This window comes from [Muricauda] lutisoli (nom. illeg.), from assembly GCF_017313105.1.
GTDB classification, from domain to species: Bacteria; Bacteroidota; Bacteroidia; order Flavobacteriales; family Flavobacteriaceae; genus Flagellimonas; species Flagellimonas lutisoli.
The window spans coordinates 1-115,343 of sequence record NZ_JAFLND010000001.1; the positions used below are offsets into that span (position 1 = coordinate 1).

Below are 115,343 nucleotides of genomic sequence, written 5' to 3' on the forward strand. Positions count from 1 at the left end.
ACAGGGAAGTTAAGCCCGTTTGCGCCGATGGTACTGCCACACCAGGTGGGAGAGTAGGTCGCCGCCTTCCTCAAAGCCCGATACATTGCGTATCGGGCTTTTTTGTTTTTATATGGTATCTTTATTCTGGTTAGTCGATTGAAAACTTGTAAAGAAGTTTCTTTTCATCAGCAGCAGGAACTTCCGAAATAAGGACATATTTTCCTGGAGTTAAGTCTGCTTCAAAAAAACCCTTGCTCTCTGCTGGTAAGTTGTTCATGCCACCCAAAAATGTAAAACCCTCGGGCGCAGGTGTACGTAGCCCTCTTGGATCCATCCAATTCATCCATTGAACCAAAGAGTCTAAGGAAGCTGTATTGTCATACCGTACCAGATTTACATCATGTCCTACAAAATTTTCGTAAACTTTTTGGTCTATGAAATTGGTCTGGAATATTTGGTTACCGGATGAAAGGCTATCCTTTAGTATAAGGCCGCCGGTACTTGAAATATCTATGTTCGCTGTTGGTGTGGGAGGGGTCAGTTCGGTAGTTTTATTGGATACTATTATTTCTTTCAACATGCCATGCGAGGTGTGCCATTCCCCATTGAACATTTTTACATAACATTCCATCATATAACGCCCAGGTTCCAAATAAACGGTGCTCTTTACCGTATGTTTAGGGGATACAAGTCCTGTTCCTCCCAAAAATTTTACTTGTTGAAACCATTCCGGTATTTTTCCAAAAGCGGCCATTGCGCTATCCATTTTATTTTCCATGATCAGTCTCATACCATCATCAAAAGGGGGAAGTAGCTCAGCTTTTGTATTTTCTATGGTAATCCCTTCTGGATAAAGGTCCATCATAATAAAATGAACTTCTTGCGATTGATTTTCGTAGATAAAGGTGTTCCAACCAGAATAAAGGGTGTCCGCAACAAAGAATTCCATACTTTTTGTGCTTACATTCACCTTGCCAAGCTCCAATGAAGTTTTTTGTGGAGTTGTAGTCTCTTCCTTTCTTTCTTTTTCTTTGCTTTTGCATGCGACAAGCGTCATTAGTACCAAAGAAATTGCAAATAAATTTTTCATAAGTAATGTATTAATAGGTTAGTTATTCTATTTTAATACATAGCAAAGTAGAAAGGTTTCGTAGGGTAAGAGGCTCCCTTTAATATACAAACTATAAATTAATCAAAGGTTTAAGAGTGTGTGGATGGCCCGTTTAGCTTTGTATTTGTATAGTCCTGCGTAGCTGTAAAAAAAATGCTCCTCGCAGTCTAACACTTTGAGGAGCTCGTGAGTTTAGTTAAGATTCACGTGATATTTATACTCTTGGTAAATCCCCTTCGCCTTTTAAGGGCAAATAGGATTCTCCCATTAAATATTTATCTACATAGTGGGCAGCTTGTCTTCCTTCTGAAATAGCCCAAACAATAAGCGATTGACCTCTTCTTTGGTCACCGGCTGCAAAAACTCCGGGCACATTTGTTTTATAATCTGCTACCGAAGCTTTAATGTTGGTTCTTGAATCCATTTCAAGGTTTAGTTGGTCGGCAACCGTAGTCTCCGACCCTGTAAAGCCGAGTGCCAATAGAACCAAATCACATTTCCATTCTTTCTCTGTGCCCTCTACTTCTTTCAGCATGGGTCTTTGGCCAGGTTGCTTGATCCATTCAACTTCTACCGTTACCAAGCCTGTTAAATTTCCGTCTTTATCTGTATTGAATCTTTTGGTGGAAATGCTGAATACACGTTCAGCTCCTTCCTTGTGTGAAGAACTGGTGCGTAAACGCATGGGCCAAAAAGGCCAAGGTTGTCCTTCAGGGCGTTCCGTAGTACCCTTTGGCATAATTTCAAAATTGGTCACGGATGTGGCTCCTTGTCGTATGGAAGTACCTATACAGTCGGAACCGGTATCCCCACCACCGATAACGATTACTTTTTTGCCTTTGGCGGAAATGTCTTCACCTTTAAAAGGAATGCCGTCCACTTTACGGTTGTTCTGTGGCAAGAAGTCCATCGCTTGAACTACGCCCTTGGCATCTGCTCCCTGAACAGGAAGGCTTCGTCTGACCGTAGCTCCACCACATAGTACAATGGAGTCAAACTCATTCTGAAGTTCTTTTGCCGTAACGTCCACTCCAACATGAATACCGGTTTTAAACTCAATACCCTCTTGTTCCATAATTTCCAACCGCCTATCGATAACATTTTTTTCCATTTTAAAATCTGGAATACCATATCTAAGAAGGCCACCAGGTTTTTCATCTCTTTCGAAGACCGTAACCGTATGACCTGCACGATTCAATTGTTGTGCTGCAGCTAGACCTGCCGGCCCAGAACCTACAACCGCCACCTTTTTATCGGTTCTGTTCATTGGAGGTTCCGGTTTTATCCACCCATTCTTAAAGGCAGTCTCCACAATGTTCTTTTCAATGTTTTCGATGGAAACCGGAGGTTCATTTATTCCCAACACACAGGCTTCTTCGCAAGGTGCGGGACATAATCTTCCCGTGAATTCCGGAAAATTATTGGTTGAATGTAGAATTTCGGCAGCTTTCTCCCATTTTCCTTTATACACGGCATCGTTAAAATCTGGAATCAAATTACCCAGTGGACACCCACTGTGGCAAAATGGGATCCCACAATCCATGCAACGTGCACCTTGGTTCTTTAATTCACTTTCCTTTAAAGGCTTTGTAAATTCCTTATAGTTTTTGATACGTTCTTTGACAGGGGCGTATGCTTCATCCTTCCTATCAAATTCCAAAAATCCTGTAATCTTTCCCATGTCTCAAATTATAAGGTTTGCATTTTTTCTTGTTCCAATCTGATAAGTGCTTGACGGTATTCTTCAGGGAATACTTTAATGAATTTTGGAAGACATTTTTCCCAATTTTCAAGAATACTTTGTGCCAATGGACTTAATGTTGCATTGTAATGGTTTTCAATCAAATCCTTCAATTGTTGGATATCGTTGTCCTCATCAACAGGAAGAAGGTTCAAATGGTCTCCATTACAGTTTTGTCTGAATGTGTTGTCCTTATCATATACGTAGGCGATTCCACCGCTCATACCAGCGCCGAAGTTTCTTCCAACGGAACCTAAGATAACGGCAACCCCACCGGTCATATATTCGCATCCGTGATCCCCTATGCCTTCAACCACGGCTTTGGCACCGGAGTTTCTTACGCAGAAACGCTCTCCTGCTTTACCGTTGATATAGGCTTCACCAGAGGTTGCTCCGTATAGTGTTACGTTTCCGGTAATAATGTTCTCTTCTGGTTTTATTGTAGACTTAAAAGGCACTTTAATGACCAATTTGGCCCCAGAGAGTCCTTTTCCAAGGTAATCGTTGGTGTTTCCGTTGACGACCATGGTCAGACCTTTGGTGGCAAAGGCTCCAAAACTTTGTCCGGCAGAACCTGTAAAGTTCAACTTGAGCGTATTTTCCGGTAATCCATCTGCGCCATAAATTTTGGAAATCTCGTTACTGATGATGGCACCCACAGCTCTATCCGTGTTGTGGATAGGGAAGTCCAAAATGGTCTTTTCTTTCCTGAACAAAGCGGGGTGTGCCTTACCGATGATTTCAAACTCTATGGATTTATCTATCTCATGATATTGTTTTTCCGTATTGTGGAACTTGGTGCCTTGGGGCACATCAATTTGATAGAGTATTGGAGTCAAGTCGATTCCGGCAGCTTTGTAATGTTCAATTGCTTTTTTTCTGTCCAGTTTTTGAACTTGTCCGACCATTTCATTTAAAGTTCTAAAACCAAGTTTGGCCATGATTTCACGAAGTTCTTGGGCTACAAAATACATGTAGTTGACCACGTGCTCAGGTTTTCCTTCAAACTTTTTCCGCAGTTCGGGATTCTGTGTGGCAATACCCACGGGACAAGTGTTCAAATGGCAAACGCGCATCATCACACAACCTGATGCTACAAGCGGTGCCGTGGCAAATCCAAATTCTTCTGCACCTAATAAACATGCAATGGCAACATCACGTCCGGTTTTCAACTGTCCGTCACATTCCAAGGTTATCCTGTTACGCAAATCGTTCAGGACCAAAGTTTGTTGGGCCTCCGCTATTCCAAGTTCCCAAGGTAGACCGGCATGCTTCAAAGAGGTCAGTGGAGATGCACCGGTACCTCCATCAAACCCGGAGATTAAAATAACGTCCGCTTTTGCTTTAGCAACACCAGCAGCAACTGTTCCTACGCCGACCTCAGAGACTAACTTTACATTGATTCGGGCTTCTCGGTTCGCTGATTTTAAATCATAAATCAACTGTGACAAATCTTCAATGGAATAAATGTCGTGGTGGGGTGGTGGTGAAATCAACCCTACATACGGTGTTGAGTTTCTGGTTTTGGCGATAGCAGGGTTCACTTTTGGACCGGGAAGCTGGCCACCCTCCCCTGGTTTTGCTCCTTGGGCCATTTTGATCTGTATTTCCTGTGCGCTGGTCAGGTAGTTGGATGTTACTCCAAACCTACCAGAAGCTACCTGCTTAATGGCACTGTTTCGCCAATCGCCAGTTTGACTTTTATAGAAACGAGCCGAATCCTCTCCTCCTTCTCCTGAATTACTCTTTCCTCCAATTCGGTTCATGGCAATCGCAAGATTTTCGTGGGCCTCCTTGCTGATACTTCCATAGGACATGGCCCCGGTTTTAAACCTTTTTACAATTTCTGTCCAAGGTTCAACTTCTTCAATGGGAATGGGGTCGTAGTTCGAAAACTCGAACAGTCCGCGGATGGTCATTAGGTGTTTGGATTGCTCATTGACCAATTTGGAATACTCTTTATAAGTTTCCGGCTCGTTATTGCGTACCGATTTTTGAAGCATGGCGACACTTAATGGATTGAACATGTGCTTCTCGCCATTTCTTCTCCATCGATACTCTCCACCAACCTCAATATCGAGATTGGCTGCTATTTCCTGTGCTAGGAACGCCTTTTTATGGCGTTTGGTCACTTCTTTTTCTATTTCGTAAAGCCCGATTCCCTGAATACGGGTCGGGGTATTGGGGAAATATTTGTCCACTACGGTGGTATTGATCCCAATACACTCGAACAATTGGGAGCCCCTGTACGAGTTGAGGGTGGATATCCCTATTTTGTTCATCACTTTCAGAATACCTTTTCCTATGGCTTTATTATAGTTTTTAACGGCCTCCTCAAAAGTGTAATCGGTAATATTGTTCTCTTCAATTTGCTCGCCGATGATTTCATTTACCAAATACGGGTTGATGGCACTTGCCCCAAAACCAAATAATAAGGCAAAATGGTGTACTTCTCTTGGTTCTGCAGATTCTATAATGATGCTCAATTTTGAACGCTTACCCAATTTTCTGAGTCCACTGTTTACATAGGAACAAGCTAGAAGAGCTGGAATTGGGGCCATTTCGGCACTTACCATCCTATCGGATAGAATAATGATGTTCGCGTCTTCATCAATGGCTTTGGAGGCTTGCTTAAGAATGGAGTCCAAGGCCTCTTCCAATCCGTTGTGCCCTTTATTGATTTCGTAGAGCATGGAAATGGATACTACCTTATAATCTGGACTGGCATCGTAATTTTTGATTTTGTCCAAATCCTCCTTGGAGATTACCGGGTTTTGGATTTTCAGTTTTCGGCAGTGAAGCTCAGAAAAGTCAAATATGTTATGATCGCTGCCCAGTGTAAGACTGATATCGGTAATCAATTCCTCGCGAATACCATCCAAAGGTGGATTGGTTACTTGGGCAAATAATTGCTTAAAGTAATTATAGATCAACTGTGGGCGTTCGGAAAGAACAGCGATGGGTGTATCCGACCCCATGGAACCAATGGGTTCCTTCCCATTTTCTGCCATGGGCATAATAATGGTATTGATGTCTTCCTGTGTATAGCCAAACGCAGTTCTTCGGGTTTGCAAAGGGAATTCCCCAAAGAAAACGGGACAATCGTTATAAGGAATATCCCTTAAGTGTACCAAATTGTCCTTCAACCACTTTTTATAGGGATGTTTTTTTGCAATGTGCTCTTTTATTTCCTCGTCGTTTACGATTCTTCCTTCTTCCATATTCACCAAGAACATTTTTCCCGGTTCCAATCTACCGTGGAATTCAATATCTTCTGGTTCAAGTTCAACTACACCGGTTTCCGAGGACATGATTACATATCCTTGCTTGGTCACGGAGTATCTTGATGGACGTAGGCCATTCCTATCCAGTACCGCTCCTATGTAGTTGCCGTCCGTAAATGGAATGGAAGCAGGTCCGTCCCATGGTTCCATTAAACAGGAGTTGTATTCGTAAAATGCCCGTTTAGCTTCGGACATATCGGGATTTTTCTCCCAGGCTTCCGGAACAAGCATCATCATCACCTCAGGTAGGGAGCGGCCTGTCATCAACAATAGCTCCACTACCATATCCATACTCGCGGAATCCGATTTTGCAGGTAGTACTATAGGAAGTATTTTTTTGATGTCCTCACCGAACCAATCGCTCTCCATAAGTTCTTCCCTAGAGCGCATACGGGAAACATTTCCTCTTAATGTATTGATCTCTCCGTTATGGCACATATACCTAAAAGGTTGTGCCAAATCCCACATAGGAAAGGTGTTTGTGGAAAACCTTTGGTGAACCAATGCCAAACGGGTAACCACTCTGGGGTCCAAGAGGTCTTCATAATACTTACTGATATCTTTGGGGACCAATAATCCCTTAAATATGATGATTTTGGTAGAGAGACTGGGAAGGTAGAAGAATTCACTTTCCGATAATTTACTTTCTATTACGGTATGTTCTGTGATTTTACGTGCAATGAAAAGATTAAGGTTGAATTGAAAATCATCCAAGGCTTCTCCTTTACCAACAAAAACCTGCATTACGTAAGGTTCGGTTTCGGCAGCTATACGTCCGGGAACGGAGCGGTTCACGGGCACGTCTCTCCAGCCCAATAATTCAAGCCCTTGTTTTTGGATGTTTTCTTCAAAAACTTTGATGCAAAAGTCCCGTTGGTTTTCTTTTTGAGGTAGAAATACGTTTCCTACTGCGTATTCACCAGCTTTGGGCAAATCAAAAGGACAGGCATCTACAAAAAAGTCATGGGGTATATCAATTAATATACCTGCACCATCCCCAGTTTTACCATCGGCACTCACAGCTCCTCGGTGTTCCAATTTATCAAGGATTTCGAGGGCCTTGTGGATTATATCGTTGGACTTTATTCCTTTTAGGCTGCAGATGAAACCTGCACCACAGTTATCATGCTCAAATTCTGGTAAGTATAAACCTTGTTTCTCCAATCTCATCATTAACGTATTTCTTCAAAAATATCAAAATCAATGAATAAAGTACAAGGTTTTTATTGATTATCAGATAAATAATCAACGTAACGTTTGCAAGGTTAAAAAAAATTCAATTTAGGAATATATGGAATGCTAAATTGTCATTATCTCAAATTGAGTAATAAAATTACGCGCTTCCCTAGCTTGAAAAGCCTTTTTTAGGTATAAATGGGTTGTTTGGCGAAGAAATCCTTCTTAAAAAGAAGGGAGTTTGGAGAATAAAAATATGTTTTAAAAAAAGACCCCCTCCAAAAAGAGGGGGTCTTGAATATTTAATCTTTAAGAATGCTTCTGGAAATAACAATTTTCTGAATTTCCGAAGTGCCTTCATAGATTTGCGTGATTTTGGCATCACGCATCAAACGTTCGACATGGTATTCCTTAACATATCCATTACCTCCATGGATCTGCACCGCTTCAATAGCCGTTTCCATCGCGACTTCAGAAGCGTAGAGTTTGGCCATGGCCCCTGAAAGGGTATAATCGTTTCCTGTATCTTTATCGCATGCTGCTTGATATACCAAATGGCGAGCTGCCTGTATTTTGGTATGCATGTCGGCCAATTTAAAGGCAATAGCTTGATGGTTGGCGATCTCGGTGCCAAATGCTTTTCGTTGTTTTGAGTATTCCAGTGCAAGTTCATAGGCTCCTGCTGCTATTCCCAGTGCCTGTGCTGCAATCCCAATTCTTCCGCCAGCCAATGTTTTCATGGCAAACTTAAATCCGAAACCGTCTTCACCTATGCGATTTTCTTTGGGAACTTTTACATCATTGAACATTAAGGAGTGGGTGTCACTTCCTCTAATCCCCAATTTGTTCTCTTTTGGTCCTATATCAAATCCTTCCGCATCTTTCTCAACAATTAGGGCATTTATACCACGATGACCTTTATCTCTGTCTGTTTGTGCAATTACCAGATATACTTCGGCTTGGTTTCCGTTGGTTATCCAGTTTTTTGTTCCATTTAATAGGTAATGGTCGCCTTTATCAATGGCGGTTGTTTTTTGTGAAGTTGCATCGCTTCCCGCTTCTGGTTCGGACAAGCAGAATGCCCCGATAATTTCACCGGAAGCCAAGCGTGTAAGGTATTTTTCTTTTTGTTCTTCAGTTCCGTAGGTTTCCAATCCCCAGCAAACCAAAGAGTTGTTTACCGATACCATAACCGAGGCCGAAGCATCAATTTTGGATAATTCCTCCATGGCCAAAACATAGGATAGGGTGTCAAGTCCGCTCCCACCATATTTTTCGTTGACCATCATGCCCATAAATCCAAGGTCTGACATTTTTTTTACAAGTTCCCCAGGAAACTTTTGAGTTTCGTCGCGCTCAATTACTCCAGGTAGAAGCTCATTTTGGGCAAAATCTTTTGCCGCTTGTTGTATCATTAACTGTTCTTCGGAAAGTGTGAAATCCATAAAACTGAATAATATTTAAAAACTACCTACAAATATAGCTTTACAATATTAATTTTCTATGGATAAGTGCAAATAAATGAGAATGATTGAATTTTTAACTGTTTTTTTGAAAAGCAGTTTTTCTTGTTTGCATATTTTTATGCCGATAAGATTATGCGGAAATATTCATTTTGAATATCTTTAGCAATTCAGATAACTACTCAAAAATATTATTCCTTAATTAAACCAAGCTTAACATGGAAACCCTTTTAGTTGTCATTTTTGTAATTGGATATTTGGCAATTACCCTAGAACATAATTTAAAAATAGATAAACTTATTCCGGCTTTGGCCATGATGGCCATCTTATGGGCGCTGATGGCTTTTGGAATCGATAGTTTTACCACTTGGTTCGATTCTGGAAATCATGAACTGCTCGAAAACTTTGGCGCCTTCGGGCACGAAGAAAAGATGGAGCTCATGGAAGAAACATTGCTGCACCATTTGGGTAAAACCGCCGAAATTTTGGTTTTCCTTCTTGGAGCAATGACCATTGTTGAAATTATCGACTATTTTGATGGTTTTGCTACCATAAAATCTTTTGTAAAGACAAGGAGCAAAAAGAAAATTCTTTGGATTTTCTCTTTCTTGGCATTTATACTTTCTGCGATAATCGATAACCTAACGGCGACGATCGTACTTATTTCCATCCTTCAAAAAATTGTGAAGGACAGGGATGTAAGACTTTGGTATGCGGGTCTTATTATTATTGCTGCGAACGCTGGTGGTGCATGGTCGCCAATTGGTGATGTTACCACCACAATGCTTTGGATCGGAGATAAGGTTTCTACAGCAATGCTTATCGAACATTTATTGATACCTTCTTTGGTCTGTATGTTTATTCCATCACTCATAGCATCGTTCCTACCCGCATTTAAAGGTGAAATAGATATGGAGGAAGAGGAAGGAACACAGTCAAAATTTGGTCCCACTATGTTATATCTTGGATTGGGAGCCATTGTTTTTGTGCCTGTTTTTAAAACGGTGACACATTTGCCACCATATGTAGGTATGATGTTGTCCTTGGCCGTTGTGGCAACTTTTGCCGAGATATACAGTAATAAAAAGATTTCAATTTCATCCGTGGACCAAGAGAGCGATGCGCATGCTCATCACAGTCCGGTGCATAGTGCCTTGACCAAAATTGAGCTCCCCAGTATTTTATTCTTCCTGGGTATTTTGATGGCGGTAGCCGCTCTGGAATCTTTGGGGCTGCTATTCAATTTTGCCGAAGGATTGAAACAGGGTATGCCACTTATGGGTACTGAAATGGCAGGAACACGAGTATCCGATTTAGTGGTGATATTATTAGGTGTTGGTTCTGCAATTATTGATAATGTACCATTGGTTGCAGCAAGTTTGGGGATGTTCTCCGAGCCTTTGGATGATCAATTGTGGCATTTTATAGCCTATTCTGCGGGAACAGGTGGTAGTATGCTTATTATTGGTTCTGCAGCTGGTGTTGTTGCTATGGGAATGGAGAAAATTGATTTCTTCTGGTATCTTAAGAAAATATCGTGGCTGGCCTTTGTAGGCTTCATTGCAGGAGCTATTTCCTTCATGGTAATACGATATTTGTTCTAAAAAATACTTTAGTTCAAAAATCTCCGTTATAATTGCAACTTAAATTGGGGATTTTATATGAATATTTTTCAAGAAGTAACGGAAGGTGCTGAGGCCACTGCCTCAATTTCCGAAGAAAAGACCTTGTCCGTCATTGATCTTATTGTCAACGGAGGAACAGGAAGTGTCATTATAATTATGGTACTTTTTGTTCTTCTGTTTGTAGCGATGTACATTTATTTTGAACGTATTTTTGCCATCAAGGCAGCGTCCAAAATAGATAAGAACTTCATGAACCAGATTCGTGATCATATCATGAACGGGAAATTGGAGGCTGCAAAACTACTCTGTGCACAAACGGATTCTCCCGTAGCACGACTCACAGAAAAAGGGGTGGCCAGAATTGGAAAACCCTTGGATGACATCAATACGGCCATTGAGAATGCAGGTACACTGGAAGTGTACAAACTCGAAAAAAACGTTAGTGTTTTGGCGACGGTTGCAGGTGCTGCACCCATGATTGGTTTCTTGGGGACCGTAATTGGTATGATTTTGGCATTCCATGAAATGGCAAGTAGTGGGGGCCAGGCAGAAATGGGCTCCTTGGCGTCAGGTATTTATACTGCTATGACCACAACGGTTGCTGGCCTTGTAGTCGGTATTATCGCTTACATCGGTTATAACCACTTGGTGGTGAGAACGGATAAGGTGGTGCACCAAATGGAAGCAAATGCGGTACAGTTTTTGGACTTGTTGAACGAACCTATTTAATCCTTTAGCCATGAAACTGAAGGGAAGAAACAAAATTAGCCCTGAATTTAGCATGTCATCCATGACGGACATCGTGTTTCTGTTATTGGTGTTTTTTATGCTAACGTCCAATGCGCCAAATGCATTGGATTTGCTGTTGCCGAAAGCAAAAGGGAAATCGACGAACACTCAAAATGTTTCGGTTACCATAGACAAGGACCTGAAATACTTTGTGAACAACGAGCAGATCAACAAAGAATACATTGAAATTGAATTAAAAAAGGCACTTGAAGGTCAAGAGAAGCCAACAATCATCCTCAGGGCAGAAGAAAACGTTGCCATTAAAGAAGCAGTCAACGTAATGGACATTGCCAATAGGAACAGTTACAAGGTTATCTTGGCGGTGCGGCCAAAATAATGTCCTTTTTAGATACGAGACACAAGAAAAAATCATTTACGCTTACAACACTTTTGTTAAGCGCACTCCTTCTATTGCTTTTTTATATTGGATTAACATACCTCGACCCTCCCATTGAAAATGGTATTGCCGTTAATTTTGGGACCATGGAATATGGAAGTGGGGAAGTGCAGCCTACGGAACCCATTCGCTCCGAACCTAGAGAAGTCGAAAGTCAGCCTGAACCCCAAGAAGTGGTCGAACCTGCCGAACCAGAAGAAACGGTTGTTGAGGAAGCTCCGGTCGAGGAGGTATTGACAAGCAACGATGAAGAGACCATCAAACTAAGACAACAGGAGGAAGCCAAACGAAAAGCCGAGGAAGAAGCGGAAAAAGCGAAGGCCGAAGCAGAACGTATTGCCAGGGAAAAGCGTGAGGCCGAAGAGCGTAAACGACAAGAGCAAGAAGCAAAAAAGAAAAGTGTGGATGCCCTAATTGGTGGCATCGGTAAATCGGATGGTACCACTACAGGTAGTGAAGGTGATGATGATAGGGCCGGTGACAAAGGCCAACCAGATGGCGATCCCTATGCTACATCTTACTATGGATCACCAGGAACCGGAACAGGTGGATATGGCCTGAGCGGTAGATCTTTGGCCAATAAGGGCAAAGTGCAGCAAGAATGTAATGAGGAGGGCAGGGTAGTCGTCCGGATTGTTGTGGACAGAAGCGGCAATGTGATCAAAGCGCAACCTGGGGTCAAGGGTACTACCAACAATGCACCCTGTCTTTTGGAGCCAGCTCGTAAAACCGCTATGCTCCATAGATGGAACCCTGATTCCAACGCACCTGCACAGCAAATTGGTTTTGTGGTGGTCAACTTTAAACTGGGACAGTAGTGACCTATAAGGAAACGTTGGACTGGATGTTCGGACAACTTCCGATGTACCAGCAAAAAGGTGCTGCGGCGTTCAATGCAAAGCTGGACAACATCGTCCAACTTTGCAATGTACTGGACAATCCCGAGAAAAAATTTAAAAGTATTCATGTAGCTGGCACCAATGGAAAAGGTTCCAGTAGCCATATGTTGGCTTCCATACTTCAAGAAGCAGGTTATAAGGTCGGGCTATATACTTCTCCTCACTTAAAGGATTTCAGGGAGCGTATTAAAATAAACGGAAAGGTTGTCAGTAAAAAATTCGTAACCGATTTTATAGCACAACACCGACTTTATTTTGAGTACCACAAGCTTTCCTTTTTTGAGATGACCGTGGGCATGGCATTCAGTTATTTTGCAGCGGAAGAAGTGGATATCGCTGTGATCGAGGTTGGTTTGGGCGGACGTTTGGATTCTACCAACATTATAACTCCCGAAGTGTCCTTGATCACCAATATAGGTATGGACCATACGCAGTTTTTGGGTGATACTTTGGAGAAGATTGCCTTGGAAAAGGCGGGCATCATCAAACGAAAAGTTCCTGTGGTCGTTAGTGAGACCCAGCCAGAGACCCAAATGATTTTTAACCTAATTGCCCATCAGCTAAAGTCCCATATTGTTTTTGCGGATGTCAATCCTGCAAAAGGATACAAAACTGATTTGCTTGGAGAATATCAACAAAAGAACATCAATGGGGTAGTGGCAACCATTCATCAATTGAAAGGTTTTGATGTTCCAGAGGAGGCAATTACCGCGGGACTTAAAAAAGTTGTCCAAAATACGGGCTTGCTCGGAAGGTGGCAAGTGCTGCAACAACACCCATTGGTGGTTTGCGATACGGCCCATAATAAGGAGGGGCTTCAACTTGTACTGGAACAGGTTAAAAAGCAATCTTATGAAAAACTTCATATTGTGCTTGGGTTTGTAAATGATAAAGATGTAAATGCATTGCTTTCGCTTTTTCCAAAAGATGCGGCATATTACTTTGTAAGACCGAGTATTCCCAGGGGTATGGATGCTCTGAAGCTTCAGGAACTTGCAGAGGGGCAAGGACTTAGGGGAAAGGTTTGCAAGTCGGTAAAAAAAGGATTTAAAAAAGCTTTGACAAAAGCGAATGACAACGATATGATTTATATTGGAGGCAGTACTTTTGTTGTGGCAGAAGTAGTGTAATTTTTTTTCATTTTTTGTTTTTTAAATCAAAAACAGTCTTATATTTGCACTCCCATTTAGGAAATTGAATGGGCGCTTAGCTCAGTTGGTTCAGAGCACCTCGTTTACACCGAGGGGGTCGGGGGTTCGAATCCCTCAGCGCCCACAACAAAAAAAGCCTCCGAGAAATCGGAGGCTTTTTGTTTTTAAACAGTAATGGACTCTCCAATATCGGGCAATCCATTACCGTGTTGCATTGAATAAAGTCACTTGCAATGATAGCGTTTTCATAGCCCATGGTGTTATTCCGAATAGGTGGCGCCGTAATATCCAATTTCGGACAGGGTTTGATTAAATTCTGCCTCGCTCAGCAGTATTAGTTTAGGGCAGTGGGGCTTGCAGCACTCCACTTCGTTGCGTTCGCCTTTGTGTGGAATATCATTTTGAACCAGGGGATTTTAAGGCACCGTTTAATTGAACTTTCATTGTAAAACGAGTTCACTGATTCTAAAGAGTTTACTTTTTCGGTACACTTAAATAGTTTACCTTATATACCCTTTTTTACCCCTAAGATGAAGTTCGGTTATGCAAGAGTGAGCACAAAATCACAGAAACACGATTTGCAGGTTGATGCCTTTTTGAAAGAAGGAATTAAACCCAAGAACATCTATGCCGATATTTCATCTGGAGCAAAAGCGGAAAGAAAAGGTCTTGATGAACTTTTATCCATTTTGCGTGAAGGTGACACCCTTGTGGTTTGGAAATTGGACCGAATTGCCAGAAGCCTTTCGCACCTTACAAAGCTGATTGAGGATTTTGAGCGCAAAGGAATCCACTTCAAAAGCATTCAGGAAAGTTTCATTGATACCACTTCCCCACACGGCAGGTTTATCTTCAACTTATTTGCATCGGTTGCCCAATTGGAAAGAGATATAATTATTGAACGTACACAGGCAGGAATGGAAAGCTCAAGAAGACGTGGATTGAAAATTGGTCGGAAACCTGGTCTTAGTAAACAAGCATTGAACAAGGCTATGTTGGCGGAAAGATACTATAGGGACAACAAACTGAGCATTGAGGAGATCATGAAACTCATTGATGTTGGTTCTAAAAAGACCCTCTATAAATATTTGGCGTACCAAGGCAGAAGAAAGTGTATTGAATGTGGAAATCTGTTTTGGGACAAGAAGCAAGCCTTGGTTAAAGCTTATTGCAAAAAGCACAAGAAGAAAATCAAACCCGATTGACTGTTTTACTCCCCTTTCACCGAAAACCCAATTTTTGATTAATGGAAATTTCCTGCATTTAAACAAATCATACAACTAACCTATGACCAAAACCGACCTATTCAGAGCCATCATTAAAACATTTGGGATTTATTGTTTTATTGAAGCTCTCTTTCGTTTGATTCCAAATATTTCATTTTCAGGTGGTTTTTATTCCTTCAGTTTGATGGTAAGTTTGGTTTACTTGTTAATTACTGGAGTTATTGCTTTCCTCTTATTGTTTGGAACGGACAGGATCATAAAATTGTTTCGCCTTGATAAAGGTTTTGATACCAACAATATTGATTCCTCCAATTTAAACGAAGAGGGACTTTTAAAACTTGGGTTGATATTAATTGGACTGTTAATGATTGCTGATAACATTGCCCAATTTTTAAACAACTGTTATTTGCTATTCAAAAAGCAGATTTCGGCAAACGGACTTGATGAAATTGATGGTCTGATGCTCGACCAACAATTGGATTATAATTGGTGGGTGATTTCTGGTTTAAACGTTTTAATAGGGTTTATAATATTAACCAACTATAAAAGGATTTCGAGCTTGTTTGTCACTAAAGAAAATAAGTTCGAGGATTCTCAGAATTAAATAAAGGTTCAAAAAAACGATGAAACTTAAAAAAGGGTTTTTAATAGTTGTAGTCTCAATAATAGCAATGGGCTATGTCTATTTGAGTTATTATTCCACACCTCAATTGAGTATGCAAAGTTTCATAGAGAACACAAGAGATGAGTTTGGTAAAATGGCGGAAGACTTCAATCAAAAGGCCCTACTAGAACAAAATCGTATAGAAGGGTTTTATGATCGAGTTGAAGTAAGAATTGATTGGGGAATGGAATATATTGACTCATTAATGATAAATGATAAATCTCTAACAGGTAGAGAAAAGTCACATCTAAATTTAATTGCTGGAGAGGCTTTGTATGACAGTGGACTTATAAATGAAGCATTAAAACGATTTGAAAATTCAGAATTCACTAATGTTTCACCTAGATTGTATGCCGATAAAGCTGGCTGCTATGCAGAACTTGGAAATTTCAAAAAAGCGGAAGAGTTACTTGATAAGGCATCAAACTTTAATTACGATTTTAAATGGCATAAGGGCAATGTCTTTGAAATGTCAAATGAATTAGAAAAGGCAAAGAGAGAATATTTAGGCTTATATCAAAGGGATACTGTAGTTTATAGATTTTGCAAAGAAAGAATAGACGAACTTGAAAGTGCAAATCCAAAATTATTGGAAAGCATTGATTTTAGAAATAGGGACAACAGAATTTACATTTATTTGGAGACAGCTAAAGAAAATGAATCTCCAACTTCAATTGGAAAAATAAAGTTCAAATAAACGATGAGCTGCTAATTAAAATGTAGCTTTTAAAATGAAAAGAATAATATTCTTTACCGTAATCCTAATAATGGGAGCGTGCAAAAAAAATACCCCAAAAGGTGTTGACAGAAAGGATGGAACTATTGATAAAGGGAATTTTGATCAATGGCTATCTAAATACAATCTTAACACTAGTAAATTTACAGATACTGTGGTAAATAGGTATTTCGAACTTTGGGCATACGGAGATCCAATCAAAAAATCAGATTCCCTACTATTTTGGTATCCATCTAAAGACAGTACATATTATTTAATAAGCAATTATAATTTTGATGATCAGACAAGGGTTGATGATGATTGGACAGATATAAGATTAAGATTCAAAGCAAGAGGTTCCGATGAAATCAAAATTGGAATGCTCATGTTAGATAGTTTGTCAGAAAGAAAACTTGATATTCATTGGCGTGATCAATCTTCAATTTATATTTTGGAAGAATTAGACAATGGTAAAAACTTTGAAATGATGTTGTTAAGCATGAAAAGCGATAGTATCTGGCAATATAAAGTGAATTGATAATAATATATAAGTTCAAATAAACGATTGGAATGCACAAAGCCAATTTCATCATACTATCAATATTATTGATTACTGTTTCTTGTAAACGTGAACAGATTGAGCCTTTTGAGTTATCTGTGGCAGATTACAATTACTCACTTGCTTATTCAGTTCTTTATAAATTGACAAATGAAAAAATGACAATTACTTTTAGGGGTGAATTGGAAAATGAAAAAGACAGTGTTCTTTATGAAACATCTGATTTGCCTTATAAGGAATTGATGAAATTGTCTCAGGTAAATCTTGATAGTTTAGGTGTTTATTATTCAAATCCATGTATCTCTGATGGTGATATAAAAGTCTATAAATTCAAAAAAAATGGAATCGCCAAACAAATACAAATGGAAAATTATTATCACAAGGATATAAGTCCAGTAATTGAGATGATAAATAAAATCGTTCCAGAAAAGTTTGAAATGTACCATGACAAAAAGGATTTGATTGAATCACTTGAACAATGTGGGGAGAGTTATATAAAAATGTCATGGGATGAAAATCAATAAAGTTCAAATAAACGATGGTTGATTTTGGAATATTCAAGTTTTTTGGAGGAATTGCTTATTGGATTTGGAACGGGTTCAAAGGCAAGTTTTCTGATATGATAGATAAACAGTATTCTGCAATTGTAGGCATTGTGTTTGTAACTGTACTTGTGCTGATTTTAGTTCAATTTTCCTAGCCATAGGTTCAAACAAAAGTATTCAAATTATTGGTGAAATACATTGCTCAAATATGGATTCTAACAATTATAACCTCTCCACTGGTGTTGGCACTTGTTTTGGGAATTATAATTAATAATTCGAGCCTTTCCGAGATATTTGAGTCTTATGAGATTATTATTTTAATGTTCTTGGTTGGTTCCTTGTTTTCAATTCCTGCAATGGTTGTTTTTGGATTAATACAGAGAAGTTTAAAATCCTCTATTCCAATTTGGAGAAGGAAAATGATACTTTCAATTTATTCCTTTTTATCCGTTTGGATTACTTTCTATATAGTTGATGAAGGATTTATAACAAGATGGACAGATCAAACGGTTTGGCCATTAATTTATTCGCTAATCATAGTAATTGGGGTTTGGATTTTTAGACTTCCAAACACGAATAGTCTGGTTTAATGAAAACAAAGTTCAAATAAACGATTTAATCAAGCTGTGATTAATTTTAAAAATGATTAAAAGATCAATTCTAACCATATTAATTTTTCTTTTTACAATTAATGTATTTGGACAATCTGATGAAGTTCAAAAACTTTTCGAACCCACTGAAACGGATTCTTTATACATACTGGCCATCAAAAACTTCACAAAGCAAATTGACAACTTAAGAAATAATAGGAACTCAACGGACACAAACCCCAAAGTAATTTATATTCAATACGAGAATTACCTGAAAAGAGTTCCAAATAAAATAAATGGATATCAAATATTAAAGTTAGGACTTGGTAACCGAAAAGAATATTTTAGGAAAAATAAAAACAGACTAACCCTAGTTGAAATATCCCCATTAACTTTAAAGGATGGACTCTTCAGTATCACACTAATTCCTTATGGAGCGAAACTTAAAGGAAAATTTAAAATGAACTTGACATATAGCAGCTGGAATACAACCTATTTTAAATATATTAATGGGAAGCTCGTGATGGACAAATATGAAAGTGGAGGAATTTAAAACCAAAAGAATAAGTTCAATAAAACGATGAGCGATAAGAGAATAGATAAGATTAGAAAGGATTTTGATCGATTAACTACAAGCCTTGCAGTTATAGCTATCTTTTTTCTGACTTATGGACTTTATCATTATTTGATTTTGGGCACTACTGCTGTAACCCATGCCAAAGCACCAATGCCCAGCTTGTCAAATGGTTCAACCACTATATTTTTTGGAACCATCTTTTTCGGTTTGGCCTTATATCGAATAATTAGAAGAAAACAATTAATAGAGCAGATTGAGCAATTAAAAAAGTCTGATAGAAAATAAAGTTCAAATAAACGATTGATAAATCATTGTGAACGAAAATTCTTATATTAGAACATCCCCCAAATGTTCAACCTTAAACCTAATCTGTCATCCCTAAAATGAAAGGTAAAAACCTCCTTGATTTTTTTTTAGTTACAATAATTATGTCCTTTTTAACCTCTTGTTCCCAAAAGGGAACGATTGATCATCCAAAGGACATTTTTGAAGAAATGAGTCCCGGTAACGATTTGATGTCTTTTTTGGTGGAAATGGATGAAAAGGATATAGCAAACGTTATTGACAGTCTTGAAATCAAACTTAAAAGCATTGGATTCCAACACAATGAAAATTATCCTTTTGTCATAGGCAATGATACTCTGGTTAGACCTGAAGGAGCATTTATGTGGGTCAATTCCAGAAATGGAGTCTCTCTTTTCTTGTATGAACCCAAGAGCAAGGACGAAGCAAATTCCCAATGGCCAGAATTCAGTCATCACATTGACCGATACACTGGAATGAATCATGGAAAATTGGGTACCTTCTATTTGAAATTGGAACCTGAACATCCCACTAGTTTAAATGCCACCTTTCTCTCCAATAAAAAAATAGTTCAGCTTCGAAAGCCCTTGACATTTGTCTCATCAGGCACTTTTGAATTTAGTGAAGAACAACTAAAGGAAGTCAACTCCGCTGATAACGATATGGTCAAAGTATTGGACGGCTTGGTAGATGTTTTTGTTTCTGAAAAGAACCAGATTTACAGACCATTGAATGGTAAGTCCTTGACCGAAGATGAACGATTGTTCGGTTTCATCAATTTTTGGACAGAGGTAAAATACAATTTCGCTTTTTTTGACCAAGTGCCCAATCTAGACTGGCAACAAGTATTGTTGGACTACCTTCCCAAGGTAAGGAATGCCAATTCGAATCTGGAATATTATAGGGTACTGCAAGAAGTATGTGCCCTACTAAACGATGGACATACCAACATATATCTCCCAAGTTCACTACAAAGGGAATTTGGATCGCCTGCTGTAAAGTTCACCTCCATTGACGGCACCCTATTTGTCACCAACAGTGATAAGCAACTGGAAAACATGGCTCCATTGGGGTCACAACTTATTAAAGTGAATGGACACCTTGTTGAGGAATATATCGAAAAACAGATAAGTCGCTATATAAGTTCCTCCACCGAACACATCAGACGTAACATGGAAGCCCATGAAGTTCTGCAAGGCATACGAACAGATTCCGTTCGGATAGAAATACGGACTCCAGCAAATCAAATGAAGCAACTTTCTTTAAGTCGAAATCCTTCCAATATCGAATGGATTATTCCTAATGAGCCTTGGGAGCTTTCAACATTCAGGAAAATAGGAGACATCTCCTATGTGTCACTCAATTCCTTTAACAACAGCCAAATTGTTGAAGAATTCGAAGGTTACTTGGGCAGTATTGTATCCTCAAAGGCATTGATTATCGACCTTCGAAAAAATGGAGGTGGCAATTCATGGAACGGTTACAACATTTTGAAACATCTTACAGATCAACCAATCATAACTTCCAAATGGAAAACAAGGGAACACAAACCCGCCTACAAGGCTTGGGGTTCTTTTGTTGATGAGGATTCGGATAATTTGGGTTCTTGGGATCGTGAAGCATTGGCCTCTTTCAATGATGATTATTGGTTTGAAAGTGGGCCCGATACCATTGTACCCAGTAATGACCGTGTGGTCGAATTGCCAACAGTAGTACTTATCGGAAACAACACTGCATCGGCAGCGGAGGACTTTTTAGTTGCTGCCGATCCAATTGAACATTTTACCACCATGGGGGATAATACATATGGAAGTACTGGACAGCCAATGTTCATAAGATTGCCAGGTGGAGGAAAGGCCCGCATCTGTACCAAAAGGGACACTTATCCTGATGGACGGGAATTTGTGGGTTACGGAATTCAACCAGACATCTTAGTTCAAAAAACAATTGAGGATATTTTGACTGGGGAAGATTCAGTGTTGAATATGGCAATTAAAAAGATTACAGAAAGTAATTGAATATCAATTCAAAGTTCAAATAAACGATGCCCCAAATATCCTAATTTTCCAACATTTCATAATTATCACAAATATCCTTTTTAAACAAACTCCTTAGGCCTTCTTCTTTTCCCTTTTATAAAAAACGGGGGAATGAAAAATATGCTTAGTTTTTGAAGTTTGATGGTGGTCTATTTGCCAAACGATGGGAATCGTGCGGCAACAGGGATGTTTGCCACTGCCCATATCATTTACCGTTTTTAACAGGCCCACTGGGTCATTGGTATTTCTCTGCTCTTTTCAACAATTTCTCCAGCCCGGGTTCATTCGGGTCGTGGGGCAAACCCGGATGGATGCACATGGCCGGGCATTTCTCTGCTGCAGCAACGATCTTTGCGTATGTGTCGCCTTTGGGATTGTGCACGTGGGCTTGTTTGTTACTATTGTATTTAAAAACATTGGGTACCGCATTGATACAATCGTTGCAAGAAGTACATTCATCGCTTTCCACCCAGGCAACTTCGCTCACCGATACTTCTTCTTTATGTGTTTCCTCCAGAGCTGGGACTGTTTCAACGGATTCCTCATCCGCTTCCAATGTTACGCTAACGGGCGCCGGAGCGATTGAATTGACCGCAAGGCTAGCCAAGTCGGTTTTTCCCTCCATGAGTGCAAAGAGTATATTGTAGATGGATTTTTCAATGTCAGCGGATCTTTTGGTTTCATACTCCTCGGACAACCGCGCTTCCAGTTCTTTTAGTTCTACTTCTTTGGCCTGTGTCCACTCAGCTTTGGACCTCGACAACTTGTTTTCAAAATGCTGGCTCTTGATACCCCCGAGTTCCTGTAAAAAACGCCAATAGTCCAGCCTATTTCTTATCCGTTGAAGCCAGGATGCAGGAATGGCTGCCCTATGCAGTTTGTAGTCTTCATCCACTACCTGAATGATGGGTATCTTTCCTATCTGGGACTCTGGATCGGCTGAAAGATAGTCTACTACAGATACCAGATTTTCCTTTTGATACCAGTCGGGAATAATCTCAAGGGTTTGCAGATTGCGGGTTTCCATAGCAAGATAATCCGCTGAGCTCAGACTAATCTGTTCCGTATGCTTACCACCGGGAATCTTGATTTCCAGAACTTGATTTGGATATAAGAGCTCGCATTGCGGATTGTTCTCCAAATTGAAATGGCTTCCAAAATCCATCCCGGCCTCGATATCGTATGTCAGGCGTGGAAATTGCCGGCTTTCGATCGCCCTATGGATCCGGATGGGACAACCGGGGCCATCTTCCGACCTGGCATCCGGCAGCAATACGTTCCAGAGTACCGGTGCGGTGGCGTTCAGACCATGACGTAAGGCATTTTCAAAAGCGTAGGGGTCTTCAATACTTCCCTGGTACACATAGGCATTTCTGCGAAAGATGGCCAGTGATGCAATCTCCAGTGAGCTTTCTTCCAACTCAGAAGCTGCGACAGGCAAATTGATGTCGTTCAATGTGTTGATGGCGAAAACCTTAACAAAGGCCCCGTCTGACAAAAGGGAAAGAAAATCCTTTGGCTGATCGGCAATATTGCGGCTCTCGTCAATAACAATGATAGGGGGGAAATATTTGATATCCCCGTAATTCAGATAGGACGCGGCGAATCCTGCAAAATAGGCATCGTGCAAAGATTCATCGTAGGTCTGTCCTATCTCAAGCTCCGCCAAACGCATCGCTCGGATCAGTGCTACAAAGTTCGACAATTCCTTTTCCAAATAGACTTTGGCATGCGATATGGCGTCAGATTCCACAACTTCAATAGTTGCCTGTCCAAACACCTCTTTAAGACCGTAGCTTTCCAGTAGTTTTTTTGTGATAAAGATCTTATTGGGATGCTCTGTGTAAGATTTCACAGCGTTGGAAAGTACTTTTATGCTATCCCGAATTTGCTTGAGTCTCGTCTTTGGCAGATCTGAACTAACCCTCCGAGGTGCGACATCCTGTACTTCGTCTAAAGACAAAAGGTCCCTGGCAAACTCAAAATGCGTACTGTCCTTTTCTTGGCCCTTATCCTGAAGGTCGACAATTTCACTCAATCCGGATAGTTTCCGTTGCATAAGGGCAATGAACTCTGAAAAGGTGGCAATTCGCGCTTTCAAATGAATATTGAGCAGTTGAAAAGGAGTCCGTGCACCAAAACCCATGATGGGCCCTTTGTAGGATAGGAGTTTTTGTTTTATTGGATCTAAATGTTCTTGCAAATCCTTGGGCGTATCGTCGCCCAAAGCATTGCCCATTAGTTCCATCAATTCATGTACCTGGGAGCCATAATTAAGATCCGGTTCAGCCACTTGCAGTTTCCCTTGAAGTGACAAGAGGATGGAAGGGAGTTTCTCGATCAAGGCTCTACCGATGTCCGAAGCACAATGATTTGAGATCAACACTTCGAGTCGCTCATGAAGGCTGCAGATATTGCTTTTTTCTGGCTCGAAAAGTACCGGATAGTGCATGGCAGGTAACATGTCCCGCAAGCACGGGGCGGACAAAATCGGTGCCACGTTAATATTTTGGCAAAAGTCCGTTTTTACACCCTGTACAAAGTATTTGTGCAATTGATCGCGATACCTTTTCAATTCCTCATGCTGAGGTGCGGGTTCTTGCTCTCTAGTAACCACGACGTTCCTATTGGTATAACAGTCGAGGATCTGATCCGTATTTGAATTATTTATTTCGTTCATTACACTGAATTACTAGTACTATATTGATCCAATAAGGATTCCAGATTCTGCTTTTTTTCCTCAACGCCCATTCCGAGATTGTGAGCTCCATATTCATCATAGCGGGCGTTGTCGGTATTTTGATATAGCAAACCGATCGGAATGCCATTATTGATCTCTGCGTGTTCCCTGGCCTTGTGGATATTGGAAGGATCGTGCTCGATCACTCGACCAAAGGCTTTCCGGGCCTTTGGTTTCAGATTGATCCCATTTTCGTGTGAGAGCAGGATAAGGTTTTTCGGGTTGACAGCAATATCACCATAGAGATCGCGCATAAACGCAGGACACCGTTGAACGATACGCACAAAGGCGAGGCCGGGATGTTCTGCCGCTTTTCGTACGGTCGCATAGAGATGAGCGGAATTCCAATCCACGGTCTGAGCCACGAAGGAAACATTGGCCAATCCCAAGGTAGTTTGTATCGGGTTGATCGGAGGAAGTACGGAACCCCTAGGGTGTGTATTGGAATGGGTGCCCAACGGGCTGGTGGGTGAAGTTTGTTTTTTGGTCAAACCATAAATGCCATTATCAAAGAGCAATGCCACCATTTTCATATTGTACCGAATGGCATGTACCCAGTGCGCTGCACCAATTGAGCAACAATCCCCATCTCCGGTTACAACAAAAACGTTGAGGTCCGGTCGTCTGAACTTCACGCCACTGGCTACCGGGAATGCTCTTCCATGAAGGCCGTGAAACCCATAGGTTCCCATATAATGTGGAAATCGACCACTGCATCCGATACCGGAGACCACCACCGTTTTTTCAGGTTCATATTGCATGTCCTTGCAGACGCGCTGTACCGTAGTGAGTATGGAGTGGCCCCCACAACCCGGACACCAGCGGGCTACGCCTTTACCATAATCCTCCATACCATAATCATGGTCTTGGGAGGGGACAGAACAATATTCATGAGTTTGTACAAGCATACTATTACAGTTTTTATCCTTTGACTTCGGAGTTTTCAATTATCAATTCGCGCTTGATCATTTTCAATACCTTTTCGGGGTTCAGGGGTTGCCCGTAGACATTGCTGAAACAATCTATATCCATGTGTGTTTTTGCCCTAAGGAGCCACGCCAACTGGGCATAGCGGCGATTCTCCTGAGTGATCATCGGGTGGCCCAGCGTATCACTGTAATTGATCTCAACGGTGATGACTTTTTTGAATCTATTGAAGATGTCAACCAGCCCCGGAACGATGGGAAAGAGAAATCGCAAGTGCAGGCTACTTACCTTTAGTCCTTCGGCACGGGCATCGGCTACGGCTTCCTCTATGGCACCAAGTGTAGATCCCCAACCAACCAGCAGGATATCACCTTCCGGGTCACCGTTGATCTTTGGTGGTTTAAGGCTTTTCTGGAAAGACGCGATCTTTCGGCTTCGGCTTTCGACGCTGGCCTGATTGATCTCCGGGTCGTATGCCACCTTTCCCGTCTGTCCATGGGCCAGTCCCGTTACGGTATACATACCGCCTTTCTGCCCCGGAATCGGCCTTTTGCTGGTTCCTGTATTTTCATCCCATTCAAATGGCAAGGCCCCATCCTTCCATGGGCTCTGATCGATGGGATTGGTCAGCCACAAGGGGTCGATTTTTGGACGCGGGAAGGGTTGTACCCCTGTTGCCAGGTTTGCATCACTCAATAATATGACCGGCGTGCGGAATGATTCGGCAAGCTTGCGTGCCAAAACAACAAAGTGAAAGCACTCTTCGATGGTAGCGGCTGCAAGCACGATTTTTGGGGCATCCCCTGCCTCCCCGTAGATCGCTGCCAACAAGTCGCTCTGTTCAACCTTCGTCGGCAATCCGGTAGAGGGGCCTCCTCGCTGAACATCGATGATCACCAGTGGGATTTCAGCCATGACGGCCAAGCCGATAAACTCGGTCTTGAGTGCCAATCCCGGTCCCGAGGTAACCGTTACTGCCGGTTTCCCTGCGAAAGAAGCACCGATCGCAAATCCGATCGCAGAAATCTCATCTTCTGCCTGATGCACGATACCCCCGACCCTTTCAAAATTTTCGGCCAGGTGATGGGATACGGATGTCGCAGGCGTTATCGGATACATCGAACACAGTTCAATACCCGATGCCATGATGCCCATACTGAGGGCTTCATTTCCGTTCATGACCACCATATCATTATCCACATCCATCGGCGTCACCTCATAACGAAAGGGAAGATTTTCTCTGGCCCAATCATATCCTGCGTGCAACAACTTGATATTCAAATCTATTACCGCATCGGTTTTCTTTTTAAAAATCCTTCGAATCTGATCTTCGGCCTTGGGGATATCACGATCGTACATATAGGAGAGCAGGCCCAGGATCCACATGTTTTTACCTTTGCGGGGATCGGGCATTAGTTTCAGACATTCCTCTTCCATGGGGATCTCCACCACCTTAATGCCCAATTCCTTAAATTTCAGTAGCGCTTCCGAGTACTGCTGTCTAATGGTTTCCTGTTCGCTTTTGGCCCATTTATTCTCGATGAACATCAGGGTATTATCATTATAGGCATCTTGGCGGATTCGACCATACACAACCTGTTCATTGAGGGCGATTACCAGATCAGCGTGATTTCCCATATTACTCACTTTATCGGAACCGATACGCACCCGGATTCCGGAGGCGCCTTCTCGGGAGCGTGCGGGTGGTTGTATTTCTGCCGGAATGATTTCAACGGTCCAAACGCCATTTCCCATTTTTGCGGAAATTGCTCCGAAGCTTTGTCCACATTTTTGGGCCCCTTCGCCTGAATCGCTTACGATTTCAACAATCGCTTGTTTGATTTTCCTGGGTTTAATCCGGTCGCCCTCTTTCAAGGTATCACCACCTACAAAGTAATCCATATGCTCTGGCCTTTTGATTAAAAACAGCTTTAAAGTAGCAAAAGCCTGATTTACAGTAAATGATAAATATCAACTTTTGAATTTATGGATCCCAAGAACTCTTCGACGCTCGGGGTAGGAGTAGTTCATTAGCTTAAGGAATGACCCTTAGTACGGCCATCCCTGCAAAATGAGGTAACATGCTTTCCTTTTTTTTTAATATGCTTGTGCTACCTGGACTTACTACATTTGACCGGACATTCAAAAAAACCTTGTTCATCTTTCAAGCATTCCATATGCAATCAAATAAATTGGTTTGCATACAATTTTTCTGTTTTCACAACAAAATTTCCAAATACATATGCAAAGCTGCTAATTTCAATGAACATTAAACTTTAAGATATGTACAAGGAAATTTACTTGGTTGATGATGAGGAGCTCATCAATACCTTAAATGCATTGCAATTCAGAAAATTGGGGCTTGAAGACAAAGTCAAAAGCTTTACAAATCCGGAATGGGCCTTGGATAATCTTCGATTTCGAGAAGATTCTTCCGAAAGGATCATCGTTTTTTTGGATATCAATATGCCTGAGATGAGCGGATTTGAATTCTTGGAGTTCATGTATCTTGAAAAGTTTCCACAAATTATAGATGTGGTGATAGTTACTTCATCTATTATGGAGGATGATTTAAAAATGTCCAAGAATTTTAAAAAATATGTGCGCGGCTTTGTCAACAAGCCATTGAATATGGAAGATATTCAAAAGTATCTTAAGATTGATGCTCCCCTTCCAGAAACGCCCGTTACAGATTTTTAGGAAACAACAATTTTTGGTGATCCAATATCAATCGGGATTCAAACATCTGTTTTAAGCCTTTGAATCAAGAGTACGTTCCTCAAGTTCAGGTTTAAAGCGTAAAATAAAGTTTGTGCCCTCATTTATTTGGCTTTCACAGATTATTTCACCTCCTAACATTTCCACAAAATCTTTGGTGATCAACAAACCAAAACCTGTGCCTTTTTCACCAAATGTACCTCTTGTTGATTGTGGCTTGTCGCCTTGTACTATCTGATTGAACCAGGATGAATCCATGCCTGTTCCAAAGTCTTTCACCCCAATTTCAATATGTCCGGAACTTTGTTTTGACCACAACTCTATTTTTTGACCCTTGTGGCTGAACTTGATGGCATTGGAAATCAAATTCCGTAAAATGACTGTTAAAATGTTTTCATCCGTAACGATTTCAGCATGTGACACCTCCAGCTTTATGGTAATATCCTTGTCCTCTGCAATTCTTTCAAATTCATTTTTAACGGTTGTAAACACCTCCTGTAGATCACATCTTTTCTTATTGAGTTTTATCCCTTCGAGTTGACTGTAGGACCATTGAAGCAGTCCGTTCACCATATCGATTTTATCGGAAATTTCACCTTTGAGTTTTTCAAAGATTTGCTTCATTTCATCATCCTGTATCTGTTCTTCTATCATTGCGATGATTACACTGATATTGTTAAGTGGGGCCCTTACATCATGGGTAATTAGAGAGAATAGTTTGTTCTTGAGCTTATTGGTCCTTTCCAGCTCATCATTTTGTATTTCAAGAGAGTTGTTCGCGATTTGTAGGTTTTTGGTCTGCCGGTCTACCTCGGATATAAGATTTTGGTTCGCCTCCAGTTGAATTTTCATGGTCTCGTCTTCAATCGATTTAAATTTAAAACCAAGTAAAAGCGAGAAAAGAATAAGTTGCAGGGTAACCAAAATTGAAGAGGTCAGGAGGATTGGATTTGCATTGAAACTGAATTGTCTTTTCAAAAACCATCCGCTTATATACAATAGGGCTGCCAATAATATTGGAGCGTAGGAATATAGGTAGTACTTATTGAATTTTTGAGCGTTGAAAAGCCAAAATCCGGCAAAAATGTTCAGAAATATGGAAGCCATTGAGGTAATTGCCGCAAGTATCACAATTGCATCATTGAACCAGACTATTCCTGTAAAAAGGGTATTGGCCAGGTGCAATACCGGAAGACTTACCACGATGAATATGAAAGACCTGTAGATTTTAGATAATTTGGGATATGGCTTCCTTGTGATGTTCAGATAGTTCTTTGTGAACATCAACAGCCCAAAAGTAGTGAGCATCGCAGTGGTCAAGGAGGCTTTGTCCGCAAACTTTGCAATGGTGTCGTCAAACGAATTATTGATGAAAAAAGAAAGGGCCCAATGCAAGGTAAGTCCTAAAATCAGGATAAAATAAAAAAGTAAAATTTTATGTCTCAATATTAGGTAAGACAGCAGGTGGTAAACTGCAAAAACCCCAAAAATAGCTGCAAATACAACTGTTGTAAAAAGTCTGAAATCCAGATGATCCATAATTTATTGCAGAAAAAACAATGCGTGAATATAATCTTATATAAATTATTTTGACACCTATTTTTATGCCCAAATCAAAATTTTGTAAAAATGTTGAATTGTATTGACCTTAAAATCTATATAAAACCAGAAACAAAAAAAGCCTCCGATTTTTCGAAGGCTTTTTGTTTTTAAACGGTAATGGACTCCCCAATATCGGGCAATAGTAATTTTTTGCCCTTCTTTTCGAAATACTCGACTGCTTTGGGTTTATCTATTTTAATCGGAGGAAAAGTGTCGTAATGGCAACCGATCACGGTGTTGCATTGAATAAAGTCACTTGCTATGGTGGCGTCTTCGTAGCCCATGGTAAAATTATCCCCGATGGGTAGCACCGCAATATCCAATTTCGGACAGGTTTTGGGAATAAGTTCCATATCCTTGGTCAGTGCGGTGTCCCCGGCAATGTAAATGCATTTGGAGTCATCGTAGAGCACAAAGCCACCGGGATTGCCCCCGTTGCTGCCATCGGGCAACATACTCGAGTGGATGGCATTCACATATTTGGCCGTTCCGAAATCAAAGGTGTATTTTCCGCCATGGTTCATCCCGTGACCCTCAACACCTTTGTTGCCGAACCAGGTCGCTACCTCAAAGTTGGAGACCAAAAGTGCCTCCGGGTTGTTCTTTGCAATGGCTTCTACATCGAGTACATGGTCCTGGTGGCCGTGGGTCACAAAAATGTAATCGACTTTAAGATCGTCGATGTTGATATCCGAAGCCATTTCGTTTCCTGTAATAAAAGGATCGAAAAGTATTTTTTTTCCATTCATCTCCACTAGTAATGTGGCATGACCTAAATAGGTGATTTTCATAGTATGTGTTTTTTATTTGATTTTTATAAATAATTGTACTTCTGACGGCATTGCTGCCTTTTGCATAAAGTTAGTAAGAACGCATGTGAATTTCAATGCCAAACGGAAACGAAAGCTGGCAAATGCACCTAATTTTTTGAATCCTGAAATATGGATTGCATAAAAAGGGTTTACCTTTGCAATATGATTGCTACAATTTGCAGAAAAGCCCATTTTAATGCCGCACACAGGCTCCATAATCCTAATTGGAGCAAGGAGAAGAACATTGAGGTGTTCGGTAAATGCAACAGTCCAAGTTTTCACGGTCATAATTTTGACCTAGAGGTGAGGATAAAGGGCGAGGTTGACCCCGATACTGGTTTTGTGATGGACCTTGCCGATTTGGGTGCTTTGATAAGGGATGAGGTCGAGGAACGTTTTGATCACAAAAATTTGAACGAGGATTGCCCGGAGTTCAAGGACTTGCTACCGACCACGGAATATTTTGTAAAAGTGATTTACGATATCCTGAAACCCAAGCTAAAAAAGGGTCATTTACTGCATATTACTTTGCACGAAACATCAAAGAACTCTGCAGAGTATGGAGATTGGGATTAATTTCCGATATTGCAGCCCGTTTACCATGGGATATTAGCTCAGTTGGTTTAGAGCGCTGTCTTGACAGGGCAGAGGTCACTGGTTCGAATCCAGTATATCCCACTTTTTCTACTCGTATTCAGCTATCCTTTTTCTTAGTTTTTGGTTACTGCGCTCCAAACGTTCATTCTGGTGCCGCAAATTGCCCAATGCCTTTTGTAGGGCCTGTAAGCTCTCCTGTTGTAGGGAGATAATTTGCTCCATGTCGGATTTGGTGAATTTTTTGCTCATTATTATGCTTTTATTCTCTAATAAAAACTTTAAAAGTTTATTTATCTCCCTTTAAAGCATTTCAAAATTATATAAAGATTTTTAAATCTCCTAATAAGGCATATTTTAATACGAATAACAATTATTTTTCTTAATTATTTTTATAGCTGAATCATAGCATTTACTATGGATAAACCAGTCTATAATAGAGTTAAGGCAGTTTTAGCTGAAAAGGGGAAAACCAATAATTGGTTGGCAGGCGAATTGGGTATGAATACAAATACTGTTTCAAAATGGTGTAGGAATGATATGCAGCCCAGGGTTGAAACTCTGTTTCAGATTGCTAAAGTTTTGGATGTAGACGTAAGAGAACTCCTTGTCTCGACGAAATAAGGTTTAGATAAACGATTCAAAACTATTGGACCACTTCTTTTTTCTTTTTCATCGAAAATCCAAATCTTGTTTATTGGAATTTTCCTACATTTAGAAAAGTTCAAATAAACGATTGGGAAAGCTTTTGAAATTATAAACACAATTAGCACTATGTTTTTATTTCCATTTTTGGGACATTGGATTAGGTTCGTTTTTAAATATAGATGTAGCTGGAAAAAAACAGGATGAATCACTTAGGAAAAACAAAGACCTGGAGACAAGCCTAAATATGAAATATGGTGCAGTTGGGTTTGTTATTATAGTAATAATTTTTTTTTAGTTTATACTGGCTGAAGTAAGTAAAAGAATAATCTATCTGATTTCGTTTTGGAGACATAAAAGTTATTTACATCTCTAAACCAGTAGCCAAAGTTCAAATAAACGATTCCTAAATTAAGTTTTAAGTGGATTACAAATTATTGATTCTTGGCATACTAAGTTTGATTGTAGCTATTTGGATTTTTCCTCTAGCACGAAAAAGAATAAATGAAGGAGAATTGAACCACAATACAATAAAGGGCATAATCCTGCCTATAATTTTATTTATTACGGGATTGTATTTTATTGGAATAGAGGTGGCTAAAATTTTATAAATAAAGAAAAGTTCAAATAAACGATTGCAAGATTAATGGATTTGCTATTGGAAAACCTCAATGTATCTGAAGGTTCATTTTATGAAAAACTACATCAAGAAGGTTATTTTGACAATTCCTTGTTTGCAGAATTGATAATCTACATTGATGGATTAAATTCTAGACAATTATCCGAGATCCAGCGATTACGGTATTGTTCTCAAATTTGGGAATTAGCATACCGTATTCAATCGAGTATTGGGTATAATCATAATCAAAATGACCTATTTCAAATTTCGAATATAGAAGATGAAAAGTTGATTGAAATCGGACAAGTTCTAGAGTATATAAGCAAATCATTCACCGAAAATAGAAAGTTGGATATGGATTTCATTAATGAAATGACCTAACTTAAAATCCATAATCCATTTAAAGTTCAATAAAACGATTTGGTAGTTGAATAGAAAACATTTGTGGATAATATCATTGGTTCTCTTCTGCCTTTCTTGTGATAATCGGACAGCAGCAGAGATGTATAATGAAGAATTCATTATGCCTGGGGCTAAAGGTGAAGTAGTAAGAACAGAGTTGTGGAAAGGTGGCTTGTTAGTTATTCATATTATAGATTCTGATGGGTCAGATTCTATATTGCAGGTTTTTAATCGGGATGAAATTTTGGATGATATTAAGCCAGAAGATAAGATTGAAAAACTACCTCAAAGCAATAAATGCATTTTAACAAGGAAAGACAGCATCAAACTCATTGATTGTATAGATTTAACAGGACTTCGTCAAGATACGCGTGAAGCCCTTGAATCTATATCACAATGGAATAGAAAGAATATCAATAGGTGGATTTATAAAAATGAGTTTAATAGGATTAAAGGAATCAATTGAATTCAGAAACAAAGTTCAAATAAACGATTCGGTATTTGTAAATGAATGACCAAGAATTCAAAAAAGTTAGAAAAGTTATCTTAGGAATTTTCATTCCAATATTTGGAGTGATTATATGGTTTTTAAATACTGACTACTATATTAAAAAAGAATACTTTGAATTTAAAGGCCTTGGATTCAAAGCAACTGTCTCGGCAAAGTTTGATGAAAACCCAGTCCGTAAAAATTTGATTTATCTAAAAAAAGGACCACAATTAAAAGTATATCGAGAACTATTTGATCAACTTCAAATTGGTGACTCGGTTGTTAAGAAAATTAAATCAGATTCAGTGTTTTTTTACACTTCAAATGGATTGGTCATTGATGATTACAACCAATTTTTAAGAAAGAAATATTTAAAATCACTTGAATAATAAAGTTCAAATAAACGATTGTCATCAAGGAATCAATAGAAAACGAAATTTTAAGAGTTGAGAAAAAGGGATTTCCTGTAATTAAAATTCTTAATGATGAATTCCAAGTAAAGGCATTGGATTATTGGCACTTCAGGACATTTAAATTTTCTGATGTTAAAAGAGTTTCACACTACAACCCAAGTGACAATTGGTTTGTGAGGTTTTATATTACGTCTTCAATAGCTGGACGAATTTTTGCTAAAAAAGACCCTTGGATTTTAAAGATTGTATTGAAAAATGGAGGTGACTGGACTTATCAAACTTCACCGACTCACAATATGGAATTTAAAAAGGCATTAAAGCTGATTGAAGATAAAATATCTTGACAAAAAAGTTCAACTAACCGATTGTTGCCTACACCAAATTATTTGCTTAAATTGAATCATTATTAATAATATTGGTTCAATATGGGGGTAATAAGAAAATCTATCACTTTTACGGAACAACAGGATGCCTTTGTCAAAAGTTTGATCGAGCAGGGTTTTTACACTAACGACAGTGAATATATCAGGGATATAATTCGAAAGGATCAAGAGCGTAGAAAACGTATCGTTGATTTGAACGAAGCATTGATCGAAGGAATTGAAAGCGGTCCGACGGATGCTACTATAGATAGTATTTGGGAAGAAGCAATAAACGAGCACAATGCCGAAAAATAAGTTTGTCATTAGTGCAAAGGCAAAGGCAGATTTGAAGGCCATTGCCAAATACACCATAAAAAAGTTCGGTGAGGAGCAATCTTTTAAATATGCCCAGGGACTCAAAACTATGTTGGCTGATTTGGGCGATAACCCTGAACTCGGAAAGAGATATGTGGCAGTAAAGGACAAAATGTTGCTACGCTATAGGTACAAGGCACATGTCATATTCTATTTTGTGGAAAATGAGAAAATATTCATTGTAAGAGTTTTGGGCGGTCGGATGGATTTTCCAAAACACCTTAAGTGAAGTTCAAATAAGCGGTGGGGTTACAACAAATCCAATACCCGTTCCAACGCCATTCCTCGCGAGCCTTTGATCAGCAATGCCCCTTTTTCCAAAGGGTTTTTGGAGAGATACGCCTTAAGATCATCAAAAGATTTGAACTTTTTTAGCTTGGTATGGGTGCCATGGAAATTTTCCCCGACCAAATAGGCATCATCAAAGCCCAATTCGTTTGCAACATCTGCAATGGCCTGATGTTCTTCGGCAGCCGTGCTCCCAAGTTCGAACATATCGCCTAGGATCACGATTTTTCTTTGGGCGTTCATCAAACTAAAGTTTTCCAGAGCAGCTTTCATGCTGGTAGGGTTGGCGTTATAGGCATCCAGCACAATATCAAACCCATTTTTGGACAGTAACTGGGACCTATTGTTCTGTGGCTGATAGGCTTCAATGGCCGATTTGATATCGTCCATGGGTACGTTGAAATATTTTCCCATTAAAATGGCCGCACAACAATTGGGAAAGTTGTATTTGCCCACCAGTTGCGTCTGTATTTGCGTGCCCTCTGCCTCTAAGGAAACAAAAGGGTCCACCCCAAGGAATTTGATGTTGTAATAGTTGGGGTTTTTTGTGCTAAAACCCATCTTTTTGGTGTAGTTCGTCAATTTTTCCTTTTGAATGTCATCATCGGCATTAAAGAAAACGTAGTTGTCGTTGGCCATTAAATGATCATACATTTCACTTTTACCTTTGATAACGCCTTCCACGCCTCCAAACCCCTCCAAGTGGGCTTTTCCAAAATTAGTGATGTAACCAAAATCGGGTTGGGCAATGCTGCACAGAAACTCGATTTCCTTTTGATGGTTGGCACCCATTTCCACAATGGCGATTTCGGTGTCCTCCTTTATGGAAAGCAAGGTCAGGGGAACACCAATATGATTGTTGAGGTTGCCTTGGGTGGCAATGGTTTTGTATTTTTTGGTGATGACCGCATTGATGAGCTCTTTGGTCGTTGTTTTTCCGTTACTGCCCGTTAACGACACTATTTTGGCCTTTGAATAATTCCTGTGGTAGGTCGCTAATTTTTGCAAAGTGCCCAAAACATCTTCGCAAACAACAAATCTGTCGGACGTTTTGAATTCTTTTTCATCTATTATGGCGTAAGCAGCACCTTTGTCCAAGGCTTCCTGGGCAAATGCATTGCCATTAAAATTGGGGCCCTTTAAGGCAAAGAACATACAGTTTTCGGTGATTTTCCGAGTGTCCGTACATATTTTTGGGTGCTCCAGAAATAGAGCGTGCAACTCTTTCATTGTCATAAATCGAAGATAAAAAAAAGCCCCGACCTTTTGGCCGGGGCTTTTTAAAATACTCAAGAAGTTATTTTATCTCGCTTTTTTGTGTCGTACCGTTTTCTTGGTCCTGGATTTAGATCCAACTCTGGACATGGCACATCTAAAGCCGATATCATCTGTTGCCATATATTGTGGCAAGTATCTACGTTGTGCGGGATCCAACCAGTAGGCGCGATCTCTCCAAGATCCTCCTTTGTAAACTCGAACTTCGTTGTTGATCAAAGAGGTTCTGTAGTTGGATTCATCATACTGACGAACCAATTCGCCTTCGTCGTTACGTTCTACCTTGTGTTTTGGAGAATCGTACATTCTTTGATTGTCTTCTTCATCGCTAAAACGACTGAAGAATCTTGAAGAACCTGGGTCACCATCTCGGAAACCTCTGTTGTCACTCTTGTCAAAGTTGGTCCTCAAGTAGGTTTCTTCCTCTGTAACAGGAACTTCTTTTATTTCCCCGGGAAGATTGACGGCCACAATTTTACCGTTCGGTAAGGTGTCATAAACAATATTATCTTCCAAAATTTCAACTTTTCCGTCTTCTCCAATGGCTTTTTTCATGAAAACGTTTCCACGGTAGTAGTTGAAGTCACTTATTTCGTCATCAACAATTGGACGGTATACATCTGCCACCCATTCATTCACGTTACCGGCCATGTCGTACAGTCCAAAATCGTTGGGCTTGTATGATTTGACCTCTCCGGTAATATCGGCACCATCATCGGACCATCCGGCAATACCGCCGTAATCACCTTTACCCTGCTTAAAGTTGGCCAATTGGTCTCCACGTCCCACACGTTGTCCATTTCGAGTGTAATCACCCTCCCATGGATATTTTTTTCTACCTCTATAATTGTTGTACTCTCTGGTTCCAACAAGGGCCTGTGCTGCATATTCCCACTCAGTTTCGGTAGGTAGTCTGTAGGCGGGCATTATTATACCGCTACTTCTTTTGGCAAAGGCGTTGATAGAGTCTTGTTTTTGTTTTCCTTGTAGCGAGTCAATTTCGCCTCCATAAACAGATTCTGGATTGTTCAAATAAGCTTCTGTGCTAAAAGTACCATCCAACTCTCCGTTCAATACTTTGTATTTAGTGTCTTCTGCAAGGTAGCCCTCTCTTTCCAGCATAACTTCATTTACCCTGTCCGTTCTCCATTCGGCATATTGAGTGGCTTGTACCCAGTTAACACCAACAACGGGATACTCTGCATAAGCTGGGTGCCTTAAATAATTGTTGGTCATGGTTTCGTTAAAGCCCAATCTGTTTCTCCAAACCAAGGTATCGGGTAATGCACCTTTATAAATATTGGCATAATTGGGGTTGTCGGGAGGGTATACTTCCTTCAGATAGTCCAAGTATTCCAAGTACATTACATTGGTCACCTCGGTTTCATCCATGTAGAAAGACTGAACATGCTGCTGGGTCGGAGTGTTGTTCCAATCATGCATGATATCGTCTTGGACCTTACCTTTGGTAAATGTTCCACCTTCTACAAATACAGTCCCTGGAGGAGTTTCTTGCTCTTTAAAGTCCGAATTATATTGGAATCCTCCTTCTTTGGCATTAATTTTCCAACCAGTGGCTCTGGAGACATTCTTTGACGAGGAAGAGTTTTTACAACTTGAAAAACCTCCCATTACTACGGCGCAAGAAAGTACAACTTTGATTAAGTGTTTTTTCATAATTTGGGCTTGAGTACTTTAAAACTCAGGGCTTTATACCCTCAGTAACTTCGATTTGTTTTGATTTTTAAAATCCTTCAATGGCATTAAAACGGTGTTTTTACCATTATATTTTGTGCTCATCAAATATTTCTGGTGGCGCTGCAATTGGCTAACGCTACACTTCAGTAACGGAGAAGGTGCCAAATTAGTATGGCAACCTTTGCTTTTAACGATTAAATTACTTCCAATGAAAATTTTCAGGTAAGTTTTTGGGAAAAGCCCTACCTGGTAATTTTAAAAAACATACCTATAATACAAGAATTTCTGGAAATCAACGTTTACTCATAATATATCCATTGGGTATATCTTGGATCTTGAACTTTACTAAACGCTAAATACTTATAATGAGAAAGTTACTTTTATGTGTAGTGCTGCTTGCCATTGCCCCTTGGATGAGCGCACAGCAAGAAAGAGCGATTACGACAGCGGTTCCTTTTTTGACCATTGCTGCAGATGCACGGGCTTCCGGTATGGGGGATATGGGTGTGGCAACTTCTTTTGACGCCTATTCCCAACAGTGGAATCCCGCTAAATATGCCTTTGCTACCCAAAAATCTGGAGTTGGAATCAGTTATACCCCGTATCTGGAAACCATTGTCAACGATGTTTCCCTTTTAAATGCCAATTATTATAACAAATTAAATGATCGGAGTGCCTTTGCTTTTGGACTTCGTTATTTTGGATTGGGGGAAATTGAACTAAGGCAGACTTTTGATCAACAACCCACGCTGGTCAAGCCCAATGAATTTGCTTTGGACGGTTCTTACTCTTTAAAACTGAGTCCGAGTTTTTCCATGGCAATCGGAGGTCGATTCATAAGTTCTAATCTTCGTTTTCAGGATAGTTCCCAAGATTCACAGGCGGCCAATGCTTTTGCTGTGGATATAGCAGGTTTCTATCGGTCCCGAGAAATTGCTTACAGTAATTATGATGGTCGATGGAGAGCGGGCTTCAATATTTCCAACTTAGGCGGTTCTTTACAATATGATGCTGGGGGGCAAGAGAACTTTTTGCCTACAAACCTTAAATTCGGTGGAGGTTTCGATTTTATTTTTGATCAAGACAATGTCTTGGCCATAAGTACCGAATTTAATAAGCTATTGGTTCCAACGCCCAGGGATTTTAATGGTGACGGGCAAATTACGGCAGAAGATAATGATGAATACCAAAACATCAGTTTTTTCAATGGAATATTCGAATCCTTTGGCGATGCGCCCGATGGGTTCGGTGAAGAGCTCAAGGAAGTAACATGGGCATTGGGTGCCGAGTATAGGTTTAGAGAGGCATTTATGTTGCGAAGTGGTTACTTTAACGAAAGTGAAGAAAAAGGATCTAGAAAATTCTTTACGCTCGGGGCCGGTTTCAAGTTTAAATCAGCACAAATAGACCTTTCCTATCTGTTCTCTACCTCACAAGTAAGAAATCCTTTGGAAAACACATTGCGATTTTCCCTTACCTTTAATTTCGGTGAAGAATTCTACAACGATTAAAAAGGATATAAAATATATGAATGAAAACCTGTCCCTTGGGCAGGTTTTTCTATTTTTGGAATACACTCGGGTTTAGATGAAAAAAAAGAAAATCGGTTTTGAACTGCTCATTTTTGATGATGCATCAGAGTTGTCACAAAACGAGCAAAAATTGTTACGGCATGCAGCGGCAGCAAGACAGGATGCCTATGCGCCATATTCCAAATTTAAGGTTGGTGCCGCCGTTCTTTTGGAGAATGGCGAAGTGGTCATCGGGAACAATCAGGAGAACGCTTCCTATCCTTCAGGCTTATGTGCCGAGCGTGTGGCCATTTTTCATGCCGGGGCAAAATACCCCGGGATGCCCGTAAAGGCTATTGCCATCAGTGCTTCTTCATCCAAGGAAGCGGATGGTGAACCTGCTGCTCCTTGTGGCAATTGTAGGCAGTCCATTATAGAGTATGAACAAAAGCAGAAAAGCCCGATTTCGTTGTTGTTAAGTTCAGAAACTGGCCCTATATACAAGTGCAATTCCACCGCGGATATTTTGCCATTGGCATTCAATAGCTCATTTTTGGGCGATTCTTAATTCAATTCTTTTTCCAAAACAGATATATATGTATTTTTGCTTTCCCTACCACAGGGCGAAATTCATTTAATACAACTGTAGATGAAAAAAATCACCAAAGAAGTTTACCTTAAATGGTACGAGGACATGTTTTTCTGGAGAAAGTTCGAGGATAAACTTGCCGCCGTATATATTCAGCAAAAAGTTAGAGGTTTTCTGCACCTTTACAATGGTCAGGAAGCGGTTCTGGCAGGAGCATTGCATGCAATGGACCTGGAAAAGGACCGTATGATCACTGCTTATCGAAACCACGTTCAACCTATTGGTATGGGAGTGGATCCTCGAAAAGTGATGGCAGAACTATATGGAAAAGTAACAGGTACCTCCAAAGGTAATGGTGGTTCCATGCACATCTTCTCCAAAGAACACCGCTTTTATGGTGGACATGGAATTGTAGGTGGGCAGATTCCCTTGGGAGCTGGATTGGCATTTGGCGACAAGTATTTTAAAAGGGATTCCGTAACACTTTGCTACATGGGCGACGGTGCTGTTAGGCAAGGTTCGCTGCACGAGGCCTTTAACTTGGCCATGTTATGGCAATTGCCAGTGGTGTTCATTTGTGAAAACAACGGCTACGCCATGGGAACTTCCGTGGCCCGTACATCACACTCTACCGACATCTGGAAGTTGGGTCTTGGTTACGAAATGCCATGTGGTCCGGTAGACGGAATGGATCCGGCCATTGTTGCCAAGGAAATGGACAAGGCCATAGAGCGTGCAAGAACAGGAGGAGGACCGACTTTCTTAGAGATGAAGACGTACAGATATCGCGGTCACTCCATGTCCGATGCCCAGCACTACAGAACAAAAGAAGAAGTAGAAGAGTATAAAAAGATAGATCCGATTACTCAGGTTAAAGATGTGATTCTTGAGAAGGGATACGCATCGGAAGACGACCTTAAGAAAATCGATAAAAAGGTGAAGGACTTAGTGAAAGAGTGCGAGAAATTTGCTGAAGAGTCAGATTTCCCACCAAAAGAACAGTTGTACGACACCGTTTACGAGCAAGAAGACTATCCATTTTTACAACATAAATTATAATTAGATGGCAGAAGTAATCAACATGCCTAGATTGAGCGATACCATGGAAGAAGGAACCGTGGCAAAATGGCTCAAAAAAGTAGGGGACAAAGTCGAAGAAGGGGATATATTGGCAGAAATCGAAACCGATAAAGCCACCATGGAATTTGAATCTTTTCATGAAGGGACTTTGCTCCACATCGGAATAGAGGAAGGTGATGGTGCCCCGGTTGATTCACTTTTAGCCATAATCGGTGAGGAAGGAGAAGATATTTCAGGTCTGTTGAATGGCGGATCGGAAAGTTCTTCCGATTCAGCGAAAGAAGAAGAAACTTCAGAGCCCGAAGCAGCGGAGGGTGCCACTTCTGCAAGCGAACCTGCCGATATTCCCGAAGGAGTGGAAATTATTACCATGCCACGATTGAGTGATACCATGGAGGAGGGAACTGTGGCCAGCTGGTTAAAGAACGTTGGAGATGAGGTAGAGGAAGGGGATATCTTGGCGGAGATTGAAACCGACAAGGCTACCATGGAGTTTGAATCGTTCTATTCCGGAACGCTCTTGCATATCGGCATTCAAGAAGGAGAAGGAGCTCCTGTGGATTCGTTGTTGGCCATTATCGGGCCGGAAGGAACCGATGTCGATGCTGTGTTAAAGGCACAAGCCGGTGGTGGCTCTTCCAAGAGCGCACCAAAAAAGGAAGCTTCCAAAGAGACTGCTCCAAAAGCAGCTGAAGAATCATCCAGTAAAGAAGAAACAGCACCTGCCACACAAGATGGACAGCGTATTTTTGCTTCACCATTGGCTAAAAAAATCGCTGAGGAAAAAGGCATCAATTTGGCCGATGTAAAAGGAACAGGTGATAACGGTAGAATAGTTAAAAAGGACATAGAGAACTTTACACCTGCTGCAAAAGCTGCGCCATCAGCAGAAAAAACCGAAGCTTCTCCAGCGGTAGCCCCAGTTGCCCTGCCTGTTGGTGAGGAGAGCGTGGAAGAAGTTAAAAACTCTACAATGCGCAAGGTGATTGCCAAGCGTTTGGGCGAGTCCAAATTCTCTGCACCTCATTACTACCTTACTATTGAAGTGGATATGGACAATGCAAAGGCATCGCGTTCGCAGATCAACAATTTGCCGGACACCAAGGTGTCTTTCAACGATATGGTTTTGAAAGCTTGCGCCATGGCGCTCAAAAAGCACCCACAGGTAAATACATCTTGGAACGGCGATACTACTGTTTACAAACATCACGTGCATATGGGCGTTGCTGTGGCTGTAGATGAAGGTCTTGTGGTTCCTGTAATAAAATTTGCAGATCAGTTAAGCCTGACGCAATTGGGAACTGCTGTAAAAGATTTGGCCGGAAGGGCAAGAAACAAGAAAATCAAGCCAGATGAAATGGAAGGAAGTACATTTACCGTTTCCAACTTGGGAATGTTCGGTATTTTGGAATTCACTTCCATTATCAATCAACCGAATTCTGCGATTTTGTCCGTTGGGGCCATTGTAGAAAAGCCAGTGGTTAAAAACGGAGAAATTGTACCGGGTAGTACCATGAAGATTACATTGGCCTGCGACCATAGAACAGTTGATGGTGCAACAGGGGCTCAATTCCTTCAAACATTGAGGGCATACTTGGAGAACCCAGTGACCATGTTGGCCTAATTTTCCAATGTTCCATCGAACGTAGCCAAAAGGTACATTCAACAACATATGATCAAAAGCATCCTTAATCGGGATGCTTTTTTTATCTTTAAAGAATTCAAAAATCAAAAAAAATGAAGATACTGATCTACGCCTTGGCAACTCTTTTTGCAATGAACTGCGGTTCTACACAGGTTGCTGAAACCACGGTAATTGCATCGCCAGCTTTACCGGATTCGGAGGATATGTTTACCAATTCGGAAAGAATAGGTGAAATGATGAACTACTTGGCGTCCAATGATCTTAAAGGACGGGATTCGGGTAGCGAAGGGATAGAAATGGCAGCAAAGTATATAGAGACTTATTTTAAATCCTACAGACTTGAGCCATATTTTGAAACCTATAGGGATACCCTCTCAAACTTCAAAAAGCCCTCATATAATATCGTTGGAGTGGTTGAAGGCAATGATCCTGAATTAAAAGATGAGTACATCCTGATTGGAGCACATTACGACCATATTGGTATTGTAAAACCCGAAAATGGGGATGCCATTGCCAATGGAGCCAACGATAATGCTTCAGGAACTTCTACGGTTTTGGAAATGGCCCGTTATTTTGGGACTCAGAGAACCAACAAACGTAGTTTGATTTTTGCCTTGTTCAGTGCAGAGGAAAAAGGTTTGTTGGGATCAAAACATTTGGCCAAAACCTTAAAAGAGCAAGATCTGAACCTCTATACCATGCTCAATTTTGAAATGACCGGTGTTCCCTTGAAGGGAAAAGATTATTTTATGTACATCACTGGTTATGACATGTCCAATTTGGCCGAAGTGAGTAATAAATATGCTGGTGAGAAACTGGTAGGTTTCCTGCCTACGGCGAAAGAATTCAATTTGTACCAGCGATCGGACAATTACCCGTTTCATGAGGAGTTCGGAGTGCCTTCACATACCTTCTGCACTTTTGATTTTACCAATTTTAATCACTACCACAAAGTAGGGGATGAACCTGATATTATGGATTTTGCCCATATGGCCCAACTGGTAAACAATACCATTCCAATAATTGAGGGGATTGCCAATGCAGCCACACAAGAAATTGAACTGACAAAATAGAAGGAAATCGCTATCTGATTATGGCAAACATTATTATAACGGGAACAAGTAGGGGTATTGGATTTGAGCTGGTTAAACTATTTGCCCAAGAAGGGCATCAAGTATTGGCACTATCTCGGAATGAAAAGCCTGTGAAAAATCTAAACCTTCCCAATGTGCATTGTTTTTCGTTTGATTTAGGCGACGCAACAGACTATGAAAAGTTGAACCGTTTTTTGAAGCAATGGCATGTAGTAGATGTGCTCATTAACAATGCGGGCCGATTGCTGAACAAGCCATTTTCGGAAACGACACCGGAAGAATTTGAAAGTGTTTACAAAGTAAACGTGTTCGGTGTGGCCGAAATGACAAAGACCGTGCTGCCTATGATGGGCCAAGAAGGGCATGTGCTTACTGTGAGTTCGATGGGAGGAGTGCAAGGGAGCATGAAATTCCCTGGATTATCCGCTTACAGTTCAAGTAAAGGAGCGGTGATTACATTGACGGAACTATTGGCGGAAGAGTACAAGGAAACAGGGCCGAGTTTTAACGTGCTGGCATTGGGCGCCGTGCAAACCGAAATGTTGGAAGAAGCATTCCCAGGCTATAAAGCTCCCGTTACAGCATTGGAGATGGCCACATATATCAAAGATTTTGCCTTGACCGGACAAAAACTCTACAATGGAAAGCTGCTTCAGGTAAGTAATAGTACGCCCTAGATTTTCTCATTATAGATACTCTGGATAAACTTGTAACTTTATCCCAGTGAACGATACCCTTCAAAAATACCTTCCAGAGCTTGCCGTAGCTCCCTGTTTTGAACTCATCAAAACGCATGGGGTACATCTAAAAATTGTAAACCATAGAGTAACAAGGCATGGTGATTATCGTAGGTTGCCCAATGGGTTGCATCAAATAACGGTAAATGCCTCATTGAACAAATACCGGTTTTTGATTACCCTTGTCCACGAAATCGCGCATTTGGTGGCCTTTGAATCCTATGGTCGTCGAATAAAACCGCACGGAATGGAATGGAAGCGTACCTTTCAGCACTTAATGGTTCCCTTTATTAGGCCAGAAGTATTTCCCTCCCAATTGTTGCCCATTATCGCTAACCATTTTAAAAATCCGAAGGCCAGTAGTAGCACCGATGCCAGATTGTCCATTGCACTGAAAGCTTTTGATGAGGAAGAACGGCAGCACAGTTATGTGTACGAGTTGCCCATGGGCAGTGTTTTTAGACTGTACAACGGCAGGTTGTTCAAAAAAGGGAGCAAAAAAGTAAAACGATACGAATGTGTGGAGTTATCCACTGGGAGATTATATTTGTTCCAGCCAAATGCAGAGGTAGAGTTGGTTAAAGATGTGGCAGGTTAGCCAAAAAAAAGTAGAAAACTTCAAAAATGAACAAGAATTATTACGCGGTTTTAATGGCAGGCGGAGTTGGTTCCCGCTTTTGGCCTGTAAGTACATCATCCAACCCCAAACAGTTTCATGATATGTTGGGAACGGGAAAAACCTTGATTCAAAAAACCTTTGATCGTTTAAATAGGTTTATTCCCACCGAAAACATTTTGATCTTGACCAATGAGCGTTACAACGATTTGGTCCTGGAACAATTGCCGATGGTAAAGCAGGAGCAAGTAGTGTTGGAACCGGCCATGAGAAATACGGCCCCCTGTATTTTGTATGCTTCCTTAAAGATTCAAAAAATGAATCCCAATGCGGTAATGATCGTAGCTCCAAGTGATCACTGGATAGAGGACGAAGCTGCATTTGAAAAAGATGTGACCGCCTGCTTTGATAAATGTGAAGAGGAAAATGCGCTATGCACTTTGGGTATTCAGCCTACCTTCCCAAATACGGGCTTTGGTTATATCGAATTTGAAAAGGGAAGTGACGAAAACCTAAAAAAGGTGTCCCAGTTCAGGGAAAAGCCAGATTATGAAACCGCAAAGGAGTTTTTGGCACAAGGCAACTTTTTGTGGAACGCAGGTATATTCATGTGGAGCGTGGAGACCATAGTGGAAGCTTTTAAACAATACCAGCCAGGTCAATACGAATTATTTGGTAAAGGGATTTCCAGTTATAACACTGCGGAAGAAAGAGCCTTTATTCGAGAAAATTATGCAAAAGCGGAAAACATATCCATCGATTATGCTATCTTGGAGCAATCCAAATCCATTTATACCCTGCCAGCTACTTTTGATTGGAACGACTTGGGAACCTGGGGAGCTCTTTACGACAAACTTGATAAAGACGAAGATGGGAATGCCGTTGTGAATGCCCAAGTACTGTTGGAAGATGCCAAAGGGAACATGATTCGTACCCCAAAAGGGAAAGTTGTTGTGGTAGATGGTCTGGAAGACTATATTATTGTGGATAAGGAAGAGGTGCTCTTGATTTATCCAAAGGACAAACAACAGGATATTAAAAAAGTATTGAACCAAGTAAAAGAAAAATTTGGGGATCAGTTTGCGTAATAGATGAGCGAAGAACAAAAAAAGGGTATGGAAACCACAGCTCCCAATCAAGATAGTGGAGATGAGGTAAAAAAGGATTTTAAAGGTCTTTTGGGCAGTGTGCGCAAGTTCCTATCGGACTTATTGGAAATACGTTCCAATACAGATGCCGCGGCCACAAAGGAATCCATAATTGCCGATATACCCTTTAAAAACCATACTACTTGGATTTTGGTATGTTCCATTTTCATTGCCTCCATTGGATTGAACGCAAACTCTACAGCAGTGGTTATCGGTGCCATGCTTATTTCTCCCTTGATGGGTCCCATTTTGGGAATGGGCATGTCCTTGGCCATAAATGATATCGATACATTGAGAAGATCGCTCAAAAACTTTGCTGTAATGGTGGTGTTGAGTGTAATAACCGCGTTTCTATTTTTCTACTTTTTTCCACTACGGGATGAATCATCGGAATTGCTGGCGCGGACCAAGCCCGATATCCGAGATGTGCTGATCGCATTTTTTGGTGGACTGGCTCTTGTGATCGCCAGAGCCAAAAAAGGAACCATTGCCAGTGTTATCTTTGGTGTTGCAATCGCAACCGCCCTGATGCCTCCCTTATGTACCGTAGGTTTTGGTTTGGCCATAGGAAAACCTTGGTATGCGGCAGGTGCCATGTACCTTTTTATCATCAATACCATTTTTATTGGTTTGGCCACCTTTCTGGTCATCAAGTTTTTAAGGTTTCCGATGGTACGATACGCAAATTCCCATAGGAGGAGACTCATTGCACGTTTGGCTTCGATTACTGGCATTTTGGTAATGATTCCCGCAGGTTTTACATTTTATAAAGTATTTCAAGAATCACTTTTTAAAAAACAGGCCCAAGAGTTTTTGCAGGAAACGGTTCAGGTGTATCAGTTTGATGGTTCCGGTAGATATGTGGACAACCTCACAAAATTGGAATATGTGGATGATGGAGCTTCCATGATAGAAGTTGTGTTTATGGGGGATGAATTGGTTCCGGAGAATGTGATAAATACTTGGCGCACACAAAAAAACCAATTCTCAAGGCTAAAGAATGCAGAGCTCCATATTATACAAGGAGGAAAAGACGATTCTGAGGAAAAGTTCAATTACGTGAGTGAACTTTATGAAAAAAACAAAGCGGAACTGCTGAACAAAGACGAACAAATTCGACTGCTCGAAGAAGAGCTGGCCACTTTGACCAAAAACGCGGGCAAACAGATTCCTTTCCAGAATATTAGTGCAGAGGCCAAGGCCAATTATGAGAATATCGATGCATTGGGTTTTTCATATCAAGTTCGAACCGATTTTAAGAAAACGGATACCATACCTGTTTTTGAAGTGAATTGGAAAAGCGGTGTGAGTTCAAGTCAAAAGGAATCGGATGCCAAAAAAATGTTGGCCTGGTTAAAACTGCGTCTTCAGGATTCGACTTTGGTGATCAAAGAAGTAGATTGATCATTTAAGTATCGATACCTAATTTAATTCCGTTCCTCAATATACATTTGCCGAACTTTTTTAAAGAGCTCGGATGAATAAACAAAATCGGTAACAGCTTGATTTTCGGTCTTAAAGATTTCTTTGTTTGTTCCTTCCCATTCTTTAAGTCCATTTTTTAAGAAGATTATTTTCTCACCGATTTCCATCACCGAGTTCATGTCGTGTGTGTTGATCACTGTGGTTATATCGTATTCCTGTGTGATCTCGTGAATCAGGTTATCTATCAAAATGGCTGTTTTGGGATCTAGTCCGGAATTGGGTTCATCACAAAACAAGTATTTTGGGTTCATTACAATGGCGCGGGCAATGGCAACTCTCTTTTGCATACCTCCGGAAATTTCTGCGGGATACCTCTTGTGGGCATCAACTAGGTTAACACGCTTCAAAACAAAATCCACACGATCTTGCTTTTCGGATTGTGATTGGTTGGTAAACATATCCAATGGGAACATGACATTTCCTTCCACGGTCATGGAATCAAAAAGGGCACTTCCTTGGAATACCATACCCATTTCTTGCCTTAGATTTCTTCTTTCTTTTAACGAAAGGTCGGAGTAGTATTGACCGTTGTAGCAAATACTTCCTTCGTCGGGCTCAAAAAGGCCTAATAAGCATTTTAAAAAAACTGTTTTTCCCGAACCACTTTGCCCAATGATAAGGTTGGTCTTTCCTTTATCAAATATTGTTGAAATTCCTTTTAGAACGTGATTGTCCCCAAATGACTTATGTATGTTTTCTACCTCTATCATTAGCCCAACAACAATTGTGTTAATACATAGTTCAATATAATAATCACCACACTGGTCCATACAAATGAGGTGGTACTGGCCTTACCTACTTCCAAGGCTCCCCCTGTCATGTAATAACCATGATAAGATGGTACGGTAGCGATTACAAATGCAAAAACCACCGATTTTATAAATGCATAGGTCACATGGAACGAATCAAAATCCATTTGTAGCCCTTGGATAAATTCCCCGCTGGGCGCAAAACCACCAAATACAGCTGCGACCCATCCTCCTAAAATACCAACAAACATGGAAATAGCCACTGCAAAAGGATATAACATAGTGGCAACAATTTTTGGAAAAACAAGATAGTTCAAGGAGTTAATGCCCATTACCTCAAGAGCGTCAATTTGCTCTGTTACCCTCATGGTGCCAATGCTGGAAGTAATGTAGGAGCCTACTTTCCCTGCCATAATAATCGAAGTAAAGGTAGGGGCGAACTCCAGAATCATCGATTGCCTTGTGGCAAAACCAATAAGACTTTTGGGCAATAAGGGGCTATTTAGGTTAAGTGCTGTTTGAATGGTAACAACACCGCCAATAAAAAAGGAAATAAAAATAATGATGCCCATGGCGCCATAAATCAGCTCATCGATTTCCTTGAAGATCAAGGTTTTCATAATGCGCCACTTGGTAGGTTTTTTAAATACTTCCCAAATCATGATGAAGTATTTTCCAATCGCTTCTAGGTATTTCATGCGTTTTATGGACTTGAGGTCATAAAAATAAGAATATTGTGGAGCATTTAACCTTGATTTAAATTTTTAAACGGCAGAATTCAATAGTTTTGCTCTTATTCGATTAAATCCCAAGCATGAAAACAAGCAACTTTATAGTTTCAATTTTAGCATTGTGCATGATCAGTTTTACTTATGGTCAACGCAGAAAAAAGAACGATGCAGAAGCTCAACCTGCACCCATTGCCCAAACACCTAAATTGGTCGTGGGCATTGTGGTCGATCAAATGAGGTATGACTACTTGACCCGTTTTTGGAATCAATATGGAGAAGGAGGTTTTAAAAGATTGGTAAACGAGGGGTTTAATTGCAAAAACAATCATTTTAACTATGCGCCCACCAGTACGGGGCCTGGACACACTTCTGTCTATACCGGGACAACCCCTTCCATGCACGGCATTATTGGAAATAATTGGTTCGATAAAGAATCGGGCGAAGAGGTATACTGTGCAGGTGACGATAGCTATACTTCAGTAGGAACTGCCTCGGATGCTGGGCAAATGTCCCCGCACCGAATGCTTGTAACCACCATTACCGATCAGTTACGTTTGCACACTCAAAAACGAGGCAAAGTGATCGGTGTGGCTTTGAAGGACAGAGGTGCCATTTTACCTGCAGGCCATGCTGCCAATGCGGCTTATTGGTTTGAAGGTGGCGAAACGGGAAATTGGATTACCAGCTCCTATTATATGGACGAATTGCCACAATGGGTAGTGGATTTCAATGCTTCGGATAAGGTTGAAGCATACAAGAAACCGTGGAATACCCTAAAACCCATTGAAACTTATGTGGAAAGCGGTTTGGATTCCAATAATTATGAAGGATTGCAAAAAGGGGAAACAACGAATACTTTTCCACACGACCTACCGGCCATTTGGGATCAAAATGGTCAGTTTGATCTGATAAGAAGAAGTCCTTATGGGAACAGCATCACCGCTGATTTTGCCTTGGCAGCTTTGGAAGCGGAAGATTTGGGAGCTGATACCATTACCGATTTCTTGGCCATCAGTTTTTCAAGCACCGATTATGTGGGTCATTTTTTTGGGGTCAATTCCAAGGAGGTTGAGGACACATATATTAGACTGGACCAAGATTTGGCCCGTATACTTTCTACTTTGGACGAAAAAGTGGGAGAAGGGGAATACACAGTTTTCCTGACCGCTGATCATGCAGCCATTAATGTGCCATCTTATTTAATGGACTCCAAGATTCCAGCAGGATATTTGGATATGGATGGTATGCAAACAAGGTTTGAGGAGTTTCTTCAGTACAAATATGGAACTACCGATGTGGTACGGGATCTTTCCAATTATCAACTTTTTTTGGACCATAAGATTTTGGCCAATTTGGATATTGATTTGGATGATGCCCAAGAGGATATCGCGCGAGAACTATTGGCTTACGAAGGTATTGGACAAGTGTACACAGCGGACCAAATGTGGAAAAACGAATATACCGAAGGTATACCGTACATTTTGCAGAACGGTTATAACCAAAAGCGTTCTGGGGATGTTTTGCTTGTGCCCAATGTAGGTTACATCTCTTACAGTAGAACGGGTTCTACCCATGGTTCGGCGCAGATCTACGATACCCATGTTCCATTATTGCTTTACGGAAAGGGAATTAAACAGGGAAGTACCGTGAGCCGTACCGAGATTCCCGATATTGCTCCTACCATTGCAGCCTTGTTGGGTATTGCATTCCCGAATGGGGCCACAGGACAGCCCATAGGAGAGGTTTTGGTCGAGGAATAACTTTAAATATACTGTCATTTTGTTCCAGGAGTAATTTTTAACTTTTAATCTTGAAGTTCAAAAACATTTTCTAATAGTCCTGCAGTTAGAATATATTCATAAGTTCGCGTTCCGACTTTGGTAAAAATAGTGCCGTCTGAGATGGTGAAAACCCTATCGTCGTCCGTAAAACAAAGTCCTTGGGTGTTTTGTGCCAGACCATAACATCTATATCCCTTGTTAGTTTCAGGAATACGGATTTCTAATTCCAATGAACAGAGAGCACCAGTATATCCTTCTTCTACCGAAATTTCACATTTATATGCATTGTTGTTTGTAACCAGTTCAGCACGACCAAAATCACTGGTAATAATTAATTCGTATCCAGTTTGATTGGTTAGTATGTAGGTGTATACACGAGAATTAGGGCCATCATATTCTAAACCACTACCACAAGAATTAAGTAGGATATAAGCTAAAACAGTTATAAATAAATTCTTCATTGTTCATGTTTTAATTACAATTATCATACATATAAACGTTGAAAAGCTCATCAAGATACTTTTCGGTTGGATTGTTGTGTTGACTTTTAAGCCGTTCTTTCCAAGTATGTGCTCCGCGAGAGTTATTAAAGAAGTTTGTATCTGACTCAAAGTATAATTTTTGACCCTATCAATTGGTTTGGTCGATTTGATTTCAATACTTTGATTAAAATCATCAACCAAATCGATTACAATAGGAGTGTATTCATATTTACTTCCAGGATTGATTTCTCTATATTGCTTGTGAGAGTTAAATAAGGTAAGAGGAAATTCATTTCCAATTCGTCCGGTAGCTAAATAATTTGGATTAAATTCAATGTATCGATTATTTGTAATAATAGTTTCTACACCTGTTGCCCAACTTTCAGCCATGGTCTGTAATCTACACCCTGCACTACTTAGATTTATGAAGAATCCTCTGTCCATACGGTAATGACTGGCATGGGTCATTTCGTGAGTGACTAATGCATAAATTTCGTCGCTTGCCATTGGTTTACCATCATCGATTCTTCCAACTCTGATCTCGGCATATGGAATAAGGCTAAAACGCCCGCCAGGGTTCAAGTCTAAATGATCACCAGCAAGTTGGTTATATTTTGCACTTATCCGTAACCAACTTTGATTTGGGCGGTGTAGTCCAAATTTGCCCACAGCCCTTTCATAAAAATCATAAGCTGCATTGTGGACTAATGCATAAAACTTGCTTCGACCATACGAAAAGTGCTGGTTCCATGCCTTTCTTTTGTATTTTCGAGTGCCTCTATGTTTTGCGTATATAAACATATTTCCGGCTTTTATTTTAAATTTTCGAGAATTGTTTTTGAAATGAACTGCATACTTCACTCGTTTTGTACGGGTTCTACGTGTTCTAAACTCACCATTTTTGTTTGTATAAGCTCTACGGATAACTAATAAGCCCCATTTGCGTACTTTTACTTCTGCACCCATAACCCCAACAGTTTTGTTTATGGCATCTTCTCGAACGGTAATTTTACCACTTGGGTTCCATTTTCTGCAGCTGGCCAAGGTTTCTTTCTCCAACATGGTATCTACGGAGCCTAGATCTATGACCAAATCTTTTTGTTCGTAGCCCAATTGGTGCGCTTCTTTGTATGTGTATAAGGTGCCTGTGGTGTCGTAGGGCAGGTAAAATAAAAGGGATTTTAATTCATCTTCATCTAAATTATTGGTCAATTTAAGGGCTTCCAGTTCCAGGTACTCAAAGACCTCTCCGTTTGCGTCCACTGTAAGGATATCTTTAGTGGTTTGGTTGATGGGTTGTTTTACTACAATTTCACCTTCTTCAGCTTGTTGTTTCTCATCCATTTCCGGCGCAAAGTACATATTGTCAAGTTGCTCGTTTTGCACATGTTCTGGAATTGTGTAATCGTAGGGTACCACAGCGTAGAGATATGAGAAGGAGTCTAGGTTTTCGCCCCCTTCTAGTTCCGGGTCATTATAGAAATCACCTTCTTCTTCAATTTCATAATGTAGGGGAATGTTGGATACCTGAAGAACGGTATCGTTGGTCAGCAACTCATATTCGGCACTGTCTTTGGGTAGAAATCGATAATAATAATGGGATGGTTGTATTTCTATCCCTTTTGCATCTTTAAGGGCTTTGGCTAGTTTGCTCGTTTTGGATTTGCTTTTTAGATTGAACAAAAGATTATTAAAAGCAACCTGCATATTGTCCGCCGAATATGGGATTTCAAGCTCTTTACCAAGTACAACGGCCTTACCGTCGATTGTTTCATTTGTTTTTTGATCAATAGCTTGATTTTCCGATTTTTCACAGGAAGTAATAAGTGCCAATGAAAGTGTTGCCAAATATATGGTTTTTAAGTAGGTTCTTTTCATTTTCTTAAAGTTTGGGATGCTTGCTTTTGATTTTTTAGGACTAACTGTTCAAAAAAACAAACAGTAATGGACTAAGAAAACCATAAGAAGTTACTTTCAAAAAGGTTGATTGACTAGCGTAGCTTTTGAATTGACGAATGCTTTCTATGAATTGATGGAAACCAAATTTGATGTGCAGAAACTAGAGTTTCGACCAAATACCCTTCCAGCGAAAGGCACGGATAAATTTGCCCTCTTTTTTGGATACGTATTTGGGTTGTTGTTGGAAGAATGCTGCCAGGTAACCCAAAACTGCTTGGAGGTAGAGACTGGGGCTTTTGGCCTGCCAAGCCATTTTTAATGCGGCAATTTTGGTGAGAACAATACCGTAGCCCATTTTATACATGGCAACCCCTTTGGATTGACGGTTTTTGGCACTGTACCCATGTCCCGTTGGGCGGAGGTGCTTTACTTTGAGTTCGGGAAGCGTTAAAGTGTCAAAATCGTTGTATTTGGCCAAAAGGATATCCACCGTATCCCAGCCAACACCGGGCCGTAAACCACATATTTTGTTGAAACAGGCTTTGTGATACAATTTTATAGGACCTCTGATATGATTTTTATCCGAGATGTTTTCATATACCCATTGATCACCTTTTTTGATGTATAAAAGTCCAGAGCACATACCCAGTTTCCAATTGGCCTGAAATTGATTGACGATAAGCTCAAAATAATCGGGAGGTAGCATTATGTCCGCATCGAATTTTCCAATCAGGTCAAATTCCGATGTATGTTCCAGTCCAAAATTAAAGGTATCCACTACTTTTTTTCCAGGGACGTGTTCATCGGTAGATTTGCGCTGAAGCACTTTTATCCAGTGGTGTTGCTTTGCAAAGCCCTGGGCTATTTTAAAAGTATGATCCGAGGAATTGTCATCCACCAAAATAAGCTCATTGGGCAAATAAGTTTGGCTCACAAAAGAGTCCAGGCAATCTTTTAAATAAGCTGCTTCATTATGAGCGGGGATTACAATACTGATTCGCATTTGCTAAAATTCCAAAAAACTGGGCACTTATCCCAAATTACTTTTAGGTCCTTTCAGCGTAAACAATATAGTATCTGTTCGTGAAGTACCTTAGAATAGGCCGTATCCCAATTTTTTTGGTTGGATTCGTCCATTTGGCAGAATCTATAATGGTCCAACCAGCTTTTTCTAAAAGCCAATCAAACTGCCAGTCTTCAAATTCGTGATAATGGCGGTCCCATGGGTCGGTTTTGCTCCGGTATGCTGGTGAAAACCATAATCGCATAGGTACGCTTGCCACTATTTTTTTGGCTTTTATCTCTTTCAAAACATTCAGGGGAGCCACCAAATGTTCAAAAATCTCGAATGCAGTGACCACATCTGCATCTGATCGTGCAACCTTATCAAATTTGAAATCCAAATCTTCACCTTGGGTATTTTCCACTTGGTACCCGTTGGATTTCATTATTTCAGAAAAGGGATTTTCAACTCCTAGGTCCAAAATGGATTCTGAAGTATTGATGTGTTTTTTTAAGAATGCTAAAGTATGCTTGTAGCGTTTATTGGGAAAGTTGTTCTCGTACATCTAGTATTTGTATACAATGGCGTTGATGTTCATGCCGGCACCAACACTTGCAAATATAACAACATCTCCCCTTTTTACTTCATGTTCCGGTAGCTTGCCTTTAAGGACCATGTCATATAACGTTGGAACAGTGGCGACTGAACTATTGCCCAAATCTTGAATGCTCATGGGCATGATGTTTTCTGGAACGGCTTTCCCATAGATTTTATAGAATCGCTTGATGATGGCTTCATCCATTTTTTCATTGGCTTGATGAATAAAGATTTTCTTGACATCATCGATTGCAACACCACTATCATCCAAACAGGAAGCCATGGCCTTGGGAACGTTGACGCAAGCGAACTCATAAATTTTTCTTCCTTGCATTTTTATGTACCTGGTATCCTTGGATTCCGAAGGGCTATTGGATTTGTCAAAATATAGATAATAGGCCTCCTCATTGGCATAAGTTACCGAGGCATGGGACAATATCTCCCCGTTAGGTGGATCGGCCTCCAAAATGGTAGCTCCAGCCCCATCGGAAAAAATCATACTGTCTCGGTCGTGCGCATCTACAACTCGAGAAAGAGTTTCACCGCCTATCACCAAACATTTTTTGGCCATACCACTTTTAATAAATGCAGTTGCCTGAATCATACCCTCTATCCATCCTGGACAACCAAAAATTAAGTCATAAGCAACACATTTTGGATTTTGAATACGCAATAAATGTTTTACGCGTGTCGCCAAACTTGGCAAAGTGTCCCCTTGAATTTTTCCAGGTGTCAGGTCTCCAAAATTGTGTGCGAAGATAATGTAATCGAGTTCCTCTTTATCCACTCCAGCATTCGCGATAGCTTCTTCGGCGGCCAAAAAGCCAATATCTGAAGTCTTGAGGTCTGGTTTGGCATATCGCCGATTAGCAATACCTGTTATGGCTTCGAACTTCTCAATGATCACGTTGTTCTGTTGTTCAAAGGCCGAACCATCCGTCTCCATAAACTCATGATTCAAAAAATCTTCGTTCTTGGTCACTATGGAAGGGATGTAGCTTCCGGTGCCTGTAATGCCAATTTTCATTTTATATAGGGGTTTTTAATAAAAACAAGTTAAGATATTTAAACTTTAAGTACTATGCATGCATAACAATTGTTACAATGTTCAAAAGGTACCGTTTATATGGCTGTATACGAAAAAAGCCTTGGACTAATTTTAGAATCAAGGCTTTTCTCAATGTTTATAATGGTTTTTAGGCTTCTATATACTCTTCGATAGGAGCACAAGTGCACATTAAATTACGATCCCCAAACGCTTCATCCGTTCTCCTAATGCTGGGCCAAAACTTGTTTTCGGCAATATAAGGTAATGGAAAAGCTGCTTTTTCCCTGCTGTAGGAATGATTCCATGAATCGCTGGTCAACATGCCCAAGGTATGTGGAGCATTTTTCAACACATTATCCGTTTCATCTGCAGAAGCTTCATCGATTTCCTCTCGAATAGATAATAATGCATCGCAAAAACGGTCCAATTCGGCACAGCTTTCACTTTCTGTCGGCTCTATCATCAATGTACCCGCAACTGGGAAAGAAACTGTCGGTGCATGGAATCCGTAATCGATAAGTCGCTTGGCGATATCGGTAACCTCTATTCCATTTGCTTTAAATGGCCTACAGTCAATGATCATTTCGTGTGCGGCACGTCCACGCTCACCTGTGTAAAGCACATCGAACTTACCTTTTAAACGGTCTTTGATGTAGTTGGCATTTAGAATGGCTGCTTCGGTAGCTTTTGTGAGTCCTTCGGAGCCTAACATTTTGATATATCCGTAAGAAATCAGGCAAACCAATGAACTTCCCCATGGTGCTGAAGAAATAGCGGTAATTGCATGTTCTCCGCCAGTGGGAATTATTGGATTTGTGGGCAAAAACGGTTTTAATTGTTCTGCAACACAGATAGGACCAACACCTGGCCCACCTCCTCCGTGGGGTATGGCAAAGGTCTTGTGCAGGTTCAAGTGGCATACATCGGCCCCAATGGTTGCAGGGTTGGTCAACCCTACTTGGGCGTTCATGTTGGCACCATCCATGTAGACCTGACCTCCGTTATCGTGTATGAGTTTGGTAATTTGTCTTATCGATGATTCAAAAACACCATGGGTGGAAGGGTAGGTGACCATCAATGCAGCTAAGTTTTCTGCATGTTTTTCCACTTTTTCCTCCAGATCTGTCAAATCAATGTTTCCTTTTTCATCGGTTTTGGTCACAACAACTTTCATACCTGCCATTACTGCTGAAGCCGGATTGGTTCCGTGGGCAGAAGCAGGTATCAAGCAAATGTTTCTGTGGTCTTCTCCTCTTGATTCGTGATAAGCTCGGATTACCATAAGTCCTGCATACTCTCCTTGCGCACCGGAGTTCGGTTGAAGTGAAGTAGCGGAAAACCCTGTAATTATATTGAGTTGCTCTTCCAACGATTTTAAGACTTCCTGGTAACCTTCAGCTTGGTTCAAAGGCACAAAAGGGTGGATGTTGCCCCATTCTCCCCAGCTCAATGGCAACATTTCCGATGCGGCATTCAACTTCATGGTGCAGCTTCCTAAAGAGATCATGGATTGGTTCAATGCCAAATCCTTGCGCTCCAATTTTTTGATATAACGCATCAACTCAGTTTCTGAGTGATAAGAGTTGAATACTTCATGCTCCATAAATGGAGTTTTCCTTTGCAATGGATTTGGAATGGCTTCATCCAACTGCATCTCCCCTAAGGATTTTTCATCCAAATCATGGGATTCCAAGAAGCAAGAAACCAATGTGTCCAGATCGGTATTGGAAACAGCTTCGTTCAATGAAACAGAAACCGTGGAGTCATCCATATAATGTAAGTTGATGCTCTTGCTTTCTGCTACATCTTTAAGTCGACCTGGGTTTTTCACCTTCACCTGAATCGTGTCAAAATAGGCGCTGTTCAATTGCTCAAAACCGTAACCTTCCAATGTTTTGGCCAACTTTTTGGTATTGTTGTGCACTTTGTTGGCAATATATTTTAAACCTTCCGGTCCGTGGTATACGGCATACATGCCCGCCATTACGGCCAATAATACCTGTGCAGTACAAATATTGGAGGTTGCCTTGTCCCTTTTAATATGTTGCTCCCTAGTTTGGAGTGCCATTCGTAAGGCCGGGTTGCCATCGGTGTCTTTGGTGATTCCGATAATACGCCCGGGAATATTTCTTTTGTAAGCTTCTTTGGTGGCAAAGAACGCGGCGTGCGGTCCGCCATAACCCAATGGGATCCCAAAACGTTGTGTGGTTCCCACTACGGCATCCACGCCCCATTCACCGGGAGGGGTAAGCATTACCAAGCTCAAAATATCGGCGGCAACGGCTACTTTTATTTCGTTCTCCTTGGCTTTTTCCACAAAGGACTCATAATCGTTTACTTGACCATGTTTGCCAGGATATTGCAATAATGCGCCGTAAAATTTTTCGGAAAAATCAAAAGTCTCGTGATTTCCAATAACCAATTCTATACCTAAAGGTATAGCTCGTGTTTCCAACAAGCTCAACGTTTGAGGTAGCACTTCTTCGGAAACGAAAAACTTGACAACCCCATCTTTCTTTTGTTGGCGACTGCGTACTTCGAACAACATGCTCATGGCTTCTGCTGCTGCGGTACTCTCGTCCAAAAGGGAGGCATTGGCAATTTCCATGCCTGCAAGGTCACTCACCATGGTTTGGAAATTCAAAAGTGCCTCCAATCGACCTTGGGCAATCTCTGCCTGATAGGGTGTGTAGGCCGTATACCAACCTGGGTTTTCCAGAATATTTCTTTTGATTACGGATGGGGTAAGCGATTCGTGGTACCCCAATCCGATATAGGTTTTAAAAACCTTGTTTTTCTTGGCCAGTTCACCCAAATGACTCAGGAAGTCATGTTCACTGATACCTTCGGGGAGGTCCAATGGTTTTTTTAATTTGATGTCATTGGGAATGGTCTCATAAATGAGCTGTTCCATGTTTTCCACCCCAATGGTTTTGAGCATGTGGGGCAAGTCTCTCTCTGTGATGCCAATGTGTCTGGCGGCAAAAACCTCTGTATTCATGTTCAATCCAATAAAGTGCACAAAATTAGGGATTAATTCGATGAAAATAGTCAATTTTGAAAGTGTATGCGGCAAAGTTGTTAACCACCAATTAACCTTTGGCAAAAGGACAAAGATTTTAACACATGAGAATCCTAAAAACCATTTTTGATTTCTATCTGGATGCCAGTGTACATGTGGCCGTTGCGGTTATTTCCATGACCGGTGTTACATTTCATTTGTTGGGGAGCTCTTCGGACATCAATTTGTTGGGTTTTATCTTTTTTAGTGTGATTGTTTGTTACAATTTCATCAAATATGGTGTAGAAGCCTATAAATACCTTATCGTGTCCAATGTATACCATAAGGTCATTCAAATATTCAGCTTTGTTTCCTTTGCTTTCGCCATTTTTTTCTTGATTCAGTTGGATGAACAGATTTGGGTGGCCACTGTTGTTTTGGGTGTATTGTCCGCATTGTACGCGGTTCCTTTGTTGCCACGGGCCAAAAACTTGAGAAATTTGGCTGGACTCAAAATTTATATCGTGGCTTTTGTTTGGGCCGGCTTTTCGGTTTTATTGCCCGTTTTGGATGCAAAAATGACCTTGGACTGGGACTTTGCCGTAACCTTTATCCAGCGCATGTTGTTGGTTTTGGTACTTATTCTACCTTTCGAAATCAGGGATATGCAATGGGATGACAAAAAGTTGAGGACTTTGCCACAAGTACTTGGTGCTAAAAATACCACACGATTGGGCATTGGTCTGACACTGATTTTTTTCCTGTTGACTTTTTTAAAGGATGAATTACATCAGCAGGAAATCGCACTAAGGGCTATATTATGCGTTGCTCTTATCTTGGTATTACTTTCTGGCAAAAGACTGCGGTCCAAATATTTTGTGATGTTCTGGGTGGAGTCGATTCCTATTTTCTGGTATTGTATGTTTTGGTGTGCGGAAAAATATATTTAGAGTTTCTCTTCCAGGTCTTGTTTCATTTTTTCCTTGTCATCTTCTGATAACATGGTCAGACCCGCCCTATCGCATAATGAGGTTAATTCGCTGTTCTTCTTGGAATACCCTCGGCATACTTTGCAGTACGATAGATGTATGCGAAGTTTAAGGATATCCCACCAACTCGCCTCTTTATATTGGGATTTGTCACAAATGCTAGATGCCTCTTTACATGAAATCTTCATACCTAAAACCAGTTTTCATTTAAACAACCCATAAGTGCAGTTCTTGCTCTATGGATCATCACCCACAGATTGGACGGATTAATATCCAGTTCATTACAAACATCTTCAGTGCTCATTCCCTGAATGGTTTTCAATTTAAAGACCAAGGCCTGTTTTTGAGGTAGTTTAGTGATACAGTCTTGAATTGCTGAACCTAATTCTTCATTTTCCAGAACATTGTCGCCATCCTTGCTGTAGGGGTCGGCCACCTGCTGTTCCAACCAATCGCCTTCAGCTTCTGAATCGGCACCATAGTTCATGCGTACTTCGGCCTTTCCTTTCTTTGAGTTTATCTTTCGGTAATGGTCTATAACCTTTCTTTTAAGAATGGATACCAGCCAGGTCCGTTCAGCCGCATCACCTTTATAGTTTTTGGCCGAGTTGAGACCTGCGAAAAAGGTTTCCTGCACCAAATCTTTTGCAATTTCTGCATCGCTTACACGAGAAACCGCATAGTTGAAAAGGTAATCGGCATATTGGTCCACCCAATTGTCCGGTTGAAGTTTGTGCTTGGCCATATTCCTATCGAATTACCAAATGTAATAGTTTTTGGAATATAATTCCATGGTTGAAAACGAGTTAGACGTTCCAGCGAAACATTGCTAACATGTTTTATTCAGTTTAACAATCTTTTGGCAGTCTAAAACTTTTTTGCTTCCTGAATCCTTTGAATTGAAAAAATATTTAACTTTAAGTAAATCAACCAATTATGAAAAATATTGTTCTGTTTTTGGCTATAATTTTGTTATTCGATAGCTGTTACAGTTACAAAAAACTGGAATTCGGGAGCAATGATTATTTAATTGGTGAAAAATATGAGATTAAGGTTGGTAACCGTAAGTCGGAAAAAGTAACCATCAAAGAAGTTACCGATTCCACCATTGTTGTGATCCAACGTAAAAACGAGATTATCCTTCAAAAGTCAATGATAACCGAAGCCAAATTAATGAAAATCTCCCCGGGCAAAACCATATTGGTGTCTGTAGCGACACTAGGCTTGGTTATAGTTGTTGCGGGTATAATTTCCTTTACAGGAGGAAACGGGCCGGGTCTAACGTTCGGAGTTAATTAAGGTTTGCTCTCAATTAACCCCGCACGCTCTAATAATGCGTCAATATTCGGCTCCGCCCCTCTAAATCTTTTATAAAGGTCCATGGGGTTTTCCGTGCCTCCTTTGGAAAGCACATGCTCTTTGAATTTGTCCGCTACCATTTTGCTAAAAATCCCATTTTCCTTGAAATGGGCAAAGGCATCCGCATCCAACACTTCGGCCCATTTATAACTATAGTAGCCTGATGAGTACCCGCCCTGAAAAATATGGGCAAAAGAGGTGCTCATGCACGTTTCGGGTGTTTCCGGAAATAGATTGGTACTTTTAAAAGCTTCTGTTTCGTAAGCTTTTACATCTTTGATGTTCGATGGGTCTTTTCCGTGCCATGCCATGTCCAAAAGTCCAAAGCTCAACTGGCGAACCGTGGCCATACCTTCTTGAAAGGTGGCGGATTCCTTGATTTTTTCCACCAATTCCATGGGAATCAACTCCCCTGTTTCGTAATGATGGGCAAAAAGTTCCAAGGCCTCCTTTTCGTAACACCAGTTTTCCATTACTTGACTAGGTAGCTCCACAAAATCCCAGTACACTGATGTTCCCGATAGACTAGGGTAGGTGGTATTGGCCAACATACCGTGCAGGGCGTGTCCAAATTCATGGAAAAGTGTCGTTACCTCGTTAAATGTGAGCAAGGATGGTTTGGAACTTGTTGGTTTGGTAAAGTTGCACACATTGGAAATATGTGGCCTACTGTTTTTTCCACCAAGGGTATATTGCGGTTTGTAGGAGGTCATCCAGGCACCGCCACGTTTTCCAGGTCTGGGGTGGAAGTCGGCGTAGAACAGGGAAATGAAGTTGTCATTCTCATACACCTCAAAGGTCTTTACCTCTTTATGGTATTTGTCCACATTGTCCACTTCTTTAAACCTGAGTCCGAAAAGTTTTTCAGCTACTTTAAATACACCGTTGATTACATTTTCCAGTTTAAAATAGGGCTTCAGTTTTTCGTCATCCAAATTGAACAGCTTTTGCTTCAACTTTTCGGAATAGTAAGCGCTGTCCCATTTTTCCAATCGGTCAATGTGGTCCAATTCCTTGGCATAGGCCTCCAGTTCGGCAAATTCCCTTTCGGCAGCAGGTTTGGCTTTCTCTAAAAGTTCGTTCAGGAAGTCAAGCACTTTTTCGGGAGTCTCTGCCATACGCTCTTCGAGCACAAAATCAGCATGGGTTTTATATCCTAAAAGATTGGCTCTTTCGTGGCGTAGATTAACAATGCGCTTTACATTTTCTTGATTGTCCAGCTCATCATTATGAAAACCTTTGCTGCCAAAAGCCAAAGAAAGTTTTTTGCGCAACTCCCTGTTTTTGGCATATTTCATAAATGGGATGTAGCTCGGATAGTCCAAGGTGATCAACCAACCTTGCTTGCCTTTGGACTCTGCTAGTTGTGCCGCAGCTTCTTTAGTGCCTTCAGGAAGCCCTTCCACATCTTTTTCATCCGTGAGCAACATTTCGTATTTATTGGTCTCGGCCAATACATTTTCACCAAATGTGAGCTTCAATTTGGCCAGTTCTGCATCAATCTCTCGGAGGCGCTTTTTGTTTTCCTCTTTTAAGTTGGCCCCATTCCTACTGAAATTCTTGTATTTCTTTTCAAGAAGGGTCTGCTGCTCTTTGGTAAGGTCTAACGAATTACGTTGTTCATAAACCGTTTTGATACGTGCAAAAAGCCCTTCGTTTAAAGTAATGTCGTTGCTGAACTCTGATAACAACGGAGATACTTCTTGGGCTATTTTTTGGATTTCCTCGTTGGTTTCCGCTGAATTCAGATTGAAAAAAATGCTCGAGATACGGTCCAACTGCTGACCAGAAAAATCCAATGCTTCCAAGGTGTTTTTAAAAGTGGGTGGTTCTGGGTTGTTTACGATATCATCGATTTCCTTTTTGGTATCCTCGATGGCTTGCAGAAATGCGGGCTTAAAATGTTCGTTTTTTATTTCTGAAAATGGAGCATGGTTAAATGGCTCCAACAATGGGTTGTTCATAGTTGTTACTTCTGTTCTTTGTTTTTTAAACGTATCACCGCCCAATCACTCAATAAATAGGCGAAACCAATTATGGAAGAAAGCCCTGCTATGGTTAAAGCGGCATAGTTTCTTTCCTTTGCGCTGCCTGTCATTTTATTCATGGCAGCAATGGCCTCATCGGAATATTCGTTAATATCCACAAAACCATTTCCGTTTAAGTCGTATTTACTGGCATAATCCGAAATGAATTGCCAACGGATTTCAATAAAAATTAAAAGGGCAGCATAAATTGTAAAAACCAAAAGGCCACTTTTCCAGAGTCCTTTTATATAGGGGTTGCCTACTTTTTTCAGCGTGAAGCCAAAAAAGGCAATGGCACAAATGCCCAACAATATGCCTATTTGGTTATAGTTCACAATCAATCAAGATTTACTGTTGGTATGTTTTCTTTACTTCTTCGGCCCCTTTGATCACTTTTTCCTTGAGGCCTTCTTTATAAGATATAAGGTTGTCCATAATTTCCTTGTTGGAACTTCCAATGATCTGTGCTGCAAGGATTCCAGCATTTTTGGCGCCGTTCAATGCAACTGTGGCTACGGGAACACCTCCGGGCATTTGCAAAATGGATAGGACGGAATCCCAGCCATCAATGGAATTACTGCTTTTTACGGGAACCCCGATAACGGGTAAAGGGGATAACGATGCCACCATACCCGGCAAATGCGCTGCTCCACCAGCTCCTGCAATAATGGCGGAAAAGCCGTTGGTGTGTGCGCTCTTGCTAAAACTGAACAATTTTTCGGGTGTTCTGTGGGCGGATACGATATCCACTTCCACATCTACTCCTAATTCCTTCAGTATGTCGATGGCGTCTTGCATAACGGGAAGGTCACTTGTGCTTCCCATGATCACGGCTACTTTGCTCATATCTTATTTGCTTATCACTTTAATCGTTTCTTTTACCTGCTGGGCCACCTCTCTGGCCCTTGCCATATTTTCGTCCACAATGGTCACGTGTCCCATCTTACGAAACGGACGTGTTTGTTTTTTGCCGTAAATGTGCGGGGTAACCCCCTCCATCTGCAGTATTTTTTTGATGTTTTCATAAACCACATCTCCTGTATATCCTTCGGCGCCTACCAAGTTAACCATAATTCCAGCTACTTTGCTGTCGGTTTTTCCGAGTGGTAAGCCTAAAATGGCGCGAACATGTTGCTCGAATTGGTTGGTGTATGCGGCTTCAATGCTGTAGTGTCCGCTATTATGTGGTCTTGGAGCAGATTCGTTGACCAAAATTTGGTCCTCTTTGGTCTGGAACATTTCTACCGCCAACAACCCCACGTGTTTCATGTGCTCGGAAACCTTCAGGGCCACTTCTTGGGCTTTTTTGGCTACGGAAGCGTCAATTCTTGCGGGGCAGATAACATATTCTACTTGATTGGCTTCTGGATGAAATTCCATCTCTACCACAGGATATGTTTTTACCTCTCCTTTGGTGTTTCGTGCTACCACAACCGCCAATTCATTTTTAAAATCTATCATTCTTTCGGCAATGCACTCCACGTTGGGCAGTTCTTTAAGGTCTTCCATCTTTCGAACTACCTTTACGCCCTGTCCATCATAACCAAATTGAGCACTCTTCCAAACAAATGGTAGCGAAAGTCCTCCGTTGTTAATACTGTCCTTGATTTCCGAAGTGTAGGCAAAGCGAGTAAAAGGGGCCGTGGGAATATCGTGGTCGGTATAGAACAGTTTTTGTACGGCCTTGTTCTGGATGGTCCTCAACGTCTTGGTCGGGGGGTATACCTTAATCCCTTCGTGCTCGAGTTTCTCAAGGGCATCTACGTTTACGTTTTCAATTTCGATGGTGAGTACGTCAACATCTTTTCCGAAGTCGTAAACGGTGTCAAAATCCATTAGACTACCTTGTACAAACTCATTGCAGGCTATTTTGCAAGGTGCTTCGGCCGAAGCATCCATGACCTTGGTTTGTATGTCCCATTTTCTGGTTTCGTAGAGCATCATTTTGCCCAATTGTCCACCACCTAAAATTCCCAGTTTAAAGTCGGAAGAAAAAAATTGCATTGATTTCTAAATTGAATATGCACAAAAATACATGAAATCCACGAGGGTATAAAAGATGTGAGGGCTTGGGAGCTTTAAAAATATTATCTTTGCCAACCTGACCATAACTCGAACACATTGATCAAGCTTCACGATAAATTTTTTAAGCCGTATTTGAAGGAAGAGCAGATCCTTGCGGCCATTGATAAAATGGCAAAGGAAATTGCTGCCGATTACAAGGATGAAACACCTCTTTTTGTTGGAGTGCTCAATGGTGCTTTTATGTTTGTTGCCGATTTTCTTAAGGCGTATCAGCATCCGTGCGAGGTTTCTTTTGTGCGGTTGAGCTCGTATCAAGGATTAACGTCAACGGGTATTGTGGAAACACTATTGGACGTGCCGGATGAAATGGAAGGGAAGAGTGTTATTATTTTGGAAGATGTAGTGGACACAGGTCGCACCTTAAAACAGCTGGTACACTTGTTCAATAACACCAATGTGAAAGAATTTAAAATCGGGACACTTTTTTACAAATCCGATGTGTACAATGGCGAATACACCATCGATTATGTAGGGCTGGAGATTCCCGATCACTTTATTGTGGGTTATGGACTGGACTATAATGAGCTGGGCCGAAACCTAAGAGAAGTTTACCAATTAAATCAAACAGATATGATCAACCTAGTGCTTTTTGGAAAGCCAGGAGCTGGAAAGGGAACCCAAGCAGGGTTCCTAAAGGAAAAGTATAATTTGAAACACATTTCCACGGGGGATGTTTTTCGTTACAACATTAAAAATGGAACCGAGCTTGGTAATTTGGCCAAGTCTTATATTGATAAAGGAGATTTGGTTCCCGATGAGGTGACCATTGATATGCTGAAAGCCGAGGTGGAGAAAAACCCGGATGCGGCAGGTTTTATTTTTGATGGATTTCCACGTACAGCTGCCCAGGCAGAAGCATTGGACAATTTCTTGGAATCAAAGGATATGAAAGTTAACGCAACCATTGCCTTGGAAGCTGAGGATGATATTTTGGTGGAGCGCCTTTTGGAGCGCGGTAAAAGCAGTGGTCGTTCCGATGATCAGGACGAAACCAAGATCCGTAACCGTTTTGATGAATACAACGAAAAAACGGCTCCATTGAAAGCCTACTACGAAGAACAAGGGAAATTCCACTCCGTAAACGGAATAGGTGAGATCGATGAGATTACCAAGCGTTTGAGCAAAGTAATCGACTCCCTGTAATTGGTTTCCACACAGACTTTTTTATATTAGAATATGACCGAGGGAAATTTTGTAGACTATGTAAAAGTGCATATTTCTTCTGGAAACGGAGGTAAAGGTTCTGCGCATTTACGTCGCGAAAAATATGTGGCCAAAGGTGGGCCCGATGGAGGTGATGGTGGTCGCGGTGGTCATGTTATAGTCAAAGGGAACAAAAACCTGTGGACGTTGGTCCACTACAAGTTTAAAAAGCATTTTAAGGCTGGTCACGGTGAACATGGCGCAAAAAGCCGGAGTACCGGTGCCGATGGCGAAGATGTGTATTTGGAAGTGCCCTTGGGAACGGTAGTACGCGATACCGAAACCAACAAAGTACTTTTTGAGATTACCGAAGACGGAGAGGAGAAAATTGTCCTCGAAGGTGGTATGGGAGGATTGGGGAATTGGCATTTTAAAAGTGCCACAAACCAAACCCCAAGGTATGCCCAGCCCGGTATAAAGGGGCAAGAAGGTCATTTGACACTCGAACTTAAGGTGTTGGCCGATGTAGGACTGGTTGGTTTTCCCAATGCAGGTAAATCCACGCTCCTTTCGGTAATGACCTCTGCCAAGCCCAAAATCGCCAATTACGAGTTTACCACCCTAAAGCCCAATTTGGGCATTGTTGAATATCGTGACTTTCAAAGTTTTGTAATGGCCGATATCCCAGGAATTATTGAAGGTGCCGCCGAAGGTAAAGGACTGGGACATTATTTCCTTCGCCACATTGAACGTAATGCCACCCTTTTGTTTTTGATTCCGGCCGATAGCAAGGACATCAGTCAGGAATACAATATTCTTTTGGACGAATTGAGGAGGTACAACCCCGAATTGTTGGACAAAGGGCGTTTGGTGGCTATTTCCAAATGCGACATGCTCGACCAGGAACTCATCGATGAAATGGATGAGGATATGAAAGAAGATTTCAAGGATGTCCCCTACATGTTCATATCATCGGTAAGTGGATTGGGAATCCAACAGTTAAAAGATAGACTTTGGAAGCTATTGAACGAATAGTGCCTTAACATCTTTATATCCAATCAATTTATTGATTAAATTTAGGAGGACCCAAATGTTCATTATGCGATATTTACTTTCCATACTATTGGTACTTTCCTTGTTGTCCTGTAGTTCTGTCAGGGTAAATTACGATTACGATAAGACAGTTGATTTCACAAGCTACTCCACTTATAATTATTATGCCGATATGCAATCTGGCCTAAGCCAGTTGGATGAAAAGCGCTTGCTGCGCGCCTTGGATTCCACGTTAAAAGCCCGTGGGTACCGATTGGCCGAGGAACCGGAACTCTTTATCAATATTATGAGCGACGAATATCGAGGCGCTCCCAACAGCAATGTGGGGGTAGGTATTGGTGGTACCGGTCGCAATGTGGGCGGAGGCATTTCTGTGGGGTTGCCCTTGGGAGGCCTTAATTTACAGCGAAGCATACAGTTTGATTTGGTGGATGCCCAACGCGATGCTCTTATTTGGCAGGCCGTGGCCGAGAGTGGGCTTTCTGAGAACGCCTCACCCAGTGTGCGCGAGGGTAAACTCAGGGCAGTTGTGAAAAAAGTGTTTTCCAAATTTCCTCCAAAAGTAAAATAGCCCTGACAATCAAGGTGTTGTGGCTTTTCCAGTCTAAAATTCAATGGCTCTACCGTTCGGTTGGTCAAAATTACCACTTGTCATAATTCACTTCACCGGGCAAGGGTTCTATTGTACTTTAGTTTCAGAAATAAATTCTAAAACAGAACAGTCATGATAGCACTAGCCAAATTAATCATTTCACTTTTAGTAAGTATTATTCTATAATCCGCTGCAGCGGTCACAAAATTCATCAATATGAAAAAACTGAACACAAAACAAAAAGTTGTATTCTCCCTGGGTGTCCTTGGAGTATTGGTTGGAATATATGGCAGGTTCAATGCGTGGGAATACATGGAGTACTTCCCATTTTTCTATTCAGGCTCAACCATGATGTGGATTGCATTTTTACCCCAGAAAAAATCGTGCTGCAATCCCTTTAAAAGAAAAGTTGCACAAAAATCTTAGGATAGCTTAAACCGAGTAAGTTTAATGTAAATTTGGGCCTTTGATGCTCAATCGAATGGAGTTAAGTACAAGGAAAAGGAATATTGCGTTTTGGGTTCTTCAATTGTTGGGATGGGGATTTATCAACTCCATTGCCGCCCTGATTCCCCAGAACATTAGCATTGAAATGACCATATTCTCGATTATCGTCGGGATTTTTATCGGGGTGTTTTCTACTTCGATATTGCGCTGGTACCTTAAAAGAAATGTGCATTTTGACTCCTTTGGAAGCAAAGAAGTCCTTAAAATTATTGTGTCCACATTGTTGGCCTCTGCAATTTTCGGTCTTTTAAATGTCTTTTTTGGGTATATCTATATAGAGTTCGGCCCGGAACTTACCGAAGCCGAAATGCATATGTTCGAGGGCTATGACAAAATCATGGTGCAAGTGCTTAATTCTGTCTTTTTGGTCGGGGCTTGGACAATAACTTATTTGGTCATCAAATTGCTTTTGAAGCTGAATCAGAACAGAATAGAAAGGCTGGAGCTGAACACTACCTTGAAACAGGCCCAATTGAACACGTTAAAGGGACAGATAAATCCACATTTTATGTTCAACAGCCTAAACAATATAAGGGGTTTGATGCTTGAGGATGTGGAAAAATCCAGGGAAATGCTTACCAAGCTTTCCGAAATCATTCGATATTCCCTGACCAAGCACAATATCAACGATATTCCCGTACGTGAAGAATTGGAAGTGGTGGATAATTATATAGACCTGTCCAAAATCCAGCTGGAGGATCGTTTGGAGTTTGTAAAACAAGTAGAGGAAGAGACATTGGATTTGAGGATTCCTCCCATGATCATTCAATTACTGATAGAAAATGCGGCCAAGCACGGCATTTCCAACCTTAAAAATGGCGGAAGGATTCTGTTGGCCATATTCAAGAAAGGCAACGACTTGTTTATTGAGGTGCGGAATACCGGAAAACTGAATATTTCCGAGGATTCAACTAAATTGGGATTGAAAAACATAGAACAACGGTTAAAACTGTTGTATGCGGACAAAGCATCCTTTAAATTGGAGGAAATATCCGATGAGGTAGTGGCGGAAATCAAAATACCATTGGGATGAACATCAGGGCGGTAATAGTTGAAGACTCCAGGCTGGCACGAAACGAGCTCAAAGAGCTGATCAAGCTTCATGATGATTTGGAACTTATCGGCGAAGCGAGCAACGTAGATGATGGTGTGGAATTGATTGAGTCTGAATCGCCTGATTTGTTGTTCCTCGACATTAATATGCCCGAAAAGAATGGCTTTGATTTATTGGAAATGTTGGATGAGGTACCCATTACCGTTTTTACCACCGCCTACGATGAGTATGCCATAAAGTCTTTTGAATACAATGCGTTGGATTATTTGCTGAAACCAGTGAGCAACAAGCGCTTTGATATGGCTTTGGAAAAAGTACGTGCCAAGATGGCCTCTAAGGAGGAAAGCGCACCCACGGCCAAAAAGTTAACGGAGAACAGTCAAATTTTCATTAAAGATGGGGAATCCTGTTGGTTGGTGAGAATAGGTGATATTTCCCTTTTTGAAATTGTAGGGAACTACACACGGGTGTTTTTTGAGGACAAGAAACCCATGCTCTATAAATCGCTCAATCAAGTAGAGGAAAAGTTGCCTGACAACTCATTTTTTAGGGCCAACCGCCAGCAAATTGTAAATACCAACTACATTGAAAATGTGGTGTCCTGGTTCAATGGCAAGCTAAAGCTTACCATGAAAAACGGAGAGGAAGTAGAGGTGTCCCGCAGGCAATCCTATATTTTTAAGGACCGGATGAGTCTTTAGGCTACATGGATTTTAAAAGTCCACCATCTATCGGAATGTTGGTTCCTGTAATAAAAGCCGCTTTATCCGAGGCTAGAAAAGTAACCAAGTAACCATATTCTTTAGGATCGCCAATACGTTTTATGGGCACTTGCTCTTCCATGTTGGATCGGACTTCATCCGGGGAAATCCCAAGTTTTTCAGCTTTTTTGGAGTTCAATTGGGCAATTCGGTCCGTATCAAAATAACCCGTAAGCGTACTGTTCACGGTAATGCCATCTTTAGCAACATCGTAAGCCAAACTTTTGGCCCAAGTGACCACTGCGGCTCTAATGGTGTTGGAAAGTGCCAAATAATTCAAAGGTTCCTTCACGGAAATGGATGCGATATTGATGATTCGTCCCCATTTATTTTTCTGCATATGTTTTAGGGCGAGTTCTGTGGTGTATACTACCGACTTAAAAAGGAGGTCAAAGGCATTCTGGTAATCAGCCACATTTTTTTCAAGTGCCCCGCCCCCTTCTGGACCTTGGGTATTGTTTACCAGTATATCCACGGTATTGGTCTCGAAGAACTCCGATATTTTTTCCTTGTAGGCTTCAAAATCTGTAAAATCTACACACAGGTATTGATGTTTTTGCCCTTGAGAGCTGTCCATTTTCTTGATCAACTCTATCATGCGTTCCTCACTTCTGGCCATAAGGGTCACGCTTGCACCACTTTCGGCCAATTGCTGTGCTATGGCTTTCCCGATTCCTTTGCTGCTGCCTCCTACAAGGGCTGTTTTTCCTTTTAATGATATGTTCATGGCTATCGGTATTCTTCTCTCACGGGACTAAAAATGTCCATTAATTTACAAGGGGTCAATGCTTTTCCGCTATGGGGAACATTGGAAGGGATCACTACAATGTCTCCTGCTGTGTAGGTGTCTTTTTCTCCGTTTAAGGTGAATTCAAATGTACCTTCCACCACGTGCATGATCTGTTCATGGTCATGCTGGTGTTCGGGCACTTCGGCGTTTTGCTCCACATCCCAAAATACCCAGCTCATACGTTCTCCGTGCACCAATTTGCCATGGTACCCGGGCATTATTTCCTTTGGTTCGATTTCTGATAGATTCATGGTTCTCAAATTTAGCAGCAAGATAAAAATTAATATAGAGCTTCCGTGTTTGTATTGGTAATGGCTTTGGCTATTTTTGATCTTTAATTTGAAGCGATGCAGGTACATTTTATAGGTTTGGGCGAAATCAATATGTTCAATTTGGCCATTGCCTTGCACAAAAGGGGAGAAACGGTTACGGGAAGTGAAGGGAAGTTTGAAGAATCCCTTAAGTCCATAATGCAAGAACAGGGATTGATATGCAGTGAAGCAGGTTGGTTTTCCGATAGAATAAATGATCAATTGGATGCCGTTGTCTTGGGATCGACCGTTAAAAAGGACAATCCAGAATTGTTGAAAGCGCAGGAGCTGGGCTTGCAATTGGTGTCGTACCCCGAATTGTTGTTTGAACTGAACAAATATAAAACGCGCGTGGTTGTGGCGGGCAGCCAAAATAAAACCGGGGTAACCTCCATGATTCTGCATGTGCTGGAGTATAACGAGGTTGAGGTGGATTATGCATTGACATCGCCCAAGGGAATCCATTTGTCTGAAGAAAACGACTTTATTGTCATTGAGGGATTCGATACCCCTTCATCCGCTATCGATACTACTCCGCAATTCCATAAATATCAACCCAACATTGCTTTATTGAGCGATATCGTATCTAACGAAGGGGACTCTTATACCGATCTTGAAACCTATTCGCAGCAGTACGGCATTTTTGTGGATAGTATAGTAAAGGGTGGGAGCATTACTTATAATGAGGAAGATGCCGAAGTAAAAAAACGAGTGGAATCATCCGAAAATCCCATCAGAAAGTTTCCGTATGGAACCCCAGAGTATCAAAAAGCGGATGGCGAAGTGTTTTTGGATACCCCCGATGGTGAAATGCCCTTGGAAATTGTGGACACGAATGATTTAAGGAATATGGCAGGGGCCAAGTGGATTTGTCAGCAAATGGGGGTGGACGAAGTGGAGTTTTATGAGGCAATGGCCACTTATAGATAATTCATGTTTTCTAGATATTCAGGGTTCAGTGCCAAGACTTCATTTTTTATCCGTTCTGCAGCTTTCAATTCTCCTAATTTTTTGTTGATACCAATAAGTTGGGCATAGGGTGCCACCCAATGTTTTAATTCATAACTCTTTTCGAAGCAGTCACGGGCTTCTTGCAGCTTTTCAAGCCCCAAAAAGCATTGGCCTTTGGCGAAGTAAAGCCATTCCATATTTTGTTTTGAACGCAACAAACCACTGTATTTTTCCAAACACCAAATGGCAAGGGTGTAGTTGCGTACCTTTATAAGGTTCTCCACAATACTTTCATAAGGTATGTTGTTTGGGTTTGCTTTTAGGTCAATGAGCCTGTCCAAGTATTCATGAGCCTTTAAGGTATTTTTAAGTGCAGCATTCGCATAAATGAGAACTAGATGTATGTCTTGTAGATAGTCCTCAAATTCTTCATCTTCTTTGAATTTGTTTGTATCAATAATAATTTCACCCCATTCAACTGCCATTTCATGATCATTGTATATATGATGGATTTCTTCCAAAAGTAAAACAGCTTCATCCACCAAGTCCACGGTTTCCAATGCCGCTTTTTGGTTTTTTGATTTAAGGAGGCATTGGCATATCAACCTGAGGTATGGCTCCTCCAACTCATCTCTATGGTATACGGGACCTTCCAAAGCTAAGGCTGATTGAAAACAATGTAATGCCCTTTGGAAATTTCCCGATTCAAAAAAGACTTTCCCCTGTTGGCATAAGTTCTTTTTCCTTCCCGTCTCATCAAGATTGGGGAGCGATTGTGCTAAAAAATGGAGAGCGATTTGAACATTTTTGTAATGTTCGTCATATGATAAATAGTCAATGCTTTGTTCAACAATTTCTTGGGAAGGACTTTGTTCCAAAATTCTTTTCAAAAGGTTCTTGACGGGGTTTTTATCCTTTAAATGATTGAATTTAAAGACAAAGTCACGTAGCTCTTCAACATTCTCAGGGAGAAAAGAACTGATTTTCCCATCCCCGTAAAGTTCCTGCAGAGCTTGATTATTTTTATGTGCAGTTAAAATAGACTGATCTAACCAATGCTCGAACCATTCTCCAAAGGAGTTGGCACCCATTTAAAACCACCATCGGTCACCAAATGGTTAAGCCATATTTCCCCTTTGTTTGCTCCTTTGACAACCAGAAAATAATATATGCCGCAGCCATCGTCCGCAATGGGGAGTTGTCCATTTTCCGTACCCTGAATCAGATCGTCCACTTTTACATTATCCTTTAGGCGGGCTTTATTGATTTTGTCATCATACGTGTCATAGTTGTCCCTTATGGGGTCAAAAAGAAAAAGGTCATTGTATTCCAAAGGATCTACCCAAGGAAGGTGTAGTTTGGGAAATTCTTGTTTGATGTTAAGTGGCAAAATCCCATTTCCCTGACCAACACCACCATTACATACCTGAAGTAAAAAATCACGGTATGTCGCCGGTAGTTTAATCTGATGTTTCTCTTCAAAAAGCGTAATGTCTGCTTCGGAAAATGGGATGTATTGATGCTTTTTAAAGTGTTCGCTTTCATTTAAAAACTTGTGGTCCAGATCCCAAAGCTGTTCTAGTTTTTTCTTGATATGGTTCACCTTGTCTTATTCTGATTTGAAATATTTCAATCTAAATATAGGTAGTGATCCAACTAGCTTTTAACGCGGATTGACGAATACCCCCTTTTGAATTGACGGAAGTGGCCAAAAAAGGAAAGATCTCTAAAATTTGAATCTGTTACACCCCAAATTGCCTTAAATGATGATCCAGGTGCTTATACTGCATTTGTCCCCATTGTTCTGGAGTAAAGGTGCCAAACACAGGATGGGGGTCCCATTCTTTTCTATCTTTCTCTTGATGGAAATCGTTTATCAAATCAATTAGTGCCTTCTTTTCTTCATCAAAATTTTTATCAGCAACTACCTTTAACCCTTTGGCCGTGGGAAGCCCTTTTCGCCATGGCTTATCGTTGTACAGGCTTTTTTTGAAAAATTTCCCCATCAGTTTCAACATAAAGTTAGGTTTGTTGTCGGGATTGTATTTACCTAACGAGATTTTTAAAGGAAATTGACAATGGTGAAGCATTTGACCTACCTCCATTTTACCCCATTGCCGTTTCGAAGATTCCGAAAGCTTATTTATTCTTGCTAAAGTTTCTTCGTGTGCCTCGCTGTTGAAAAGGGATTTCATAATGAAGGATTTATATTGAAAATTACATAAAATTATTCTCCTATCTTTAGACCATGCAAGAAAAACTAGCTTCTTTTTCCATTAAACATTGGGCAGATGATGACAGACCCAGGGAAAAATTGGTGCAAAAGGGGAGTTCCGTGCTGTCCGATGCTGAGTTGATCGCCATTTTAATCGGCTCTGGAAGTAGGGATGAAAGTGCTGTGGAACTTTCCAAACGGATATTGGCCTCGGTAGATCATAATTTAAACGAGCTGGGGAAGCTTTCCGTAAACCAATTGATGCGTTTTAAAGGAATAGGGGAAGCAAAGGCGGTGACCATTGCAGCTGCACTGGAAATGGGGCGGAGAAGACGTTTGGAAGATACCACCAAAATCACCAAAATTAAAAGCAGCCACGATGTTTTTGAACTGTTGTACCCTTTGATCGGAGAACTTCCGCACGAGGAGTTTTGGATTGTCTACCTGAACAATTCCAACAAGGTCGTACATAAAGCGCAGTTGAGCAAGGGTGGGATTACGGGGACTTTGGTAGATGTGCGCCTGGTGTTAAAACAGGCCTTGGAATTGGGTGCTGTAGGAATTATACTGGCCCACAACCATCCATCTGGGACTATGGAACCCAGCGGAGCTGATAAACAAATAACACATAAGTTAAAAGTGGCATCAGAAGCTTTGGACATAAAAATTTTGGACCACTTGATTTTATCCCAAAATGAATATTTGAGTTTTGCGGACCAAGGAATATTATAGCCATGTTATTGATTTTCACCCATAAGGTAACTAACCGATTAACATATACCGCCAAGCAGATCTTTGAAAAAATCTTGGGGGTGGAGATGGGGTTTACTACAAAGGTCGAAGATTTTATAAAGCACGATGGGCCTAAGATGACCTATTCCAAACAACCTTTGCAAAACGAGTTTTTTGTAAGGAGCAATGACTTATTGTTCGAACAGGGTATCAATGATTTGGAGATCAAGGTGTCCGATTGGGACGGAATTCCTTGTTTCTTCTCTTCGGGTGAAAAAAGTACGATTCCTTTTGACATTTTTTCGGCCAGTTTTTTCCTCATGAGCCGTTACGAAGAATATTTGCCCCATGTGAAGGACAGTGTAGGGAGGTTTCCCGTAAAGGAAAGCATAGCTTATCAGAATGATTTCTTGGAACTTCCCGTTGTGGATCTTTGGGCCAACAAACTGTTGGAATCTTTAAAGCAACGCTTTCCGGATTTGGAAACCAAAGAAAAAAGCTATCGTTTTACTTCGATCATAAATGTTACCACTTCCCATGCTTATGCCATGCGGGGTTTTGCCCGTAGTATCGGAGGCTTACTGTTGGACTTCGGGAATTTTAGGTTCAAGGATGTTTTTGATCGCTTTTCGGTGTTGTTGCGGCTCAAAAAAGATCCGTACGACAACTTTTTCGAATTGATCAATATTCATAAAAAGTTTCCCATTAAAACCATGTTCTTTTTTCAATTTGCAAAACATTCCGCCCATGACAAGAACATATCCCCCAATAACAATCGGTTTCGTTTTCTTATTAAATCGGTGGCCGATTACAGTGTTGTATCCTTGAGCACATCGTTCGTCTCTTCTGCTGACAAAGAGGTGCTTCGTGAAGAGAAAAAGCAATTGGGCAATTTGATCAATAGGCCCATTAACTATGCAAGGCTAAGATACAATAAGGTAAATGTCCCCGCCACCTACAGAAATTTGGTGGAAACCGAGTTCACAGACGATTTTTCCATGGGGTATACCCACGAAATTGGTTTTAGGGCAGGTACCTGTACCCCTTTTTATTTCTACGATATCAATACAGAGGTAAGGCAGCCTATAAAAATACACCCTTTTGCTATGCACGATTATGCTTTGGTCAAATATAAAAGCAAAGAAGAGGTGTTCGAGAAAATGGATAGGGTGTACCGTTTGGTAAAACAGGTCAAGGGTGATTTTATTTTGGTGTTTTCCAATGAACTTTTGGGCGGTAAACAGCAATTGGATTGGATGGAGCTTTATCAATCTCTTTTAAAGCGATATTATGTTTGATCACGAAGTAACCGACGTTTTTTTTGATTTGGACCATACCCTATGGGACTTTGAAAAAAACTCTGCCCTTACGTTTGCCAAAATTTTAGTTGATAACAAAGTCAGTGTTGATCTCAATGGCTTTTTGGAGGTGTATGCACCCATTAACCTGCAAATGTGGGCTTTGTACCGCGAGAATGCAATCAGTAAATCCGAGCTGCGCTATCAACGTCTAAAAAAAACCTTCGATACACTTCATGTATCGGTTTCGGATGAGGTAATCAATAGGTTGGCTCACGATTATATCCTACACTTGTCATCTTTCACCCACTTATTGCCAAATACCGTGGAGACTCTGGAGTATTTGTTCCCTAAATACAGACTACATATAATAACCAACGGATTCCAGGAAGTACAGACAAAAAAACTTCGAGGAAGTGGAATACACCATTATTTTCAAAAAATAATAGATTCTGAGATGGCTGGAGTGAAAAAACCGCATCCCCACATTTTTCAAATGGCCTTGGAAATGGCAAGTGTAGACCCCAAGAACTCATTGATGATAGGGGACAACATGGAGGCGGACATTTTGGGGGCCAAGGCTTTGGGTATGCAAGCACTGCACTACAATTTTCATGGGGATGATAATCACGAAGTCTGTACAATGATTCATGATCTGATTGAAATAAAAAACATTTTATAGAGTTATATAAAGAGCAACAACCCCATCTTTCGACACTAGAAAATGTGCTTTGCTATGAAAAAATTATGCTATTCCACCCTCTTGGCAGTGGTTTTTTTGTTTTTTAACGCTGCTTGCACAGAAGAGCAAGATTTTAGCCAGATTGACGATTTGAGCGTAACACCAACCGTGACTTCGGGTCTATTTTATTTGGAATCCGACGAAGCCACCATAAATTCTGCAGGTGCTTTAAATACCTTTTATTTTCGCGAAGTAAATTTTGATGCCTTCAATGAGCAATATGTGGCGGAACATCTCTTGGAAGGGACAATTTCCTACGAAATAGAAAACACCACAAGCAAACAACTAAGAATAATCATTGGGTTCATAGATGATGCCGGAAATATTCTTGATACCGAAACTTTTGATATCGAAGCCGGTCCTTCCAGCATTTTGACCAGAGAGGTATTTTATGGCCAAGGGGGTAAGCGCTTGGATATACTCACGAACACTTCCAGCTTGCGCGTTTCAGCAAATAATTTAAGTGATGACACCAGTGTTTCTCCGGCCGAAGACCCAAAAGTGATCTTTAGGTCCGGAGCGGAATTCCTATTTGAATTACAATGAGAATAGCCTCTAAATTAATACTCTTGGCACTTTTTTGCGGGACAACTGTTCTTGCCCAAAATAAGGAACTTCTGTACGATTTTTATGAAATACCCCAATCTTTAATGGTAAACCCAGGGGTGAAGACCTCACAAAAATGGCATGCAGGAATACCCGTATTGTCAGGATTGTCTTTTCAGGGAGCTACTAGCGGAGTTACCGTAAATGATCTTTTTGCCAATGATGGTGTTGATTTTACTACAAAGGTCCAGGGTCGTTTGTTGGATGTAATGGGCAACAAGGACGATTTTAGCTCAACAAACCAAATAGAAGGGATTACCGTAGGTTTTAGAGGAAAGAATAGACCTGATGATTATTATTCCTTTGGAATGTATTGGGAAACTGATATCATTAGTTATTGGCCCAAGGATTTGGCTATTTTGGCCTTTGAAGGAAACGGAGGTAACAATGTTGGCCGAAGCTTTGATCTTGGTGATCTAAACCTTCGAGGTGAAATGATCAATGTGTTTCATTTTGGTATCAATAGAAAGGTGAGTAACGCACTTACGTTGGGGGCGAGGGCCAAAATATATTCCAGTATTTTTCAGTTCCAGTCCATAAATAATTCTGGCTCCTTTATTACAAGGCAGGGCCAAAACAATATTTATGAAAGTGCCATTAATGCTGATATGCAGCTTAAAACGGCCGGAATCAGGGGTTTTTATGATATTTTTGAGGCTGATACGGGTACTGAACAAAAAGAAGTGGCCAGTCTATTCACCAAACGCATGTTTTTGGGCGGAAATCTAGGGTTCGGTCTTGATTTGGGATTTAGTTACGAGTTAAATCCGCAGACTACCGTAACGGGAAGTATTTTGGACCTTGGTTTTATAAACAACTCAAAAGATGTGTGGAACTATACCTTTAGCGGAAGTACCGTAACAGATGGAATCTCTGTATTTCTTCCGGAAGATATAGACAATGTTGACAATGATCTATGGCAAGATTTGTTGGATGAAATAGATGGAGCATTGCCACATGGCGAAAACGAATCCAGTTATATATCCTGGAGACCGGTAAAAGTATACGGTTCCATCAGGTACGATTTTGGGGAAGGCGGAAGCCCTGTATTCGATAATTGTGGATGTGGTGTTAATGCTGGCGGAGGAACTGACCGTGATTATTACCGAAATAGTCTTGGTGGGCAATTATTTATGATGAAAAGGCCAAGGGGTGTACAGGCCGCTTTAACAGGTTTTTATCAAAGAAGATTTGGTAGGGTCGCTTCCTTGAAAGCCACGTATACCGTTGATAAGTATTCTTTTACGAATATTGGATTAGGGGCCAATTTTCAATTGGGCCCGGTTAATTTTTATGTTTTGGCGGACAACCTTCTAAGTTATTCCAATATAGCTGATAGCCACTACGCATCTTTACAGTTCGGATTTAATATTATATATTGGAACGATAATTGATTATCTCTACTATATGAAATCTAAAGTATTGTACATATTGCTTTTTGTAATGGGGCTTACAGGTACTGTGAATGCTCAACTGAATAGTTATAAATACATTGTTGTTCCCAAAAAGTTTAGTGAGTTTAAATCGGTAAATCAGTACCAGACCAGTACGTTGGTGAAATATTATTTTGCAGAAAATGGATTTAATGTTGTATACGACGATGCCCTTCCGATTGATTTGACCGACAACGGATGTCTTGGCCTTACAGCCGACCTTATTGATGACTCCACCATGTTCACTACCAAGGTTAGTATAGCTCTTAAAGACTGCAACAATCAAGAAGTTTTTAGGTCTGCACAAGGAACCAGTAAACTCAAAGGGTATTATGATACGTATAGGGAAGCCATTGCAAATGCATTTGTTTCTTTTGCAGGGATGAATTATAAATACGAGCCAAAGAAGGATAAACCAAAGGAACCCGATACAGTAACCATAAGTTTTAAAGATGATGTGAAATCTGTGGAAAAGGAACCAAAAGAGCATGTGGTTGAACAAAAGGCGACAAAGGAAGAACAGGTTTATAAGGCAGTACAGCCAAAACCATCCAAAATTGTTAAGGCTGTAGATAGAGAAGTATCTGTTATGGACGTTCCAACAGAACTTTTGTACGCCCAGCCAACGGAAAGTGGGTATCAGTTGGTGGATAGCACACCAAAAGTTGTACTTAAGTTGGAGTCCACCTCAATGGAAAATGTTTTTATGACCGAATTCCAAGGAAACAATGCGGTTGTTTTCAAGAAAGATGGCAAATGGTTTTTGGAATATTCGGAGAATGGTGAAAAAGTGCAAAAGGAACTCCATATCAAGTTCTAAAAATCGTATTTATCCTTCCATCTTTTCTTTAAAAAATCTTTCATGGAATTTTCTCTTGGATTGTTTCCTGGCTTGTAAAAGGTGGTTCCGGAAATTTCATCGGGAAGAAACTCAAAATCCACAAAATTATTTTCATGGTTATGGGCATAATCATACCCTTTTCCATACCCTAAGTCCTTCATTAATTTGGTGGGGGCGTTTCTAAGTGGTATCGGTACCGAGAGGTCCCCTGTTTGTCGCACCTTTTGTTGCGCTTCGTTTATGGCCATATAGCTGGCATTGCTTTTAGGGGAACTTGCCAAGTAGGTCGCACATTGACCCAATATAATCCTGGCCTCCGGATATCCAATAGTAGTTACGGACTGAAAAGTGGTGTTGGCCAAGACAAGGGCTGTAGGATTGGCATTTCCAATATCTTCGGATGCTAAAATAATCATTCTTCGCGCAATGAACTTTACATCCTCTCCGCCTTCGATCATACGTGCCAACCAATACACCGCGGCGTTGGGGTCGCTTCCGCGAACACTTTTGATAAAGGCCGAAATAATGTCGTAATGCTGCTCCCCGGTTTTGTCATATAATACGGTATTTTTCTGAACCTTGCTGAGCACTAGATCATTGGTTACTATAATTTTATCGCTTGCCTCCGAATTGATGATAAGTTCAAAGATGTTGAGCAATTTTCGTCCATCCCCTCCGGATAATCGCAGTAATGCCTCCGTTTCCTTTAGCTCAATTTGTTTTTTGGAGAGATTAACATCTGTTTTTATTGCCCGCTCCAATAGGGCAACAAGGTCTTCTTTCCCAAAAGGATTGAGCGTATATACTTGACATCTGGACAAAAGTGCCGGTATCACCTCAAAACTTGGGTTTTCTGTGGTAGCCCCTATTAAGGTGACCCAACCTTTTTCTACAGCACCTAATAAAGAATCCTGTTGTGATTTACTGAAACGGTGAATTTCATCAATAAAGAGGATCGGGTTTTTGGAAGTGAACAATCCCCCGCTTTGTTTTGCTTTCTCGATTACCTCCCGAACGTCTTTTACCCCACTGCTGATCGCACTCAAAGTGTAAAAAGGTCTTTGGCTTTCCGTTGCAATAATGTTGGCCAAGGTGGTTTTTCCAGTTCCTGGGGGACCCCAAAAAATCAAGGAGGGAATCACACCGTTTTTTATTTGGTTGGTCAATGCGCCCTGCTTTCCCACCAAATGTTGCTGGCTAATGTAATCCTCTAAGGTTTTTGGTCGTATGCGTTCTGCCAAAGGTTCGTTCATGAGGTAAAAATAAAATAAATTTGATGGTCTGTTGTTCTTGTAAGGGAAAGGATTTGTCTGGATAACCTGACAATTTGTATAATTTTAAGGTTATGGCGGGATGTTTGATTTTGTAAGGATATGAGTTCGGATTCATTTAAATTTTCCAATGCTGTGGTATTGGCGCCTTTGGTCGCAGTACTTTCCATTTGGATTGTTTTTTGGGTTGAAGTGAAGTTTGGCATCAACCTGAACGACTATGGAGTATACCCAAGAAGAATATCCGGCTTAAAAGGAGTATTCTTTAGCCCGTTTATTCACGGTTCCATTGCCCATTTGTACAACAATACTATTCCCTTGGCCGTTTTGACCGCCTTTCTTTTTTATTTCTATCAAAATGCAGCACTTAGGGTATTGGTTTTTGGGACACTTGTCTCTGGATTGCTTACATGGGTCATCGCGAGACCATCTTACCACATTGGAGCGAGTGGAGTGATCTATTTATTGGCAAGTTTTATATTCTTTAAAGGCATATTGGCCAAACATTATCGTTTGGTCGCGCTCTCATTGATCGTGGTTTTTATTTACGGGAGTATGATTTGGTATATCTTTCCGGTCAAAGATGGTATTTCGTGGGAAGGACACCTTGCTGGATTCGCTACGGGTCTGGTTCTCGCCTTTATAACCAAGGTTCGTGTTCCAGAGGTGCGCAAGTATGATTGGGAACGGGAGGATTATAAGGAAGAGGAAGATCCTTTTCTACAACATTTTGATGAGGACGGTAATTTTATCGAGACTGTTACCGAAGAACCAGAGGAGCAAATCGAAATTAAATACCACTATAAAAAATCCACTGAGGAGTAAAGGTTATTTTTTGCGCTGTCTCACCACTTCATAAAGGAAAACACCACAGGCTACCGAAACATTCAATGAACCGATTTTTCCCAGAAGAGGCAGCTTGGCTTGATGATCAAGTATGTTTAGGGTAGAGGGGGAGATGCCTTTTTCCTCCGATCCCATGATTATGGCCGTAGGTTGGTTGAAATCCACTCCGTAAATCTCGTTTTCGGCTTTTTCCGTAGCCCCCGTTACCGCGACACCTGAGGACTGTAGATAGAAAATGGCATCTTTTAAATGGTCTACCTTGGCAATGGGGACGTTAAAGGCCGCACCTGCTGAGGTCTTTACGGTATCATCAGTTATAGGTGCAGCACCGTTCTTTGGAATGATGATGCCATGGACACCGGAACATTCCGCAGTACGTATAATGGCTCCAAAATTTCTGACATCCGAAACTCCATCCAGCATTAAGAACAATGGAAGCTCATTCTTGGAAAGGACCTGTTCCACCAATTCTTCAAAGTTATGGAATTGTATTGGTGATATTTGAGCAACCACACCTTGGTGGTTGTTACGGGTAAGGCGGTTTAGTTTTTCAATCGGAACATAGGATAGGCTGATTCCATTTTTGCGTACAGTGGATTCCAGTTCTTTAAAGAGGTCACCTTTGAGGCCCTTTTGGGCAAATATTTTGTTGATGGGCTGGTCGGCATTTATCGCCTCCATAACGGCTCTTATGCCATAAATGATGTTCTCGTTTTTCATGTCGCAAATTTAGGCATAAAAAAAGCACTCGTTTTGAGTGCTTTTCAATTTTTTTAGTTTAGGGTTTATTGTTGTTCAAGCCAATTTAAAACCTGAATAACATCTGCTTCATCTTTAAGCTTTATTTTATTTTCTTTCAAATAACTCTTCACGGTATCTCGCTGATCAGCAGGTAATAATTTTAATAACTTCCTATTGGAAATTACTAACTCGTCAATTCTATTATTTTCAGGAACTTCCAAATAGTATTCTGTGAATTGAGAGAATCGTGGAGGAATGGCTTTAACAAATGAATTTTGTGCTTTTTGACCCTCGGTATACTTTACATCAACTCGTTTGTAAAACTTGTATTTACCGTCAGATAGCAATGTTAAATAACCGTTTTGTGTTAAACCGGAGTTGTCAATGAAAGTTTTAAAACTAAAAAGTCTGCCATCTACACTCCTTAAATTAATATTCTTGTCCCTCCTTAATGCGCTTACAGGTGAGGTTGGTGTATTAGAGCTTTTTATTTCAATTTCTTCCATGTAGGCGTTGTATCTGTAAAAAACGTCCGATTCAAAATCATCTTTATAATAAAGCTTACCAGGCATAAAGGCATCAGAAGTATAGGCAGAACCCTGTATGTCCGACTCTTTTTCTTTTCTTTTTTCCTTCTGGGAATTCACATCTCCCAACAAGTATGAAATTGATGCGCTATTACCAGACGTGCCAGAAACTTGACTTGCATTGACTGTTCCAAAAGTTTGGGCAATTGCACTTGATGCGCCAACAAAAACTAAACAAGTAAAAAGGTATTTTTTCATGTGTTCATATAATTTATAGAAATCTATAAATAATGTTTATAATTTATTTTATAGAAATGTTAAAATTTGTAATAATTATTATTTGACCCACCTTCAGATTAATTATTTAGGGAGTTGATAATAATACTACCGTTATTGGTCGCAGTTAATAACAGCTCTTTGTTAGCAGTGTTATTTAACCAAACCAAATCCTTAACATTACCTTCAAGGTAAAGGCCAGAGTCGCTCCTGTTCATAGTCTTATAGCCATCCTTTTGGTTTGAGATCAATACAACGCCCGAAACAAAATCCAACCGAGGGGTTTCGACTTCGGTTTGGTAAATATTACCGGCGAGAATACAGTCTTCAAAGCCATCACCGTTTAAATCTTTGAATTCAGTCGCCAAAATTGGAAAAGACTGTGCTACTGTCGGCAGGTCTTTTACTTCGAAATCACCATTTCCTTTATTTAAAAGTAAAATAGAATTAAAGTTGGTTACTTCATTCTCATAGGCAGTTTCCAATTTTTCCCCATAAACATCAACTAGTTTTGCATTGGCAAATTCGTCGAAGGTTTTGAATTTTTCCTTTATAAAGGGCATTTGTTGAGAGGAACATTCCCTCCCTCTAACAGGTACAAATTCTCCTTTATATTTCTTACTTAAAACGATATCCGGTGTGCCATTATCATCAAAATCGTTGGCGTAAATTTTGAAGGGTTTCGTTTTGCTGGCTTTGAATTTAAGATTCTCTCCTACGTTACCAACCAAGTAATCAGGCTTACCATCATTGTTGACATCAGTTTCTTTTACGGTGTACCACCAACCTTTTTGGTTGTCGAAGCTATAATCTTTTAAAAGCGAAAAGGTGCCACCTTCATTTTTGAAAAAACCGATATTGGTCCATTCTCCAACGGCAATCAAGTCTTCTTTGTCGTCACCATTAAAATCGGTAATTAAAATATCATTGACAATACCAAAACTTTCAAGCTCCGGAATTATTTCTTCGGTAACATCGCTTAGTGTTCCTGCATTATTCTGATAGACTATGGAAGGGGCAAAACGAGGATAATTTTGAGGTTGGATACGATTGCCGACAATGATATCCAAATAACCATCTAGATTAAAATCTAAACTGGCAATTGTTTTTCCTGATTTTGGAAAACTGTTCAGGGCCTCTTGTTGGTTTCTCGTAAAATTACCACTCCCGTCATTTACATATAATCTATCTGCGTAAAACGATGAATGCTCTAAAAATTCGTTACCGCCACTGACTATGAATAAATCTTTATCTCCATCATTTTCAATATCTATGAATAGTGCCGCGGTATCTTCGTAAGCCTTATCATTTTCAAAGGCAGGAATATTCTTTTCTGTAAATTTTCCTTGTTCAGATTGGATAAATAAAGCAGTTGGTTGGCCCGAAGCGCCCCCAACAACAATATCCATATAACCGTCACCGTTAACATCTGCTTTTTCAATAAAAGGACCTTGTGTGGATTGTTTGTAAGGAAGTAAAATTTCTTTTTCAAAGTCATCATAAGGGTTTTCCTTGTGGGAATAGTCCAAACCGATTTCATTTGGATTTACAGTTTCAAACAAGCTTGTTGTACCGGAATCGGAAATAGCTATATTGTTTACATCGGAATCATTGACCACAAGCTTTTTATTAACATCGACATCATAGGAGACATGATGCTTGCCATTAGGCCAAGAAATATAAACAGAATCTACTTTTGAGGTATTTCCCAGGCCAAAATGGGCTATGTTTTGGTGAGATGAACGGTATCCGCGAACCGTTCTTGATTCAACGATCTGTGAATTATCTCCGTCGTAAAAAATTTCAATTTTCGGATAGGCCTCACTCAATTTGCTTTTGGCGTCAACAATTAGAAAATTACCTTTTTTATTATCTACAGCAGTGTTTTTATAAAGAAAGGCAACTTCGTCCATGTTATTTACCACGGCATCCAGATCGCCATCGTTGTCAAAGTCCGCGATTGCTGCACCATTACTAAACGAAAAATCTGCCAATCCCCAATCCTTTGCCTTGTCGGCAAAGTTTAAATCCCCATTATTTTCAAACAGGATATTTGGAAGTTTTTCTGATGGCATTGATTCGTACAGACGTTTCTTAACTTCTAACGGCACATTGCCCTTATATTTTACTTTGGCCTTGAAGACCTCTTGTTGGAGGTCGTTGTCGAGGGCGTATCTTCTATACCCATTGGTAACAAAAATATCTTTATCCGCATCCAGATCATAATCGGCCATAAGTACGGACCAACTCCAATCGGTATTGGCTAAATGGGTTTGTTGGACAATGTTCGAAAACTTGTTGTTCCCCAAATTCAATTGGAGGGAATTGTACATATACTGGTAGTGAAAACCGGCTTTATTTGTTAAATAATCGAATCGGGCGGTATTCATGGATGCCATTAAAGTTTTTGATCTTACATGATCGTCGGCAGCCATATCCAGAACAAAGATATCCTGAAGTCCATCGTTATTGATATCTGCAATATCCATACCCATTCCATAGTATGATATTTGTTGGGTATAAGATTTTATTTGGTCCGAAAATGTACCGTTCCCATTGTTTATGAACAGCGCATCGGGTATATAATAATCACTGGCCACATAAAAATCCAAAAGATTGTCATTGTTAATGTCGGTTACCGTGATGCCCAATCCAAATAAAGGGCGTTCCAATCCGGCCGCTTTGGTAATGTCTTTAAATTTTCCGTTGTCGTTTTCATAAAAATGACAACTGTTGAAATATTGAGCCTCTTCACTTTCTGAGATCAGCTTGAATAGGTTGATCGGGTCAACACCATAAAACTCATTCTCGTTCATGACAAAGCAGTCAAGGTCATTGTCGTTATCAAAATCAAAAAATACGGTTTGGGTACTTATTCCCTGATCGGCCAAACCAAATTCCTCCGCTTGTTCGAGAAATGTTCCATCTTTTTGATTGATGTAAAGTAGATTGCTTCGTTTTTCCCGTTGATAGGGACCCCCTTGTGAAATGTAAATGTCCTGCCAACCATCATTATTGATGTCAACAATACTCACACCATTACTCCAGTTTTTATTGGTATTGATATTTGCTGTGTTTGAAACGTCCTCAAATTTGAAATCCCCAAGGTTTTTATAGAGCTTATTGGCAACTTGATTGCCGCAGAAGAAGATATCTTGAAGGCCATCATTGTCGAAGTCGATTATTCCGACACCGGCACCATTATAAAAATAGTCGTAGTTAAAAAGATTTTCTTTGGTCTCAATATTTTCTTGTATGGTATTCTGGAATTGGATACCACTTGTCTCAGCATCAATTTTTTCAAAAATGGGTTGATTTGATGTGATATTGGAATCATTGGTTTTTTTGTCCTTACATGCAGATGTGAGCATACAAACCAAGGATAGTATAGTTGTTCCTTTGAAGAAATTCATAATTAACGGAGGAGATCAATTATTTTTTTTAGCAGTAATATTATAAGAAAGGGGTTGCAGTGCAACCCCTTAATTTTATTTTCGACTAATTATACAATTAATTATCGAATAAGATGAACTAATCCTATGTGATTAGTCTGCGCAATAGTCTATTTCAATAAGACCAGCTGCAGTACCGGTACCTACGCTAGCAACCATGTTGCCTGCAGGTGTGTAAATTTGGAAGGAAATCTCTCCCCAAAAGTCACCTTGGAAATCAATTTCAGCCGCTCCCGTTTGGCCTGGAGGAACTTCGAATGTTGCAGTTCCTTCACTATCACCAGAAGTACAATCGTATCCTGGGTCTTCGTAAGGGGTACAAAGTCCTATTTCATATACGGTACCATCACTTAAAGTGATAATGATACCAGGGCCTCCACCGTCGGCAGTTGTTGGCTGCCAACCATCGCCGAATGCATCCTGCATATCAATGGTCCAGGTTCCGGCTTGAGTTGGTTTAGGTCCACATACCAAAACAGAAGTGTACTCAAAAGGTGAGTTAAAGTAAGAACCAGTCAATGTTCCTGAGTTATCTGCAGCAGAATAAACCCTTCCATCGGTTCTTACAATTTCAAATCTGATTGTGAATGCATCACCACCAAAAATCTCATCACCTGTTAAACCTAAAGCCGACTGCATTTCTTCAGCAGTTGCCGTATAGGTAAATCTTGGCAAACCATTTGGTCCGATGGTTCCATCACTTAAAGAGTATGACTGAACTAGTACCTCGGTATCTCCAATCGTGGAATTACCTTTGTCCGAGGTATTGTCATTATATCCTAAATACACATCAAGAGATTGGAGTAAATCCCCATTTTCCTGATCTTGAACTTCAACAGTTGCACCAAAACCTCCACCTAATAGAGTACTGGTTGTAACGTCATAGTCAATCGTGTTCTCTGTAACTTCGATAGTTCTAAGTATAGACCCTCTTGTTTCTTCTGCCACAATTTGGTCAATTACTTTGTCGCTATCTTCACAAGCTGCGAATAGTATTGCTACCATACCAGCTAAAAAGACTTTATTTATAAAATTAATTTTCTTCATTTTTCTAAAAAATTTTAGTTAGCTGGTGGAAATGTTGGACTAGCTGGATTGTTATCCCAAAACACCTGAGTAGTCAAATCTGACCTCTGCTCTAGGTTTGGATTGTTCAACACTTCGTTTTGTGGTAATAATAACGTTCTAGGGAACGGTCCTGGATCTGGTTCCCAGTTAGGGGCCACAGTTGTAGGGAAACCGGTTTTCCTGTAATAGTTATAAGATTCAAAACCACCACCGTACAAAGTTGTGAAATATTGCTCTGCAAAAATATTCTCTTTGTCATCACCAGTTGCGTTGTTGAATGCGTCAACAATACCAGCGATATAATCCTCAACTTCAGTTTCAGTTGGCTCGAAAGACAAGTCTGCAGAACCGTCCAAGGCACCAAAGCTCTGAACTTTTGCAATGGACTTGGTTAAACCAGCCTCCAGTGCATCCGCTTTTTCGGCATCGGATGTGGCCATTTCACCAATCCAGAAATCTACATAAGAAGACAGGATAATTGGCTCTATACCAGCACCGCCGCCACCTTGACCAAGACCAACACCAGGTGCCAAAAGCACGCCAGTTACGGCATCTACATCGCTAAATTGGCTATCATCAAAACGTCCAGCTGCAGGGTAAACACCAGGAGCAGTTTTTAAGAAACCATCCGGTGGTCCACCTTCATCATTACCATGAGATCTACCCCAGTACCCATTGTCTACACTGCAGTAAACATATCCTGCATAGTGTGCGGGTGGCGTGAAAAAAGAACAAGAAATGGTTTCTTCGTTCGGTGGCACCTCGTTACCATTAACGTCGATAGCTCCTGGAGTACCATTAGCTTGACGATAAAAGTAATATCTGATTCTAGGATCATCATTCTGTAGCATCAAATTCATGAGCCAGTTTGATCTATATGGCCCCACTCCGGTTGGAGTATAACTTGCTTCGTAATCTGGGTGACGGTCACTAGGTTGTAGTTCACTCACACCATATCTGAATTGTAAGTCATCATCAGAAGAAGTAATATAATCCCCAGAAGCAACTATGGCATCAAAAGCCGCTTTGTTTCCAGTGTTCTTATAGGAACGTAATCTGATAGAATTAAGGGCTTTTATCCATTTGGATGTGTCCCCTTCATAAAACATGTCTGTAGCACCTTGAACACCCGGTCCGGAAGCAAGTAGCGCTTCGGCCTCGTTCAAAAGTCTAAATGCTGCAGCATATATCTCTTCGCCACTATCTAAAGTTGGAGCAGGAAACTCAGCTGGATTACCAGCTTCAGAAAATGCAGCAACACCTAGCATATCCGCTAATTGAAATAATGAATGCGCATACATTATTTTACCTATGCCAATGTGAAAAGAATAATCCACATCAGTTTCGGCATCAATAGCTTCAAGGGCTTGCAGGTTTGTTAAAAGACCTACGTCAACACCTGTACCAGGTATGTTAAAATCAGAACTGTAGGTTCTTGCCCACACAGAATTTAACGTAGTACCTGAAAGTCCGTTAAAATAATTTCTGGAGCCAAAGTACTCAATACGGGTCAATTGAGCAGCTACGTCTCCAAAATCATCTTGGTTGGAAATGTACGCCAATTGCATTGCATTAAGCAGCAAATTGGGGTCCGACTGTGTCGGAGACAGTTCGTTTGGGCTTATTGTCAAGTCCAAATCAGTCGTTTCGCAGGCCGTAAAACTTATGCCCGCTAATAAGACCAATGTAATATGTTTAAATATATTTTTCATAATCTTAATCGTATTTAACAATTTTTATTAGAAGGATGCTTTAACGCTAAATCCATATCTCCTTGCACTTGGACCGTTCAAGAAATCAAATCCTTGTCCATTACCTACACCAACACCTTGTACGTTAGGGTCAAAATTAGCACCATCTGGAGTATTGTAAGCATCATACCACAAGTTAAATCCTTGTACAGTGAATGTCAATTGTCCGAATGGCGTTTTATCCAAAAATTTAGAAGGTAGGCTATATGCCAATGAAACTTCTTGCAAGCGAATAACCGAAGCATCGTAAATTCTAGTTTCGGTAGGTCCAAACAACAAGTTGGTAAAGTAATACGTAGAGTTGTTGATCTGCGTATTGTTAGGTGAGCCATCTGCCTTAACACCTGGCAAGATGTAAGTTCCTAATCTGTCTTGGGTTTCAACAATAAGACCTCTACCCAACAAAGTTGCTATAGTACTGGATAGGATATCACCACCCTTGGTATGGTTCACCTGAACATTCAAGCTCAGATTTTTGTAACGAAGCGTGTTGATGAAGTTCATGGAATAATCTGCGATAGCATCTCCAACAATAGGAGCCAATCCATCTGCATCTTGCTCAGCTACTTGGTAACTACCAGCACTGTTGACTATGAAATTACCATTGTCATCACGTTGAATAGCTGTTCCGTAGATAGAACCCAATGATTTTCCTTCTTGTGCTACGTTACCACCTCTAAACAATCCACCTCCTGCAGGAATGGAACCAGAATAGAAAATTTGATCCTGTTCTTGCTCGGTCACAATAACGTCATTGGTAAAGAAGTTGATTCTTGAATTCCAAGAGAAATCCTGACCATTAAAAATATCAACTCCTAAATCAGCCTCAATACCTTTGTTTTCAATGGCTCCAATGTTACTTTGAGTTAAAGTAAATCCTGTTGAAGGTGCCAATGGCTCTTGAACGATCAAGTCGTTGGTTGTTTTAAAGAAATAAGTAAAGTCCAAAGAAACTCTGTTCTTCCAAAACTTGGATTCAAATCCAACCTCTACTTCTTCCAAAAGCTCTGGTTTCAAATCAGGATTTGCTCTAAAGTTGGCAACCTGGTTTGTTGTTATGGATGATCCAGAAAGTTGATCGTTGAACACTTGTGTATTTTGCTCTGTAAAACCAACAGTTGGGTATGCAGAGTTAGTATCAAAGTTAGCGGAAGTACCATAACTTGCTCTAATCTTCAAAAAGTTCAATGCATTTTCCGACCTAAGTTCAGGGAACGCATTTGTTGGTAGGAACGACAAACTTGCTCCTGGATACGTAATACTATTGTTTGCACTTTGGAAATTGGATACCCAGTCCTTACGTGCACTTACGTTCAAGAATAAAAAGTCGTCATAATCCAAGGTCGCTTGACCTAAAAGACCAACAATGTTTCTTTTTCTTGAAAATTGTATCGGCAACTGATTCTGGTAGTTGAAATGTCTTTTAACACCAAATACGATTTGACCTGTACTTGATACACCATTTCTGTCATAAGAATCCGATCTTGCTGTTGCCCCAGCTGTAAAGCTAAGTCCAAGTTTATCAGAAATATCATAATTACCATTTATAGATACAAAGTGGTCCCAAATGGTATTGTTGTTATCGTAAGTTTGCAAAAATCCAAAAATTGCGGAGTTAAATTCAACACCACCTTTATTGGAACTGTTGTTGTTACGTTCGTTATAGAAATCCAAACCGGTTCTCCAGTTCAAATCCAAGTTTTCTGATAATGCATAGTTAGCAGATAAATTCCAGAAAAAACGGTTTGTAAACTGGTTGTATACAACATTCTTCGCAGTCCATCTAGGGTTGATGATACTGTTGTTCTGACGATAGTATACACTGGAACCGTCAATTGGGTTTTCAAATGGCAAGCCCATCAAGTCAACACTCAAAGGAGTAAAAAATACGTTACCATATACAGAAAGACCATCAGTACCGTTACCCCTACTTGATGCAATTGGAGGAGTAAATACATTCGACCTAGCGTAGTTCATTGTACCACGAATGGTGAATTTGTTACTTAATTCGGAAACACCACCTAAAGAGATGTTTACCCTATCAAATTTATTTCCTGGTGTAAAACCAACATCGTTAAAGTAACCAACGTTGGCATTAAAAGCCGTTTTCCCGTCTTCACTTGATCCAGAAATGTTAACGTTAGTACTCAAAGTTCTACCGGTTCTAAAGAAATCCTCCACTGAATCGTATGGTTTCCAGTCGTAACGAGCACCGGCGAATTCTGGGAACGCTTGTGGGATACCTGTTGCTGAAGAAGCCGTAGAGTAAGGGTGTGCTAACGTACCATTGTCATCAATCGCTGATTGGGCACCCCATCCTGCTGTACCGTCTTTATCAAAGCTTGGACCCCAGTTACTAAAGAACCATCCAAAAGATTGGTCAAAACCATTACCATATTGTTGTTGATAATTTGGCATGGAAGCAATATCGTTCGCAAAGAAAGATTGTGAAACTGTGATTTCGGTCTTTTTAGGTCCAGTAGTTGAAGAACCGGATTTTGTGGTAATCAAAATAACACCGTTTCTTCCCTGCGTACCATACAAGGTCGCAGCAGAAAGACCTTTCAATACTTCAATGCTTTCAATGTTGTTAGGGTCAAGGTCCAAGAATCTTGAACTACCAGTGTTACCAGATATGAAGCTTCCCTGTTGGTTGGTGTCGTTACTGAAAGGAACACCATCAACAATAAATAAAGCCTGGTTATTACCACTAAATGAGTTCAAACCCCTGATCACTACGTTGGTAGCTGATCCGGAGGCACCACCTGCAGAAGTAATGTTTACACCGGCGGCTTTACCAGAAAGCACCCTGGCAACATCACCCTCCGCTCGCTCTTCCAAAGCTTCGGAGCCAACAGAAGTCGTGGCGTAACCCAGTGCTTTTTTCTCTCTCTTGATACCTTGGGCGGTTACCACCACCTCTTCAAGAGCTTGAGCGTCTTCTGACATTTGTACATTGATTACGCTGCTAGCGCCAACTACTCTCGTGGCCGGTTTTTGACCGATGTAGGTAAAAAGCAATGTCTGCCCCTCACTTGCGCTGATGGCGTAATTTCCATCAAAATCTGTTTGGGTACCCGATGTGGTCCCTTCAACGACAATGTTGACTCCGGGCAGCGGGAGGCCATCGGCATCCGTAACAGTACCCGTAATCGTCTTGTCTTGTGCATAGGATATATGCACAACAAACGCCAATAATAGCGTTAACAATCCATTAAGTTTTGTTCTCATTGTTAAATTATTTGAATTAGCTGATCGCTAAAATCATAATTTCGTGTTAATAATCCAAACTAATTTTATAAAATCTTTAAGAACGCCATCGTAAATGTGATTACTGCAAAAACTTAAAAAATCATTAACAACTACATAATTTAAAGGGGGGATAATTCTTCTAAATGCAAATTAAACGGTGTCACCCCTCAAACCCAAGGGTGTTTTAATGCTTAGCCCAAAATTTTAAAGGCTTGCCGATTTTTATGAACTCTAAGGTGTCTTTTTTGGGTGTGCCCTTGGTTGTTAAAAAGGTGTGAAATCCAATATTGTATTTATACCTTAATATATACCATAAATACATTCCTTTTTTTCTTTGGCCGTTCCATGTGGCTGGCAAGTCTTTTTTGGTTTTATTTTGGTTATTTGAAAACGGTGCTCAAACTTTTTTTGGTTCTACCGCAAATTTAATTGGCATGGATTTGAATTATTGGGAATAATCACTACATTTGCAGCCCTCAAAATGAGGGTTATTTAGTTTTTAAAAGAAATTTAATGCCAACAATTTCACAATTAGTACGAAAAGGAAGGGCCACAATTACCAAGAAGAGTAAATCGGCTGCTTTGGATTCGTGTCCTCAAAGAAGGGGTGTTTGTACGCGTGTTTACACAACTACGCCAAAGAAACCAAACTCTGCAATGCGTAAAGTTGCAAGGGTAAGGTTGACCAATGGTAAAGAGGTGAACGCATACATCCCTGGTGAAGGTCACAATCTCCAAGAGCACTCGATAGTATTGGTTAGAGGTGGGAGAGTAAAGGATTTGCCTGGTGTGCGATATCATATCGTTCGCGGTGCTTTGGATACCGCAGGTGTTGCGGGAAGAACGCAACGACGATCTAAGTATGGTGCAAAGCGTCCTAAAAATTAATCATTTTTAAGAAGAAGCGATGAGAAAAAAGCAGGCAAAAAAGAGACCGTTATTACCGGACCCAAAATTTAACGATCAACTTGTTACACGTTTTGTGAACATGATGATGTGGGACGGTAAAAAGTCAGTTGCATTCAAGATTTTTTATGATGCAATTGCAATTGTAGACGAGAAAAACACCGACGAAGAAAAAACAGGATTGGAATTGTGGAAAGATGCTCTTTCCAATGTTATGCCACACGTTGAGGTTCGTAGTAGAAGAGTAGGTGGTGCAACATTCCAGATTCCTATGCAGATTCGTCCGGATAGAAAAATATCCACTGCCATGAAGTGGTTGATCAGCTTTTCAAGAAAGCGTAACGAGAAATCAATGGCACAAAAATTGGCGGCTGAAATTTTAGCGGCGGCCAAGGAAGAAGGTGCGGCAGTTAAGAAAAGAGTAGATACACACAAAATGGCTGAGGCCAACAAAGCGTTCTCACACTTTAGATTCTAAACAATATAATGGGAAGAGATTTAAAATATACAAGGAATATAGGTATTGCAGCTCACATTGATGCTGGAAAGACAACTACTACAGAACGTATTCTTTTCTATACAGGTGTGAGCCACAAAATTGGTGAGGTGCACGATGGTGCCGCTACCATGGACTGGATGGAGCAAGAGCAAGAGCGTGGTATTACCATTACCTCTGCTGCAACTACTTGTACATGGAAGTTTCCAATGGAGAATGCGCAGACATTACCTGACACAAAAGATTATCACTTTAATATTATCGACACCCCCGGACACGTTGACTTTACGGTTGAGGTAAACCGATCACTTCGTGTGTTGGATGGATTGGTGTTCTTGTTCAGTGCTGTTGATGGTGTTGAGCCACAATCCGAAACCAACTGGAGGTTGGCCGATAATTATAAAGTTCCAAGAATCGGTTTTGTGAACAAGATGGATCGTCAAGGTTCAAACTTCTTGGCTGTATGCAAGCAGGTTCGTGAAATGTTGGGTTCCAATGCTGTGCCGATTGTTCTACCAATTGGTGATGAAGCTGATTTTAAAGGTATTGTTGACTTGGCCAAGAACAGAGCTGTTGTTTGGCACGAGGAAAACTTCGGTTCTACATTTGATGTAGTCGATATACCTTCAGAAATGAAAGATGAGGTTAAGGAGTACAGAGCTGCCTTGATCGAAGCTGTTGCTGAGTATGATGAAGAGTTGATGGAGAAGTTCTTCGAAGATGAAGATTCCATCACTGAAGAAGAAGTGCATGCCGCATTGCGTGCAGCAGTTATGGATAGGGCCATCATTCCAATGATCTGCGGTTCTTCCTTTAAAAACAAAGGAGTTCAGTTCTTGTTGGATGCTGTTTGTCGCTACTTGCCTTCACCTTTGGATAAGGATGATATCGTTGGTATCAACCCGAATACAGAGAAAGAAGAAAGAAGAAAACCAGATCCAAAAGAGCCTTTTGCTGCATTGGCCTTTAAGATCGCAACCGATCCTTTCGTAGGTCGTTTGGCATTCTTTAGAGCGTACTCAGGTCGTTTGGATGCAGGTTCTTATGTGCTGAACAATCGTTCTGGAAACAAAGAGCGTATTTCACGTATCTATCAAATGCATTCCAATAAACAAAATGCTATCGAATACATAGAGGCTGGTGATATTGGTGCTGCTGTAGGATTTAAGGATATCAAGACAGGAGATACCCTTTCCGATGAAAAACATCCAATTGTTTTGGAAAGTATGCAGTTTCCTGAGCCTGTAATCGGTATTGCAGTTGAGCCTAAAACTAAGGCTGATGTTGATAAATTGGGTATGGCTTTGGCAAAATTGGCCGAAGAGGATCCAACATTTCAAGTAAAAACAGATGAGGCATCCGGTCAAACCATTATTTCCGGTATGGGCGAGCTTCACTTGGATATTATTTGTGACCGTCTTAGACGTGAGTTTAAAGTAGATGTTACTCAGGGTCAGCCCCAGGTGGAGTATAAAGAAGCCATCACTGGAACAGCTGATCACAGAGAAACTTATAAGAAACAAACTGGTGGTCGTGGTAAGTTTGCGGATATCGTATTTACCATGGAACCTGCTGAGGAAGGTAAGTCCGGTCTTGAGTTTGTTAATATGATCAAGGGAGGTAACATTCCTAAAGAATTTGTTCCATCTGTTGAGAAAGGATTCAAAGAGGCTATGAAAAATGGTCCTTTGGCAGGTTTCGAAATGGATTCTATGAAAATTACCCTTAAAGATGGGTCTTTCCACCCTGTGGATTCTGACCAACTTTCTTTCGAACTAGCTGCAAAATTGGGTTACAAGGTTGCTGCTAAGAAAGCTAAAGCGGTAATTATGGAACCAATCATGAAGTTGGAAGTTCTTACCCCAGAGGAAAACATGGGTGATATTGTAGGTGACCTGAACCGAAGAAGAGGTCAGGTTAACAGTATGTCCGATAGAGCGGGTGCTAAAGTTGTTAAAGCTGAAGTACCACTATCCGAGATGTTCGGTTATGTAACCGCCTTGAGAACTTTATCTTCTGGTAGGGCAACATCCACAATGGAATTTTCACACTATGCCGATACTCCTTCCAATATTGCGGAGGAAGTTATTAAAGCAGCTAAAGGAGTAACCGCTTAATTTTTCAGCAAGATGAGTCAAAAAATTAGAATAAAATTGAAATCTTACGATCACAATTTGGTGGACAAATCTGCTGAGAAGATCGTGAAGACAGTAAAAACAACTGGTGCGGTGGTAACTGGGCCAATCCCATTGCCAACGCGTAAAAAGATATTTACGGTTTTGCGTTCGCCTCACGTGAACAAAAAATCGAGAGAGCAGTTCCAATTGAGCTCTTACAAGAGACTGTTGGATATATACAGCTCTTCATCAAAAACCATCGACGCGCTTATGAAGCTTGAGCTTCCGAGTGGGGTTGAGGTTGAGATCAAAGTCTGATAATGTTTCTGCCCTAGGTGGGAGCAACATGTCCCGAACGACGGTTCGGGAAAAACGGAGAAAGAAAAAAATCTGGGTCAGAACAGAATATTTTCTTGACCCAATTTTTTTGCCAAGAAGTTGGTAAAAGTTATAAAAAGTAAATAATTGTTAATTAATTAAATATGTCTGGGTTAATAGGTAAGAAAATCGGTATGACCAGCATTTTCGACGAGAATGGAAAAAACGTTCCATGTACCGTATTGGAAGCTGGACCATGCGTGGTTACCCAAGTCAGAACCGAAGAGGTAGACGGGTACAAAGCCCTTCAACTAGGTTTCGATGACAAGGCAGAAAAACGTGCTAACAAGGCCGAAACAGGCCACTACAAAAAAGCAGGTACTTCTCCTAAAAAGAAAGTCGTTGAGTTCCAAGGGTTTGAAGGTGAATACAAATTAGGAGATACCGTAGGTGTTGATTTGTTTGTAGAAGGAGAATTTGTTGATGTAGTAGGTACATCAAAAGGAAAAGGATTCCAAGGTGTTGTTAAGCGCCATGGTTTCGGTGGGGTTGGACAAGCAACTCACGGTCAGCACAACAGATTGAGAGCTCCTGGTTCCATTGGTGCTGCATCTTATCCGTCCAAAGTTGTAAAAGGTCTTCGTATGGCCGGAAGAATGGGTGGAGACAGAGTTACTGTACAAAACTTAAGAGTATTGAAAGTGGTTCCAGAGAAAAATCTTTTGGTAGTAAAAGGATGTGTACCTGGCCATAAAAATTCATATGTAACTATTCAAAGGTGGCAATAATGAAGGTAGCAGTTTTAGATATCAATGGAAAAGAAACAGGTAGGAAAGTCGAGCTTTCCGACGATGTTTTCGCGATAGAGCCTAATGAGCATGCTATTTATTTGGATGTTAAGCAGTACTTGGCCCATCAAAGGAAAGGTACTCATAAAGCCAAAGAAAGGGCTGAGATAGCTGGAAGTACCAGAAAAATCAAAAAGCAAAAAGGTACCGGTACCGCAAGGGCTGGTAGTATCAAGTCACCTATTTTTAGAGGTGGTGGTAGAATCTTTGGTCCAAGGCCAAAGGATTATACTCAAAAGTTGAACAAGAACATGAAGCGATTGGCGAGAAAATCTGCCTTGAGCTTGAAGTCCAAAGACAAATCTTTGGTGGTTGTGGAAGACCTCAATTTTGACGCTCCAAAAACCAAGGACTTCGTTAATTTCTTGTCTTCCTTGGGAATAGAAAATAAAAAGTCCCTTATTGTGTTGGGCGATACAAATAATAACGTATATTTGTCGTCGCGTAATTTGGAACGTTCCGAAGTTGTAACAGGCTCAGAATTAAATACTTACAAAATTGTTAACGCAACAAGTTTAGTATTGACCGAAAGCGCTTTGGAAGGAATTGAATCGAACCTAAAGAAATAAAAGTATCATGAGTGTGTTGATAAGACCGATAATTACGGAAAAAATGACCGCTGACAGCGAGCTTTTCAATCGCTATGGATTCTTTGTAAATCCAGCTGCTAACAAGTTGGAAATCAAGGAAGCGGTAGAGGCTACTTATGGTGTTTCTGTTGAAAAGGTGAGAACCATGAACTATGGTCCAACGCGTAAGAGTCGTTATACAAAAACCGGAATTCAGCACGGGAAAACAAACGCAATGAAAAAAGCGATTGTGGATGTGGCTGAAGGTGATATTATTGATTTTTACAGTAATCTATAAAGACGAGAAATGTCAGTTAGAAAATTAAAACCGATAACCCCTGGTCAGCGTTTTAGAGTAGTAAACGGATTTGACGCGATTACTACTGATAAGCCGGAGAAAAGCTTGCTTGCTCCGATAAAAAAGACGGGTGGTAGGAACAGTCAAGGAAAAATGACCATGCGTCACAAAGGTGGTGGTCATAAAAGAAGATATCGAATCATCGATTTCAAAAGGGATAAGCAAGGAGTTGAGGCCACTGTGGTTTCAATTCAGTATGATCCCAATAGAACTGCATTTATCGCCTTAGTGGAGTACAAGGACGGTGAGAAAAGATATGTGGTTGCCCAAAACGGATTGCAGGTAGGACAGACTGTAAAGTCTGGTTCCGGTTCTGCTCCTGAAATTGGAAATGCACTTCCATTGAGCGAGATTCCGTTGGGTACAATTGTGTCTTGTATAGAGTTGAGACCAGGTCAAGGTGCGATCATGGCGCGTAGTGCTGGAACTTTTGCCCAATTAATGGCAAAAGATGGTAAGTTCGTGACCTTGAAACTGCCCTCTGGTGAAACCAGAATGGTTTTGGCCACATGTTTGGCCACTGTAGGTGCAGTTTCCAACTCCGACCACCAATTGCTTGTTTCCGGTAAAGCTGGTAGAAGCAGATGGTTGGGTAGAAGACCAAGAACTAGACCTGTAGCTATGAACCCTGTTGATCACCCAATGGGAGGTGGTGAAGGTAGAGCTTCAGGAGGTCATCCAAGATCTAAGAACGGTATTCCTGCTAAAGGATTTAGAACTCGTTCTAGAACTAAGGACACCAATAGATATATCATAGAACGTAGAAAGAAATAAAAGAAAAGTAAATGGCACGTTCGTTAAAAAAAGGACCATACGTTCATTTTAGTCTGGAGAAAAAAGTCCAGGCCAATATAGAATCAGGTAAGAAATCGGTTATCAAAACGTGGTCTAGGGCCTCTATGATAACGCCGGACTTTGTTGGGCAAACCATCGCAGTACACAACGGAAGACAATTTGTTCCCGTGTTCGTTACTGAAAACATGGTGGGTCACAAACTAGGAGAATTTTCACCTACTAGATCTTTTAGGGGTCATGCAGGAGCTAAAAACAAAGGTAAAAAGTAAGTAAGCTATGGGAGTTCGTAAAAGAGAAATGGCCGAAAGGTTAAAAGAAGAGAAAAAGCAACTTGCTATTGCAAAGCTTAACAATTGCCCAACTTCTCCAAGAAAGATGCGTTTGGTCGCTGACTTAGTGAGAGGCAAGCAAATTGAGATGGCATTGGCTACCCTAAGGTTCAATCCTAAAGAGGCATCCAGAAAATTAGAAAAGCTTTTACTTTCTGCAATTGCAAACTGGGAAGCTAAAAATGAAGGTGCTGATATTGAGGCTGCCGATCTTTATATCAAGGAAATCCGTGTGGACGGAGGAACTATGTTGAAGAGATTGAGACCAGCTCCACAAGGTAGAGCACATAGAATTAGAAAGCGTTCCAATCATGTAACCATGATCTTGGAGGCCAATAACAACGTTCAAAGCTAGAAGAATAATATGGGACAGAAGACCAATCCAATAGGAAATCGCTTAGGAATTATCAGAGGATGGGAATCCAACTGGTACGGAGGAAATGATTACGGCGATAAACTGGCTGAAGACGATAAAATCAGAAAGTACCTTTATGCGCGTTTGGCTAAAGCTAGCGTATCCAGGGTAATTATAGAGAGAACCTTAAAATTGATCACTATTACCATTACCACGTCAAGACCTGGTATCATCATTGGTAAAGGTGGGCAAGAGGTGGACAAGCTAAAGGAAGAGCTTAAGAAAATCACCAACAAAGAGGTTCAGATCAACATTCATGAAATTAAGAGACCTGAGCTTGATGCAAACTTGGTAGCTGCAAGTGTCGCAAGACAGATTGAAAGCAGAATTTCATACAGAAGGGCCATTAAAATGGCTATTGCAGCAGCAATGCGTATGAATGCCGAAGGTATCAAGATTCAGATTTCCGGACGTTTGAACGGGGCCGAGATGGCACGTTCCGAATCTTACAAAGAAGGAAGGATTCCATTATCTACTTTCCGTGCAGATGTGGACTACGCCTTGCACGAAGCTCACACTACCTATGGTAGATTGGGAGTAAAGGTATGGATCATGAAAGGAGAGGTTTACGGTAAAAGAGAGCTTTCCCCATTAGTAGGATTAAGTAAGAGTCAAGGAAAAGGCGGCAAGGATAACAAGAAATCCCGTCGTAGAAAGTAATTAAGATAAAGTAAGGTAAAATGTTACAGCCAAAAAGAACAAAATTTCGTAAAGCCCAGAAAGGGCGTATGAAGGGGAACTCTCAGAGAGGGCACCAACTTTCCAATGGAATGTTCGGTATCAAGTCCATGGATTCGCACTTCATTACTGCTCGTCAGATAGAGGCTGCACGTATCGCTGCGACAAGATACATGAAAAGACAAGGTCAGTTGTGGATCAAAATATTCCCGGACAAGCCTATCACCAAAAAACCTCTCGAGGTTCGTATGGGTAAAGGTAAAGGTGCTCCAGAATATTGGGTAGCCGTGGTGAAGCCTGGTAGAATCATGTTCGAGATTGCCGGTGTACCAAAGGATATTGCCGAGGAAGCCTTGAGGCTCGCGGCACAAAAACTTCCGGTGAAGACCAAGTTTGTTGTAGCAAGGGATTATTCCGCCTAATTTTTAATTGAGAAGAAAGATGAGACAATCAGAAATAAAAGAACTTTCAATTGAAGAGCTAAAGGAGAGATTGGCCGAGTTCAAAAAACAACACGCCGACCTAAAAATGGCACACGCTGTTACTCCTTTGGAAAATCCTTTACAGATCAGAAAGACTAGAAGGACGGTAGCAAGACTTGCAACTGAATTAACTAAAAGGGAATTACAATAATCGGTTCTGCCTTATGGAAAACAGAAATTTAAGAAAAGAAAGAATAGGCGTTGTTACCAGCAACAAAATGGAGAAATCGATAGTGGTTTCTGAGGTAAAACGAGTGAAGCACCCGATGTACGGGAAGTTCGTTCTGAAGACCAAGAAATATGTTGCCCACGACGAGAAGAACGATTGCAACGAAGGTGATACCGTCAAAATAATGGAAACACGACCATTGAGCAAAACAAAATGCTGGAGGTTGGTAGAAATCCTAGAAAGAGCTAAATAATTATGGTACAGCAAGAATCAAGATTAAGAGTTGCGGACAATACCGGTGCAAAAGAAGTTTTGACCATCCGCGTACTAGGAGGAACAAAAAGAAGATACGCTTCATTGGGTGACAAAATCGTTGTTACCGTAAAAGAAGCCACTCCAAACGGTACTGTAAAGAAAGGTTCTGTGTCTACAGCAGTTGTTGTTAGAACAAAGAAAGAAGTGAGAAGACCAGATGGTTCTTACATCCGTTTCGACGACAACGCATGTGTGTTGTTGAACCCGACCGGGGAGATGAGAGGAACTCGTGTATTTGGTCCTGTTGCCAGAGAGTTGAGGGACAGACAATTCATGAAGATTGTTTCATTGGCGCCTGAAGTGCTATAAAAGAAATATCAGAAAGATGAAGTTGAAAATAAAAACAGGGGATACGGTAAAAGTCATTGCGGGAGACCACAAAGGCAGTGAAGGTAAAGTACTTCAAGTAGACCGTGAAAAGAACAAAGCTATCGTGGAAGGCATCAACGAAGTGTCCAAACACGAAAAGCCAAGTGCGAACAACCCTCAAGGAGGCATAACTAAAAAGGAGGCCCCAATACATATTTCCAATCTTTCCTTGATCGATCCAAAATCTGGCGAGGCTACTCGTGTTGGATACGAAGTAAGGGACGGAAAGAAAGTAAGGTTTTCCAAAAAATCCAATGAAGTAATTTAGTCATGAGTTACATTCCAAGATTAAAACAAGAATATAAAGAGCGCGTAATCAAGGCGCTGACCGAAGAATTTGGTTACGAAAATGTAATGCAAGTTCCCAAGTTGCAAAAAATAGTGGTCAGCCGTGGAGTCGGTGCCGCTGTTTCCGATAAAAAACTGATCGATCACGCTGTGGATGAGTTGACCAATATTACAGGTCAAAAAGCGGTCGCTACCCTTTCCAAGAAAGATGTTGCATCTTTTAAATTGAGAAAAGGTATGCCAATTGGCGCAAAAGTGACCCTTAGAGGAGAACGCATGTACGAATTTTTGGATAGATTGATCACCAGTGCCCTTCCCAGGGTTCGTGATTTCTCAGGAGTTAAAGCCACAGGTTTCGACGGTAGAGGTAACTACAATTTGGGAGTTACTGAACAAATCATCTTTCCAGAAATCAATATTGACAGAATCAACAGAATCAACGGAATGGACATTACGTTCGTTACTTCCGCTGAAACTGATAAAGAAGCAAAATCATTGTTAACCGAACTGGGAGTACCCTTTAAAAAGAACTAGTATGGCCAAGGAATCAATGAAAGCCCGCGAAAGAAAAAGGGCTAAAATGGTAGAAAAATACGCCGAGAAAAGAAAGGCTCTAAAAGAAGCGGGAGATTATGAGGCTTTGCAGAAGTTGCCAAAGAACGCTTCTCCTGTTCGTATGAGGAACCGTTGTAAACTAACAGGTAGACCTCGTGGTTACATGAGAACTTTTGGTATATCAAGGGTTATGTTCAGGGAAATGGCCAATAAAGGTTTGATTCCTGGAGTTAAAAAGGCAAGTTGGTAATTTAGATAAAGAAAAGAAATGCTTACAGATCCAATTTCAGATTATTTGACCAGATTGAGAAATGCCAACAAGGCAGGTCATAGGGTTGTAGATATCCCAGGTTCCAATCTAAAAAGACAGATTACCAAAATATTGTTCGATCAAGGATATATTTTGAGCTATAAGTTCGAGGAAGATAAAGTACAAGGGAACATCAAAATCGCCCTTAAGTACGATAAATTCACCAAGGAGCCTATCATTAAAAAATTGCAGAGGGTAAGTAAGCCCGGTCTGCGAAAGTATTCAAGCTCTAACGATTTGCCTAGAGTATTGAACGGTTTGGGTATCGCTATCGTTTCAACTTCCCACGGAGTTATGACGAGCAAGCAAGCTCAGCAAGAGAACGTAGGTGGTGAGGTATTGTGCTACGTATATTAATTGAGAAAAGAGAAGAAAAATGTCTAGAATAGGTAACAGTCCAGTAAAAATCCCTGAGGGAGTCACTGTAGAGGTGAAGGATTCCATGGTTACTGTAAAAGGTAAATTGGGAGAGCTTACACAAGAGTTTTCAGGGATTGACATAAAAGTCGAGGACGGAAGTGTTGTTTTGGAAAGACCTTCCGATGACAATAATCACAAATCAAAACATGGTTTATACCGCGCTCTTATCAATAATATGGTAGCAGGTGTAACCGAAGGTTGGACCAAGGAATTGGAACTTGTAGGAGTTGGTTACAGAGCCAGCAACCAAGGACAGAAATTGGATTTGGCCCTAGGATTCTCTCATAACATTGTTCTGGACATCGCTCCCGAAGTAAAGATTGAGACCATCTCCGAAAAAGGGAAAAACCCTATCGTAAAACTAACATCTCACGACAAGCAATTGGTAGGTCAGGTGGCCGCCAAAATCAGATCTTTCCGTAAGCCAGAGCCTTACAAAGGAAAAGGTGTGAAGTTTGTTGGTGAGCAATTAAGAAGAAAAGCAGGTAAATCAGCTTAATAATTAAGACTATGGGATTATCTAAGACTGAAAGAAAATTACGCATCCGAAGAAGAATACGCAAAGTATCCTTCGGAACTGAAGCAAGACCAAGGTTGTCTGTTTTCAGAAGCAATAAAGAAATATATGCCCAGTTGATTGACGACAATAAAGGTGTAACTTTGGCGGCGGCTTCATCCAGAGATAAGGATGTCGACTCCAAAGGAACAAAGTCCGAAGTTGCGACCAACGTGGGTAAGGCCATAGCCGAAAAGGCCCTTAAGCTTGGTGTTGAAGCCGTTGCTTTTGATAGGGGAGGAAACCTATATCACGGAAGAGTAAAATCATTGGCTGAAGGAGCTAGGGAAGCCGGACTAAAATTTTAATAAACTATGTACCAGAATTACAAAAACGTAGAGACAGTAAAGCCAGGTGGACTGGAGTTGAAAGACCGTTTGGTTGGAGTACAAAGAGTTACCAAGGTAACAAAAGGTGGTAGAGCCTTTGGTTTTTCGGCAATAGTTGTGGTTGGTGACGAAAATGGAGTTGTTGGACATGGTTTGGGAAAATCCAAGGAAGTAGCTACAGCCATTGCTAAAGCTATTGAGGATGCCAAAAAGAACTTGGTTCGAATTCCATTGAACAAAGCAACCCTTCCTCATGAGCAAAAAGGAAAATACGGTGGAGCAAGAGTTTTTATCAAGCCTGCTTCCCATGGTACCGGGGTTATTGCCGGTGGAGCTGTAAGAGCTGTATTGGAAGCTGTTGGAGTACAGGATGTACTGTCTAAATCCCAAGGATCTTCCAACCCACACAATGTGGTAAAAGCTACTTTCGATGCTTTGTTGCAATTGAGAAGTGCTGATACCGTAGCAAAACAAAGAGGAGTTTCCTTGGAAAAAGTCTTTAAAGGATAAATAGAGGATATTATGTCAAAGATTAAGGTTAAACAAATAAAGAGCGGCATTAAAAAGCCACAAGACCAAAAAAGGACTTTGGAGGCTCTTGGACTGAAAAAAATCGGACAGGAAGTTGAGCACGAAGCGACTCCTAGTATCCTTGGAATGGTAAATAAGGTAAAACACTTGGTTTCCACAGAGGAAGCTTAAAATATAAAGGCACATGGATTTGAATAATCTTAAACCAGCGGATGGCGCTGTGCACAAAGAAGGAAAACGTGTAGGACGTGGAGAAGGTTCCGGTAAAGGAGGAACATCTACCCGTGGGCACAAAGGAGCCAAGTCTAGATCTGGATATTCCAAAAAGATTGGTTTCGAAGGTGGTCAGATGCCATTGCAAAGACGTGTACCCAAGTTCGGTTTTACTAACATGAACAGGAAAGAGTACACAGGAATCAATTTGGGCAAACTTCAAGAGTTGGTTGATAAAGGAACCGTGAAAAACGAAATTACTTTGGAAACTCTTATCGAGAATGGACTGGCCCACAAAAACGATTTGGTAAAGATATTGGGTGACGGTGAATTGAAAGCCTCCCTTAAAGTATCTGTACATAAATTTACTGCTTCCGCTAAAGCTGCGATTGAGTCAGCAGGAGGTGAGGCAATAAGTTTATAAGAATTATAGCATGAAGAAATTTATTGAGACCATATCAAATATCTGGAAGATAGATGAATTAAGACAGCGAATTATCCTAACATTGGGATTGTTATTGGTGTACCGATTTGGTGCTCAAGTTGTCCTTCCTGGTATTGATACTGCCCAATTGGCGGAATTATCCTCGCAGACTGAAAGTGGTATCTTGGGTATTCTGAATGCTTTTACGGGTGGTGCTTTCGCGAATGCTTCGGTGTTCGCTTTGGGTATTATGCCCTACATCTCCGCTTCCATTGTAGTACAGTTGATGGGAATTGCGATTCCATATCTTCAAAAACTACAAAAAGAAGGAGAAAGCGGTAGAAAAACCATCAACCAGATTACCCGTTGGTTAACAATAGGGATCTGTATCGTTCAAGCCCCTGCCTATTTGTACGGTCTTGGCGCCTTAGGTGTGCCGGACAGTGCATTTGTTTTGGGCAAAGGTTTGGATTTTATCGTTCCAGCTGTTATTATATTGGTAACAGGATGTGTGTTCGCTATGTGGTTGGGTGAGAAAATTACCGATAAGGGAATCGGAAACGGTATCTCCTTGTTGATTATGGTAGGTATTATCGCAACAATGCCACAGGCATTTGCACAGGAATTTGTTTCAAGAACAACCAACAACACGGGAGGAATCATGTTTATGTTGATCGAGGTGATTGTTTGGTTCTTGGTCATCTTGGCCAGTGTTTATTTAACCATGGCCGTAAGACAGATTCCGGTACAGTACGCAAGAAGAACAGCTTCTGGCGGATACGAAAAGAACGTAATGGGAGCACGTCAGTACATTCCACTAAAATTGAATGCTTCTGGTGTAATGCCCATTATCTTTGCACAGGCAATTATGTTCGCACCAAGTTTGATTGGTAGAACATTCAACGATACCGCTGCTGGTCAGTGGATGGAAGTACAATTCGCCGATATATTCGGATTGGCCTACAACATCCTATTTGCGGTATTGATCATCATATTTACGTACTTCTATACGGCGATCACCGTGCCAACCAACAAAATGGCAGATGATTTGAAAAGAAGTGGTGGTTTCATCCCGGGTATTCGCCCAGGAAAAGAAACAGGAAATTATTTGGACAAAATAATGTCCTTGATTACATTACCTGGCTCCATCTTTTTGGCCTTGTTGGCGGTATTGCCGGCTGTGGTTGTAAAGTTGATGGATGTACAGGCCGGATGGGCATTGTTTTACGGAGGTACATCACTATTGATTATGGTGGGTGTAGCGATAGATACTGTACAACAAGTAAATTCTTATTTGTTGAACAGGCATTACGACGGCTTAATGAAAACCGGTAAAAACAGAAAAGTAGCATAATTTATGGCAAAGCAGCCAGCAATAGAACAAGACGGGACTATTATTGAAGCATTGTCTAATGCAATGTTCAGAGTAGAATTAGAGAATGGGCACGTGGTAACGGCGCACATTTCCGGGAAGATGCGTATGCACTACATTAAGTTGCTTCCAGGAGATAAGGTAAAGTTGGAGATGAGCCCATACGATTTAACAAAAGCAAGAATTACTTATAGATACTAGTTACATGAAAGTAAGAGCATCAATAAAGAAGAGAAGTGCCGACTGCAAAATTGTTCGCAGAAAGGGCAGATTGTACGTAATCAACAAAAAGAATCCTAGATTTAAACAAAGACAAGGGTAATTATGGCAAGAATTGCAGGGGTAGATATACCTAAACAAAAGCGTGGCGTTATTTCGCTTACCTACATCTTCGGTATAGGTAAAAGCAGGGCGCAAGAAATTTTGGCAGCAGCCCAAGTAAGTGAAGATACCAAGGTTTCTGATTGGACCGATGATGAAATCGGTAAAATCAGGGAAGCTGTTGGAGCTTACACGATTGAAGGTGAGCTTCGCTCAGAAACCCAAATGAACATCAAGCGATTGATGGACATTGGTTGTTACCGTGGAATTCGCCACAGATCTGGATTGCCATTAAGAGGTCAACGTACCAAGAACAACTCTAGGACCAGAAAAGGAAAAAGAAAAACAGTTGCCAACAAGAAAAAAGCAACTAAATAATAAGTAGGTAGTATGGCAAAGGCAAGTACTAAAACAGCTAAGAAGCGCAAAGTAGTCGTAGAATCTACCGGAGAGGCGCACGTTGTTGCATCTTTCAACAACATCATTATTTCCCTTACCAATAAGAAAGGTGATGTTATTTCATGGTCTTCCGCAGGAAAAATGGGATTCCGAGGCTCAAAAAAGAACACTCCTTATGCAGCTCAGATAGCAGCAGAGGAATGTGCTAAAGTTGCTCACGAAGCAGGATTGAGAAAAGTGAAGGTTTATGTAAAAGGACCAGGTAACGGTAGGGAATCTGCTATTCGTTCCATTCACAACTCAGGAATCGAAGTAACAGAAATCATTGATGTTACTCCACTTCCGCACAACGGTTGTAGACCACCAAAAAGAAGAAGAGTTTAATAATCATTAATAGATTAATGGCCCCAAAAGGGTCTTCACCCGAAGGTGCAGTTAGATTATCGAAGGATAAGCCTTAATTCATAATCGCACTTTCAAATTAACAGAAGATGGCAAGATATACAGGACCAAAAACAAAAATCGCTAGAAAGTTTGGAGAAGCGATTTTCGGAGACGATAAGTCATTCGAAAAGAAAAATTACCCTCCAGGACAACACGGTAACAACAGACGCCGTGGTAAAAAGTCTGAATATGCAATCCAGTTGATGGAGAAGCAAAAAGCAAAATATACTTACGGTATTTTGGAAAAGCAATTTCGTAATCTTTTTGCCGAGGCAAAAAGAAAAGAGGGTGTTACCGGTGAGGTTTTGCTTCAGTTGTGTGAGTCACGTTTGGACAACGTGGTTTTCAGAATGGGAATCAGCCCATCAAGAAGAGGAGCGCGTCAGTTGGTATCGCACCGTCACATTACCGTAAACGGGGAGGTGGTAAATATTCCATCCTATTCACTAAAAGCCGGTGATGTAGTTGGTGTTAGGGAAAAATCCAAATCAGTACAATCCATTGTTGACTCTTTGTCTAACAATAGCAGTGTTTACGAATGGATCACATGGAACTCTGAAAAGAAAGAAGGTACTTACGTTGCCGTTCCAGAAAGACTTCAGATCCCTGAGAATATCAAGGAACAACTGATAGTCGAATTATACTCTAAATAAGAATTCAACATTAATCCAATTATGGCATTACTTAATTTTCAGAAGCCCGATAAAGTTATAATGATCGATTCAACAGATTTCGAGGGGAAATTCGAATTTCGTCCTTTGGAACCTGGGTATGGATTAACAGTTGGGAATGCGCTGAGAAGGGTTTTGCTTTCCTCTTTGGAAGGTTTTGCCATCACTTCTGTGCGCATAGATGGAGTTGAACATGAGTTTTCTGTTATACCAGGCGTTGTTGAAGACGTTACAGAAATTATCCTGAACCTAAAACAAGTTAGGTTCAAAAGACAGATTGATGATGTTGAGAGCGAGACTGTATCTATTTCCGTTAGCGGAAAAGAACAAATGACAGCTGGTGACTTCCAAAAATTCATCTCAGGATACCAAGTGCTGAACCCAGACTTGGTTATCTGTAACATGGATCCTAAGGTGAGCATCAACTTAGAGATTGTTATAGAAAAAGGTCGTGGTTATGTTCCTGCGGAGGAAAACAAAAAATCCAATGCTCCCTTGGGAAGTATTGCGGTTGATTCTGTTTACACTCCCGTAAAGAATGTAAAATACAGCATCGAAAACTACAGGGTAGAGCAAAAAACCGATTATGAAAAATTGGTTTTTGAAATCATCACTGATGGTTCCATCCACCCAAAAGATGCCTTGACCGAGGCTGCCAAAGTTTTGATTCACCACTTTATGTTGTTCTCCGATGAGCGTATCACCCTTGAGGCTGATGAAATTGCCCAGACCGAGACATATGACGAGGAATCATTGCACATGCGTCAGTTGTTGAAGACGAAATTGGTAGACATGGACTTGTCCGTTAGGGCTTTGAACTGTCTTAAAGCTGCCGAAGTGGATTCTTTGGGAGATTTGGTATCCTTCAACAAAAACGATTTGATGAAATTCAGAAACTTCGGTAAAAAGTCTTTGACCGAATTGGAGGAATTGGTAATCAACAAAGGCCTACAATTTGGTATGGACCTTTCCAAATACAAATTAGATAAAGATTAATAATCATATTTTGCTCTCCCTTTTATAGGGATCTGGTAGCAAGATGATAATATAGAACAATGAGACACGGAAAGAAGTTTAATCACTTAGGTAGAACATCCGCCCACAGAAAGGCTATGTTGGCCAACATGGGTAGTTCCCTAATAGAGCATAAGAGAATCAATACCACGGTTGCAAAAGCCAAGGCATTGAAAAAGTTCATTGAGCCTTTGATTACTAAAGCAAAGATCGAGAACAACCAGACTACCGAAAAAGGTACTCACAACAGAAGAGTTGTTTTCAGTAACTTGAGAAGTAAAGAGGCTGTAACAGAATTGTTCAGCACTGTAGCTGAAAAAGTTGGTGACAGACCAGGAGGTTACACAAGAATTATTAAATTGGGTAACCGATTGGGGGATAACGCTGATATGGCAATGATCGAATTGGTGGATTTCAACGAGCTTTACAACGCAGGTAAGCCTAAAAAGAAATCGACCAGAAGAAGTAGAAGAGGCGGTGGTGCCAAGAAAGCTGAGGCTCCTGCTCCAGCAGCTGAAACCAAAACTGACGATTCTGAAGAATAAGAAGAATGTTATTAACTATTGTATTTAACGAAAAAGGATAAGTGAGAACTTATCCTTTTTTTATGTTTTTTTGTCTTAACTGAAACTAGAGCACGAAATGAAGTATCATACAAAGAAAAAAGCGTTGATTTTGTTGGCCGATGGAACCATATTTTATGGTAAGGCCGTTGGAGGAAGAGAAGGTACCGCAGTAGGGGAAGTATGTTTCAATACTGGGATGACAGGTTACCAGGAGATTTTTACCGACCCATCTTATTACGGGCAGTTAATGGTGACCACCAATGCCCATATCGGTAACTACGGGGCCCACGAAGACGAAGTGGAATCCGATTCTGTTAAGATTGCAGGCCTTATCTGTAAAAATTTCAGTTATGAATACTCAAGACCGGATGCAACAATGAGCCTCTTGGATTTCTTGGACAAAAACAACCTTTTGGCCATCTCCGATGTGGACACCCGTGCTTTGGTGAGCTACATTAGGGATAATGGAGCCATGAATGCATTGATCTCTACAAAAGTGGACGATATCGATGCTTTAAAAGAAGAGTTGAAGCAAGTGCCCAGTATGGAAGGTTTGGAGCTTTCTTCCAAAGTGTCTACAAAAGAACCTTATTTCTACGGAGATGAAAGTTCTGATATCAAAATATCCGCTTTGGATATCGGAATCAAAAAGAACATCTTAAGAAATTTGGCCAAAAGAGGAGCTTATATCAAAGTCTTCCCATACAATACATCTTATGATGAAATGAAGGAATGGAATCCGGACGGATATTTTATATCCAACGGTCCCGGTGACCCCGAGCCTTTGACGGATGCTGTAGCCGCCACTAAAGAAATGATTGCATCCGATAAACCATTGTTCGGAATTTGTTTGGGGCATCAGGTATTGGCCTTGGCCAATGGAGTTTCTACTTACAAAATGCATAATGGGCACAGAGGTATAAACCACCCAATCTTAAATTTGATTACAGGAAAAGGAGAAATAACTTCCCAAAACCACGGATTCGCGGTAAACAGGGAAGAAACTGAAGCAAATGCAGAATTGGAAATTACGCATACACATTTGAACGATCAAACTGTCGCAGGTATCAAAATGAAGAGCAAGGACGTTTTCTCGGTACAATATCATCCAGAAGCAAGTCCAGGTCCTCACGATGCAGATTATCTGTTCGACCAGTTCTTTGATTTGATCAAGGCTAGGAAAAACTAAAACGTTATAGTTTTGTTTTTAAGCAATTAAGTGCGTTTTGTGAGTAATATCATGGAGTTAAAAACGCCACCTTTTGTATCTTAGCCCAATAATCACAACTTAAAATATTCAATAAAATGAGCATCATTATCAACATTCATGCAAGACAGATATTGGATTCCAGAGGAAATCCAACAGTAGAAGTAGATGTAGTAACCGAAAATGGAATTATGGGAAGGGCAGCAGTGCCTTCTGGAGCCTCTACTGGAGAGCATGAAGCCGTTGAGTTGCGCGATGGTGGTGATTCCTTTATGGGTAAAGGTGTCGGTAAGGCCGTGAACAACGTAAATACCATCATTGCAGAGGAATTGATCGGAACTTCTGTGTTTGAGCAGAACTACATCGATCAGACCATGATTGAGCTGGATGGTACTCCGAACAAATCAAAATTGGGGGCCAACGCCATATTGGGAGTTTCCTTGGCAGCGGCAAAAGCGGCAGCCAACGAGTTGGGAATGCCGTTGTACCGCTATGTGGGCGGTGTTAGTGCCAAAACGCTTCCAGTACCCATGATGAACATTATCAATGGTGGTTCGCACTCCGACGCACCGATTGCGTTCCAGGAATTTATGGTAATGCCAGTTAAAGCAAAAGACTTTAGCCATGCCATGCAAATGGGAACCGAAATATTCCATAATCTTAAAAAAGTATTGCACGATCGTGGTTTAAGTACTGCTGTAGGTGATGAAGGAGGATTTGCACCAACATTGGACGGAACAGAAGATGCCTTGGATACCATTGCCAAAGCTGTTGAAAAGGCCGGCTACAAATTTGGGGAAGAAGTGATGATCGCTTTGGATTGTGCCGCTGCAGAGTTTTATGTTGATGGCAAATACGATTACACCAAATTTGAAGGGGATAAAGGAGCCGTTAGAACTTCTGAGGAGCAAGCACAGTACCTGGCCGAACTTTCTGAAAAGTACCCAATTATTTCCATTGAAGATGGAATGGATGAAAACGATTGGGACGGGTGGAAAGTGTTGACCGATAAAATCGGTGACAAAGTACAATTGGTCGGTGATGATTTGTACGTAACCAACGTTGAGCGTTTGTCCCGTGGTATCGAAAATGGTATCGCCAATTCTATTTTGATCAAGGTGAACCAAATCGGCACATTAACGGAGACCATTGCAGCCGTAAATATGGCGAAGAATGCTGGTTATACCTCCGTAATGTCTCACAGATCAGGTGAAACGGAAGACAATACCATTGCTGATTTGGCAGTTGCTCTGAACACGGGTCAGATTAAAACAGGTTCTGCTTCCCGAAGCGACCGTATGGCCAAATACAATCAATTGTTGAGAATTGAGGAAGAGTTGGGAGATATAGCTTACTACCCTCAAGAAAAAGCATTTAAGGTAAAATAAGCATAATAATTATTTAGCATACAAAAGGCCTTTTCCAAATGGGAAAGGCTTTTTTTTGTTTCAATAACAAACTTTGGTTAAATTAAGGGTTCAACTAAACACCCATTCAAATTCTCCCATATGAATAACTTTCTTTTTGTTGCCGCCGAAAACGATGCTTTGGAAAACTGTAAAGCTGGTGGTATGGGCGACGTAGTTCGCGATGTGCCACGACAAATTTCAGAACGGGGCGACAAGGTGCATGTTGTTGTGCCAGCTTATTCCAGACTTCATCATGGGGGTTTGCCCAGGACTACCTTGAACTTTTCACTAAGAGGCATTACCTATACTGCCGAATTGTATGAGGTAAAGCCCAAAAAGGAGTTTCCGAACATCTTTCATTATGTGTTGCACCATCCCGAGATAGAGGCTGGAGATATTGCACATATATATCACAACGACCCGGAAGAGCCTTTCTATACCGATGCCATAAAGTATTTTATATTTTGCACCGCTGTAGCAGAAGCCATAAAGCATGGAGCATTTGGAGATGTGGATGTTATTCATTTGCATGACTGGCATTCCAGTTTGTTGTTGTTTTTAAGGGAATACCATCCGGATTATACCAATCTGAAGGATATCAGGACCATATATAGTATTCATAATCTCGCTATTCAGGGCATACGTCCCTTTGATGGTAATTATTCATCCGTGAAAAATTGGTTTCCCAATGTTCCTTTGGACTACCAAAAGTTGATGGATTACAGGTACCAAGATTGCATTAACCTTATGGCTGTTGGAATAAGATTTGCCGATGCAGTGCACACCGTTTCGCCATCTTATAAAGAAGATGTACTGTTGCCCAGTTCTCCCCCGGAATTTATAGGAGGGGAAGGATTGGAGAAGGATTTGCAACAGGCAGATAAAGAAGGCCGATTGTTCGGTATTTTGAACGGTTGCAATTATAAGAACATCAACAAGGAGAAAAAAGGAAATATTTACCGAAATACAGTCAAGGCATTGTTCGGTTGGCTGCAACAGGAAGATAAAAAATACAAGGCCGACTTTTTGGCCCACACAGGGGAGAAAATTATGGCCTTTGTAGATGACAGGCCCAAATTTATTGCATCCAGTGTAGCGCGATTAACAGAACAAAAGTTTTATTTCTTCATGCGTTCACCAGAAGCTTTTGTTGAAATTCTGAAACATTTGGAGAAAGTTGATGGAATTTTCATGCTATTGGGTACAGGTGCACCTGAGTATGAAGAGTTATTCAGAAAGCTTAGTTACGAACACAAGAACTTTATTTTCACTAATGGTCAGTCGGAGAAGCTCATCGACTCCATGTACTTGGAATCCGACCTATATTTTATGCCCAGTCTTTTTGAACCCTGTGGTATAAGCCAAATGCTGGCCATGAGAAATGGGAATCCTTGTTTGGTTCATCATACGGGAGGGCTCAAAGATACTGTAGAACACATGAAGACGGGTTTTAGCTTTGATGGCGATACGTATGACGAGAAAATAAAAAGCATGCTGGAAGCCTTGGATATAGCTTTGGATGTATTCCAAAACGATAAGCCGACCTGGAAAAAAATACAAGCTGCGGCAAGAAAAAAGCGATTCACTTGGAAGAAATCGGTGGACGAATATTATAAACTGCTCTACAAATTGGATTGAACCAATTCTTCTATATCAATTTAGCGTTAATATCAACACAAATAGCGGCTGTAAATTGTTAATGGCTGTGCTTTTTCGTAATTTTCGCATTCAATTTTTACTAATCTATTAAAATATAAAATGTCGGATAAAGCTATACTCGAATACGGGGGAGAACGGTTTGAATTCCCTGTTATCAAAGGTACTGAAGATGAATTGGCCATAGATATTAAAACCTTGAGGGCCTCAACAGGAATGGTGACCATTGATCCAGGATATAAAAACACGGGATCTTGCGAAAGCGCCATTACCTTTTTGAACGGTGAGCAGGGTATTTTGAGGTATCGTGGGTATTCCATTGAAGACCTAGCGGAGAAAGCCGACTTCTTGGAGGTAGCCTATCTTTTGATTTTTGGTGAATTGCCGAACAAAGAGCAGCTGGAAAAATTCCATGACGATATTAAGGAAGAGTCCCAAGTAGATGAGGAAATGAAGAAAATTTTGGATGCTTTTCCAAAATCGGCGCACCCCATGGGCGTACTTTCTTCAATGACCAGTGCGTTGGTCGCATTTAACCCATCCTGTGTAGATGTTGCTTCCGAATCGGCTATGTACAATTCAATTGTTCGAATTTTGGCCAAATTCCCTGTTTTGGTGGCTTGGACCCTACGCAAAAAGAAAGGTCTGCCGTTGGATTATGGGGACGATGCCTTAGGTTATGTGGAGAACGTTCATAAAATGATGTTCAAAAGACCGAACAAAGAATACACAAAAGATCAAATAGCCATAAATGCCTTGGACAAGCTGTTGATTTTACATGCTGATCACGAACAAAACTGTTCAACCTCCACGGTTCGTATTGTTGGGT

Annotated in this window: 120 protein-coding genes and 2 tRNA genes (1 of these 122 running past the window's edge); 84 read left to right on the top strand and 38 right to left on the bottom strand. The window is 40.8% G+C overall.

From position 1 onward, the window contains the following. Positions 1-130: 130 nt before the first annotated feature. The 4 genes from J0X13_RS00005 to J0X13_RS00020 form a co-directional block, all read right to left on the bottom strand. Positions 131-1,072, bottom strand: coding sequence for a hypothetical protein (locus tag J0X13_RS00005; RefSeq protein ID WP_207069472.1), 942 nt, complete (start codon positions 1,070-1,072; stop codon positions 131-133). Between the two features lie 235 nt (positions 1,073-1,307). After that, positions 1,308-2,774, bottom strand: coding sequence for a glutamate synthase subunit beta (locus J0X13_RS00010; RefSeq protein ID WP_207069473.1), 1,467 nt, complete (start codon positions 2,772-2,774; stop codon positions 1,308-1,310). Positions 2,775-2,782: 8 nt separating this feature from the next. Beyond that, positions 2,783-7,288 (bottom strand): glutamate synthase large subunit, encoded by a 4,506-nt coding sequence (gene gltB, locus J0X13_RS00015; protein ID WP_207069474.1) that lies wholly within the window; start codon positions 7,286-7,288, stop codon positions 2,783-2,785. A gap of 308 nt (positions 7,289-7,596) precedes the next feature. After that, positions 7,597-8,739: an acyl-CoA dehydrogenase gene (locus J0X13_RS00020; protein ID WP_207069475.1), complete on the bottom strand. Its 1,143-nt coding sequence runs from the start codon at positions 8,737-8,739 to the stop codon at positions 7,597-7,599. 236 nt (positions 8,740-8,975) lie between these two features. On the opposite strand from J0X13_RS00020, the gene nhaD reads away from it, so the two are divergent. The 14 genes from nhaD to J0X13_RS00090 all read left to right on the top strand — a co-directional run bounded on the left by nhaD (position 8,976) and on the right by J0X13_RS00090 (position 20,815). Then, entirely contained in the window at positions 8,976-10,361 is a 1,386-nt protein-coding gene (gene nhaD / locus J0X13_RS00025; protein WP_207069476.1) for a sodium:proton antiporter NhaD, read from the top strand. A 57-nt stretch (positions 10,362-10,418) separates the two neighbouring features. Beyond that, a complete protein-coding gene (locus J0X13_RS00030; RefSeq protein WP_207030409.1) occupies positions 10,419-11,111 on the top strand; it encodes a MotA/TolQ/ExbB proton channel family protein in 693 nt (230 codons plus the stop codon). A 10-nt stretch (positions 11,112-11,121) separates the two neighbouring features. After that, positions 11,122-11,508: an ExbD/TolR family protein gene (locus J0X13_RS00035; protein ID WP_014032087.1), complete on the top strand. Its 387-nt coding sequence runs from the start codon at positions 11,122-11,124 to the stop codon at positions 11,506-11,508. Then, positions 11,508-12,386, top strand: a complete 879-nt coding sequence (locus tag J0X13_RS00040; protein WP_207069477.1) for an energy transducer TonB — start codon at positions 11,508-11,510, stop codon at positions 12,384-12,386. The genes J0X13_RS00035 and J0X13_RS00040 overlap by 1 nt, the downstream gene beginning before the upstream one ends. Continuing rightward, a complete protein-coding gene (locus J0X13_RS00045; protein WP_207069478.1) occupies positions 12,386-13,597 on the top strand; it encodes a bifunctional folylpolyglutamate synthase/dihydrofolate synthase in 1,212 nt (403 codons plus the stop codon). The genes J0X13_RS00040 and J0X13_RS00045 overlap by 1 nt, the downstream gene beginning before the upstream one ends. Positions 13,598-13,667: 70 nt before the next feature. Continuing rightward, positions 13,668-13,742: transfer RNA gene (locus tag J0X13_RS00050), tRNA-Val, on the top strand. Between the two features lie 406 nt (positions 13,743-14,148). Further along, entirely contained in the window at positions 14,149-14,823 is a 675-nt protein-coding gene (locus J0X13_RS00055; RefSeq protein WP_207069479.1) for a recombinase family protein, read from the top strand. 82 nt (positions 14,824-14,905) lie between these two features. Beyond that, positions 14,906-15,448: a hypothetical protein gene (locus tag J0X13_RS00060; protein WP_108423981.1), complete on the top strand. Its 543-nt coding sequence runs from the start codon at positions 14,906-14,908 to the stop codon at positions 15,446-15,448. A 19-nt stretch (positions 15,449-15,467) separates the two neighbouring features. Then, entirely contained in the window at positions 15,468-16,205 is a 738-nt protein-coding gene (locus tag J0X13_RS00065) for a tetratricopeptide repeat protein (RefSeq protein WP_207069480.1), read from the top strand. Between the two features lie 34 nt (positions 16,206-16,239). Beyond that, positions 16,240-16,761 carry a hypothetical protein gene (locus J0X13_RS00070; protein WP_207069481.1) on the top strand — a complete coding sequence of 174 codons (522 nt, stop codon included), beginning with the start codon at positions 16,240-16,242 and terminating at the stop codon, positions 16,759-16,761. A gap of 32 nt (positions 16,762-16,793) precedes the next feature. Beyond that, positions 16,794-17,306, top strand: a complete 513-nt coding sequence (locus tag J0X13_RS00075; protein ID WP_207069482.1) for a hypothetical protein — start codon at positions 16,794-16,796, stop codon at positions 17,304-17,306. Between the two features lie 663 nt (positions 17,307-17,969). Next, entirely contained in the window at positions 17,970-18,470 is a 501-nt protein-coding gene (locus J0X13_RS00080) for a hypothetical protein (protein ID WP_207069483.1), read from the top strand. A 27-nt stretch (positions 18,471-18,497) separates the two neighbouring features. Next, the gene (locus J0X13_RS00085) at positions 18,498-18,779 is read left to right on the top strand and encodes a hypothetical protein (RefSeq protein ID WP_207069484.1); all 282 of its coding nucleotides are present in this window, start codon (positions 18,498-18,500) and stop codon (positions 18,777-18,779) included. Between the two features lie 143 nt (positions 18,780-18,922). Then, a complete protein-coding gene (locus tag J0X13_RS00090; protein WP_207069485.1) occupies positions 18,923-20,815 on the top strand; it encodes a S41 family peptidase in 1,893 nt (630 codons plus the stop codon). Positions 20,816-21,071: 256 nt separating this feature from the next. On the opposite strand, the gene J0X13_RS00095 is transcribed toward J0X13_RS00090, so the two are convergent. From J0X13_RS00095 to J0X13_RS00105, 3 genes are read right to left on the bottom strand one after another with little or no spacing between them, the layout of a single operon-like run. After that, positions 21,072-23,516, bottom strand: coding sequence for a ferredoxin (locus tag J0X13_RS00095; protein WP_207069486.1), 2,445 nt, complete (start codon positions 23,514-23,516; stop codon positions 21,072-21,074). Continuing rightward, positions 23,516-24,484 (bottom strand): thiamine pyrophosphate-dependent enzyme, encoded by a 969-nt coding sequence (locus J0X13_RS00100; RefSeq protein WP_207069487.1) that lies wholly within the window; start codon positions 24,482-24,484, stop codon positions 23,516-23,518. The genes J0X13_RS00095 and J0X13_RS00100 overlap by 1 nt, the downstream gene beginning before the upstream one ends. Positions 24,485-24,497: 13 nt before the next feature. Further along, positions 24,498-26,405 (bottom strand): 2-oxoacid:acceptor oxidoreductase subunit alpha, encoded by a 1,908-nt coding sequence (locus J0X13_RS00105; protein ID WP_207069488.1) that lies wholly within the window; start codon positions 26,403-26,405, stop codon positions 24,498-24,500. Positions 26,406-26,786: 381 nt separating this feature from the next. Between J0X13_RS00105 and J0X13_RS00110 the strand changes: the two genes are divergently transcribed. Continuing rightward, positions 26,787-27,203 (top strand): response regulator, encoded by a 417-nt coding sequence (locus tag J0X13_RS00110; protein WP_207069489.1) that lies wholly within the window; start codon positions 26,787-26,789, stop codon positions 27,201-27,203. A 51-nt stretch (positions 27,204-27,254) separates the two neighbouring features. Here J0X13_RS00110 and J0X13_RS00115 read toward each other — a convergent pair whose 3' ends face one another. Together J0X13_RS00115 and J0X13_RS00120 are read right to left on the bottom strand one after the other, a co-directional pair. Then, positions 27,255-28,760 carry a sensor histidine kinase gene (locus J0X13_RS00115; protein WP_207069490.1) on the bottom strand — a complete coding sequence of 502 codons (1,506 nt, stop codon included), beginning with the start codon at positions 28,758-28,760 and terminating at the stop codon, positions 27,255-27,257. Between the two features lie 170 nt (positions 28,761-28,930). After that, on the bottom strand, positions 28,931-29,614 hold the full coding sequence (locus tag J0X13_RS00120; protein WP_207030398.1) for a metal-dependent hydrolase: 684 nt from the start codon (positions 29,612-29,614) through the stop codon (positions 28,931-28,933). A 183-nt stretch (positions 29,615-29,797) separates the two neighbouring features. Between J0X13_RS00120 and J0X13_RS00125 the strand changes: the two genes are divergently transcribed. Further along, entirely contained in the window at positions 29,798-30,211 is a 414-nt protein-coding gene (locus tag J0X13_RS00125) for a 6-carboxytetrahydropterin synthase (RefSeq protein WP_207030397.1), read from the top strand. 27 nt (positions 30,212-30,238) lie between these two features. After that, positions 30,239-30,313, top strand: a tRNA-Val gene (locus J0X13_RS00130). Positions 30,314-30,319: 6 nt separating this feature from the next. Here J0X13_RS00130 and J0X13_RS00135 read toward each other — a convergent pair. Then, complete coding sequence (locus J0X13_RS00135; RefSeq protein WP_207069491.1) at positions 30,320-30,481, bottom strand: hypothetical protein; 162 nt, start codon at positions 30,479-30,481, stop codon at positions 30,320-30,322. Between the two features lie 165 nt (positions 30,482-30,646). On the opposite strand from J0X13_RS00135, the gene J0X13_RS00140 reads away from it, so the two are divergent. The 5 genes from J0X13_RS00140 to J0X13_RS00160 all read left to right on the top strand — a co-directional run bounded on the left by J0X13_RS00140 (position 30,647) and on the right by J0X13_RS00160 (position 33,764). Continuing rightward, positions 30,647-30,853 carry a helix-turn-helix transcriptional regulator gene (locus J0X13_RS00140; RefSeq protein WP_207069492.1) on the top strand — a complete coding sequence of 69 codons (207 nt, stop codon included), beginning with the start codon at positions 30,647-30,649 and terminating at the stop codon, positions 30,851-30,853. A 1,067-nt stretch (positions 30,854-31,920) separates the two neighbouring features. Further along, on the top strand, positions 31,921-32,361 hold the full coding sequence (locus tag J0X13_RS00145) for a hypothetical protein (protein WP_207069493.1): 441 nt from the start codon (positions 31,921-31,923) through the stop codon (positions 32,359-32,361). A 41-nt stretch (positions 32,362-32,402) separates the two neighbouring features. Beyond that, complete coding sequence (locus J0X13_RS00150; protein ID WP_207069494.1) at positions 32,403-32,774, top strand: hypothetical protein; 372 nt, start codon at positions 32,403-32,405, stop codon at positions 32,772-32,774. 449 nt (positions 32,775-33,223) lie between these two features. Beyond that, a complete protein-coding gene (locus tag J0X13_RS00155; RefSeq protein WP_207069495.1) occupies positions 33,224-33,475 on the top strand; it encodes a type II toxin-antitoxin system ParD family antitoxin in 252 nt (83 codons plus the stop codon). Further along, entirely contained in the window at positions 33,462-33,764 is a 303-nt protein-coding gene (locus J0X13_RS00160) for a type II toxin-antitoxin system RelE/ParE family toxin (RefSeq protein ID WP_207069496.1), read from the top strand. The genes J0X13_RS00155 and J0X13_RS00160 overlap by 14 nt, the downstream gene beginning before the upstream one ends. Before the next feature lie 20 nt (positions 33,765-33,784). On the opposite strand, the gene J0X13_RS00165 is transcribed toward J0X13_RS00160, so the two are convergent. Continuing rightward, positions 33,785-35,059: a UDP-N-acetylmuramoyl-tripeptide--D-alanyl-D-alanine ligase gene (locus J0X13_RS00165; protein WP_207069497.1), complete on the bottom strand. Its 1,275-nt coding sequence runs from the start codon at positions 35,057-35,059 to the stop codon at positions 33,785-33,787. Between the two features lie 66 nt (positions 35,060-35,125). Next, a complete protein-coding gene (gene gldJ, locus J0X13_RS00170; protein ID WP_207069498.1) occupies positions 35,126-36,775 on the bottom strand; it encodes a gliding motility lipoprotein GldJ in 1,650 nt (549 codons plus the stop codon). Positions 36,776-37,161: 386 nt separating this feature from the next. On the opposite strand from gldJ, the gene porV reads away from it, so the two are divergent. The 9 genes from porV (at position 37,162) to J0X13_RS00215 (ending at position 46,620) form a co-directional block, all read left to right on the top strand. Then, positions 37,162-38,307: a type IX secretion system outer membrane channel protein PorV gene (gene porV / locus J0X13_RS00175; RefSeq protein ID WP_207069499.1), complete on the top strand. Its 1,146-nt coding sequence runs from the start codon at positions 37,162-37,164 to the stop codon at positions 38,305-38,307. A gap of 76 nt (positions 38,308-38,383) precedes the next feature. Next, positions 38,384-38,875, top strand: coding sequence for a cytidine deaminase (gene cdd / locus J0X13_RS00180; protein WP_207069500.1), 492 nt, complete (start codon positions 38,384-38,386; stop codon positions 38,873-38,875). An 81-nt stretch (positions 38,876-38,956) separates the two neighbouring features. Beyond that, a complete protein-coding gene (pdhA, locus tag J0X13_RS00185; protein WP_207030387.1) occupies positions 38,957-39,955 on the top strand; it encodes a pyruvate dehydrogenase (acetyl-transferring) E1 component subunit alpha in 999 nt (332 codons plus the stop codon). Positions 39,956-39,959: 4 nt separating this feature from the next. Beyond that, the gene (locus J0X13_RS00190) at positions 39,960-41,600 is read left to right on the top strand and encodes a pyruvate dehydrogenase complex dihydrolipoamide acetyltransferase (RefSeq protein WP_207069501.1); all 1,641 of its coding nucleotides are present in this window, start codon (positions 39,960-39,962) and stop codon (positions 41,598-41,600) included. Positions 41,601-41,713: 113 nt separating this feature from the next. Next, a complete protein-coding gene (locus J0X13_RS00195; protein WP_207069502.1) occupies positions 41,714-42,694 on the top strand; it encodes a M28 family metallopeptidase in 981 nt (326 codons plus the stop codon). A gap of 20 nt (positions 42,695-42,714) precedes the next feature. Then, on the top strand, positions 42,715-43,392 hold the full coding sequence (locus tag J0X13_RS00200; protein WP_207069503.1) for an SDR family NAD(P)-dependent oxidoreductase: 678 nt from the start codon (positions 42,715-42,717) through the stop codon (positions 43,390-43,392). Between the two features lie 46 nt (positions 43,393-43,438). After that, a complete protein-coding gene (locus J0X13_RS00205; protein ID WP_207069504.1) occupies positions 43,439-44,050 on the top strand; it encodes a SprT-like domain-containing protein in 612 nt (203 codons plus the stop codon). Positions 44,051-44,076: 26 nt separating this feature from the next. Continuing rightward, positions 44,077-45,156 carry a mannose-1-phosphate guanylyltransferase gene (locus J0X13_RS00210; RefSeq protein WP_207069505.1) on the top strand — a complete coding sequence of 360 codons (1,080 nt, stop codon included), beginning with the start codon at positions 44,077-44,079 and terminating at the stop codon, positions 45,154-45,156. A gap of 3 nt (positions 45,157-45,159) precedes the next feature. Next, on the top strand, positions 45,160-46,620 hold the full coding sequence (locus J0X13_RS00215) for a DUF389 domain-containing protein (protein ID WP_207069506.1): 1,461 nt from the start codon (positions 45,160-45,162) through the stop codon (positions 46,618-46,620). Positions 46,621-46,643: 23 nt separating this feature from the next. Here J0X13_RS00215 and J0X13_RS00220 read toward each other — a convergent pair whose 3' ends face one another. Together J0X13_RS00220 and J0X13_RS00225 are read right to left on the bottom strand one after the other, a co-directional pair. Next, positions 46,644-47,411 carry an ABC transporter ATP-binding protein gene (locus tag J0X13_RS00220; protein WP_207069507.1) on the bottom strand — a complete coding sequence of 256 codons (768 nt, stop codon included), beginning with the start codon at positions 47,409-47,411 and terminating at the stop codon, positions 46,644-46,646. After that, entirely contained in the window at positions 47,411-48,148 is a 738-nt protein-coding gene (locus J0X13_RS00225) for an MlaE family ABC transporter permease (protein WP_207030380.1), read from the bottom strand. Before J0X13_RS00225 ends, J0X13_RS00220 begins: the two co-directional genes overlap by 1 nt. 116 nt (positions 48,149-48,264) lie before the next feature. Here J0X13_RS00225 and pafA point away from each other — a divergent pair, with 116 nt between their 5' ends. Next, positions 48,265-49,941 (top strand): alkaline phosphatase PafA, encoded by a 1,677-nt coding sequence (gene pafA, locus J0X13_RS00230; protein WP_207069508.1) that lies wholly within the window; start codon positions 48,265-48,267, stop codon positions 49,939-49,941. A gap of 44 nt (positions 49,942-49,985) precedes the next feature. On the opposite strand, the gene J0X13_RS00235 is transcribed toward pafA, so the two are convergent. From J0X13_RS00235 to gcvP, 6 genes are all read right to left on the bottom strand, one after another. Continuing rightward, positions 49,986-50,423, bottom strand: coding sequence for a hypothetical protein (locus J0X13_RS00235; protein ID WP_207069509.1), 438 nt, complete (start codon positions 50,421-50,423; stop codon positions 49,986-49,988). Between the two features lie 3 nt (positions 50,424-50,426). Then, positions 50,427-52,322, bottom strand: a complete 1,896-nt coding sequence (locus tag J0X13_RS00240) for a hypothetical protein (RefSeq protein WP_207069510.1) — start codon at positions 52,320-52,322, stop codon at positions 50,427-50,429. 181 nt (positions 52,323-52,503) lie between these two features. Continuing rightward, positions 52,504-53,346 (bottom strand): glycosyltransferase family 2 protein, encoded by an 843-nt coding sequence (locus tag J0X13_RS00245; protein WP_207069511.1) that lies wholly within the window; start codon positions 53,344-53,346, stop codon positions 52,504-52,506. Positions 53,347-53,389: 43 nt separating this feature from the next. Continuing rightward, on the bottom strand, positions 53,390-53,911 hold the full coding sequence (locus J0X13_RS00250) for a class I SAM-dependent methyltransferase (protein ID WP_207069512.1): 522 nt from the start codon (positions 53,909-53,911) through the stop codon (positions 53,390-53,392). Continuing rightward, entirely contained in the window at positions 53,912-54,970 is a 1,059-nt protein-coding gene (locus J0X13_RS00255) for a 3-oxoacyl-ACP synthase III family protein (RefSeq protein ID WP_207069513.1), read from the bottom strand. A 169-nt stretch (positions 54,971-55,139) separates the two neighbouring features. Further along, complete coding sequence (gcvP, locus tag J0X13_RS00260; RefSeq protein WP_207069514.1) at positions 55,140-57,992, bottom strand: aminomethyl-transferring glycine dehydrogenase; 2,853 nt, start codon at positions 57,990-57,992, stop codon at positions 55,140-55,142. A 125-nt stretch (positions 57,993-58,117) separates the two neighbouring features. Here gcvP and J0X13_RS00265 point away from each other — a divergent pair, with 125 nt between their 5' ends. Continuing rightward, entirely contained in the window at positions 58,118-58,942 is an 825-nt protein-coding gene (locus tag J0X13_RS00265) for a UbiA prenyltransferase family protein (RefSeq protein WP_207069515.1), read from the top strand. Here the strand turns inward: J0X13_RS00265 and J0X13_RS00270 are convergent. After that, positions 58,939-59,169 (bottom strand): hypothetical protein, encoded by a 231-nt coding sequence (locus tag J0X13_RS00270; RefSeq protein ID WP_207069516.1) that lies wholly within the window; start codon positions 59,167-59,169, stop codon positions 58,939-58,941. The genes J0X13_RS00265 and J0X13_RS00270 overlap by 4 nt on opposite strands. 2 nt (positions 59,170-59,171) lie before the next feature. Then, positions 59,172-59,726 carry a sigma-70 family RNA polymerase sigma factor gene (locus J0X13_RS00275; protein WP_207069517.1) on the bottom strand — a complete coding sequence of 185 codons (555 nt, stop codon included), beginning with the start codon at positions 59,724-59,726 and terminating at the stop codon, positions 59,172-59,174. Between the two features lie 191 nt (positions 59,727-59,917). Between J0X13_RS00275 and J0X13_RS00280 the strand changes: the two genes are divergently transcribed. Next, positions 59,918-60,280: a hypothetical protein gene (locus J0X13_RS00280; protein WP_207069518.1), complete on the top strand. Its 363-nt coding sequence runs from the start codon at positions 59,918-59,920 to the stop codon at positions 60,278-60,280. On the opposite strand, the gene J0X13_RS00285 is transcribed toward J0X13_RS00280, so the two are convergent. The 4 genes from J0X13_RS00285 to J0X13_RS00300 are packed head-to-tail and all read right to left on the bottom strand — an operon-like array spanning position 60,277 to position 64,371. Then, complete coding sequence (locus J0X13_RS00285) at positions 60,277-62,304, bottom strand: M3 family metallopeptidase (protein WP_207069519.1); 2,028 nt, start codon at positions 62,302-62,304, stop codon at positions 60,277-60,279. The two genes, J0X13_RS00280 and J0X13_RS00285, sit on opposite strands and share 4 nt — an antisense overlap. 5 nt (positions 62,305-62,309) lie before the next feature. After that, entirely contained in the window at positions 62,310-62,702 is a 393-nt protein-coding gene (locus J0X13_RS00290) for a hypothetical protein (RefSeq protein WP_207069520.1), read from the bottom strand. 13 nt (positions 62,703-62,715) lie between these two features. Then, positions 62,716-63,213, bottom strand: coding sequence for a 5-(carboxyamino)imidazole ribonucleotide mutase (purE, locus tag J0X13_RS00295; protein ID WP_207069521.1), 498 nt, complete (start codon positions 63,211-63,213; stop codon positions 62,716-62,718). A gap of 3 nt (positions 63,214-63,216) precedes the next feature. Next, a complete protein-coding gene (locus J0X13_RS00300; protein ID WP_207069522.1) occupies positions 63,217-64,371 on the bottom strand; it encodes a 5-(carboxyamino)imidazole ribonucleotide synthase in 1,155 nt (384 codons plus the stop codon). A gap of 117 nt (positions 64,372-64,488) precedes the next feature. Here J0X13_RS00300 and J0X13_RS00305 point away from each other — a divergent pair, with 117 nt between their 5' ends. From J0X13_RS00305 to J0X13_RS00330, 6 genes are all read left to right on the top strand, one after another. After that, on the top strand, positions 64,489-65,595 hold the full coding sequence (locus J0X13_RS00305; protein WP_207069523.1) for an adenylate kinase: 1,107 nt from the start codon (positions 64,489-64,491) through the stop codon (positions 65,593-65,595). A gap of 33 nt (positions 65,596-65,628) precedes the next feature. Next, the gene (gene obgE, locus J0X13_RS00310) at positions 65,629-66,630 is read left to right on the top strand and encodes a GTPase ObgE (protein WP_207069524.1); all 1,002 of its coding nucleotides are present in this window, start codon (positions 65,629-65,631) and stop codon (positions 66,628-66,630) included. A gap of 64 nt (positions 66,631-66,694) precedes the next feature. Further along, positions 66,695-67,219: a DUF4136 domain-containing protein gene (locus tag J0X13_RS00315; protein WP_207069525.1), complete on the top strand. Its 525-nt coding sequence runs from the start codon at positions 66,695-66,697 to the stop codon at positions 67,217-67,219. Between the two features lie 237 nt (positions 67,220-67,456). Then, positions 67,457-67,666 (top strand): hypothetical protein, encoded by a 210-nt coding sequence (locus J0X13_RS00320; protein ID WP_207069526.1) that lies wholly within the window; start codon positions 67,457-67,459, stop codon positions 67,664-67,666. 43 nt (positions 67,667-67,709) lie between these two features. Then, positions 67,710-68,780: a sensor histidine kinase gene (locus J0X13_RS00325; RefSeq protein ID WP_242535581.1), complete on the top strand. Its 1,071-nt coding sequence runs from the start codon at positions 67,710-67,712 to the stop codon at positions 68,778-68,780. Continuing rightward, positions 68,777-69,502 (top strand): LytR/AlgR family response regulator transcription factor, encoded by a 726-nt coding sequence (locus tag J0X13_RS00330; RefSeq protein WP_207069527.1) that lies wholly within the window; start codon positions 68,777-68,779, stop codon positions 69,500-69,502. The genes J0X13_RS00325 and J0X13_RS00330 overlap by 4 nt, the downstream gene beginning before the upstream one ends. Before the next feature lies 1 nt (position 69,503). Here the strand turns inward: J0X13_RS00330 and J0X13_RS00335 are convergent, their stop codons facing one another. Together J0X13_RS00335 and J0X13_RS00340 are read right to left on the bottom strand one after the other, a co-directional pair. Continuing rightward, complete coding sequence (locus tag J0X13_RS00335) at positions 69,504-70,289, bottom strand: SDR family oxidoreductase (RefSeq protein WP_207069528.1); 786 nt, start codon at positions 70,287-70,289, stop codon at positions 69,504-69,506. Positions 70,290-70,291: 2 nt separating this feature from the next. Beyond that, positions 70,292-70,603, bottom strand: coding sequence for a cupin domain-containing protein (locus J0X13_RS00340; RefSeq protein WP_207069529.1), 312 nt, complete (start codon positions 70,601-70,603; stop codon positions 70,292-70,294). Between the two features lie 96 nt (positions 70,604-70,699). On the opposite strand from J0X13_RS00340, the gene J0X13_RS00345 reads away from it, so the two are divergent. Further along, positions 70,700-71,593: a Mur ligase domain-containing protein gene (locus tag J0X13_RS00345; RefSeq protein WP_207069530.1), complete on the top strand. Its 894-nt coding sequence runs from the start codon at positions 70,700-70,702 to the stop codon at positions 71,591-71,593. Here J0X13_RS00345 and J0X13_RS00350 read toward each other — a convergent pair. The 3 genes from J0X13_RS00350 to J0X13_RS00360 all read right to left on the bottom strand — a co-directional run bounded on the left by J0X13_RS00350 (position 71,584) and on the right by J0X13_RS00360 (position 73,809). Further along, positions 71,584-72,705, bottom strand: coding sequence for a tetratricopeptide repeat protein (locus J0X13_RS00350; protein WP_207069531.1), 1,122 nt, complete (start codon positions 72,703-72,705; stop codon positions 71,584-71,586). The genes J0X13_RS00345 and J0X13_RS00350 overlap by 10 nt on opposite strands. Next, positions 72,663-73,217 carry an SMI1/KNR4 family protein gene (locus J0X13_RS00355; RefSeq protein WP_207069532.1) on the bottom strand — a complete coding sequence of 185 codons (555 nt, stop codon included), beginning with the start codon at positions 73,215-73,217 and terminating at the stop codon, positions 72,663-72,665. Before J0X13_RS00355 ends, J0X13_RS00350 begins: the two co-directional genes overlap by 43 nt. 139 nt (positions 73,218-73,356) lie before the next feature. After that, positions 73,357-73,809, bottom strand: a complete 453-nt coding sequence (locus tag J0X13_RS00360; RefSeq protein WP_207069533.1) for a DUF1569 domain-containing protein — start codon at positions 73,807-73,809, stop codon at positions 73,357-73,359. Between the two features lie 53 nt (positions 73,810-73,862). Here J0X13_RS00360 and radC point away from each other — a divergent pair, with 53 nt between their 5' ends. The 6 genes from radC to J0X13_RS00390 are packed head-to-tail and all read left to right on the top strand — an operon-like array spanning position 73,863 to position 79,460. Further along, positions 73,863-74,561 carry a RadC family protein gene (gene radC, locus J0X13_RS00365; protein WP_207069534.1) on the top strand — a complete coding sequence of 233 codons (699 nt, stop codon included), beginning with the start codon at positions 73,863-73,865 and terminating at the stop codon, positions 74,559-74,561. Positions 74,562-74,563: 2 nt separating this feature from the next. After that, entirely contained in the window at positions 74,564-75,859 is a 1,296-nt protein-coding gene (locus tag J0X13_RS00370) for a polysaccharide deacetylase family protein (protein ID WP_207069535.1), read from the top strand. Continuing rightward, positions 75,852-76,541, top strand: a complete 690-nt coding sequence (locus tag J0X13_RS00375) for a YjjG family noncanonical pyrimidine nucleotidase (protein ID WP_207069536.1) — start codon at positions 75,852-75,854, stop codon at positions 76,539-76,541. Before J0X13_RS00370 ends, J0X13_RS00375 begins: the two co-directional genes overlap by 8 nt. A gap of 54 nt (positions 76,542-76,595) precedes the next feature. Continuing rightward, positions 76,596-77,147, top strand: a complete 552-nt coding sequence (locus J0X13_RS00380) for a hypothetical protein (RefSeq protein ID WP_207069537.1) — start codon at positions 76,596-76,598, stop codon at positions 77,145-77,147. After that, positions 77,144-78,601, top strand: coding sequence for a DUF5723 family protein (locus J0X13_RS00385; RefSeq protein WP_207069538.1), 1,458 nt, complete (start codon positions 77,144-77,146; stop codon positions 78,599-78,601). Before J0X13_RS00380 ends, J0X13_RS00385 begins: the two co-directional genes overlap by 4 nt. 13 nt (positions 78,602-78,614) lie before the next feature. After that, complete coding sequence (locus J0X13_RS00390; protein ID WP_207069539.1) at positions 78,615-79,460, top strand: hypothetical protein; 846 nt, start codon at positions 78,615-78,617, stop codon at positions 79,458-79,460. Here the strand turns inward: J0X13_RS00390 and J0X13_RS00395 are convergent. Beyond that, complete coding sequence (locus tag J0X13_RS00395; protein WP_207069540.1) at positions 79,457-80,734, bottom strand: replication-associated recombination protein A; 1,278 nt, start codon at positions 80,732-80,734, stop codon at positions 79,457-79,459. The genes J0X13_RS00390 and J0X13_RS00395 overlap by 4 nt on opposite strands. Before the next feature lie 120 nt (positions 80,735-80,854). On the opposite strand from J0X13_RS00395, the gene J0X13_RS00400 reads away from it, so the two are divergent. Next, positions 80,855-81,577: a rhomboid family intramembrane serine protease gene (locus tag J0X13_RS00400; protein ID WP_207069541.1), complete on the top strand. Its 723-nt coding sequence runs from the start codon at positions 80,855-80,857 to the stop codon at positions 81,575-81,577. Positions 81,578-81,580: 3 nt separating this feature from the next. Here the strand turns inward: J0X13_RS00400 and rlmB are convergent, their stop codons facing one another. The 6 genes from rlmB to J0X13_RS00430 form a co-directional block, all read right to left on the bottom strand. After that, a complete protein-coding gene (rlmB, locus tag J0X13_RS00405) occupies positions 81,581-82,318 on the bottom strand; it encodes a 23S rRNA (guanosine(2251)-2'-O)-methyltransferase RlmB (protein ID WP_207069542.1) in 738 nt (245 codons plus the stop codon). A 65-nt stretch (positions 82,319-82,383) separates the two neighbouring features. Then, on the bottom strand, positions 82,384-83,124 hold the full coding sequence (locus tag J0X13_RS00410; RefSeq protein WP_207069543.1) for a hypothetical protein: 741 nt from the start codon (positions 83,122-83,124) through the stop codon (positions 82,384-82,386). Between the two features lie 98 nt (positions 83,125-83,222). Beyond that, positions 83,223-86,555 (bottom strand): VCBS repeat-containing protein, encoded by a 3,333-nt coding sequence (locus tag J0X13_RS00415; protein ID WP_207069544.1) that lies wholly within the window; start codon positions 86,553-86,555, stop codon positions 83,223-83,225. A 132-nt stretch (positions 86,556-86,687) separates the two neighbouring features. Next, positions 86,688-87,599 (bottom strand): hypothetical protein, encoded by a 912-nt coding sequence (locus J0X13_RS00420; RefSeq protein WP_207069545.1) that lies wholly within the window; start codon positions 87,597-87,599, stop codon positions 86,688-86,690. 56 nt (positions 87,600-87,655) lie between these two features. Continuing rightward, complete coding sequence (locus J0X13_RS00425) at positions 87,656-89,374, bottom strand: SusD/RagB family nutrient-binding outer membrane lipoprotein (RefSeq protein WP_207069546.1); 1,719 nt, start codon at positions 89,372-89,374, stop codon at positions 87,656-87,658. Positions 89,375-89,401: 27 nt separating this feature from the next. Next, the gene (locus J0X13_RS00430) at positions 89,402-92,644 is read right to left on the bottom strand and encodes a SusC/RagA family TonB-linked outer membrane protein (RefSeq protein WP_207069547.1); all 3,243 of its coding nucleotides are present in this window, start codon (positions 92,642-92,644) and stop codon (positions 89,402-89,404) included. 534 nt (positions 92,645-93,178) lie between these two features. Here J0X13_RS00430 and rpsL point away from each other — a divergent pair. The 36 genes from rpsL to J0X13_RS00610 all read left to right on the top strand — a co-directional run. Then, positions 93,179-93,553 (top strand): 30S ribosomal protein S12, encoded by a 375-nt coding sequence (gene rpsL, locus J0X13_RS00435; RefSeq protein ID WP_014032016.1) that lies wholly within the window; start codon positions 93,179-93,181, stop codon positions 93,551-93,553. Positions 93,554-93,572: 19 nt separating this feature from the next. Next, positions 93,573-94,049, top strand: coding sequence for a 30S ribosomal protein S7 (gene rpsG, locus J0X13_RS00440; protein WP_127138686.1), 477 nt, complete (start codon positions 93,573-93,575; stop codon positions 94,047-94,049). Positions 94,050-94,057: 8 nt separating this feature from the next. Continuing rightward, the gene (fusA, locus tag J0X13_RS00445) at positions 94,058-96,184 is read left to right on the top strand and encodes an elongation factor G (protein ID WP_207069548.1); all 2,127 of its coding nucleotides are present in this window, start codon (positions 94,058-94,060) and stop codon (positions 96,182-96,184) included. A gap of 12 nt (positions 96,185-96,196) precedes the next feature. Beyond that, complete coding sequence (rpsJ, locus tag J0X13_RS00450; protein ID WP_014032013.1) at positions 96,197-96,502, top strand: 30S ribosomal protein S10; 306 nt, start codon at positions 96,197-96,199, stop codon at positions 96,500-96,502. A 164-nt stretch (positions 96,503-96,666) separates the two neighbouring features. Continuing rightward, positions 96,667-97,290, top strand: coding sequence for a 50S ribosomal protein L3 (gene rplC, locus J0X13_RS00455; RefSeq protein ID WP_207030343.1), 624 nt, complete (start codon positions 96,667-96,669; stop codon positions 97,288-97,290). Next, positions 97,290-97,919: a 50S ribosomal protein L4 gene (rplD, locus tag J0X13_RS00460; protein ID WP_207069549.1), complete on the top strand. Its 630-nt coding sequence runs from the start codon at positions 97,290-97,292 to the stop codon at positions 97,917-97,919. Before rplC ends, rplD begins: the two co-directional genes overlap by 1 nt. Before the next feature lie 7 nt (positions 97,920-97,926). Further along, the gene (gene rplW / locus J0X13_RS00465; RefSeq protein WP_207030341.1) at positions 97,927-98,217 is read left to right on the top strand and encodes a 50S ribosomal protein L23; all 291 of its coding nucleotides are present in this window, start codon (positions 97,927-97,929) and stop codon (positions 98,215-98,217) included. A 9-nt stretch (positions 98,218-98,226) separates the two neighbouring features. Next, positions 98,227-99,051 carry a 50S ribosomal protein L2 gene (rplB, locus tag J0X13_RS00470; protein WP_207030340.1) on the top strand — a complete coding sequence of 275 codons (825 nt, stop codon included), beginning with the start codon at positions 98,227-98,229 and terminating at the stop codon, positions 99,049-99,051. Positions 99,052-99,062: 11 nt separating this feature from the next. Continuing rightward, complete coding sequence (rpsS, locus tag J0X13_RS00475) at positions 99,063-99,341, top strand: 30S ribosomal protein S19 (protein ID WP_014032008.1); 279 nt, start codon at positions 99,063-99,065, stop codon at positions 99,339-99,341. A 7-nt stretch (positions 99,342-99,348) separates the two neighbouring features. After that, on the top strand, positions 99,349-99,756 hold the full coding sequence (gene rplV / locus J0X13_RS00480; RefSeq protein WP_163626142.1) for a 50S ribosomal protein L22: 408 nt from the start codon (positions 99,349-99,351) through the stop codon (positions 99,754-99,756). Between the two features lie 9 nt (positions 99,757-99,765). Then, positions 99,766-100,476: a 30S ribosomal protein S3 gene (rpsC, locus tag J0X13_RS00485; protein WP_100816202.1), complete on the top strand. Its 711-nt coding sequence runs from the start codon at positions 99,766-99,768 to the stop codon at positions 100,474-100,476. A 20-nt stretch (positions 100,477-100,496) separates the two neighbouring features. Next, the gene (gene rplP, locus J0X13_RS00490; protein ID WP_127138692.1) at positions 100,497-100,916 is read left to right on the top strand and encodes a 50S ribosomal protein L16; all 420 of its coding nucleotides are present in this window, start codon (positions 100,497-100,499) and stop codon (positions 100,914-100,916) included. A gap of 19 nt (positions 100,917-100,935) precedes the next feature. Continuing rightward, entirely contained in the window at positions 100,936-101,127 is a 192-nt protein-coding gene (gene rpmC / locus J0X13_RS00495) for a 50S ribosomal protein L29 (RefSeq protein WP_014032004.1), read from the top strand. 13 nt (positions 101,128-101,140) lie between these two features. Beyond that, a complete protein-coding gene (gene rpsQ / locus J0X13_RS00500; protein ID WP_014032003.1) occupies positions 101,141-101,398 on the top strand; it encodes a 30S ribosomal protein S17 in 258 nt (85 codons plus the stop codon). A gap of 2 nt (positions 101,399-101,400) precedes the next feature. Further along, complete coding sequence (gene rplN, locus J0X13_RS00505; RefSeq protein WP_014032002.1) at positions 101,401-101,769, top strand: 50S ribosomal protein L14; 369 nt, start codon at positions 101,401-101,403, stop codon at positions 101,767-101,769. A 16-nt stretch (positions 101,770-101,785) separates the two neighbouring features. Next, the gene (rplX, locus tag J0X13_RS00510; RefSeq protein WP_237686040.1) at positions 101,786-102,097 is read left to right on the top strand and encodes a 50S ribosomal protein L24; all 312 of its coding nucleotides are present in this window, start codon (positions 101,786-101,788) and stop codon (positions 102,095-102,097) included. A gap of 2 nt (positions 102,098-102,099) precedes the next feature. Then, a complete protein-coding gene (gene rplE, locus J0X13_RS00515) occupies positions 102,100-102,651 on the top strand; it encodes a 50S ribosomal protein L5 (protein WP_207030339.1) in 552 nt (183 codons plus the stop codon). A gap of 1 nt (position 102,652) precedes the next feature. After that, positions 102,653-102,922, top strand: a complete 270-nt coding sequence (gene rpsN, locus J0X13_RS00520; protein WP_036379829.1) for a 30S ribosomal protein S14 — start codon at positions 102,653-102,655, stop codon at positions 102,920-102,922. 18 nt (positions 102,923-102,940) lie between these two features. Next, entirely contained in the window at positions 102,941-103,339 is a 399-nt protein-coding gene (rpsH, locus tag J0X13_RS00525; RefSeq protein WP_207069550.1) for a 30S ribosomal protein S8, read from the top strand. Between the two features lie 19 nt (positions 103,340-103,358). Then, on the top strand, positions 103,359-103,901 hold the full coding sequence (rplF, locus tag J0X13_RS00530) for a 50S ribosomal protein L6 (protein ID WP_207030337.1): 543 nt from the start codon (positions 103,359-103,361) through the stop codon (positions 103,899-103,901). 11 nt (positions 103,902-103,912) lie between these two features. Further along, positions 103,913-104,266 carry a 50S ribosomal protein L18 gene (gene rplR / locus J0X13_RS00535; protein ID WP_207069551.1) on the top strand — a complete coding sequence of 118 codons (354 nt, stop codon included), beginning with the start codon at positions 103,913-103,915 and terminating at the stop codon, positions 104,264-104,266. Positions 104,267-104,272: 6 nt separating this feature from the next. Next, positions 104,273-104,797: a 30S ribosomal protein S5 gene (rpsE, locus tag J0X13_RS00540; protein ID WP_207030335.1), complete on the top strand. Its 525-nt coding sequence runs from the start codon at positions 104,273-104,275 to the stop codon at positions 104,795-104,797. Positions 104,798-104,809: 12 nt separating this feature from the next. Next, on the top strand, positions 104,810-104,989 hold the full coding sequence (rpmD, locus tag J0X13_RS00545; protein WP_207030334.1) for a 50S ribosomal protein L30: 180 nt from the start codon (positions 104,810-104,812) through the stop codon (positions 104,987-104,989). Positions 104,990-105,002: 13 nt separating this feature from the next. After that, positions 105,003-105,455 carry a 50S ribosomal protein L15 gene (rplO, locus tag J0X13_RS00550; RefSeq protein ID WP_207069552.1) on the top strand — a complete coding sequence of 151 codons (453 nt, stop codon included), beginning with the start codon at positions 105,003-105,005 and terminating at the stop codon, positions 105,453-105,455. A gap of 10 nt (positions 105,456-105,465) precedes the next feature. Further along, positions 105,466-106,809: a preprotein translocase subunit SecY gene (gene secY / locus J0X13_RS00555; RefSeq protein ID WP_207069553.1), complete on the top strand. Its 1,344-nt coding sequence runs from the start codon at positions 105,466-105,468 to the stop codon at positions 106,807-106,809. Positions 106,810-106,812: 3 nt separating this feature from the next. Further along, entirely contained in the window at positions 106,813-107,028 is a 216-nt protein-coding gene (gene infA / locus J0X13_RS00560; RefSeq protein WP_014031991.1) for a translation initiation factor IF-1, read from the top strand. Positions 107,029-107,032: 4 nt separating this feature from the next. Then, positions 107,033-107,149: a type B 50S ribosomal protein L36 gene (gene ykgO, locus J0X13_RS00565; protein WP_010519235.1), complete on the top strand. Its 117-nt coding sequence runs from the start codon at positions 107,033-107,035 to the stop codon at positions 107,147-107,149. Positions 107,150-107,151: 2 nt separating this feature from the next. Then, on the top strand, positions 107,152-107,526 hold the full coding sequence (rpsM, locus tag J0X13_RS00570; RefSeq protein WP_207069554.1) for a 30S ribosomal protein S13: 375 nt from the start codon (positions 107,152-107,154) through the stop codon (positions 107,524-107,526). Between the two features lie 12 nt (positions 107,527-107,538). Next, complete coding sequence (gene rpsK / locus J0X13_RS00575) at positions 107,539-107,931, top strand: 30S ribosomal protein S11 (protein WP_207030331.1); 393 nt, start codon at positions 107,539-107,541, stop codon at positions 107,929-107,931. A gap of 107 nt (positions 107,932-108,038) precedes the next feature. Continuing rightward, a complete protein-coding gene (gene rpsD, locus J0X13_RS00580; protein ID WP_207069555.1) occupies positions 108,039-108,644 on the top strand; it encodes a 30S ribosomal protein S4 in 606 nt (201 codons plus the stop codon). 21 nt (positions 108,645-108,665) lie between these two features. Beyond that, positions 108,666-109,658, top strand: coding sequence for a DNA-directed RNA polymerase subunit alpha (locus tag J0X13_RS00585; RefSeq protein ID WP_207030329.1), 993 nt, complete (start codon positions 108,666-108,668; stop codon positions 109,656-109,658). A 59-nt stretch (positions 109,659-109,717) separates the two neighbouring features. Further along, the gene (gene rplQ / locus J0X13_RS00590; protein WP_207069556.1) at positions 109,718-110,221 is read left to right on the top strand and encodes a 50S ribosomal protein L17; all 504 of its coding nucleotides are present in this window, start codon (positions 109,718-109,720) and stop codon (positions 110,219-110,221) included. A gap of 97 nt (positions 110,222-110,318) precedes the next feature. After that, positions 110,319-111,431 carry a glutamine-hydrolyzing carbamoyl-phosphate synthase small subunit gene (gene carA, locus J0X13_RS00595; RefSeq protein ID WP_207069557.1) on the top strand — a complete coding sequence of 371 codons (1,113 nt, stop codon included), beginning with the start codon at positions 110,319-110,321 and terminating at the stop codon, positions 111,429-111,431. A gap of 116 nt (positions 111,432-111,547) precedes the next feature. Beyond that, complete coding sequence (eno, locus tag J0X13_RS00600; RefSeq protein ID WP_207069558.1) at positions 111,548-112,837, top strand: phosphopyruvate hydratase; 1,290 nt, start codon at positions 111,548-111,550, stop codon at positions 112,835-112,837. 120 nt (positions 112,838-112,957) lie between these two features. Next, entirely contained in the window at positions 112,958-114,496 is a 1,539-nt protein-coding gene (locus J0X13_RS00605) for a glycogen synthase (protein ID WP_207069559.1), read from the top strand. A gap of 120 nt (positions 114,497-114,616) precedes the next feature. Beyond that, positions 114,617-115,343 carry the 5' portion of a citrate synthase gene (locus J0X13_RS00610; protein WP_207069560.1) on the top strand. 557 nt of this gene lie beyond the right edge of the window, so 727 of the gene's 1,284 nt are visible here — the first part of the coding sequence; its start codon is at positions 114,617-114,619; its stop codon lies off the right edge, out of view.

Excerpts from the sequence above, each read along its gene's own strand:
- J0X13_RS00150 (WP_207069494.1), top strand. The coding sequence starts at position 32,403 with ATGAATGACCAAGAATTCAAAAAAGTTAGAAAAGTTATCTTAGGAATT.
- J0X13_RS00200 (WP_207069503.1), top strand. The coding sequence starts at position 42,715 with ATGGCAAACATTATTATAACGGGAACAAGTAGGGGTATTGGATTTGAG.
- rlmB (WP_207069542.1), bottom strand. The coding sequence starts at position 82,318 with ATGAAAAACGAGAACATCATTTATGGCATAAGAGCCGTTATGGAGGCG.
- J0X13_RS00270 (WP_207069516.1), bottom strand. The coding sequence starts at position 59,169 with ATGAAGATTTCATGTAAAGAGGCATCTAGCATTTGTGACAAATCCCAA.
- J0X13_RS00005 (WP_207069472.1), bottom strand. The coding sequence starts at position 1,072 with ATGAAAAATTTATTTGCAATTTCTTTGGTACTAATGACGCTTGTCGCA.
- J0X13_RS00385 (WP_207069538.1), top strand. The coding sequence starts at position 77,144 with ATGAGAATAGCCTCTAAATTAATACTCTTGGCACTTTTTTGCGGGACA.
- J0X13_RS00300 (WP_207069522.1), bottom strand. The coding sequence starts at position 64,371 with ATGCAATTTTTTTCTTCCGACTTTAAACTGGGAATTTTAGGTGGTGGA.
- J0X13_RS00020 (WP_207069475.1), bottom strand. The coding sequence starts at position 8,739 with ATGGATTTCACACTTTCCGAAGAACAGTTAATGATACAACAAGCGGCA.
- J0X13_RS00115 (WP_207069490.1), bottom strand. The coding sequence starts at position 28,760 with ATGGATCATCTGGATTTCAGACTTTTTACAACAGTTGTATTTGCAGCT.
- infA (WP_014031991.1), top strand. The coding sequence starts at position 106,813 with ATGGCAAAGCAGCCAGCAATAGAACAAGACGGGACTATTATTGAAGCA.
- J0X13_RS00040 (WP_207069477.1), top strand. The coding sequence starts at position 11,508 with ATGTCCTTTTTAGATACGAGACACAAGAAAAAATCATTTACGCTTACA.
- gltB (WP_207069474.1), bottom strand. The coding sequence starts at position 7,288 with ATGAGATTGGAGAAACAAGGTTTATACTTACCAGAATTTGAGCATGAT.
- rplC (WP_207030343.1), top strand. The coding sequence starts at position 96,667 with ATGTCTGGGTTAATAGGTAAGAAAATCGGTATGACCAGCATTTTCGAC.
- J0X13_RS00345 (WP_207069530.1), top strand. The coding sequence starts at position 70,700 with ATGCAGGTACATTTTATAGGTTTGGGCGAAATCAATATGTTCAATTTG.
- J0X13_RS00240 (WP_207069510.1), bottom strand. The coding sequence starts at position 52,322 with ATGAAAAGAACCTACTTAAAAACCATATATTTGGCAACACTTTCATTG.
- J0X13_RS00085 (WP_207069484.1), top strand. The coding sequence starts at position 18,498 with ATGAGCGATAAGAGAATAGATAAGATTAGAAAGGATTTTGATCGATTA.
- J0X13_RS00370 (WP_207069535.1), top strand. The coding sequence starts at position 74,564 with ATGTTATTGATTTTCACCCATAAGGTAACTAACCGATTAACATATACC.
- J0X13_RS00225 (WP_207030380.1), bottom strand. The coding sequence starts at position 48,148 with ATGAAATACCTAGAAGCGATTGGAAAATACTTCATCATGATTTGGGAA.
- rpsG (WP_127138686.1), top strand. The coding sequence starts at position 93,573 with ATGAGAAAAAAGCAGGCAAAAAAGAGACCGTTATTACCGGACCCAAAA.
- rplQ (WP_207069556.1), top strand. The coding sequence starts at position 109,718 with ATGAGACACGGAAAGAAGTTTAATCACTTAGGTAGAACATCCGCCCAC.
- J0X13_RS00210 (WP_207069505.1), top strand. The coding sequence starts at position 44,077 with ATGAACAAGAATTATTACGCGGTTTTAATGGCAGGCGGAGTTGGTTCC.
- J0X13_RS00335 (WP_207069528.1), bottom strand. The coding sequence starts at position 70,289 with ATGAACATATCATTAAAAGGAAAAACAGCCCTTGTAGGAGGCAGCAGC.
- rplO (WP_207069552.1), top strand. The coding sequence starts at position 105,003 with ATGGATTTGAATAATCTTAAACCAGCGGATGGCGCTGTGCACAAAGAA.
- J0X13_RS00320 (WP_207069526.1), top strand. The coding sequence starts at position 67,457 with ATGAAAAAACTGAACACAAAACAAAAAGTTGTATTCTCCCTGGGTGTC.
- rpsD (WP_207069555.1), top strand. The coding sequence starts at position 108,039 with ATGGCAAGATATACAGGACCAAAAACAAAAATCGCTAGAAAGTTTGGA.
- J0X13_RS00330 (WP_207069527.1), top strand. The coding sequence starts at position 68,777 with ATGAACATCAGGGCGGTAATAGTTGAAGACTCCAGGCTGGCACGAAAC.
- J0X13_RS00030 (WP_207030409.1), top strand. The coding sequence starts at position 10,419 with ATGAATATTTTTCAAGAAGTAACGGAAGGTGCTGAGGCCACTGCCTCA.
- rpsL (WP_014032016.1), top strand. The coding sequence starts at position 93,179 with ATGCCAACAATTTCACAATTAGTACGAAAAGGAAGGGCCACAATTACC.
- fusA (WP_207069548.1), top strand. The coding sequence starts at position 94,058 with ATGGGAAGAGATTTAAAATATACAAGGAATATAGGTATTGCAGCTCAC.
- J0X13_RS00035 (WP_014032087.1), top strand. The coding sequence starts at position 11,122 with ATGAAACTGAAGGGAAGAAACAAAATTAGCCCTGAATTTAGCATGTCA.
- J0X13_RS00325 (WP_242535581.1), top strand. The coding sequence starts at position 67,710 with ATGCTCAATCGAATGGAGTTAAGTACAAGGAAAAGGAATATTGCGTTT.
- J0X13_RS00360 (WP_207069533.1), bottom strand. The coding sequence starts at position 73,809 with ATGAAATCCCTTTTCAACAGCGAGGCACACGAAGAAACTTTAGCAAGA.
- J0X13_RS00235 (WP_207069509.1), bottom strand. The coding sequence starts at position 50,423 with ATGAAGAATTTATTTATAACTGTTTTAGCTTATATCCTACTTAATTCT.
- secY (WP_207069553.1), top strand. The coding sequence starts at position 105,466 with ATGAAGAAATTTATTGAGACCATATCAAATATCTGGAAGATAGATGAA.
- rplF (WP_207030337.1), top strand. The coding sequence starts at position 103,359 with ATGTCTAGAATAGGTAACAGTCCAGTAAAAATCCCTGAGGGAGTCACT.
- gldJ (WP_207069498.1), bottom strand. The coding sequence starts at position 36,775 with ATGAAAAAACACTTAATCAAAGTTGTACTTTCTTGCGCCGTAGTAATG.
- J0X13_RS00065 (WP_207069480.1), top strand. The coding sequence starts at position 15,468 with ATGAAACTTAAAAAAGGGTTTTTAATAGTTGTAGTCTCAATAATAGCA.
- J0X13_RS00350 (WP_207069531.1), bottom strand. The coding sequence starts at position 72,705 with ATGGGTGCCAACTCCTTTGGAGAATGGTTCGAGCATTGGTTAGATCAG.
- rpsC (WP_100816202.1), top strand. The coding sequence starts at position 99,766 with ATGGGACAGAAGACCAATCCAATAGGAAATCGCTTAGGAATTATCAGA.
- rpsJ (WP_014032013.1), top strand. The coding sequence starts at position 96,197 with ATGAGTCAAAAAATTAGAATAAAATTGAAATCTTACGATCACAATTTG.
- J0X13_RS00165 (WP_207069497.1), bottom strand. The coding sequence starts at position 35,059 with ATGACAATGAAAGAGTTGCACGCTCTATTTCTGGAGCACCCAAAAATA.
- J0X13_RS00415 (WP_207069544.1), bottom strand. The coding sequence starts at position 86,555 with ATGAATTTCTTCAAAGGAACAACTATACTATCCTTGGTTTGTATGCTC.
- J0X13_RS00255 (WP_207069513.1), bottom strand. The coding sequence starts at position 54,970 with ATGAAAATTGGCATTACAGGCACCGGAAGCTACATCCCTTCCATAGTG.
- eno (WP_207069558.1), top strand. The coding sequence starts at position 111,548 with ATGAGCATCATTATCAACATTCATGCAAGACAGATATTGGATTCCAGA.
- J0X13_RS00245 (WP_207069511.1), bottom strand. The coding sequence starts at position 53,346 with ATGCGAATCAGTATTGTAATCCCCGCTCATAATGAAGCAGCTTATTTA.
- J0X13_RS00395 (WP_207069540.1), bottom strand. The coding sequence starts at position 80,734 with ATGAACGAACCTTTGGCAGAACGCATACGACCAAAAACCTTAGAGGAT.
- J0X13_RS00340 (WP_207069529.1), bottom strand. The coding sequence starts at position 70,603 with ATGAATCTATCAGAAATCGAACCAAAGGAAATAATGCCCGGGTACCAT.
- rplP (WP_127138692.1), top strand. The coding sequence starts at position 100,497 with ATGTTACAGCCAAAAAGAACAAAATTTCGTAAAGCCCAGAAAGGGCGT.
- J0X13_RS00120 (WP_207030398.1), bottom strand. The coding sequence starts at position 29,614 with ATGAAAATCACCTATTTAGGTCATGCCACATTACTAGTGGAGATGAAT.
- rpmC (WP_014032004.1), top strand. The coding sequence starts at position 100,936 with ATGAGACAATCAGAAATAAAAGAACTTTCAATTGAAGAGCTAAAGGAG.
- gcvP (WP_207069514.1), bottom strand. The coding sequence starts at position 57,992 with ATGAATACAGAGGTTTTTGCCGCCAGACACATTGGCATCACAGAGAGA.
- J0X13_RS00280 (WP_207069518.1), top strand. The coding sequence starts at position 59,918 with ATGAAAAATATTGTTCTGTTTTTGGCTATAATTTTGTTATTCGATAGC.
- cdd (WP_207069500.1), top strand. The coding sequence starts at position 38,384 with ATGAAAAAAAAGAAAATCGGTTTTGAACTGCTCATTTTTGATGATGCA.
- J0X13_RS00080 (WP_207069483.1), top strand. The coding sequence starts at position 17,970 with ATGATTAAAAGATCAATTCTAACCATATTAATTTTTCTTTTTACAATT.
- J0X13_RS00315 (WP_207069525.1), top strand. The coding sequence starts at position 66,695 with ATGCGATATTTACTTTCCATACTATTGGTACTTTCCTTGTTGTCCTGT.
- rplW (WP_207030341.1), top strand. The coding sequence starts at position 97,927 with ATGAGTGTGTTGATAAGACCGATAATTACGGAAAAAATGACCGCTGAC.
- nhaD (WP_207069476.1), top strand. The coding sequence starts at position 8,976 with ATGGAAACCCTTTTAGTTGTCATTTTTGTAATTGGATATTTGGCAATT.
- J0X13_RS00160 (WP_207069496.1), top strand. The coding sequence starts at position 33,462 with ATGCCGAAAAATAAGTTTGTCATTAGTGCAAAGGCAAAGGCAGATTTG.
- J0X13_RS00585 (WP_207030329.1), top strand. The coding sequence starts at position 108,666 with ATGGCATTACTTAATTTTCAGAAGCCCGATAAAGTTATAATGATCGAT.
- pdhA (WP_207030387.1), top strand. The coding sequence starts at position 38,957 with ATGAAAAAAATCACCAAAGAAGTTTACCTTAAATGGTACGAGGACATG.
- porV (WP_207069499.1), top strand. The coding sequence starts at position 37,162 with ATGAGAAAGTTACTTTTATGTGTAGTGCTGCTTGCCATTGCCCCTTGG.
- J0X13_RS00220 (WP_207069507.1), bottom strand. The coding sequence starts at position 47,411 with ATGATAGAGGTAGAAAACATACATAAGTCATTTGGGGACAATCACGTT.
- J0X13_RS00105 (WP_207069488.1), bottom strand. The coding sequence starts at position 26,405 with ATGGATTACTTTGTAGGTGGTGATACCTTGAAAGAGGGCGACCGGATT.
- rpsM (WP_207069554.1), top strand. The coding sequence starts at position 107,152 with ATGGCAAGAATTGCAGGGGTAGATATACCTAAACAAAAGCGTGGCGTT.
- J0X13_RS00425 (WP_207069546.1), bottom strand. The coding sequence starts at position 89,374 with ATGAAAAATATATTTAAACATATTACATTGGTCTTATTAGCGGGCATA.
- J0X13_RS00215 (WP_207069506.1), top strand. The coding sequence starts at position 45,160 with ATGAGCGAAGAACAAAAAAAGGGTATGGAAACCACAGCTCCCAATCAA.
- radC (WP_207069534.1), top strand. The coding sequence starts at position 73,863 with ATGCAAGAAAAACTAGCTTCTTTTTCCATTAAACATTGGGCAGATGAT.
- J0X13_RS00275 (WP_207069517.1), bottom strand. The coding sequence starts at position 59,726 with ATGGCCAAGCACAAACTTCAACCGGACAATTGGGTGGACCAATATGCC.
- rpsE (WP_207030335.1), top strand. The coding sequence starts at position 104,273 with ATGTACCAGAATTACAAAAACGTAGAGACAGTAAAGCCAGGTGGACTG.
- J0X13_RS00265 (WP_207069515.1), top strand. The coding sequence starts at position 58,118 with ATGAGAATCCTAAAAACCATTTTTGATTTCTATCTGGATGCCAGTGTA.
- rplX (WP_237686040.1), top strand. The coding sequence starts at position 101,786 with ATGAAGTTGAAAATAAAAACAGGGGATACGGTAAAAGTCATTGCGGGA.
- J0X13_RS00070 (WP_207069481.1), top strand. The coding sequence starts at position 16,240 with ATGAAAAGAATAATATTCTTTACCGTAATCCTAATAATGGGAGCGTGC.
- J0X13_RS00400 (WP_207069541.1), top strand. The coding sequence starts at position 80,855 with ATGAGTTCGGATTCATTTAAATTTTCCAATGCTGTGGTATTGGCGCCT.
- J0X13_RS00195 (WP_207069502.1), top strand. The coding sequence starts at position 41,714 with ATGAAGATACTGATCTACGCCTTGGCAACTCTTTTTGCAATGAACTGC.
- J0X13_RS00125 (WP_207030397.1), top strand. The coding sequence starts at position 29,798 with ATGATTGCTACAATTTGCAGAAAAGCCCATTTTAATGCCGCACACAGG.
- J0X13_RS00380 (WP_207069537.1), top strand. The coding sequence starts at position 76,596 with ATGAAAAAATTATGCTATTCCACCCTCTTGGCAGTGGTTTTTTTGTTT.
- J0X13_RS00060 (WP_108423981.1), top strand. The coding sequence starts at position 14,906 with ATGACCAAAACCGACCTATTCAGAGCCATCATTAAAACATTTGGGATT.
- J0X13_RS00100 (WP_207069487.1), bottom strand. The coding sequence starts at position 24,484 with ATGCTTGTACAAACTCATGAATATTGTTCTGTCCCCTCCCAAGACCAT.
- rpsN (WP_036379829.1), top strand. The coding sequence starts at position 102,653 with ATGGCCAAGGAATCAATGAAAGCCCGCGAAAGAAAAAGGGCTAAAATG.
- J0X13_RS00075 (WP_207069482.1), top strand. The coding sequence starts at position 16,794 with ATGCACAAAGCCAATTTCATCATACTATCAATATTATTGATTACTGTT.
- rplV (WP_163626142.1), top strand. The coding sequence starts at position 99,349 with ATGGGAGTTCGTAAAAGAGAAATGGCCGAAAGGTTAAAAGAAGAGAAA.
- J0X13_RS00430 (WP_207069547.1), bottom strand. The coding sequence starts at position 92,644 with ATGAGAACAAAACTTAATGGATTGTTAACGCTATTATTGGCGTTTGTT.
- J0X13_RS00420 (WP_207069545.1), bottom strand. The coding sequence starts at position 87,599 with ATGGTAGCAATACTATTCGCAGCTTGTGAAGATAGCGACAAAGTAATT.
- J0X13_RS00285 (WP_207069519.1), bottom strand. The coding sequence starts at position 62,304 with ATGAACAACCCATTGTTGGAGCCATTTAACCATGCTCCATTTTCAGAA.
- obgE (WP_207069524.1), top strand. The coding sequence starts at position 65,629 with ATGACCGAGGGAAATTTTGTAGACTATGTAAAAGTGCATATTTCTTCT.
- J0X13_RS00010 (WP_207069473.1), bottom strand. The coding sequence starts at position 2,774 with ATGGGAAAGATTACAGGATTTTTGGAATTTGATAGGAAGGATGAAGCA.
- rplR (WP_207069551.1), top strand. The coding sequence starts at position 103,913 with ATGGGATTATCTAAGACTGAAAGAAAATTACGCATCCGAAGAAGAATA.
- rpsH (WP_207069550.1), top strand. The coding sequence starts at position 102,941 with ATGCTTACAGATCCAATTTCAGATTATTTGACCAGATTGAGAAATGCC.
- J0X13_RS00135 (WP_207069491.1), bottom strand. The coding sequence starts at position 30,481 with ATGAGCAAAAAATTCACCAAATCCGACATGGAGCAAATTATCTCCCTA.
- rplB (WP_207030340.1), top strand. The coding sequence starts at position 98,227 with ATGTCAGTTAGAAAATTAAAACCGATAACCCCTGGTCAGCGTTTTAGA.
- carA (WP_207069557.1), top strand. The coding sequence starts at position 110,319 with ATGAAGTATCATACAAAGAAAAAAGCGTTGATTTTGTTGGCCGATGGA.
- J0X13_RS00190 (WP_207069501.1), top strand. The coding sequence starts at position 39,960 with ATGGCAGAAGTAATCAACATGCCTAGATTGAGCGATACCATGGAAGAA.
- J0X13_RS00090 (WP_207069485.1), top strand. The coding sequence starts at position 18,923 with ATGTCCTTTTTAACCTCTTGTTCCCAAAAGGGAACGATTGATCATCCA.
- ykgO (WP_010519235.1), top strand. The coding sequence starts at position 107,033 with ATGAAAGTAAGAGCATCAATAAAGAAGAGAAGTGCCGACTGCAAAATT.
- rpmD (WP_207030334.1), top strand. The coding sequence starts at position 104,810 with ATGTCAAAGATTAAGGTTAAACAAATAAAGAGCGGCATTAAAAAGCCA.
- pafA (WP_207069508.1), top strand. The coding sequence starts at position 48,265 with ATGAAAACAAGCAACTTTATAGTTTCAATTTTAGCATTGTGCATGATC.
- J0X13_RS00095 (WP_207069486.1), bottom strand. The coding sequence starts at position 23,516 with ATGAACGAAATAAATAATTCAAATACGGATCAGATCCTCGACTGTTAT.
- J0X13_RS00055 (WP_207069479.1), top strand. The coding sequence starts at position 14,149 with ATGAAGTTCGGTTATGCAAGAGTGAGCACAAAATCACAGAAACACGAT.
- J0X13_RS00110 (WP_207069489.1), top strand. The coding sequence starts at position 26,787 with ATGTACAAGGAAATTTACTTGGTTGATGATGAGGAGCTCATCAATACC.
- J0X13_RS00375 (WP_207069536.1), top strand. The coding sequence starts at position 75,852 with ATGTTTGATCACGAAGTAACCGACGTTTTTTTTGATTTGGACCATACC.
- J0X13_RS00410 (WP_207069543.1), bottom strand. The coding sequence starts at position 83,124 with ATGAAAAAATACCTTTTTACTTGTTTAGTTTTTGTTGGCGCATCAAGT.
- J0X13_RS00140 (WP_207069492.1), top strand. The coding sequence starts at position 30,647 with ATGGATAAACCAGTCTATAATAGAGTTAAGGCAGTTTTAGCTGAAAAG.
- rplD (WP_207069549.1), top strand. The coding sequence starts at position 97,290 with ATGAAGGTAGCAGTTTTAGATATCAATGGAAAAGAAACAGGTAGGAAA.
- rpsS (WP_014032008.1), top strand. The coding sequence starts at position 99,063 with ATGGCACGTTCGTTAAAAAAAGGACCATACGTTCATTTTAGTCTGGAG.
- J0X13_RS00250 (WP_207069512.1), bottom strand. The coding sequence starts at position 53,911 with ATGTACGAGAACAACTTTCCCAATAAACGCTACAAGCATACTTTAGCA.
- rpsK (WP_207030331.1), top strand. The coding sequence starts at position 107,539 with ATGGCAAAGGCAAGTACTAAAACAGCTAAGAAGCGCAAAGTAGTCGTA.
- J0X13_RS00390 (WP_207069539.1), top strand. The coding sequence starts at position 78,615 with ATGAAATCTAAAGTATTGTACATATTGCTTTTTGTAATGGGGCTTACA.
- rplN (WP_014032002.1), top strand. The coding sequence starts at position 101,401 with ATGGTACAGCAAGAATCAAGATTAAGAGTTGCGGACAATACCGGTGCA.
- J0X13_RS00605 (WP_207069559.1), top strand. The coding sequence starts at position 112,958 with ATGAATAACTTTCTTTTTGTTGCCGCCGAAAACGATGCTTTGGAAAAC.
- J0X13_RS00155 (WP_207069495.1), top strand. The coding sequence starts at position 33,224 with ATGGGGGTAATAAGAAAATCTATCACTTTTACGGAACAACAGGATGCC.
- purE (WP_207069521.1), bottom strand. The coding sequence starts at position 63,213 with ATGAGCAAAGTAGCCGTGATCATGGGAAGCACAAGTGACCTTCCCGTT.
- rplE (WP_207030339.1), top strand. The coding sequence starts at position 102,100 with ATGAGTTACATTCCAAGATTAAAACAAGAATATAAAGAGCGCGTAATC.
- rpsQ (WP_014032003.1), top strand. The coding sequence starts at position 101,141 with ATGGAAAACAGAAATTTAAGAAAAGAAAGAATAGGCGTTGTTACCAGC.